The sequence below is a fragment of the Chlorogloeopsis sp. ULAP01 genome (assembly GCF_030381805.1).
In the GTDB taxonomy this organism is placed as follows: Bacteria; Cyanobacteriota; Cyanobacteriia; order Cyanobacteriales; family Nostocaceae; genus Chlorogloeopsis.
This window is the reverse complement of sequence record NZ_JAUDRH010000002.1, coordinates 516,577-597,695: the sequence shown is the minus strand read 5'-3', so window position 1 is coordinate 597,695 and position 81,119 is coordinate 516,577. Positions and strand designations below refer to the sequence as shown.

72 protein-coding genes, 1 rRNA gene and 3 pseudogenes (1 of these 76 running past the window's edge) are annotated in these 81,119 nt (G+C 40.6%); 41 read left to right on the top strand and 35 right to left on the bottom strand.

Features of this window, described 5'->3' with window-relative positions; all coding sequences use genetic code 11:
- Positions 1-83 (top strand): 5S ribosomal RNA (gene rrf, locus QUB80_RS35200); the annotation flags it as partial.
- A gap of 65 nt (positions 84-148) precedes the next feature.
- On the opposite strand, the gene QUB80_RS06300 is transcribed toward rrf, so the two are convergent.
- Entirely contained in the window at positions 149-2,146 is a 1,998-nt protein-coding gene (locus tag QUB80_RS06300) for an amylo-alpha-1,6-glucosidase (protein ID WP_289788623.1), read from the bottom strand.
- A gap of 224 nt (positions 2,147-2,370) precedes the next feature.
- On the opposite strand from QUB80_RS06300, the gene QUB80_RS06295 reads away from it, so the two are divergent.
- Positions 2,371-4,332 (top strand): heavy metal translocating P-type ATPase, encoded by a 1,962-nt coding sequence (locus QUB80_RS06295; protein WP_289788622.1) that lies wholly within the window; start codon positions 2,371-2,373, stop codon positions 4,330-4,332.
- A gap of 97 nt (positions 4,333-4,429) precedes the next feature.
- A complete protein-coding gene (locus QUB80_RS06290; protein WP_289788621.1) occupies positions 4,430-4,930 on the top strand; it encodes a GNAT family N-acetyltransferase in 501 nt (166 codons plus the stop codon).
- Positions 4,931-5,108: 178 nt separating this feature from the next.
- Here QUB80_RS06290 and QUB80_RS06285 read toward each other — a convergent pair whose 3' ends face one another.
- Both QUB80_RS06285 and QUB80_RS06280 read right to left on the bottom strand, forming a co-directional pair.
- The gene (locus tag QUB80_RS06285; RefSeq protein WP_289788620.1) at positions 5,109-8,999 is read right to left on the bottom strand and encodes a hybrid sensor histidine kinase/response regulator; all 3,891 of its coding nucleotides are present in this window, start codon (positions 8,997-8,999) and stop codon (positions 5,109-5,111) included.
- 287 nt (positions 9,000-9,286) lie between these two features.
- Positions 9,287-10,057 (bottom strand): hypothetical protein, encoded by a 771-nt coding sequence (locus QUB80_RS06280; RefSeq protein ID WP_289788619.1) that lies wholly within the window; start codon positions 10,055-10,057, stop codon positions 9,287-9,289.
- 756 nt (positions 10,058-10,813) lie between these two features.
- Between QUB80_RS06280 and QUB80_RS06275 the strand changes: the two genes are divergently transcribed.
- From QUB80_RS06275 to QUB80_RS06255, 5 genes are all read left to right on the top strand, one after another.
- Complete coding sequence (locus QUB80_RS06275; protein ID WP_289788618.1) at positions 10,814-11,068, top strand: hypothetical protein; 255 nt, start codon at positions 10,814-10,816, stop codon at positions 11,066-11,068.
- A 2-nt stretch (positions 11,069-11,070) separates the two neighbouring features.
- A complete protein-coding gene (mltA, locus tag QUB80_RS06270; RefSeq protein WP_289788617.1) occupies positions 11,071-12,321 on the top strand; it encodes a murein transglycosylase A in 1,251 nt (416 codons plus the stop codon).
- A 386-nt stretch (positions 12,322-12,707) separates the two neighbouring features.
- Positions 12,708-13,754: a UDP-3-O-(3-hydroxymyristoyl)glucosamine N-acyltransferase gene (gene lpxD, locus QUB80_RS06265; protein ID WP_289788616.1), complete on the top strand. Its 1,047-nt coding sequence runs from the start codon at positions 12,708-12,710 to the stop codon at positions 13,752-13,754.
- Positions 13,755-14,053: 299 nt separating this feature from the next.
- Entirely contained in the window at positions 14,054-14,533 is a 480-nt protein-coding gene (locus QUB80_RS06260) for an Hsp20/alpha crystallin family protein (protein WP_289788615.1), read from the top strand.
- Positions 14,534-14,800: 267 nt separating this feature from the next.
- Positions 14,801-17,191: a hypothetical protein gene (locus QUB80_RS06255; protein ID WP_289788614.1), complete on the top strand. Its 2,391-nt coding sequence runs from the start codon at positions 14,801-14,803 to the stop codon at positions 17,189-17,191.
- 67 nt (positions 17,192-17,258) lie between these two features.
- Here QUB80_RS06255 and QUB80_RS06250 read toward each other — a convergent pair whose 3' ends face one another.
- Positions 17,259-18,176 carry a CoB--CoM heterodisulfide reductase iron-sulfur subunit B family protein gene (locus QUB80_RS06250; RefSeq protein WP_289788613.1) on the bottom strand — a complete coding sequence of 306 codons (918 nt, stop codon included), beginning with the start codon at positions 18,174-18,176 and terminating at the stop codon, positions 17,259-17,261.
- Positions 18,177-18,519: 343 nt separating this feature from the next.
- Here QUB80_RS06250 and acpP point away from each other — a divergent pair, with 343 nt between their 5' ends.
- From acpP to QUB80_RS06225, 5 genes and pseudogenes are all read left to right on the top strand, one after another.
- On the top strand, positions 18,520-18,771 hold the full coding sequence (gene acpP, locus QUB80_RS06245) for an acyl carrier protein (protein ID WP_289788612.1): 252 nt from the start codon (positions 18,520-18,522) through the stop codon (positions 18,769-18,771).
- 156 nt (positions 18,772-18,927) lie between these two features.
- Positions 18,928-20,178 (top strand): beta-ketoacyl-ACP synthase II, encoded by a 1,251-nt coding sequence (fabF, locus tag QUB80_RS06240; RefSeq protein WP_289788611.1) that lies wholly within the window; start codon positions 18,928-18,930, stop codon positions 20,176-20,178.
- Positions 20,179-20,471: 293 nt separating this feature from the next.
- Positions 20,472-22,484 (top strand): transketolase, encoded by a 2,013-nt coding sequence (gene tkt, locus QUB80_RS06235; protein WP_289788610.1) that lies wholly within the window; start codon positions 20,472-20,474, stop codon positions 22,482-22,484.
- A 193-nt stretch (positions 22,485-22,677) separates the two neighbouring features.
- Positions 22,678-22,971, top strand: coding sequence for a hypothetical protein (locus QUB80_RS06230; protein WP_289788609.1), 294 nt, complete (start codon positions 22,678-22,680; stop codon positions 22,969-22,971).
- A 6-nt stretch (positions 22,972-22,977) separates the two neighbouring features.
- Positions 22,978-23,388, top strand: a pseudogene (locus QUB80_RS06225) (type II toxin-antitoxin system VapC family toxin).
- 123 nt (positions 23,389-23,511) lie between these two features.
- Here the strand turns inward: QUB80_RS06225 and QUB80_RS06220 are convergent.
- The gene (locus tag QUB80_RS06220; RefSeq protein ID WP_289788608.1) at positions 23,512-24,201 is read right to left on the bottom strand and encodes a DUF1345 domain-containing protein; all 690 of its coding nucleotides are present in this window, start codon (positions 24,199-24,201) and stop codon (positions 23,512-23,514) included.
- The gene (locus QUB80_RS06215; RefSeq protein ID WP_289788607.1) at positions 24,188-25,912 is read right to left on the bottom strand and encodes a SulP family inorganic anion transporter; all 1,725 of its coding nucleotides are present in this window, start codon (positions 25,910-25,912) and stop codon (positions 24,188-24,190) included. Before QUB80_RS06215 ends, QUB80_RS06220 begins: the two co-directional genes overlap by 14 nt.
- A 278-nt stretch (positions 25,913-26,190) precedes the next feature.
- On the opposite strand from QUB80_RS06215, the pseudogene QUB80_RS06210 reads away from it, so the two are divergent.
- Positions 26,191-26,475, top strand: a pseudogene (locus QUB80_RS06210) (hypothetical protein).
- Positions 26,476-26,489: 14 nt separating this feature from the next.
- A pseudogene (locus QUB80_RS06205) lies at positions 26,490-26,900 on the top strand (type II toxin-antitoxin system VapC family toxin).
- A 207-nt stretch (positions 26,901-27,107) separates the two neighbouring features.
- On the opposite strand, the gene QUB80_RS06200 reads toward QUB80_RS06205, so the two are convergent.
- A complete protein-coding gene (locus QUB80_RS06200) occupies positions 27,108-27,692 on the bottom strand; it encodes a hypothetical protein (RefSeq protein WP_289788606.1) in 585 nt (194 codons plus the stop codon).
- 21 nt (positions 27,693-27,713) lie between these two features.
- Entirely contained in the window at positions 27,714-28,994 is a 1,281-nt protein-coding gene (locus QUB80_RS06195) for an LbetaH domain-containing protein (RefSeq protein WP_289788605.1), read from the bottom strand.
- Here QUB80_RS06195 and QUB80_RS06190 point away from each other — a divergent pair.
- On the top strand, positions 28,987-29,160 hold the full coding sequence (locus tag QUB80_RS06190) for a hypothetical protein (RefSeq protein ID WP_289788604.1): 174 nt from the start codon (positions 28,987-28,989) through the stop codon (positions 29,158-29,160). The two genes, QUB80_RS06195 and QUB80_RS06190, sit on opposite strands and share 8 nt — an antisense overlap.
- A 4-nt stretch (positions 29,161-29,164) precedes the next feature.
- Here QUB80_RS06190 and QUB80_RS06185 read toward each other — a convergent pair whose 3' ends face one another.
- The 4 genes from QUB80_RS06185 to QUB80_RS06170 form a co-directional block, all read right to left on the bottom strand.
- The gene (locus QUB80_RS06185; protein WP_016878964.1) at positions 29,165-29,386 is read right to left on the bottom strand and encodes a hypothetical protein; all 222 of its coding nucleotides are present in this window, start codon (positions 29,384-29,386) and stop codon (positions 29,165-29,167) included.
- 422 nt (positions 29,387-29,808) lie between these two features.
- Positions 29,809-31,389 (bottom strand): DUF1565 domain-containing protein, encoded by a 1,581-nt coding sequence (locus QUB80_RS06180; RefSeq protein WP_289788603.1) that lies wholly within the window; start codon positions 31,387-31,389, stop codon positions 29,809-29,811.
- A gap of 195 nt (positions 31,390-31,584) precedes the next feature.
- Positions 31,585-32,259 (bottom strand): OmpA family protein, encoded by a 675-nt coding sequence (locus QUB80_RS06175; RefSeq protein ID WP_289788602.1) that lies wholly within the window; start codon positions 32,257-32,259, stop codon positions 31,585-31,587.
- An 84-nt stretch (positions 32,260-32,343) separates the two neighbouring features.
- Positions 32,344-33,117 carry an ion transporter gene (locus tag QUB80_RS06170; RefSeq protein WP_289788601.1) on the bottom strand — a complete coding sequence of 258 codons (774 nt, stop codon included), beginning with the start codon at positions 33,115-33,117 and terminating at the stop codon, positions 32,344-32,346.
- A gap of 93 nt (positions 33,118-33,210) precedes the next feature.
- Here QUB80_RS06170 and QUB80_RS06165 point away from each other — a divergent pair, with 93 nt between their 5' ends.
- Together QUB80_RS06165 and QUB80_RS06160 are read left to right on the top strand one after the other, a co-directional pair.
- Positions 33,211-33,636, top strand: a complete 426-nt coding sequence (locus QUB80_RS06165; RefSeq protein ID WP_289788600.1) for a nucleoside deaminase — start codon at positions 33,211-33,213, stop codon at positions 33,634-33,636.
- A gap of 22 nt (positions 33,637-33,658) precedes the next feature.
- Complete coding sequence (locus tag QUB80_RS06160; RefSeq protein ID WP_289788599.1) at positions 33,659-33,976, top strand: hypothetical protein; 318 nt, start codon at positions 33,659-33,661, stop codon at positions 33,974-33,976.
- Between the two features lie 13 nt (positions 33,977-33,989).
- On the opposite strand, the gene QUB80_RS06155 is transcribed toward QUB80_RS06160, so the two are convergent.
- Both QUB80_RS06155 and QUB80_RS06150 read right to left on the bottom strand, forming a co-directional pair.
- A complete protein-coding gene (locus tag QUB80_RS06155) occupies positions 33,990-34,649 on the bottom strand; it encodes a response regulator (protein WP_289788598.1) in 660 nt (219 codons plus the stop codon).
- Positions 34,624-35,853, bottom strand: coding sequence for a sensor histidine kinase (locus tag QUB80_RS06150; protein ID WP_289788597.1), 1,230 nt, complete (start codon positions 35,851-35,853; stop codon positions 34,624-34,626). Before QUB80_RS06150 ends, QUB80_RS06155 begins: the two co-directional genes overlap by 26 nt.
- 225 nt (positions 35,854-36,078) lie before the next feature.
- On the opposite strand from QUB80_RS06150, the gene QUB80_RS06145 reads away from it, so the two are divergent.
- From QUB80_RS06145 to QUB80_RS06135, 3 genes are all read left to right on the top strand, one after another.
- Positions 36,079-36,558, top strand: a complete 480-nt coding sequence (locus QUB80_RS06145) for a Spy/CpxP family protein refolding chaperone (RefSeq protein WP_289788596.1) — start codon at positions 36,079-36,081, stop codon at positions 36,556-36,558.
- Positions 36,559-37,077: 519 nt separating this feature from the next.
- Positions 37,078-37,530, top strand: coding sequence for a hypothetical protein (locus tag QUB80_RS06140; RefSeq protein WP_289788595.1), 453 nt, complete (start codon positions 37,078-37,080; stop codon positions 37,528-37,530).
- Positions 37,531-37,590: 60 nt separating this feature from the next.
- On the top strand, positions 37,591-37,965 hold the full coding sequence (locus tag QUB80_RS06135) for a Coq4 family protein (RefSeq protein ID WP_289788594.1): 375 nt from the start codon (positions 37,591-37,593) through the stop codon (positions 37,963-37,965).
- A 260-nt stretch (positions 37,966-38,225) separates the two neighbouring features.
- On the opposite strand, the gene QUB80_RS06130 is transcribed toward QUB80_RS06135, so the two are convergent.
- Positions 38,226-38,573, bottom strand: a complete 348-nt coding sequence (locus tag QUB80_RS06130; protein ID WP_289788593.1) for a translation initiation factor — start codon at positions 38,571-38,573, stop codon at positions 38,226-38,228.
- Positions 38,574-38,770: 197 nt separating this feature from the next.
- Here QUB80_RS06130 and QUB80_RS06125 point away from each other — a divergent pair, with 197 nt between their 5' ends.
- From QUB80_RS06125 to cobO, 5 genes are all read left to right on the top strand, one after another.
- Positions 38,771-39,454, top strand: a complete 684-nt coding sequence (locus QUB80_RS06125) for a HEAT repeat domain-containing protein (RefSeq protein WP_289788592.1) — start codon at positions 38,771-38,773, stop codon at positions 39,452-39,454.
- A gap of 118 nt (positions 39,455-39,572) precedes the next feature.
- On the top strand, positions 39,573-40,142 hold the full coding sequence (locus tag QUB80_RS06120; protein ID WP_289788591.1) for a phycobiliprotein lyase: 570 nt from the start codon (positions 39,573-39,575) through the stop codon (positions 40,140-40,142).
- Between the two features lie 86 nt (positions 40,143-40,228).
- On the top strand, positions 40,229-40,612 hold the full coding sequence (locus QUB80_RS06115) for a DUF1823 family protein (RefSeq protein WP_289788590.1): 384 nt from the start codon (positions 40,229-40,231) through the stop codon (positions 40,610-40,612).
- A 584-nt stretch (positions 40,613-41,196) separates the two neighbouring features.
- Positions 41,197-42,855, top strand: a complete 1,659-nt coding sequence (locus tag QUB80_RS06110) for an alpha-amylase family glycosyl hydrolase (RefSeq protein ID WP_289788589.1) — start codon at positions 41,197-41,199, stop codon at positions 42,853-42,855.
- A gap of 196 nt (positions 42,856-43,051) precedes the next feature.
- Complete coding sequence (gene cobO / locus QUB80_RS06105; protein WP_289788588.1) at positions 43,052-43,723, top strand: cob(I)yrinic acid a,c-diamide adenosyltransferase; 672 nt, start codon at positions 43,052-43,054, stop codon at positions 43,721-43,723.
- Positions 43,724-44,016: 293 nt separating this feature from the next.
- On the opposite strand, the gene QUB80_RS06100 is transcribed toward cobO, so the two are convergent.
- The 3 genes from QUB80_RS06100 to QUB80_RS06090 all read right to left on the bottom strand — a co-directional run bounded on the left by QUB80_RS06100 (position 44,017) and on the right by QUB80_RS06090 (position 47,033).
- Positions 44,017-44,850, bottom strand: a complete 834-nt coding sequence (locus QUB80_RS06100) for a hypothetical protein (RefSeq protein ID WP_289788587.1) — start codon at positions 44,848-44,850, stop codon at positions 44,017-44,019.
- Positions 44,851-45,309: 459 nt separating this feature from the next.
- Entirely contained in the window at positions 45,310-46,293 is a 984-nt protein-coding gene (locus QUB80_RS06095) for an RNA polymerase sigma factor, RpoD/SigA family (protein ID WP_016878995.1), read from the bottom strand.
- Between the two features lie 578 nt (positions 46,294-46,871).
- Positions 46,872-47,033 (bottom strand): hypothetical protein, encoded by a 162-nt coding sequence (locus tag QUB80_RS06090; RefSeq protein WP_289788586.1) that lies wholly within the window; start codon positions 47,031-47,033, stop codon positions 46,872-46,874.
- A 759-nt stretch (positions 47,034-47,792) separates the two neighbouring features.
- Between QUB80_RS06090 and QUB80_RS06085 the strand changes: the two genes are divergently transcribed.
- From QUB80_RS06085 to QUB80_RS06070, 4 genes are all read left to right on the top strand, one after another.
- Positions 47,793-48,893, top strand: a complete 1,101-nt coding sequence (locus QUB80_RS06085) for a hypothetical protein (RefSeq protein ID WP_289788585.1) — start codon at positions 47,793-47,795, stop codon at positions 48,891-48,893.
- 52 nt (positions 48,894-48,945) lie between these two features.
- Positions 48,946-50,109: a hypothetical protein gene (locus tag QUB80_RS06080; protein WP_289788584.1), complete on the top strand. Its 1,164-nt coding sequence runs from the start codon at positions 48,946-48,948 to the stop codon at positions 50,107-50,109.
- Between the two features lie 85 nt (positions 50,110-50,194).
- Entirely contained in the window at positions 50,195-50,521 is a 327-nt protein-coding gene (locus tag QUB80_RS06075) for a hypothetical protein (RefSeq protein ID WP_289788583.1), read from the top strand.
- Entirely contained in the window at positions 50,460-51,206 is a 747-nt protein-coding gene (locus QUB80_RS06070; protein ID WP_289788582.1) for an O-antigen ligase family protein, read from the top strand. The genes QUB80_RS06075 and QUB80_RS06070 overlap by 62 nt, the downstream gene beginning before the upstream one ends.
- Positions 51,207-51,299: 93 nt before the next feature.
- Here the strand turns inward: QUB80_RS06070 and QUB80_RS06065 are convergent, their stop codons facing one another.
- Positions 51,300-53,033 (bottom strand): helicase HerA domain-containing protein, encoded by a 1,734-nt coding sequence (locus tag QUB80_RS06065; protein WP_289788581.1) that lies wholly within the window; start codon positions 53,031-53,033, stop codon positions 51,300-51,302.
- A gap of 147 nt (positions 53,034-53,180) precedes the next feature.
- Positions 53,181-53,978: a glutathione S-transferase family protein gene (locus QUB80_RS06060; protein WP_289788580.1), complete on the bottom strand. Its 798-nt coding sequence runs from the start codon at positions 53,976-53,978 to the stop codon at positions 53,181-53,183.
- Between the two features lie 786 nt (positions 53,979-54,764).
- Here QUB80_RS06060 and QUB80_RS06055 point away from each other — a divergent pair.
- Positions 54,765-55,571, top strand: coding sequence for a fasciclin domain-containing protein (locus QUB80_RS06055; RefSeq protein WP_289788579.1), 807 nt, complete (start codon positions 54,765-54,767; stop codon positions 55,569-55,571).
- Between the two features lie 183 nt (positions 55,572-55,754).
- On the opposite strand, the gene QUB80_RS06050 is transcribed toward QUB80_RS06055, so the two are convergent.
- The 3 genes from QUB80_RS06050 to QUB80_RS06040 form a co-directional block, all read right to left on the bottom strand.
- Entirely contained in the window at positions 55,755-56,015 is a 261-nt protein-coding gene (locus QUB80_RS06050; RefSeq protein ID WP_289788578.1) for a hypothetical protein, read from the bottom strand.
- Between the two features lie 477 nt (positions 56,016-56,492).
- Positions 56,493-56,705 (bottom strand): hypothetical protein, encoded by a 213-nt coding sequence (locus tag QUB80_RS06045; protein ID WP_289788577.1) that lies wholly within the window; start codon positions 56,703-56,705, stop codon positions 56,493-56,495.
- Positions 56,706-57,005: 300 nt separating this feature from the next.
- On the bottom strand, positions 57,006-57,593 hold the full coding sequence (locus QUB80_RS06040) for a hypothetical protein (RefSeq protein WP_289788576.1): 588 nt from the start codon (positions 57,591-57,593) through the stop codon (positions 57,006-57,008).
- A gap of 269 nt (positions 57,594-57,862) precedes the next feature.
- Here QUB80_RS06040 and QUB80_RS06035 point away from each other — a divergent pair, with 269 nt between their 5' ends.
- The 3 genes from QUB80_RS06035 to QUB80_RS06025 all read left to right on the top strand — a co-directional run bounded on the left by QUB80_RS06035 (position 57,863) and on the right by QUB80_RS06025 (position 59,656).
- Positions 57,863-58,258, top strand: coding sequence for a serine hydrolase domain-containing protein (locus tag QUB80_RS06035; protein WP_289788575.1), 396 nt, complete (start codon positions 57,863-57,865; stop codon positions 58,256-58,258).
- Positions 58,259-58,335: 77 nt separating this feature from the next.
- Positions 58,336-58,914 (top strand): TetR/AcrR family transcriptional regulator, encoded by a 579-nt coding sequence (locus QUB80_RS06030; RefSeq protein ID WP_289788574.1) that lies wholly within the window; start codon positions 58,336-58,338, stop codon positions 58,912-58,914.
- A gap of 55 nt (positions 58,915-58,969) precedes the next feature.
- Positions 58,970-59,656: an NADPH-dependent F420 reductase gene (locus tag QUB80_RS06025; protein ID WP_289788573.1), complete on the top strand. Its 687-nt coding sequence runs from the start codon at positions 58,970-58,972 to the stop codon at positions 59,654-59,656.
- A gap of 110 nt (positions 59,657-59,766) precedes the next feature.
- Here QUB80_RS06025 and QUB80_RS06020 read toward each other — a convergent pair whose 3' ends face one another.
- Together QUB80_RS06020 and QUB80_RS06015 are read right to left on the bottom strand one after the other, a co-directional pair.
- Positions 59,767-60,126 carry a zinc ribbon domain-containing protein gene (locus QUB80_RS06020; RefSeq protein ID WP_289788572.1) on the bottom strand — a complete coding sequence of 120 codons (360 nt, stop codon included), beginning with the start codon at positions 60,124-60,126 and terminating at the stop codon, positions 59,767-59,769.
- Positions 60,044-61,078 carry an RNA-guided endonuclease InsQ/TnpB family protein gene (locus tag QUB80_RS06015; RefSeq protein ID WP_289788571.1) on the bottom strand — a complete coding sequence of 345 codons (1,035 nt, stop codon included), beginning with the start codon at positions 61,076-61,078 and terminating at the stop codon, positions 60,044-60,046. The genes QUB80_RS06020 and QUB80_RS06015 overlap by 83 nt, the downstream gene beginning before the upstream one ends.
- Before the next feature lie 15 nt (positions 61,079-61,093).
- Between QUB80_RS06015 and QUB80_RS06010 the strand changes: the two genes are divergently transcribed.
- Positions 61,094-61,243, top strand: a complete 150-nt coding sequence (locus tag QUB80_RS06010) for a CopG family transcriptional regulator (protein ID WP_289788570.1) — start codon at positions 61,094-61,096, stop codon at positions 61,241-61,243.
- Between the two features lie 112 nt (positions 61,244-61,355).
- Entirely contained in the window at positions 61,356-62,297 is a 942-nt protein-coding gene (locus QUB80_RS06005; protein ID WP_289788569.1) for an EamA family transporter, read from the top strand.
- 85 nt (positions 62,298-62,382) lie between these two features.
- Here the strand turns inward: QUB80_RS06005 and QUB80_RS06000 are convergent, their stop codons facing one another.
- Positions 62,383-64,992 carry a M1 family aminopeptidase gene (locus QUB80_RS06000; protein WP_289788568.1) on the bottom strand — a complete coding sequence of 870 codons (2,610 nt, stop codon included), beginning with the start codon at positions 64,990-64,992 and terminating at the stop codon, positions 62,383-62,385.
- 625 nt (positions 64,993-65,617) lie between these two features.
- On the opposite strand from QUB80_RS06000, the gene QUB80_RS05995 reads away from it, so the two are divergent.
- Positions 65,618-67,306, top strand: a complete 1,689-nt coding sequence (locus QUB80_RS05995) for a DUF3352 domain-containing protein (RefSeq protein ID WP_289788567.1) — start codon at positions 65,618-65,620, stop codon at positions 67,304-67,306.
- Positions 67,307-67,441: 135 nt separating this feature from the next.
- Here QUB80_RS05995 and QUB80_RS05990 read toward each other — a convergent pair whose 3' ends face one another.
- Together QUB80_RS05990 and QUB80_RS05985 are read right to left on the bottom strand one after the other, a co-directional pair.
- Positions 67,442-70,522: a DNA cytosine methyltransferase gene (locus QUB80_RS05990; protein ID WP_289788566.1), complete on the bottom strand. Its 3,081-nt coding sequence runs from the start codon at positions 70,520-70,522 to the stop codon at positions 67,442-67,444.
- A gap of 145 nt (positions 70,523-70,667) precedes the next feature.
- Entirely contained in the window at positions 70,668-71,807 is a 1,140-nt protein-coding gene (locus QUB80_RS05985; protein WP_289788565.1) for an FAD-dependent monooxygenase, read from the bottom strand.
- A gap of 186 nt (positions 71,808-71,993) precedes the next feature.
- Here QUB80_RS05985 and QUB80_RS05980 point away from each other — a divergent pair, with 186 nt between their 5' ends.
- Entirely contained in the window at positions 71,994-72,641 is a 648-nt protein-coding gene (locus QUB80_RS05980) for a TetR/AcrR family transcriptional regulator (RefSeq protein WP_289788564.1), read from the top strand.
- A 40-nt stretch (positions 72,642-72,681) separates the two neighbouring features.
- On the opposite strand, the gene QUB80_RS05975 is transcribed toward QUB80_RS05980, so the two are convergent.
- A complete protein-coding gene (locus tag QUB80_RS05975; protein WP_289788563.1) occupies positions 72,682-73,110 on the bottom strand; it encodes a VOC family protein in 429 nt (142 codons plus the stop codon).
- 132 nt (positions 73,111-73,242) lie between these two features.
- Here QUB80_RS05975 and mscL point away from each other — a divergent pair, with 132 nt between their 5' ends.
- From mscL to QUB80_RS05960, 3 genes are all read left to right on the top strand, one after another.
- Positions 73,243-73,698: a large conductance mechanosensitive channel protein MscL gene (gene mscL / locus QUB80_RS05970; RefSeq protein WP_289788562.1), complete on the top strand. Its 456-nt coding sequence runs from the start codon at positions 73,243-73,245 to the stop codon at positions 73,696-73,698.
- A gap of 258 nt (positions 73,699-73,956) precedes the next feature.
- Positions 73,957-74,877 carry a class I SAM-dependent methyltransferase gene (locus QUB80_RS05965; RefSeq protein ID WP_289788561.1) on the top strand — a complete coding sequence of 307 codons (921 nt, stop codon included), beginning with the start codon at positions 73,957-73,959 and terminating at the stop codon, positions 74,875-74,877.
- A gap of 124 nt (positions 74,878-75,001) precedes the next feature.
- Positions 75,002-75,973 (top strand): PrsW family intramembrane metalloprotease, encoded by a 972-nt coding sequence (locus QUB80_RS05960; RefSeq protein ID WP_289788560.1) that lies wholly within the window; start codon positions 75,002-75,004, stop codon positions 75,971-75,973.
- Here the strand turns inward: QUB80_RS05960 and QUB80_RS05955 are convergent.
- The 6 genes from QUB80_RS05955 to QUB80_RS05930 form a co-directional block, all read right to left on the bottom strand.
- Positions 75,966-76,955 (bottom strand): glycosyltransferase family 2 protein, encoded by a 990-nt coding sequence (locus QUB80_RS05955; RefSeq protein WP_289788559.1) that lies wholly within the window; start codon positions 76,953-76,955, stop codon positions 75,966-75,968. The two genes, QUB80_RS05960 and QUB80_RS05955, sit on opposite strands and share 8 nt — an antisense overlap.
- Before the next feature lie 788 nt (positions 76,956-77,743).
- A complete protein-coding gene (locus tag QUB80_RS05950; RefSeq protein WP_289788558.1) occupies positions 77,744-78,616 on the bottom strand; it encodes a 6-carboxytetrahydropterin synthase in 873 nt (290 codons plus the stop codon).
- Between the two features lie 61 nt (positions 78,617-78,677).
- Positions 78,678-79,151: an ester cyclase gene (locus QUB80_RS05945; RefSeq protein WP_289788557.1), complete on the bottom strand. Its 474-nt coding sequence runs from the start codon at positions 79,149-79,151 to the stop codon at positions 78,678-78,680.
- Positions 79,152-79,245: 94 nt separating this feature from the next.
- Entirely contained in the window at positions 79,246-79,947 is a 702-nt protein-coding gene (locus QUB80_RS05940) for a J domain-containing protein (protein WP_289788556.1), read from the bottom strand.
- 15 nt (positions 79,948-79,962) lie between these two features.
- Entirely contained in the window at positions 79,963-80,925 is a 963-nt protein-coding gene (gene cysK / locus QUB80_RS05935) for a cysteine synthase A (protein ID WP_289788555.1), read from the bottom strand.
- 64 nt (positions 80,926-80,989) lie between these two features.
- Positions 80,990-81,119, bottom strand: partial view of an RrF2 family transcriptional regulator gene (locus QUB80_RS05930; protein WP_289788554.1) — the 3' portion only. The gene runs 311 nt beyond the window's last position; only the last 130 of its 441 coding nucleotides appear in the window; its start codon lies off the right edge, out of view — the gene reads right to left on this strand; the stop codon is at positions 80,990-80,992.

Sequence of the window (81,119 nt, the reverse complement as noted above, 5' to 3'; positions counted from 1 at the left end):
CCTTCCCGAACTCAGTTGTGAAACGCTGCTGCGGCGACGATACTTTGGGGGTTGCCCCACGTGAAAATAGCTCGGTGCCAGGTTTTTTATTACTAATCTAATCAAAAATGCCTCCTTTACTCATCTACAGGAGGCTTTGGTTTTTTGATTACACGGGAGTAAGTAACTGCTCGGTTGCTAACCAGGCACGTAGCACTTCTGCCACAGTCCAAGCTTGGGCGATGCAACCTCGTGGCGTCATGGGAGCATTACCATCAAAGATTTCGCTGAGGCTGCCAACACCATGAGCATGAAGGTGATTAGCCATTGGTTCAAGAAATTGACGGGCTTGTACTGGATTTTTATAAACTCTTAGATACGCTAACACAAAGGGGCCAATTAGCCACCCCCACGTTGTCCCTTGATGATATGCGCCATCTCGTTGGTGTTGATCACCACCATACTGTTCTTGATACTGGGGATGATCAGGGGAAAGCGATCGCAAGCCGTGGGAAGTCAAGAGTATTCGCGCACAGACATCTACTACAGCTTTTTGCTGATGAGGGGTAAGAGGGCTTTCAGATAGAGATACAGCAAAAATTTGGTTGGGGCGTAGGGATGGATCGTTTCCATCGGGACCATCTAGCACATCATAGCAGTAACTTGTTTCATGATTCCAAAAGCGGGAGAAGCGAACTAAGGTACGTTCAGCCATAGCATCATACTCTTGGTGAGGTTTGCCAATACGACGGGTAACGTTTGCCATTATCCGCAGCGCATTGTACCAAAGGGCATTTACTTCTATCGGTTTGCCAATACGTGGTGTTACTACCCAATCACCGACTTTGGCATCCATCCAAGTCAGTTGTGTTTTCGCTTCTCCAGCATAAAGTAACCCGTCTGCTGCATCTAGGTGGATATTATAACGGGTGCCGCGACTGTGCCAATCAATAATATCTACTAAAATAGGGAAAAGTTCTTCTAGCAAGTCATCGTCTTCGGTAGCACGGTAGTAAGCATATAGGGCTTCAAAATACCAAAGAGTAGCATCAACGGTGTTATATTCTGGTATCTCACCTTCATCCGGAAAGCGATTTGGTAACATTCCCTTGTCTACGTACTTGGCATAAGTGCGAAGAATTGAGCGAGCGATTTCTGGACGTCCAGTACAAAGAGTTAATCCTGGTAGACTAATCATCGTATCTCTTCCCCAGTCGCTAAACCAGTGATACCCGGCAATAATGGTTTTGCCATGAGTGTCATCGTGTCTGGGACGATCTACAATAAATTGATCGGCTGCCAAAACCAAATGATTTACCCAGGTAGGAGTTTCTTTCGCGTGAGAAGAACGGCTGGTTTTCCACTGTGTAATTAACTTTTGCTCTTGCGTATGGCGAAGTCTAAGAGCTGCTTCACCATTTAAATTCGGTTCCTTTTCTGTACTGGCAACAAAAGTCAGAGATTCTCCAGGATTAAGAGTAAGTTGGAAGGTTGCAGCGTGCAAGTGGTCTTCACGATCGCTTAATCCCCGGTAACGTTCTGCTGCCAAGTCAAATCCGTAATACCAGTTGTGAACAGGAACAGCACTGGCGCGATCGCTTAACAGGTAAAGCGGTATGGCACTTTCGTAAGCTGTTACGCAAATTCCTCGCTCCACTAACTCAACACTCATCTTCCAGCCATTGCTTTGGGTGCCGCCATGATAATCGCGGTAGTTCACCATTGCTTTGAGAGTTAGCTGCAACGGTTGAGAGCCACGGCGCAGAAGATAGTGGACGTAGGTAGTGTTGGCTCCCTGCTGCATCCAAATTCGTTTTTCTAATAAGGCATCAGCACAGGCATAACGCCACACAGGAATAGTACCCTCCAAACAGAAACGTTCTATGTGCTGATAACCATCAGGACTGACGATTCCATCAGTCCATCGATTCGTATACAAATTGTAATTTTTATTACCATACAAAACATTTTCATCCACCTTTGCTAATAGCAATGTTCTGCCTAGAGGTGGTTTCAATGCTGCCATCAGCAAACCGTGATAGCGCCTAGTCAGCAATCCTGCTATGGTACCAGAAGCGTATCCACTTATACCATTAGTTACTAACCATTCACGTGTTTCTGCTGTATAGAGGATACCACAAATTTCCCTACCAAATTCAATGCACATATCAATATCACTGCCTACCTTTTGGAGAGCACTGTTTTAATTATCCGTCGTGACTTTTACATCCAGCTGAGAAGCTAATTAAGAGTTACTAAGAACAGGGGATAGGGAATAGGTTACAGTTTTTCCCTGTTCCCTGTAACCTGTCACCTATTTATTCACACAAGCTTGACATTAACACCTATGTCAAGGTTTAGCTTAAGAAAGTCAGTGCTAACTTGAATTTCATGCTTTACCCAGGACGCTTACATCAATTTACCAAAGAACATATGGATGCTGTGGCGGCAATTCTCTGTGGATTGCTGTTGTTTCTAGGATGGTTGGCTTTGCACTTTGGCTTTTTGGGATGGGCGCTGCTACTGCTACCTGCAGCGTATATTGTTGGTGGTTACGAAAGCGCCCTTGAGGGGTTCACTACTCTTATTAAAGAAAGGGAACTAGATGTAGATTTGTTGATGATTGTGGCAGCACTGGGTGCTGCTGGTTTGGGCTTGTGGCGAAAAGAATATTATCTAATTATTGATGGGGCAGTTTTGATTCTTATCTTTGCAGTTAGTGGTGCACTTGAAGGTTATGCCATGCAAAAAACGGAACGCAGTATCCGCAGTTTAATGAGCCTAACTCAAGATACAGCAAGGGTTATGCGTCAGGGACAAGAAGAGATCGTTCCTGTCAACCAGCTGCAACTAGGAGATGAAATTATTGTCAAGCCAGGGGAATTAATTCCCACAGATGGGATGATTTTGGAAGGTTACAGCGCTCTGAATCAGGCTGCAATTACAGGTGAATCCTTACCTGTAGAGAAGACAGTGGGTGAGGAAGTTTTTGCAGGCACGCTGAATGGATATGGAGCATTAAAGCTGAAGTTGCATCAACCACCGGAAAGTAGTTTAATTCAACGCGTAATTCGTTTGGTAAAGCAAGCACAAACAGAAGCACCGCCTTCTCAAGAATTTATTGAGCGATTTGAACGAAGGTACGCACAGGTAATTGTCGTAGTAGGAATCTTTCTGATTATTTTGCCACCGTTTGTTTGGAAGTGGGAATGGGAAACCACAATCTATCGTGCTTTAACTTTTTTAGTAGTGGCTTCTCCTTGTGCGTTAATGGCAGCAATTATGCCAACATTGCTGTCGGGTATTGCTAATGGTGCAAAACAAGGAATTTTGTTTAAAAATGGTGCCCAATTGGAAAGGGTAGGAAAAGTGCGGGCGATCGCTTTTGACAAAACAGGTACTCTTACCATAGGGCAGGTAGAAGTATGCCAAGTAATTACCAATAGTGAATATACGCAATTAGATGTATTAAAAACTGCTGCTGCTTTAGAATCCCGTTCTGAACATCCGATTGGTAAGGCGATTGTGCAAGCGCCTGGCGATTTAGAATACAAGAGCGCTGTGGAGGTACAAGCTATACCTGGACAGGGAATTGTTGGTTTGGTGAAACAGCAGCAATTCATTGTTGGTAAAGCTGAGTTTGTACAGCAATATGTAACTGATTTACCTCTACCATTGCAGGAAGTCGCTCATACTTTACAGCAAGAGGGCAAAACAGTTGTTTGGGTAGCACAAGAGGACGTGGGGACGCGGGGACACTCTGACGCGGAGATGGTTTCTGTTTCTACTTCATTCAGTATACTGGGTTTAATTGCCCTTGCTGATAAAATTAGACCAGAAGCTCCAATCGCGATCGCACATTTACGGAAGCTCGGAGTTGAACAAGTTGTGATGTTAACTGGGGATAACCAGCAAACTGCCAACAGTGTTGCTCAAGCAATTGGGATAGACCAAGTATATGCAGAGTTACTGCCAGAAGACAAGCTGCGTGTTATCCGCCATCTTCAAAAAGAATACGAAACAGTGGCAATGGTAGGTGATGGTATTAATGATGCACCAGCGCTAGCTCAGGCTTCTGTTGGTATTGCGATGGGAAAAGCAGGGAGCGATGTAGCTTTAGAAACCGCAGATATCGTATTAATGGCAGATAAATTAGAGAAAATTGCAGTGGCTATGCGCTTGGGTAAAAGAGCGCAGGTGATTGTGAAACAAAATATAGTTATTGCCCTTTTATTCATTTTGTTGCTTTTAGTTGGTAATTTTTTAGGAAATATTAATTTACCGCTTGGTGTGGTTGGGCATGAAGGTTCTACAGTGTTAGTTACGCTCAGTGGTTTGAGATTGCTAAAATAAGGCAATTTTGTAGTCATCTTAGATTTTGATCGTAGATGGTGAGTAAAGGTTTCGCTTAGACTAAAAACTCGTCAAGCAAGTTCAAATCTTAACTTGGATGATTGTCATTGAAACACCCCGCCTCATCCTGCAACATCTTACCCTAGACGATGTGGATGAATTAGCTCGCATTTACGCCGATCCAGTTGTGATGAAGTTCTATCCTAGTATATATACGTATGAACAAACACAACAGCAGGTAAAGAGAATCATCAGTACCTATAAACAAGGTGGTTGGAGCCTGTGTGCAACTATTCACAAAGGCGATCGCAAGCTGATCGGGCGTTGTGGAATAATATCTCAGTTGGTAGATGGGCAACAAGAAGTGGAAATAGGTTATTTACTCGCTAAAGAATATTGGGGGCAAGGTTTGGCAACAGAAGCAGCTATTGCTTGTCGTAATTATGGTTTTGAGCAACTTGGTTTTCACCGCCTGATCTCACTGATTGATCCCGCAAATATAGCATCTCAAAAGGTAGCGATGAAGAATGGTATGAAATACGAGAAAGATGCCCATATGTGGGGCAAAATAGTGCGTGTTTATACGGTACAAAAATAAGAATTGAGATAATATGTCCAAACCCTTTACTTTTTTACTTTTAGTGGAGTTTTCCGCTAAAGAATCACCAGAGCAACGGAAATTGCCCGTGAATAAATGCGATTGATTAACCATTAACCGCATTGAAGTTGAAAATACTTGTTTCGGCGGCATAGGTGAGTTCCTACACCCTGGTGATTTACTTGTTATTAGTATTGCGTTCTACCAAGCTGGCTACTACTGTAATTAACTCAGATGGATCAACTGGTTTAGGCATATGCAGTTGAAAACCTGCCTGTATTGCCTGACGACGATCTTCCGCCCTAGCGTATGCTGTTAAAGCTGCTGCTGGTATTTTTCCTCCTTTTTCTGGCGGTTGCGATCGCAGGTGACGGATTAAAGAGTAACCATCTTCCTCTGGCATTCCAATGTCACTTACTAATACATCTGGTTTACAACGCTCAATTGCTGCGAGTGCTTCCTGCACTGATGCCACCGCTTGAACTTCGGCTTGAGATTCCTGAAGTACTGTAGTGAGAAAATCGCGAGTATCAGCTTCGTCATCTACTACTAATACGCGCACACCACTGAGGCAGGGAGTAAGGGAAGGAGTGAGGGAAAAGGAAGGACTATTGATTATCGACTCTTGAGTATGGACTATTGATTGTTCTGTTTTGAGGAGTGGTAAACTAACTATAAATGTGGTGCCTTGTTCTTTGCCGGGACTTTCGACATGAATAGTACCGCCATGCATTTCTACCAAGTGACGCACGATCGCTAATCCCAATCCCAGTCCACCATAAGATCTGGTAATTGAACTATCTGCTTGACGAAAGCGATCAAATACGTAAGGAAGAAAGTCAGGGCTGATACCGATACCTGTGTCTTTAACGGTAATTTGAGCATTGGATATTGGAGACTGGGTACTGGTGATTGGGTACTGGGAAGAGTCTAGTTCACGTTGATTAGTATCTTCTCTAGTCTCTACTCCCCCATCGTTAGCCCCTGACAATCGTACCTCCACTCGTCCGCCTGGGGGTGTGAATTTGATTGCATTGGAAAGTAAATTCCAAACTACCTGCTGCAAGCGTTCTGCATCACCGAAGATTATTGCTGCTGTGGGATCGAGAATCGTTTGAATTTGAATATTTTTAGTTTGAGCGGCTAAATTTACAGTATCTAAAGCAGTTTCAATAATATTAATCAAATCGCAAGTGCGAACATTAAGGCGCAACTTACCTCTAATTATCCGCGAAATATCAAGTAAATCATCTATTAACTGTGTTTGCGCCCTTGCATTACGCTCAATAGTCTCTAGTGCTTTGTGAATCTGAGTTTCGTTGAGGTTGCGGGAACGCAAAAGTTGTGACCAACCAAGGATAGCATTGAGAGGCGATCGCAATTCATGAGACAATATTGCCAAGAATTCATCTTTCATGCGGTTTGCTTCTTGCAACTGCTCAGTTTGCTGCCGTAAAGAAGAAATCAAACTGGCACGTTCCATAGCGATCGCAATCTGATCGCAAACTGCTTGCATCATGCCCATTTCATTTTGGGTAAACTTCAAGCGAGTGCGGCTGATAAAGCACAAAGTACCCAATAAACGTCCTTGTGCTATCAATGGGTAACCATAATAAGCTGTAACACCAATAGCACGCAGGAATTCTGATTTTGAGTCAGTTGATTGCTGTACATTTTCTACGGCGATCGGAAAGCGCTGTTGGGCAACAGTGCCGCACATTCCCATACCAACCCTCAAGCATTCAATTTCTTTGGCACTTTCTTCATCAATGCCGCACCAAGAGGCTAGGTGCATGAGCTGAGAGTTTTCATCAACTAAATAGTTAAAGTAAACATCTAACCCGATCTGCTGCGAGAGCTTTCGGAATAAACTTTCAATCAGTTTGAGTGGTTCTTGACTCGATAGTAAATCACTAGCTGTACTAAATAATAAATGGAGCCGTTTATAGCCCAATGATAAGGCTTTTTCGACTCGCTTAAGATTGGTAATATCCTGAAATGTTAAGACACAAGTAGCCGAATGGCCGTGCATAGCTGGTAAAGTATCGGCATATATGAGCAAAGAGCGGATACCTACTGGTGAATGCCAGTCTAACTCTACACCATCTAGGCGTTCGCCACGCGCCACCCTTATTCCTGGTGCTTGATCGTCGGGTATTGGATTGCCTTCGGCGTCTGTTGAGTAGTAGAGAGTATGATAGTCTGTAGCTGAATCTGCCATCGGAAATTTGCCTCCAGCGACTTCGTTAGCCGCTTTGTTGGCAAAAGTTACCTGTGCCGTTCCAGGTTCGATCAAAAGTAGTGGTGTCGGCATTAGGTTAAGTACATCCTCAAGCCATTTTTGTTGATTTTTCTGAACTTCCTCTGCCTGTTTGCGGATTGTGATGTCCTCAGCAAAAGCCAAAATTTGATAAATCTTTCCCTCATCATCTAAAATCGGCACATACTTAATCAATGTGGTAAGTACACCGTGATTAACAGAAGTAATTCGGGCTTCTGTTGTTTGGATAGTTCGTGTTTCGACTGCCTGAATCAAAGTTGCAAGATAAGGTTGTGTTACCTCAGTAGGAAAAATTTCCTCATCCCTTCGTCCAATTATTTCTTCCTTTAGCTTTCCAAATAATTGCAAAGCCGCCGCATTGACAAACTGAAATCGCCGTTGGGCATCATAAATAGCAAAAACATCTGGCATGTGATCAACCGCCAACCGAAATCGCTCTTCGCTTTGGATTAGCGCTGCTTGTGCTTGCTTGTGTGCGCTTAAATCTAGGATAAACGCAACTGACTCTTCTCGTTTGTTCCCCACTAGTGTGTAGCCGACTAAAACCGGAATTCGGTTGCCATCGCGACGAATATACTCTTTCTCGTAGGGCGTACAAGCACCATTTATTTGAGCTTCGGCTATTTTTTGCTCATCCAAATCCAAATACTCTGGTGGCGTCATCTCTTTCCAGCTGATTTTGCCTGCTTTTAGCTCTTTGCGAGTATACCCAATCATTTGGAGAAATTTGTCGTTTGCCTGCTGGATACCACCGTAGATGTCACCGTACAAAATGCCAATAACGTTAGCTTCTACCAAACTTCTCAGTTTTTCAGAATTTGTCTTTAATACTTCCTTGACGCGATCGCGTTGGTTAGCTAAACGTTGAACAGAGGAAGCTGTTTCCCAAATCAAAATTGCGAAAATTACAATTGAAATAATTGCAAACAGTGCTAATGCAAACGCTGTATCGTAGTGTTTTGCCCGTTGTCCTTGTAGAATTAACCATCCTGTAGCCAAAGGTACTGCAAACGCAGCCAGCAGCAATCGACGTGCAAGCAAACCACTGTAGGTTTGACTAGTGACGATCTGCATTACTCCTTGCTGTGGTTGTAACCACAAAATTCCAACACAAAGCACTGTAAATGTAAATGCTGTGTGTAGTGCCATTGATGTTACATGGGGAAGTATGCCGTACAGAGCTTCTACTTGGTAAGCATAACCAATTAAAGCTAGCAAGGAAATCACGGCTGCAAATAAAGCCAAAATCTGCCCATACCAAATACTACGATGAGTTTTTGATTTCCCCAAAAGTTCTGAAGCTTTACTTATCAATATAAAGTTTACTGCTGTATTTAACCCCATCCGACCTGGTTTGAATGTCAATCTAGGATTTTCTTCCTCTAGAAATAACAGCTGATCGATACCGAAATACCAGCCAAATAAATACTGGGTTAATGTCAGCGTACCAATCGTGAAAACAGCAAATGCACATACTCTTGCCAGCAGAATACTATAAGAGTGTTTGTGTATTTGCTCTGAAATTACTCTTATGTTGCTCTGTTCCCTGCTTTTGATAGATAACCACAGCGATATGCCTAACAAAACAAAACATAATGCTGTATTTCCCTTCATGGTTACTTTACTGAGATGGAAGCAGTTCTTAAATACTTCTAAGTTGAACCACCAGCCAAACATGACAAGGCCGCCAACTATAATGGCGAATACACTGCCAGATTTTGCAATCAGTAAAGAATGTGAAGATATCTGATTCAAACCATGTTGGCGCAAGCGGTTGACGTGCATCATTGAAGGCTATGTAACCGCATCTGTCTGGCGCGGTGAATTTTAAAATTGATTTATAATCATGATTTAGTCACCAACTTATTTTATTTTACAAGATAGTAATTTTTAAATCTATCTTTATGCATATTTTTTGGTTAACAGAGAAATTATATTATTTGAAAGTTTAGATTTTGACTTAGAAATCGCTTTCTACACCTGGCTTGTATCAATACACTCTCGCTATCATTAATAGACAATAGTAGATGGTTACTATTACCAACTAACTACCAACTTTATATATGAATAAAAACCTAAACAAACAATTTAAATCTCATTAGCTGTGTTTCTATTGTTCGCGGCAAAATTTTATTTAGCTCTTTTGCGTCTTGAAATTGTAGAATTTGAGTTGGTGGCAAGTCAAAAGGAAATTGTCCTGGTAAATCAGGGCGTTGCATTTGTGCCAATAATATTTGCTCAGTTCGCTTACTTTGGATAGCATAGCCAATTTCAACACAGACATTTGGACTGGGAATTTGTTGAGAGGATTCTTTACCCTCAATACTAGCAATGGGTGTGGTATCGGCAATAAACAACAAACTCCTACGAATTTTTCGCATCATTGTGCTGCCGATTCTAGTTGGTGAATCTTTGGAGCGATAAGATTCTAATAATTTAAGCGGCAGACGCGATCGCACATTCAACTTTTCCAAACTACTCAGCATGGCTTCACGCAGAGCATTACTTGCTTGTGCATACTCTGTTTGAGTACACAAAAAAATTGTTGGCTCTAACTGCGCCAACACTGACTGTTTAGTGAAATAAATTTCATGACTAATTAAGTCAATATTAGCTACTGCGTAGCCTCCACTACCTTCTATATAAAATTCAATATTTTCCCCTTCTAGATAGCGCCCAAACCATATTGATTGCTTAATTTCCTCGCTGTCTTCCAAAAAGTCCGCTCTTAGTCCTGATTTCAGCAGACTTTTTTTACTCAGACGAATATCTGGTGGGCGTTTTTCCAGCTCTGGTATCGGCTCGTAATTCTCAAGATACCATGCTCTGAGAGCAATTATTGACATAAGGTGTTATTTTTACTGTCTCGTGCTATTCCACTTAGTATTAGCTTACACCTAAGCTTGCTGTAAATAAAACAACAACACCCAAGCTGCTAAAAGGTGAGTGATTTCCTCTTTATTGTTAATCTTAGCCAGGGATGTACTGGGCAAATCACCTTTATATTCAGTGATTTTATCAGTTACAGCGCCCCCTTCTTTCCACTATGAGGAAATATCAACTTGTGAGTTGGGTGTTGCTATTTTGTGACGAGACAGATGTGTTTTCAACAGCGTTTTACCTCTTTTTTATTTTTCACTAGCTGTTCGATCTGCCAGGGAAGCTTTTTAGCTTCAATTATTAAGTTAACACCTTTGCTCTGGAAATAAAATTCTTTGAAACTAAACTTTACTTTCCCTGATTAAGTAACTTGATTAAATAGCGATTATATTTTAGTTATAGCTTTAATTACAGCTAAAAATAGCTATGCAAGATCCAAAATTATCAATACAGTTTCACTTCACCAATTATTAAGTTTTGAAACTATTCACTTTGCTATTTAAAGTTAACAGTTCAAACTTTCTATTGCTCTTGCTTGAGGTAGGGAACTCTTGGTAGGAAAACAAACGTCATTGGCGAAAGTAATATACAGGAGTAAAAAAATAGCTATGGGTGATTAATTCAACACGTCATAAACACTCCCGACTGTTTTTATATCCTCTTTCCATTCAAACGGTTGTTAGTGCAAAATGGTTAGATGTGTTTTAAATAATGCAACTAATATGTCTAGAACTCCGAATGAATACGCAGTTTACCTGATGATGGAAAGTGGACACCGGGAAGAAGTACGTTTTCCAACATTTCAAGATTTTCAGAAGTGGTATAGCGGCGCACTGACACCTAAGTCTGATTCCAACGACTTTATTAACGTACCGATCAAAAATATTCAGGGTGAATATATGGTAGTGCGTCCATCTCGGATTGTGGCAATCCGAGTAGAACCGATATTTAGCTCTAGTGTGGAAAGATTTACATAAAAATGAGAAAAACGCTTGCTGTGCTTTCTTTGAGCCTGGGAATTTCCTTTGTCAATCCTGTTTACTCTGCTTTGGCTCAACCCCTTAGCCTACCATTACCCAAAAATCCTGAACAAGTTCCACTACAAGTACCAAGCATCCCAGAAGTAACGCCGCCACTCAAGCCGATCACTCTAGGAACAGATTGTGTACCCAGTCACTTGTGCTTGGGATGGGATGAACAAATTTGGCAGGGAATGGGCAGACAGGGTGATCGCAAAGCTCTATTAACAGCTATCGATCATAGCTTGCGTTTCCTAAACACAAAGGGGGCGATCACAGCGTACCAGAATTATCCCATTCCAGAAATTTCTCTAGCTCGTGTTCGTCGCAGTTTACAACGTTTTCGTCAGTTAGTAGTTAGCTCTAAATCACCAGCACAATTACAGGCGGCTGTGCGTCGAGAGTTTGTCTTTTACAAATCAGTCGGCAACGATGGCAACGGTACTGTGAAGTTTACTGCCTATTACGAACCTGTATATACTGCCAGTCGCACTCGTACCTCAGTATATAAGTATCCTCTTTATCGGCTCCCGGTAAACTTCGAGCAATGGGCTAAACCACACCCCAAACGATTAGATTTAGAAGGAAAGGATGGTTTGCTGGGCGAAAAAAGTCCGTTACGTGGTTTAGAGTTATTTTGGTTCCGTAATCGTTTGGATGCTTATCTAGTACATATTCAAGGTTCTGCTCAACTGAAATTAACTGACGGTACCAGAACCTCTGTTGGTTACGCAGGAGGCACTGATTACCCTTGGACTAGTATTGGCAGAGAATTGGCTAAAGATGGCAAAGTAGCTTTAGAAGGTTTGACATTACCCAAAGTAATTCAGTACTTCCGTCAATATCCGAAGGAGTTAAATAATTATTTACCCCGTTGGGAACGTTTTGTTTTTTTCAAAGAAACTAGTGGCAGTGCAGCTACTGGAAGTATTGGCGTACCCGTGACACCAGATCGTTCTATTGCTACAGATAAATCTCTCATGCCGCCAGGAGCACTAGCGATAATTAATGCTTCATTTCCCTATCCAGCCAGTCGTGGCAAGCTGGTTTTACGTCGAGTCAGTCGCTTCGTCTTAGATCAAGATACTGGCAGTGCTATCAAAGGGCCAGGACGGGTAGATTATTTTATGGGAACTGGTGAATTAGCAGGTGATCGCGCTGGGATAACAGGCGGTAGTGGAAGTTTATATTACTTGCTATTGAGGGAATAAAGTTAGATTAGATAACTATAGTAGGGGCTGTTTGGCAGTAATAACACAGAAGCTGCGAGTGCATCTACACCCCTACCAATGTTTGAGTTCTAACTTTTAACGATGAAATTTGACTAGAACTTGCACAATAATTTAGATTTTATCATCTTGCTGTTTGCTATTTGAGGCAAATCAAGCTTCAATTGCTTGTGACAAAACAATTACTACAGCAATTTTGCCCAACTTCTACCACAGCATTAGCCTATCCTTTATGTTTAGAAGGTATTAAGTAGCAATATTTTACAGAACATAGATTGATGTAGAAAAGATTTATACAATACCTCTGATAACATCAACCTCAGAAAGAGCGACATTATCGTAGCTAATATAAAGGACTGCTTAAGACAATGAAATTCAGTGAAATTTTAGAAAAACTTGGAGATGCTGCTGCCGTTAATAGCCTTAGTATCAAAAAAGAGTATAATCCGGAAATAACAGCACTAGCAGCAATTGATGAGGCGACAAGCGGTACCCTTAGCTACATTGAAGGGGCAAAATTTTCTGCTATGGTAGGCAACACAAGCGCGAGTGCTTTAATTTTGCCCGTAGATGAAACATTGCAGACACAAGCACAAGAACGTGATATTGCCTGGATCGCTACTCCTGAGCCAAGACTGTTGTTTGCTAAAGTACTGAAATTATTCTATCAACCTTGGCGTCCAGCTCCAGAAAATCATTCTACTGCGGTAATTCATTCTACAGCAAAGATTGGCAGCGAAGTTTACATCGGGCCTCATGTGGTGATTCATCAAGGAGTAGAAATTGGCAATGGAGCGTGCATTCACGCTAACGTTGTCATTTATCCTGATGTGAAGATTGGTGATCGCACTACTTTACACGCCAACTGTACTATCCACGAGCGCACTCTCATTGGTGCAGATTGCGAAATTCATAGCGGCGCAGTTATTGGTGCTGAAGGCTTTGGCTTTGTGCCTACTGCCACAGGTTGGCTAAAAATGGAACAATCAGGTTACACTGTCCTAGAAGATGGAGTAGTTATTGGCTGTAACAGCGCTGTTGATCGTCCTGCTGTCGGAGAAACACGGATAGGCCGCCATACAATTATTGATAATTTGGTACAAATCGGTCATGGTTGTCAAATTGGTGCTGGTTGTGCGTTAGCAGGGCAATCTGGAATGGCAGGAGGCGTCAAAGTTGGAAATCGCGTTATTTTAGCTGGGCAAGTAGGAATTGCCAATCAGGTAAAAATTGGCGATGGTGCGATCGCATCGGCTAAAGCCGGAATTCACAGTGATGTTCCACCTAGAGAAATTGTCTCTGGAACTCCTGCCCTACCTCACAAACAATATCTGAAGGTGTCTGCTGTTTTAAGTCGCCTACCAAATATTTATCAATCTTTGAAACAACTGCAAAGACAAATCGGACAAAAGTAAAAAATTAGTCATTAGTCATTAGTTCATATGAGGTAGCTCTAGATTTAAAAGCTGATGTTCCTTTGTAACTTATTGGCTAGTGACTTTTAATTTTGGAGATTTATCTGGAAAGTACGACTAAAATAGGTAGGGTTTTCCTCACTAATTACATTTCTGTTTTCAGCCAATATAAAGATAAAGGCAACTAAAGAAATGCCTCAAAAAACACAAAATTGAGAGTTAGTTAAAGTACCAGGAAACATTTTTTAATTGACCTTGAATTCAGTTGTAACACTGTTGTAAGGGAGGTTAAATCTGTTATGGCACTCATACGTTGGCAACCATTCCAAGAAATGGAAACTATTCGTCGTCAAATGGATCGGATGTTTGACGAATTGGCTGGAGTTAATCGTGAGTTTATGACAACTTGGACACCTGCAATTGAGTTAGAAGATACAGAGGATAATCTAATTTTGCGGGTTGAAATTCCAGGTGTAGAAGGTAAAGATTTGGACGTTCAAGTAGCAAGAGAATCTGTATATATTGCTGGTGAAACCCGGCACGAAAGCAAAATAGAAGAGCGTGGATATTTCCGCTCCGAGTTTCGCTACGGTAATTTCCAACGCACAATACCTCTACCCATACCGATCAAGAACGATCAAGTCCAAGCAGAGTTCAAGAATGGTATTTTGAACTTAACGCTACCAAAGGCAGAAGAAGCTAAAAAGAGGGTGGTGAAAATTAATTTAGAAAATGACAAAACGTCACTTCCCAGTTCAGAAACTGTTCAAGTGGTTTAAATCTCCACAATGCGATAGGTGATAAATTACACCATTGAATGATGTAATATGTAACAAATTAATCTATTACCATAAAAGATACTAAGTGAGTGGATAATATCCACTCTTTTTTGTCTATTTTTTACACTATTATTGATAACTATTTTGACTTATTTAATTAAAATATTTGGGTGATAATACTTAAAATTTTCGTTGAATAAAAAATGAATGTAAAATCGATATCAATTATCATAAAAAACTGTAGTCAATCAAGGAAAAACTAACTGCATGACTAGAGAAAAATTTATACCAGATAGCAATTTTATAGAAAAAATACAGATAGAAATGATTGGTAAGCTAGCAGTTGGCAATTACGTTATCCAGGTTGGCTCAAGTTACGGTGCGATCGCAAATGCAGCGACTATACAAAAGCAGCCTATTTTGCCACAAAATTCCACACCAGCGTTAATACGACATCCTCCATATAAGCAGCGATTAGAGTATCAAGACTTACTTCAAGAAGCGCTTGCGGCTTTACAATCTAGACAATCAGTAGAATTTTGCACTCCTATAGGTTTTGATCAGACAGAATTATTACTTTACTTAGCTCACAAATTACAAGCTAGCTCTAGTTTTGTTGACGGCGTTATATATTTATCTCCTATTCACCCCTACGTAGACGATTTCCTTCAATCTATTTGGGAAGTTTTTTATCAAAGTCATATTCCTTATAAACCTACTAATAAGCAAATTCGACAACAAATTCAAAATAAAAGCGCGTTAATTGTATTGAATGAGAATAATCTCACCACAGAGGAAGTAACAGAATTAAGAAATGCTTTAAGTAAATGTACATTTGTTTTCGCTTCCTCAAAAAAGCACCTTCACAAACAAGGACGTTCTATCGAGCTTTCTGGGCTTTCTATCCAGGATGCTCTGGTTTTAGTGGAAGAGGAACTCCAAAGCTCACTGACAATTGAGGAAAGACCTGCGGCAATATCATTGTGTAAAATTATGCAGGGACATCCTATATATCTGCGCTTGGCGATCGCTTATATGTTGGAAGATGGGCGATCGCTTGTCGATATTGTCAGCCAACTGCCAACTTCCGAGCCAGAAAAATACCTAATCCAACAAATCCTAGAGTCGCTCACAGGTAGGCAAAGAAGCATTTTGGATTTATTAGCTGTAATGGGTGATGCAGGGTTGTCAGCCGAACAGATTATAGCTATCACACAACAGCCTAAAACTCCTAATATGTTGGAGAACTTATGTCGCCTTCATCTTCTTCGCCATCAAGAAAATCGCTACACTCTAAATAAGATAATTGCAGAAGTTTTACCGCCAGCATGGAAGCTGAAAGCAGTTTTAGAAAGCGTCATTACCTATTTTACAAATTGGGCACAAAAGTATTATCGACAACCAAAAATATTAGGTACAGAAATTGATGCGATCACACAAGTAATAGAAGTAGCAGTTAAAGCCAGTCGTTGGCAGGATGTATTGCGTTTGGTAAAAGTAATAGAAAGCTCGCTTGCCTTAAACAAGCAATGGAGTTTATGGGAGCAAGTTTTGCAGCGAGGATTGCAAGCATCTCAAGCTAGAGGAGATCGAGCTTCAGAAGCTTGGATACTTCATCAGCTGGGGACTCGTACCCTGTGTTTAGAAGAAAATGCCGTCGCAGCAGACTATCTCACAAAAGCACTAGAAATAAGATTATCTTTAAGTGACAAGACAGCTGCAACAGCAACTCGCCACAATTTAAATTTTCTTTCCTCAAATGTATCTACTTTGCCACCTCAAAATTTTCAAAATAGTAGTGCAGATACTAATTCAAATCACAATCAACAGGTTAGAAAGGATACTAATTCCCAGTCATCCACTTTGCCACCAGCATTAACTCGAATGTCTATAGTAACGAAAAATACTTCACCTGTAGGCAAACCTCATAATGCAAATTTTTTACTCTCACCTAAAAGAATGATTGCCACTGGAATTTTAGCCTCAGGCGGATTATTGATTTTGTTTAACTGGCATCGTTTCACACCCTCACCTACTAAACCCTCCACTAGTGAGCCAAAGGCAACTATTAAGCCAGCACCCATAACTAAACCCACTTCCAGGGCAACTCAGACACCCTCAGTAATTACTCAACCTACTTCTGTGCCTACCGCAACGCTGTCACCCTTACCCGAAAACACACCGATTATAGATCCGGTAATATCTCCAGTATTCCCCGAACCAGTTACTGGTAGAAACCAAAACTCCAACACAGAGGGAAAGTCTGCACCACAGCCAACATCTTCACCGACACCGACTTCTACACCAACACCAGAAGCTACACCTCTTTCTATACCAACCCCAACACCAGAAACTACACCTACTCCAACACCAATATCTCCTCCTCTATTTGAGTCTCCAACCCCTGAAACCCTTCCCATACCAACTTTTACACCAACACCCGAACCGTCAACTTCACAAATTCCATCTTCGTCAATTATCACACCGCTACCAACAGCAACGGCGATACCAAAAGCAGAAATTACATCTCCTAATCTAGATGTAACAGTGCCAACACAAGAGCTATTTAATCAACCACCAACACCAAAAAGTGAAACCAAATTTTCGATTCCAGATGTGACAGTAACAACAATAGAAGAGCCTTTAAATCAACAGTGAAAGGTTAGTGGATAGTGTTTAATGACTAATGGTTAATGGTTAATTTTTGAGTAATAACTAGTATCTACTATCTACTAACCAAAATCCCCAATTTCTCCAACACAGGCTTAGTAGAAACAATATGCCTTTCTAATCCCAATTCTTTTGGACTAATTCCGACTGCTAGAGCAATTAATTGGGGTAAATGCAACACTGGTAAACCGAGTTTCTGCTCAATCACTTTTTCTACCTCTGGTTGGCGAGAATCTAGGTTCAGGTGACACAGAGGGCAAGGAGTGACTATACAATCAGCACCAGCTGCCAAAGCTTCTCTAATATGCATCCCTGCCATTTTAAAAGATTGAGTGGTAGCGTAGCTAGAAATAGGCCAACCACAACATTGTGTACGACCTCTGTAATAAATTGGTGTTGCTCCCAATGCCCGAAATACATTTTCCATCCCCTCTGGCTGAAAAGGATCGTCATAGGGCATAGATTTTTGAGCACGGAGCAGATAACAGCCATAGAAGGCAGCACACTTTAATCCGGTTAATTTATGGGTAACTCTTCGTTCAATTTCTTCTAAACCATAATCTTTTATTAAGGCATAAAGGATATGTTTTACTTCAACTGTTCCTCGATAAGGCGAACAGCCTTCTTTTTTCAGCAAGCTATTAACCTGTTCTACATAAGCAGGGTTTGTTTTCTGGCATTCTTTTAATTGTTCATCGACATGACCAATTACACCTTGACAAGTGCTGCAATGAGTTAGTAAAGGTAAATTTAATTGTTCTGCCAAAGCAATATTTCGAGCATTAACAGTATCTTCTAATAATTGAGAATCTTCTTTAAACGTGCCGGAACCACAGCAAGCTGCTTTTTTGAGTTCAATTAGTTCAATACCCAATGCTTTAGTAAGGGCAACAGTTGACTGATGAAGTTCCCGGCAAGCTCCTTGAGCAACACAGCCAGGGTAGTAAGCGTACTTTAACGTATGGGATAGCATAGAAATTGATAATTATGAGGTCATAGACTTATACGATAACTTTTTTATCATCGCTTGTTAGTAACGATCGCAAGACAGTGGATTGTAGAGTGTATATTCTTAAAAAAATTTAGTAAGAATTGCAAAACAGAACTGTTTAAACCGTAGATACGACACTTAGCGTGTCCTACTGCCCCAGCGCTTGAGCAGTAGCTTTGTTTCTAACAGAAACACGAGAAAGATTTTCTCAAAGAAAATCCCTTAGTAGTATACGGGCGATCGCGCTTTCCGATAAGATAAATATGCTCAAAATCATGTCCCCCATAACAGAGCGGATTTAGCAACTGGTTGAGGAATTTACTCTATGAGCCAAGCGGAAATTTTTGAAAAGGTTAAGAAAATCGTCTCCGAACAGCTAAGTGTTGAGGCCGACAAAGTCACCCCACAAGCTAGCTTTGCCAACGACTTGGGAGCCGATTCTTTGGATACTGTAGAACTGGTAATGGCTTTAGAAGAAGAATTTGATATCGAAATTCCCGATGAAGCCGCAGAAAAAATTACTACAGTTCAAGAGGCTGTTGATTACATCAACGACAAAGTTGCTGCATCCGCCTAGCATTGGGTATTGGGTACTGGGTACTAGGTATTGGGTATTGGGTACTGGGTATTGAGAAAATACTTTCCTAGTCCCTAGCCCCTAGTCTCTAGTACCTAATCCCTAGTCCCTGTTTTATCCTGCCTGCATCAAGGAAGAGCCACCTGTAACTGAGAAATGACTGATTTTATACGTAAACGCGTTGTTGTCACTGGTGTTGGCGCGATTACACCAATTGGTAATACACCAGCCGAGTATTGGGAAGGATTGGTAAGCGGGCGTAATGGTATTGGCGAAATTACCCTATTTGATGCGTCTCGCCATGATTGCCGCATTGCTGGTGAGGTAAAAAACTACGATCCGCATGATTACTTGGAACGTAAAGAAGCCAAGCGCATGGATCGATTTACGCAGTTTGCTGTTTCAGCTGCAAAACAAGCTTTAGCAGATGCACGATTAGTTATCAACGATTTGAACGCAGAACAAGTGGGTGTCATGATCGGTTCTGGCGTTGGTGGCATTAAGGTAATGGAAGACCAGCAAACTATTTACCTAAATCGAGGCCCGGATCGCTGTAGCCCTTTTATGATTCCCATGATGATTGCCAATATGGCAGCAGGGTTAACAGCAATTCACACTGGCGCAAAAGGCCCTAACTCTTGTGCTGTGACAGCCTGCGCTGCTGGTTCTAATGCTATTGGAGATGCTTTCCGCTTGATTCAAAGTGGATATGCTCAAGCAATGATCTGCGGAGGCACCGAGGCGGCAATTACACCGTTGTCTGTAGCTGGATTTGCTGCGTGTAAAGCCCTTTCTTTTCGTAATGATGACCCCACCCATGCTTGCCGTCCATTTGATCAAGCTCGTGATGGATTTGTGATGGGTGAAGGCGCGGGCATTTTAATCCTCGAAGAACTGGAACACGCGAAAAGTCGTGGCGCGAGGATTTATGCAGAAATTGTCGGCTACGCAATGACCTGTGACGCTTACCACATTACCTCCCCTGTACCTGGTGGAGAAGGAGCAACCAGAGCTATACGGTTGGCACTTAAGGATGCAGGCATAACCCCTGAGCAGATAAGCTATATAAATGCTCACGGCACAAGCACTCCGGCTAATGATACCACAGAAACTGCTGCCATGAAAAAAGCCTTGGGCGAGCATGCTTATAAAGTGGCGATCAGTTCCACAAAATCTATGACTGGTCACTTGTTGGGCGGCTCTGGCGGTATTGAAGCAGTGGCAACAGTAATGGCGATCGCCAATGATCGCATTCCACCAACAATCAACTTAGAAAACCCCGATCCTGAGTGCGATTTAGATTATGTTCCTCATGTGAGTCGGGCTGCACGTCTAGATGTGGCATTATCCAATTCTTTTGGTTTTGGCGGTCACAATGTCACGCTAGTCTTTAAGAAGTACGTCTAGGGTTGGAAATTGGTGATTTTGGATTTGATGCTAAAACTCTGGAGATCGTAAATAACGTAAAAAGTAGCTTGAAGGACAGCTTAATTGCATAAGTAAGTCCCTTTAGCAACTGATATTTAGGACGATCTTTCATAAGATAATCTAAAATCCCAAATCAAAAATCCTCGATACTACAGCTTGTTTGTCAACAAGCACCAATGGGATGATGAAGATACTGTCTTGGGGAAATAAAATATCCCCAACAGTGGAGAGCTACAAAAGAGTGCTAACCCGTCGTTAACAACAATCTTATTATGGCTGTTGCAACCCAAACCCTTGAAGAACTTTGTATTAACTCGATTCGCTTCTTGGCAATTGATGCCGTAGAAAAGGCAAAGTCTGGTCACCCAGGACTGCCGATGGGCGGAGCACCAATGGCATTTGTACTCTGGGATCGCTTTTTACGGTTTAACCCCAAGAATCCTAAATGGTTTAACCGCGATCGCTTTGTCCTGTCTGCCGGGCATGGCTCAATGTTGCAGTATGCCCTGCTCTACCTGTTTGGTTACGACAGTGTGACCATTGAGGACATTAAGCAATTTCGTCAGTGGGAATCCAAAACCCCCGGACACCCAGAAAACTTCATGACTGCTGGTGTAGAAGTTACTACAGGCCCCTTAGGGCAAGGAATTGCTAACGGAGTCGGTTTAGCAATAGCTGAAGCGCATCTAGCCGCAAAGTTCAACAAACCCGATGCCAAAATTGTTGACCACTACACCTACGTAATTCTGGGTGATGGTTGCAACATGGAAGGTGTATCTGGTGAAGCTTGTTCCCTGGCAGGACACTTGGGGTTGGGTAAGCTCATTGCCCTGTACGACGACAATCACATTTCCATCGACGGTTCTACAGATATTGCCTTCACCGAAGATGTTTCCAAACGGTTTGAAGCATACGGTTGGCATGTGTTGCACGTAAAAGATGGCAATACCGATTTAGCAGGAATAGCTAAAGCAATTGAAGCAGCAAAAGCTGTCACTGACAAGCCTTCACTGATCAAGGTAACAACTACCATCGGTTACGGTTCTCCCAACAAAGCCAATACAGCCGGTGTTCACGGTGCGGCTTTGGGAACAGATGAAGTGACTGCTACCCGCAACAACCTAGAGTGGACATATGAACCTTTTGTCGTCCCAGAAAATGCTCTCAACCACACGCGTAAAGCAGTTGAGCGCGGTGCAGGCTACGAAGCTGAATGGAAGCAAGACTTGGAAACCTACAAAGCCAAGTATCCCCAAGAAGCAGCCGAATTTGAACGTTACATCAGTGGCAAACTTCCCGATGGTTGGGATAAGGTACTACCCACCTACACTCCCGAAGACAAAGGAGTAGCCACCCGCAAACACTCGGAAACCTGCCTCAATAAATTGGCAACAGTTTTACCTGAGTTAATTGGTGGTTCGGCTGACTTAACCCACTCAAACCTCACTGAACTCAAGGGTAAGGGCGACTTTCAACAAGGGCAATACCAAAACCCAAACATCCACTTTGGTGTGCGGGAACATGGTATGGGCGCAATCTGCAACGGTATAGCGCTGCATGGTTCGGGATTAATTCCCTACGGCGCAACCTTCCTGATTTTCACAGACTATATGCGTGCTTCCATCCGCTTATCTGCTCTGTCTAACGCTGGCGTGATTTGGGTCATGACTCACGACTCGATTGGACAAGGTGAAGACGGGCCAACGCACCAACCGATTGAAACTCTGGCTTCCTTGCGAGCTATTCCGAAGCTAACAGTAATTCGCCCCGCCGACGGCAACGAAACCTCTGGCGCTTACAAAGTGGCAATTGAAAGGGCAAAGCAAGACTTTCCTACTCTATTGGCGTTCACCCGCCAAAATGTTCCCAACCTGGCAGGTACATCGATTGAGGGCGTAACAAAGGGTGGATACATTGTAGTGGATTCTCAAGGTACGCCAGATTTGATCTTGATTGGTACTGGTTCAGAATTAAGCCTGTGTATAACCGCAGCCGAGAAACTCACTACCGAAGGCAAGAAAGTCCGTGTTGTCTCGCTACCCTCTTGGGATTTGTTTGAAGCTCAAGATGCAGCTTATAGAGAGTCTGTGCTACCAAAAGCTGTCATCAAGCGTTTGGCTGTAGAAGCTGGCACTAGCTTTGGCTGGCACAAGTATGTTGGCACCGAAGGCGATACTGTTAGTATTGATCGCTTCGGTGCTTCGGCTCCTGGTGGTGTCTGTATGGAGAAATTTGGCTTTAGCGTTGATAATGTGTTAGCTCAGGCTAAGAAATTGTTGGGTTAATAGCAACAGAATAATTATTTTGAGGGTGGGTGATATGCCCACCTTTTTTTATGGAATTAACTGCCAAGACGCGTTAGACAGAGCAGCAGCTTCCCGTAAGGATAGGACGCAAAGAAAGAGGAGGAACTGTTAAAGTTAATAAATAAGATAAGTGGTTAGGCAAAATTAAACTTATGTGTGGAGGCAAGGGAATATGCAAGAAGTTTCTAGCGGAAGAGATGCGGCAGTGGTACGCATCTCAGAAATTATCGATAATTTAATTAAAGGTAATAGCCTCTATCAGGAGAGATTAAACAAAGAGGAAATGATTCAACTTTTAGTTAGGTTATTGGATAAATTTTCCCCAGACTATATCAAAGCTATTCCTGACAATGACTTAAAACATAGAATTGACAGTATTTTGGTCATAGAGGCAGTTTCTGGGACATTAAACGATTTAACCCCAGAGCAAATGGAGATGTTTAATGCAGCAGTAGAAGAAAGATAAATATAAATGGGGTATCTCCTTGATACGAATATATTAACGGCTATATTAAAGAGGAATCAAAAGATAAATAACAAGCTAGAAGAGGTGCGTTTTCTAGGATAAGATGTATTTATAAGCTGTATAGCCTACTATGAATCAAAAAGAGGACTTCTTTATGCAAAGGCTACCAAGCAACTGTCTGACTTCAATGAACTATGTCGAATATACAGAATTTTATTTTTGGATGATTTAGAAATTATAGAAAAAGCCTGCGAAATTCATGCAGATTTAAAGCGAAAAGGTACACTAATACAAGAGGCAGATATATTAATAGCAGCTACAGCGATCGCACAGGGCTTAATTCTAGTTTCAGACGATTCTGATTTGTTGAGAGTTCAAGGAGTCAATTTAGAAAACTGGCTGCAAACTAATTCTTAAAATTCTTTTATTATGGATGACCTCTCACCCAAGGAAAATTTATTATTTCACATTACATTCTTTATGGTATTGATAAAAGCATAAAGTCTTATTTGCTTTGGTAAGCGATCGCTAAACCTCAACTCAAGAAGTGACAATAGCGTTAAGAACGCTTCCTAGAATAATTGAGTAGAAGAAGAAAGATACTAAACTGTGGACAAGAACTATTCGCCGTAAGTATTCAGATTCAATATCGACATCGCTAACTGCATAAGTTAAGGCAATTGTAAAGGATACGTAAAGAAAATCTAGATAGGCTGGCTGTTCTGTTCCTGGAAAAGCTAAACCCCTACGCAGTTTGCCGGAAGATGCCTGCTCACTATCATCTACTACGTCATAGTAGATCCGCGCGTATTGCTGTCCAAAAGAAGTGTGCAACAAACACCAAGACAAAAGTACAGCGATCGCGCTAAGTACAATCAGAATTTGGGTGTGACCTTGAGTACGATTGCCTACAGATGTGAGAATAATGCCCACAAAAATGTTACTTATAAAGGTAGTTACAATTAGTAGAATCAGTAACAAAAGCGTATTTGGGTTATCTTTGGAAACCCGTTGTTGAGTTTTTGGCCCGTCAGCACTGACAATAACAATGCCAAGTAGCAATAGATAACTGCCTACGCAGCATATCCAACCGAGAATACTGGCTATTTCCCAGCCTAAGCGTCGAACTAAAATGGCAGTCAAAACACCGAGGCTGCCACACAAGACAGCCCTCTTGCCATCATGTATATTCCACACGAAACGGTAGAGTTTGCTTCTAAGCTTTTTCACTTGACTTTTCAGTTATTGTTTGTTGCTTGAGAAAGGCGTTTACTCCTTCAGTAATTGACTCAAAAAAGTTTTCTCGGCTGATCGCTTTTTCCACTCCTGTCGAGCGCATCATTTCCCATACAGGATCTTTCACGCCAGCTAAAGACAGAGAGATATTCTGTGCTTTTAATTGATCGTGTAATTTGACTAACATCTGCGCTGCTGTTATGTCGACTGAGTTAATCGTCTGTGCGTCTACCAGTACTTCCTGTACTGGCTGTTTGGAGTTCTTGATTCGGCGTTTCAGATCTTGGGCGAAAAAGCTGGCGTTGGCAAAGAATAATATTGCATCAAAACGATAGATCAACAGCCCTGGTACAGTTACTGCCTCCCGGTGCAAGACAATATCTCGATAAGTTCCCGATTGATTGGGAAGCTTGCCGAGAACTGCTGTCTGTGGATGGCTGGTGCGATAAATTAGCACGATGAGTGATAAGAGTACTCCCAAACCGATACCTGGTAGGATTCCGAAAGCAAGTTCGCCCAAGCAAGCGGCTAATGCCAAACAAAATTCTGTGCGATCAATGCTCCATAGTTGCCTGAAGTAAATCGGATTAAGCATGGTAAGCATAGCCTTAACCACGATCGCACCCAGTACAGCCAAAGGAAGGTTACTAAATAAGGGCATCAAAAACAGTAAAGTCAGCAGCACCAAAGCGGCTTGAAAAATTGATGCTATCTGAGTCTTGCCACCAGCCACCATACTTACTGCTGATTGAGAAAGGCTGCCAGCTACCACAAAGCCAGAACTCACACTTGCTCCTAAATTAGCCATCCCTAGAGCGATCGCTTCTTGGTTATGATCGATATGCCCACCCGTTTTTTGAGCAGCCGTTTCAGCAGCCGCCAGAGACTCCGTATAATCTAGGAGTACGATCGCTAAGGCTCCTTGCAACAACAAGCTGAGGTGTTGCGAATTTATCTTCGGCAGTCCGATGGGAGGCAATCCTGCTTTAATATTGCCAACAAGGACAATACCACTATGTTGTAAGCCGAATAAGGAAACTACTAAAACAGCTATTAAAATAGTCAAGAAAGCTGCTGGCAATCGAGGAAACCATTGGCTGAGAGCAAACAAAAGCAACAGGCTAACTAGTCCCATCACCAAGGTTGTGAGATGGGTGTGAGGCAATTCTGAAAAAAGCGCGTCCAATCTCTCAAAAAAGTTGCCACTAACCTCTTTAACTCCGAACAGCTTGGGCAGTTGCGTCATTAATGTTACAAGTGCTAGCCCTTGAACAAAGCCCTGCATGACTGGCTGGGAAATGAAATTAGCTACCCATCCCATACGTAGCAGTCCGAATCCAATCAAAAGTAGACTTACCAAAAAGGCAAGTAAAGACGTCAGGGCAAGGTACTCTGACGAGTCTGGAGTAGCAAACATTACTATAGTATGAGCTGACAGCAAGGCGGTTGCTGAATCCGGGCCGACAACTAAGGCGCGAGAGGTACCAAAAAAAGCATAAGCTAGGAGACTTAGTGGCACAGTGTACAATCCTACAGCAGGGGGAACGCCAGCAATTCCTGTATAGGCAAGCGCAGTAGGAACCATTACCGCCCAGACAGTCAACCCAGCCATAAAATCTTGACGCAGCCAAGACAGTCGATAGTGAGATAACCATTGCAGAATGGGAATGTAGCGCCCAATCACGTGAATACTTTTCTGCAACATGGCTTAAAGATGAGATGAAATTCACCTCATTTTAGTAAAATTAACTGAAGCTTAAGATTAAAATTACCTATTTTTAACAGAATTAACTAAATCTTAATCTAATAGGGAGCAAACAATAAGCCTCGCTCAAGTCAATAAAAATTGCGCTCTGATCTACAGAAGCTTATAAAGCTAACGCGAAAATAATTTTGTCAACGCAGACGAGTGTTGAGATTAACCTAAAAGGTTTAGGAGATTATTTATAATTGGTGCAATATATTAAAAGCTGGGGGAAAGTTATGCAAGAAGTTACTAGTTACAATCAAGAACTTATTAACTGCATATCGCCAATTGTAGAAAATTTGTTTCAAACTAATAGTCTGTACTAGGTGAAATTAGACAAGCAGGAAATGATAGAAATGTTGGTAAACCTGTTTGGTAAGTTTTCTCCTGAAGAAATGGGGGCGATTCCTGAGAATCAATTAACACGCAGAATTGATAAGATTCTTGTATTAGAGGCTGTTTCGGGAACGTTAAATGATTTATCGCCCGAACAGTTAGCAATCTTTGATGCTGCTGTATAAGGGAAATAGAGAGTGTGACTTATCTTCTAGATACTAATATCGTTAGTTATATTTTGAAGCGAAATCTCACAGTAGATAACAAATTACGGGAGGCTAATATTCGGGGTGAAGAAGTATTTATCAGTTGCATCACATATTATGAAGTTAAACGAGGACTATTAGCTGTAAATGCAACGAGGCAACTAGCTGAATTTAACCAGTTTATCCGAAAATATGGAGTTTTATTTTTAGATGATATATAAATTATAGAGAAAGCGTGTGAAATTCAAGTTTCTTTAAAAAAGAGAGGTATATCTTTAGAAGATGCGGATATTTTGATAGCAGCGACAGCAATTATATGCGGCTTGATTCTTGTTTCCAATGATTTTGATATGCAGAGAGTTGATGGTATTAGCATAGAGAATTGGTTGCAAGCTGAATCTTAAAATTCTTTGATTATGGATAAGCTTTCGCCAGGCGATCGCTCTTCAAACGCTCTCCAAACCCCACATTTATAGCGGCTGGTGTGCCGCCTTTAAGTTTCTTCTAAAAGCTCTTTGACAATCACTGCCAAAGAGCCTCAACTTGTGACAAAAGAAACAGAACTGTCTTGTTTTTAATTTCCTAAGCCCTACATTCTAAAGTCAGTAATATCAGGGATTTGCACTTATCTTAATACCATTCGATTCAGAGACAGTAGTTGCACCGACTGCCATTACTTGAGACCATTCACTGACGCGGTTGTTATCTAAGACAGCTCGCACTCGATAACCAAGCTGAATCTTATGCATCAACAAGATTAGTTCACGGTTGAGTAATCCTTGTGATTTTTGGTTTTCATTAGATGCAGCTTGTATACGAAAGCAGCGATCGCTTTGACGTTGCAACTTAGGAGACTTACCTTGCATAAGCACTGCTTGCAGTTCGTATTCTTTAGCTTCGGGATATGGTTGCCAGCAAAGTTGCCAGTAGGTTGACCAGCGAATTAACTGTGCTGGTAATTCCTCGACCTCATCCGACAATGTAGAAACAAGTCCGATGACTGGAGGTTGTACTACCTGAGGTTGATTGGAGGTGATGTCAGTATTGACGGGGTCTATAAATCCTGGTTGACCAACCTTCTGTGCGGCTATAGATGAACCGCCATCAACACTTAGTATCAGTACGAATATCAAAGTGAACAGCAGAACCAATCGTAGGCATTGTAATTGCACTAGCGACAAGATTTTCAGATTCATAATTATGCAAAAGTTAATTGCTTACCACTCCACAGGTAAAATGATGTTGCCGTTGTCGGCATAGATTGTTCGAGAACCGATCGCCGTTCTGGGAGCCAGTGTGGAATTGAAGACTGCGCTTTTTCGCCCAACTGCCGATCTGGTGCCAAGGACTGAGCGGAAGATGACAGAGTTCGGCCCTAGCCCTACGGAATCATCTATTCTGGTTTCAGGGCCATTAGCAACACCATTGACAACTTGTCTACCACCATGAATTAGAACACGAGGCCCATAGCCAATATTATTACCAAGAGTCAAGCTAGTTGTTGCTAAAGCGTGAAAGACAACATCGTTTGCCATACCAGCAATTGTCCCGACATTAAAAGGTTGACCCTCATCAGCACGTAGCGAAATTCTATTACCTATTTTGTTGGAGAGCGTTGCTAAAGAATCTTGCAGAATGATATTGCCGATGATGCGGTTACGAAAGTTTGGATCGCGAGTGACATTCCCACCTATCTGCGGCAAACCTCCGGAGTTAAAAGATGTGACTGGAGCGTAATTTATCCCTTGTACGTTTGACAAGTCTGCTCTGGCCAATTCTGTGTAACCTTTGGCAAATGCCTGATTGACTTCAATGACGCCTTCCATCAATGCAACGTCGGCTTGTGTCAGGTTTGCCACCTTTCCCAAAGTGCCGCTAGTAGCTTCTAAGTTAGTTGTGACGTTTTTACCTGGCAGGACAACTTTACCAGCAGGTAAGGTAACGCCAGGGCCAACCCGCGAGAGAAAGTTGACTACCGTGTTTCTTTCTATAGTTGCACCGTCTACTTCACAGTTGAAGGCAAGAAAAGTCTCTGGAATATCGTTGTTGAACTGAGTATTGGTAATCGGGTCGGTAAAAGGCCCGGTTGAGCCTTGAGTACCGATTTTGGCTGCACCTTTGATGGTAGCCATGTGTGCCATAATCACTCGCGGGCCAATCTCCACTCCCGTTCCCGAAGCTGTAATTTTGACTTGCTCTTGGACGTTAGAATCTGCTGCGATGCTAATGGGGGCATTACTAGCATTTAACTCGGCAAATGGTGCAACATAGACTTTTTCGCCCAAGCTAATATTTGTTGGATTGGTGATTGTTGCAGTTGGATCGATGAAACTAGCTGTCTCTGACGGTGCTGTACTTGGACATATAGGAAGGTTAGCCACAGTTGGATTACACACCCCTCCAGAAGCAACGGCGGGTTGTTTATATATCTGTGTACCTATGACAAGCGCTAGGATAATTGCAGCTAAGGCGCTAAAAATTGCGCGAGGTTTGAACATAGAAAGAAAACTCCTCACGGGTTATGGAATATTTGGCTATGGGATAATCTGCGCCATTGAAGTTAGAGATATAGTCAAGCGATCGCGATCGCAGGCGCAGGAATTATCAAAAAATCAAATTGCAGAAGTCCTATTTAGACTCTTTCTCTGTTTGAGTATGAGATAGAGGGTTAACCGCCCCAAAAACCTGCCAAGTTAAGGAATGTTAGCAGGTTAAATACTATGTTTAAAATCGAAGCTGTAATTGTCGTTGTTGCCCCAGCAACCGCCTCGTTATAGACATTCTCCCAAGCTTCTGGCCCGCTAGTGGATTGTCCGTAGACTTGTGTACTAACGGCCAATGTTAAGCCAAGCACAGTTAGACCAGCTAGTATTGTGCGACGTTTAAACATTATTCTTTGATACCTAATAGTTCGCCAAGTTTCTTTGACAAGGTAAACCGAAAAGTTAAAGGAAAAGCTTAAACTTTTTAATCTACCTCACTTAAAAACCGTAAATCTAAATAAATGCAGTAATAATTACTACAAGCATCAACTAACATTTCATTATATGATTATTTGCTGCTTTATACTAGAGCTTTTGATATTTATAAAAATTATGTTGGTGATAAAACTGTTAGTTAATTTAGGATTTAAAACTTCGTAGTTAACTTAAGGATTTGCCACAAAAAATTATCTATCTTAGGAGGGATGCTTCTTTTTGCTTTATTTCAAATAGCAGTTTGTAGAAGATAATCAACACAGATAGCTGATGTTATTCTGCTTTGCGATCGCATATAGGGCAGGCAAGCTGCCCACCCAACAAATATTAAAAATTAAGCAGCCACAATATAAGGTAAATCTATCGCTGCTACACGATTAGCAGCAACTAATGCTTGATACACCATCGCTGCCACCTCTGCGCGTGTAGCTTCGCGGGTGGGGTTGAGTAGGTTAAGTTTTGGATAGTTGACAATTATCTGTTTTTGAGTGGCAGTAGCTACTTCATCCTTGGCATAGTTAGGAATTTTCGCCTGATCGTCGTAGAGTTTTATGACTTTATTAGCACTAGTAGTTAGCCCCAATCCATTTACTAGAGAAACAATGACTTGCACGCGTTGAATGTTTTCGTTGGGGTGAAAAGTGTTATCAGGATAACCAGAAAGGAATTGTCCTTGATATGCTTGCTCAATTACCTTATATGCCCAGAAATTCTCCGCTACATCCTTGAATTTGATTACTTGCCTTTTGGCTGCTGGATTGAAAGCTTTTACCAGTAATGCCGCATATTGCGCCCGTGTCATTGTTGCATCGGGTTTAAATGTGCGATCAGGAAAACCTTTAATAATATCTAATTTGACTAATTCCTGAATAAAAGCAGCAGCCCAATGACCTTTAATATCAGTTAATTCACTAACGCTGGGTATTGGTATGGGTGTAGGTTCAGGTATTGGTTCTGGTTCTGGTGTCGGAACTGGTGAAGGAGTGGGGTTGGGTAACGGCGTGGGTGTAGGATTTGGTGAAGGAGTTGGGATGGGAGTAGGAACTTGATTATCAGCAAACTCAATACTACCTTTGACTTTTGCAGGATCTATTTGATTTCCAACAGAAACCAACTTATTTGATGTAGCATTTTGAATATCAAATTGACCATTATTACGGAAGATATTACCCCCTGGGTTATTAGTACTACCAATATCTGGTAATGCATTCACAATTACTGTCAAACCATCTTGAATATTTTTTTCGCATATATTATTTCGCAACACCGGGCGGGCATCACCAGAAATGACAATCCCAGAACGATTTTCGTAAATTTTGTTGTCTGTAAGTTTCGGGGAAGCACTATCACTAATAGCAATACCAAAACCCGTGTTGAAGCAAGTATTACCTCTAATTTCGCCTTGGGCATTCTTGGCGATCGCCATACCATTGGCAACGTTTTCCGTAAATTGATTATCGCGGATAACTGGATTAGCTTCACCAGTGACAAAAACCCCTTCTCGTTTGCACTGCCTAAAAGTACAATTTGCAACAGTAGGGCTAGTTGATTCTATCCAGACGCCACTACCACGGATAGCTGAATTTGTTACCGTCACTCCCTGGAGTTGGGAACCGTTGGCAAACACAAATGTGACATTTTGACGGGCGAAAGTACGGCTGAGGTATTCGCCACTGCCTTCAATAAATATACCGCTACCCTTATTTGCTTCATTACCTATGATGGAGACTCCACCGGGAACTGATAAGGGAAATACTTCACCACTGACAGCATTATAAGTACCATCTGCTAATTGAATTTGCGTACCGGAGGTAGCTTTTTTAAGAGCTTGCGTAATAGTTTTTAAAGGTGCTTGTTGGCTACCAACAGCAGTATCATTACCAATCCCTGGATTTACGTAAATAGTTTCAGACATATTTATACTGTAAAAAAGACATAGACATCCTACCGCTAACACTCCGATTTGGTAGCGAAGGATTCCTTAAATTACTGAAAAATTTCTGTAATCTAGCCTTTCTCTGTCGTTTTAGTACTCAGACGTCGGTGTAATTCATCCGATAACGAATTTACGCAAATCTCTTTTCCCTGCTTCCTAGTCTGTTTGTACCAGTTAAACTTGATTTGCTTGCTTTTGAACCACAATTTCTATGCGACGGTTTTTTTGCCGTCCTTTTGGGTTATCAGAACCATCAGATTTAGTATTAGGTGCAATAGGCTGAGTTTCGCCGTAACCTTCCTTTGTCATTAAGGAAATTTTGACACCACCTTTTTGACTTAACCACTGTTGTAATGCCGTGACACGCTGTTCTGATAACTTGAGATTCTCGATTCTACTGCCTATAGAGTCAGTATGTCCTAAAATTTGCAACCACGTATCTGGATAGCGATTATTTATTGCCTGACTAACTTGACGCAGTGTTTTCTCTGCTTGTGGACGAATTTTATTTTCATCAGAGTTAAATACAAGATCAGCTGGCAGGGTGATGATTGTTAAATACTCATTTTCCTGAACTTGAATTTTCTCACATCCAATTTCTGAAAGTTTAACTTTGAGGAATATGTTCTTAGGAAATTGAACACTAGGAGTAGGCACTTGTGAAATCTTAAATTCCCGAATCTTAGTGGCAGATAGTTGAACATTTTTTAAGTCATCTTCTGACTTTGCCGTTGCACGAAGTATAAAATTATAACCAACACTTATGAAAGTAACAGCCAGTAAGTAGAGGAGAAAACGGAATGAGTGCATTTTACGGGTAGATGAATTCTGGCTTTTCTTGTCCAACATACACTCAATTAGCAAACAGCATCTCTCACTAAAGTCATAAAAAATTATTACCAAGAAATGGTATTTTTGTCACTTAGCCCATTACTAATTCAACTTTGTACCACAAATCTTGCAAAATTTGGCATCTGCATCGTGGAAAGCCAAACCACATCCAAGACAGACAGTTTCTACCTGATTGGCAGTTTTGACTAATCGTTTAATCAAATCACCTACTTGCCAAGGAATTAACGCAATACCTGTCAGAATCATTAAAACTGTTAGTAAGCGTCCTAATTCTGAAACAGGAGTAACATCGCCAAACCCTACTGTCGTCATTGTTACAATTGAAAAATAAAAAGCATCCAAAAAAGTAACGAAAACTTTTGGATTGACTGGATGTTCAACTTGATAAATCAAGCCAGAATATACAAATATAATTGCGAATAAAGTAAATAATATCCTGGCAAAAATAACTCCATCATCACTGCTGATTCCAAACAAAAATTTTCTATCGATAAACCTTAGCAAACGCAAGATTCTAAACCACCGTAATAAACGAATGAAACTAATATCGATCACTCCAAAAAAATATGGCGCAATTGCCATTAAGTCTATCAAACCATAAAAACTAAATATATATTTTATTTTATTATCTGAACTCCATAATCTGAGGAAATATTCTAGTGCAAAAATAATCAAAATTATAGTATCTATTGTATTTAAGTTAAATCTGACAGTATCAGGAATTTGATATGTTTCTGCTACAAAAATTATTGATGACAGTAAAACCAGCCCCGCAATCGTTAAATTAATCGTTTTACCTACTGGTGTTTCTAAATCTTTTAAGTAAAATGCCGTTTTTTCCCTGAGAAGTAGCATATTTAATACCTGTTCTTTTTCAATGCATTCGCAGAGATTAGATTTAAAATACAATAATCTTAATACTTATACACTTTCAATCTTTATTATCTTATGACTCCAGAAGATTTTATGCACCTGGCTTTAGAAGAAGCTAAAAAAGGAGATGCTCCTTATGGTGCGGTAATTAGCAAAGATGATATAGTAGTTGCTGTAGCATATAATACTGTCAAAAGAGACAGCGACCCATCAGCTCATGCAGAAATAAACGCGATTAGAAGTTTGACAGGTAAACTGAAAACTCCTAATTTAGAGGGTTACACAATATATACAACAGGTGAACCATGCCCGATGTGTGCAACTGCTTGTATTTGGGCAGGTATATCAAAAATAGTTTATGGTGCTTCCATTGAGGATTTAATTTCAGTTAATCAATCTCAAATTACTATATCTTGCGAGGAAGTAATTGCTAAATCCTTTAAAGAAATTAAAGTTGTCAAAGGAGTTTTGAGAGAAGATTGCTTGAAGTTATTTACTTAGGTGTAAAAAAAGTGAGAGGTAAATGACGAAAATAATTGGCTTAGAAGGAATGAGCGTAGAAGAAGTTTATCAGGAGCTCTCTAAAGGTGCTAAATTTGTTGTTTTCCTTTACTGCTTTTCTATAGTAATTTTAACTTTTAAACGGAGTTCCAATATTTACTTTATTAAATATGGTGAAGTAGCTTTGATAAAAAGCATTAAATATACGTTAATTTCAGTATTTTTAGGTTGGTGGGGAATACCGTGGGGTATCATCTACACAATCCAGTCTATTTTTACTAATTTCAGAGGTGGTAAGGATGTAACTCTACAAGTTATGTCAACTTTGAGACAAAAATAGCCAATAGCGAAGTTTAATTAGAGTTTTCTAAATAGGATAAAAACGAATTAGCAAAAATTGCTGCTTGGGTGCGATCGCGTAAATTTAAACGATTCAAAATATTCGTCACGTGATTTTTGACAGTTCCTTCAGAAATATAAAGTCGTTGAGCTATTTCTTTATTCGTAGCGCCAATAGCAATTAACCGTAAAACCTCTTTTTCTCTGGGAGTGAGTTCAGCCAAACTAGGTGGGGGCGGTGAGTCAATTACTCCATTTGATGAAAAGTGAGTTAAAAGCTTTTTTACTATTCCTGGCCCTAGTTGAGTATATCCTTTAAAAACTGCACGGATTGCAAAAGCTAATTCTTCTGAAGGAGTATCTTTAAGCAAATAGCCCATTGCTCCATTTTGTAGGGCTGCTGTGACATATTCGTCATCATCAAAAGTAGTTAACACCAAAACTTTGATACCAGAAAAAAGCCTCTGAATTTCTCGCGTTGTTGCTACCCCATCCATAACAGGCATTCTAATATCCATCAGTACTACATCTGGATGTACTTCTGCAATTAACTTCAGAGCGCTTTCTCCATTTTCTGCTTCCCCAACGATTTCTAAATCTGCTTCGAGTTCTAGTAAAGTTTTTAATCCCTGACGAATTAAATGTTGATCATCTACTAGCAGCACTTTTATCATTTTTTCCACTCATTAAGGGAATATCAACTATAATTTGGCAACCATTTTCAGGAGTACTATTGATATTAAATTTTCCTCCTAATGCTAATGTGCGATCGCGCATACTTTTCAGTCCAAAACCAGTTGTATTTTGTCCTAAATCAAAACCTTTGCCATTATTTTTAATTATCAAGTGTAAATTTGTATTTGTCGTTGTTAGTTCCAGTGTAACTTCTGTAGCTTGAGAATGTTTGCAAATATTTGTGAAAGACTCTTGAATAATTCGGTAAATAGGAGTAGTAATCTCAGAGGAGATGGGGAAAACCAAGTCAATTTTACAATTTGGAGAAACTCCAATTGCACGCTGCATATTTTCTGCAAGTCCTGCTATTGCCTGCTCTAGAGATTGTTCTTGCAAAGGATGAGAACGTATTGCAGAAACAGACTGCCGCACATCTTGTAGTGATTTGGAAGCGAGTTCTTTTGCTCTTGTTAGAAAAGTTTGAGCTTTTTCTGGTTGGGATTGCCAAAGTTTTAAGGCTGTTTCTAATTGCAGATTTAAAGCTGTGAGAGAATGTCCCAATGAGTCATGGATTTCACGAGCAATGCGATTACGTTCTTCTAAAGTAGCTTGGCTTTCAATTCGTAAAGCATACTGACGAAGTTTGTCATTAGCAATTGCTAGTTCTTCTCGGCTTTTTCGTTCAGATAAGACAGTATTCATTAATAGCAATACAAATATTAAAGATAATCCGAACATGACCGCGAAATTAAAACTGAAAAATAAAAATCGTTCTTGTTCGGTTGGTGATGAGGGAATGCGGTCAAATCTTCGTCTTAATGCCAGCAAGAAAAAAATAAAAGATAAAGCAGTAATTACCAAACGACCTTGTATTTGGAAAATTAAGCAACTTCGAGTTACTAAAATTAAGTATAAAAATGGAAAAATTCTAGATGTAATTCCACCAAAAAAACTAGTAATAACTATTAAAAATATTTCTATTGCTGTGTAAATAACTTTAACAAATTGATTTCTTTGGGGCAATCTTAAGCCCATTAAACCAAAAATAATTAGAGAACAAATTGTGAGTTCGGTGAATCTGGTAGGTAAACGCCGAAAAGGAGGCGGTATTACAGCGCTCAAAGCAGCAAAACTCAGTAGTATCCATTCTAAATAAAGTAAAAAACGAAAGGGATGATTAAAAATTGAAATAGGACGACTCACAGAAATATACCTGCCTATTAAATTATTTGTGCTTGTAAACTAAACTTATTTTAAAATTTTTCACTACTTAAATTTTAAATTTAAACTAAGTTTAAAACTGTTTACAAGTCTCATATTAAAAACATGACTTCAGTCATGGATGCATACATGACTTTATACTCATGTGCATAGTATGCATCTATCTCTAGGATGGAGAGAAGAAATTAAAAACACAGGGGAACCTAAATGCAACTTAAAAGATTATCACTAATTGCTAGTGCTTTTGCCTTGAGTTTAACTGCCATACCTTTTGCAGTCAAAGCAGAAACAATTTCTTCCTCATCCATGCAAATAGCACAAACCCCAACACAAGTTCCACGCAAAGGTGAGGGCAAATTTAATCGCTTAGGATTAACAGATGCACAAAAAGCTCAAATGGCAGAAATTCGCCGCGAGACTCAAGCTCAAATGGAGGGAATTCTTACCCCACAACAGCGAGAACAACTGCAAACTGCCAGACAAAACCGTCAAGGAAAGCGTCAAGTATGGCGGAATCTAAATCTTACTGATGCACAGAAAAACCAAATGCGGCAAATCATGCAAACACAGAAATCTAAGATGGAAGCTCTCTTAACTTCTGAGCAAAGACAGAGATTAGAGGAGTTCCGGCAAAATAGGCAAAATATGCGATCGCGCCGTCAACAAAATAACAATTCCAATCCCTAATCGCTTCACGCCAAGGGTTCTTCAAATTATTGAAACAATGTAACTGGAATAGATATGTGTATTTAATAATATCTGTTCCAAATTTTAAAGCTTCTTGCAGAAAATAGGTAAAGGATAAAGGGTAAGAGAGTACATTTTGGCTAAATTCCTTCCCCTTTAACCTTTAACCTTTTCCTGGCTGAATTTCATGGATAATTTTTTAGACTACATTCTAGGTAAAAATGATCTGACTGGGTAGTATGTGTAGCATGAGAAATATTAAAATTATTATTCATAGTTATTTGTAATTCTGAACATACAAAAATCTAGAGAATTATATTACGGTTATCTGGATAGTATCCAAGCAAACCGCAATTAAAATCGCAAACAAAGCAATAAATCCGATCAATCAACCAGTATAGGCAACAAAAACCTCACCACAGGACTACAGAAACACATTTGTAAATTTCCCGGTCGTGGTATTGGGTAATCAGTTTCTATAATGGTGAAATTAAACGGGAGAAATCCGCGAGGCAATAAATGAAGCTCAAAAATTTGACACTGATAGCTGGAGCTATCGCCCTAAGTCTAACAGCAGTTCCCCTACGCCCAACTCAAGCACAAACAAACCAACCACCACAGCAACAGATACAACAACAGCAACAGCAACCATTGCGGTTACAACTATCGGCTCAACAACAAGATCAAATTAAAAAAATTCGTGCCGATGTCCGCAAACAGATTGAGAATGTTCTGACAAAAGAGCAACGCAGTCAAATTCAAACTGCGATGAATCAAGGTACACCTCCCCAACAGGCTTTTGCTGCTCTACAATTTACTCCACAGCAGCAAACTGAATTGCGGAAAATCATGATGTCGTCGCAACAACGGATGGAAGCTGTTTTAACTGCTGATCAAAAGAAAAAAATACAAGAATACCAGAATAATTTACAGCGTCAGCAACCACAACAACCACAGCCAAAACCGCGCTAATCTACTTTAGCTAGCACTATGGTGGGCTGTTTGCCCACCTTATTCCTCCGTGCATAAACTATGATTCAACCACTGAGCGCTTCTTTTGATTCTGCTTCTCGTATTCAAAAATTTTTAGATTTAGTTGATCGCATCACCGAAAAAAAAGGTTTAAATGTTCCCCAAGTGGTGTATGTAGAAAAATTGCGCTCCTTACCTGTTGGTAGTTTTGGCAGAACTTGGGCAGACTTTCTAGATAAAAATAATATAGTACCCTTCACTACAGGCCCTCGCCGCAAGCAACTCCACGATGGGATTCATATCCTCACAGGTTATGGTACAGATCCCATTGCTGAAGCAGAAGTACAAGCGTTTTTACTAGGAGCAAAATTTAGATTAGCGAACTTGCTAATTGGATTAGGGTTGTTGCGAATGATTCACAAGACAAGTAGATGAGCAACAAAAGCTTAATTGGGAAAGACTGTGGCAAGCGTATCAACGCGGTTTTAACTCCCACTTCGATCCAGACAGTTGGCAACCAGAGTTACTTTGGCACTTACCCTTACAAGATGTGCAAGCTATGTTTGCGATTAATAGGGATTAGGGGCTAGGAAGAGGACAAGGAGAGGGGGAGAGGGGGAGAGGGGAGACAAGGGGCAACGAACATGCTGATCGATTCTCCGTGTCCCTGTGTCTGGTGTGTCCCCGCGTCCTCTTTAACCACCACTGATTTTAGATTTATACCCAAGTTTGGTCAAAATTTCCAATATTTTCTGCTTGTGATCGCCCTGAATTTCAATTTCATTATCTTTAACAGTGCCACCGGTTCCACACTGTGTTTTTAACTGCTTTAATAAAGCTTGTAAGGTTTCTAGTTTGGTTTGAAAACCGCTAATCACAGTTACAGTTTTACCTTTACGTCCAGCACGGGTAGCTTGTACGCGTAAATTTTGTTGCTGGGGGGGTAGTTCTTGAATTGCTCTTTCCAAGGCTGCTGGGTTTTCTTGCCCAAATTCTCGATAGACAAAGCGATCGCTTGAAGATTTACCCTTTTCGGAAGCCATAAACTTAATTAATAAAAATCAGGATTAGTAATAACCGTAAATATATCGCTTTTTACAAGGTTACAGCGACTAGGGACTAGGGACTAGGAAGAGAAGTGGGAGGGTGGGAGGTTTGAGCGGTTATCCTCCTAGTAATCTATAGCTGGATCGGTAATGATACTTGTATGGATGTAAGTAGCAAAAGTGCATTAAATCAGATGCCAACTCCAAGCATAGAGGAAATTTCCACTCAATTAGAAAGTCCGAATTTGCGCGATCGCATGGTTGCCCTTGCTTCTTTGCGGGATGTACCAGCAGAAGACGCCGTACCTTTGATTAAAAAGGTTTTGGATGATGATTCTCTCCAATTACGGTCAATGGCAATCTTTGCCTTGGGAGTGAAACCAACTCCAGAGTGCTATGCCATTCTAGTCAAAATTCTGGAAACTGATCCAGATTATGGCATTCGCGCTGATGCGGCTGGTGCTTTAGGTTACTTGGGTGATATCAGAGCTTTTGAACCACTATCACGGGCTTTTTACGAAGATACAGATTGGCTGGTACGTTTTAGTGCTGCTGTATCTTTGGGTAATATTAAAGACACTCGCGCACGTAAAATTCTCTACAAAGCATTAGAAAGTGAGGAAGTCGTCATCCAACAAGCAGCGATCGCTGCATTGGGAGAAATTAAAGATATCGATGCAGTAGATCGGATACTGCGTTTTGCCCAAGCAGAAGATTGGCTAGTGCGGCAACGTCTAGCAGAAGCTTTGGGACATCTTCCTACACCCAAAAGTTTGTCAGCTTTAAAATATCTCGAAAAAGACGGACACCCACACGTTGCTGAGGCAGCAAGGGTTTCTCTCAAAAGGCTTGAAGAAGAAGGAATGACTGATGTTTAATAGCTAAAGAATTAGCCATTAGCCATTAGTTTTGAATCACCCATCTATAAAGCAACTCCTCCTGCTACCTTGTAATTAAGTGGGATCGTAAGGATTTTGACGCAAGGTAATTTGATTCATGAATAATATTGAAGAATTTTTTCAGTTAAGTGCTGGTAAATGGTTTTCCCATCGTACTAGTCACCACTTGGCTTTTAAACAATCCGAATCTGGCAAGTCAGACATCACAATTGAAATGCTGGCGGCAGATCATCCAGAAGTTGTTAAACTCTGCGAACAGTACGCAATCGATCCTAATCGGGCTTCTTGTGGTGCGAGGGTCAGCTGGAACGGCACAATGGAATGGGATGAACAAAAGCACGTTGGTTCCACAGTGTTAGTAACAGTGCCTGATACAGAGAACTCTCATGAAGGTAAGTTGCTGCGAGAAATGGGTTACGCAGAAAAAATGCCAGTTGCTGGCAGCTATAAAATGGGCAGCGACGGCGCTTTGACACTCACTACAGAATATGAAACTATGTGGTCTGAAGAGCGCTTGTGGTTTGCTAGCCCGAATCTACGGATGCGGGTTAGTGTTCTGAAGCGCTTTGGCGGTTTTAGCATGGCTTCTTTTACTTCTGAGATTCGCATGGGTGGTGCTGCACCAGCAGCAAAGGCATCAGAGGCGGCTAATTCTGTATCCAATTAGTTTAACTGCTAACAGTTATCAGTTTCTCTTCTCTTTACGCTGATAACTGTTCCCTGTCCCCTGTTTCCTGTTGCCTATTCTTTATTATGTCTAATTTGCCACAACTTAACACAGAAATCATTTGGGCAATTCTCAAAGAAGAAATTGATGATGCCACAGTGAACCAATTGGTGTGGCAGTGCCTGGGCTATCGCTACGATTCTACAACCCAAAAGTGGGACAACCAACAGGTGTCTGCTGAGTGGCGAGATGAATATCCACAACCACCAGATTTTATTGAAAGTCGCCCTGCTACAGTTAAGCTGACTCGTTCTATTCCCCCAGAGAACAAACAACTATTAAAAGAAAAACTGGGTTTTAAAGGCTATAAAATAGGAGAATTTGGCCCTCGGCAAACTCGTAGGGCAACGGCAGCCAATTGGCTATTAAGCTATATGCAACAAAATACTGACGATATTGATTCAATGTAGCGATCGCTTCAAACATTCGCCTATTTAATACAAAATCTCCCCTTGAGCGGTTAAGGGGAGTGTCAGTGTTTTTACAGAATTAATGGTGTTGCCAAGAATCCTAGCAGTAATAATTTGATATTGCAATCAGTGTTAAACTGAGTGATTTTGTATTCTACAATCTGTTGAAAACCTTTTGTTTAACTTAATTTAACCTCTCACACTATAAATTAAGTACTCAGACAATTAATTACACACGTTGTTTTCCTATTTACCATTGCCTGTTTAAGATTTCTCCTACCCAATTACCCAACGTGCGATCGCTGTTAATTTTTTCATCAAAACCCCCGCATATATAGGTAAAATCAGGAAAAGCAGGTGGTTAGTGATTAATTCTTACCAAAGATGATAATTTTTATACTTCATAACTGTATTCAGTGGATGGCGATCACTCTAACTTAAGATATTTAATTTTTATTTTTTTATTAACAAAATATATCACTAGATAGACGAAATTATTAAATATTTATTTCCACAGAATGATTGGCTATTTTTTTGAAAATTAAGAAAATACTTATGCCACTATTTACTGCCAAAATATTGCTATGCCAAACCCAATAGAATTTAAATTATTTGCCCCCTATAACGAAGGAGCGGCTTTAATTGGTTCTTTTTCCGATTGGGAAGAAATACCAATGGACAAAGGTGAAGATGGTTATTTCCGTACAACAGTTGAATTAGAAGATGGAGAATACAAATATAAATTTCGTGTGCAGTCAAAATCGTGGTTTTTTGAACCAGATCAATGGGTTGAAGTCACAGATCCCTATGCTACTGATATAGATGAATATGGGGGAAAGGATAACGGTATAGTAAGAATCAAAGATGGGCAAAGAATAGTCGATACTTATGTTTGGAAACATGACGACAAACCCTTACCTGCTGACCATGAATTAGTAATTTATGAACTACACGTCGGGGATTTTTCTGGTGGTGAAGATGATCCTTATGCGCGAGGACAATACAAGCACGTTATTGAAAAATTAGACTATTTGTGTGAATTAGGAATTAATGCTATTGAATTGATGCCAGTTAAAGAATATCCTGGCGATTACAGTTGGGGTTACAATCCCCGCTATTTTTTTGCAACTGAATCAAGTTATGGCTCTACAGCTGAATTAAAAAATCTCATTGATGAGTGCCATGCTAGAGGAATTCGCATCATTCTTGATGGTATTTACAATCACTCAGAAGCATCTAGCCCCCTAACACAAATCGATCACGATTATTGGTATCACCACTCTCCCCGCGATCCAGATAACAACTGGGGGCCAGAATTTAATTATGAACACTATGACGAGAATCTAGAGACTTATCCTGCTCGTAGATTTATCGGTGATACAGTTCGTTTTTGGATTCAAGAATATCATCTTGATGGCATTCGCTACGATGCAGCGCGGCAAATCGCTAATTATGACTTCATGCACTGGATTGTGCAAGAGGCAAAAAACACTGCCGGGGCTAAACCTTTTTATAACATTGCCGAACATATTCCTGAAACTCCCAGCATCACCAATGTAGATGGGCCAATGGACGGTTGCTGGCATGACAGTTTCTATCACTGCATAATAGAACATATTTGTGGTGACACATTCGATATAGAACGCCTGAAAGATGTCATCGACTGCAAACGTCAAGGCTTTTTAGGTGCAACAAATGTCGTGAATTATTTAACAAATCACGACCACGATCGCTTAATGGTGGAATTGGGAAATCGTAGTATCCTTGATGAGGAAGCATTTAAGCGAGCAAAGCTAGGCGTAGCTCTTTTGATGACAGCTGTTGGCGTACCTTTAGTTTGGATGGGTGAAGAGTTTGGTGAGTACAAACCAAAAACTCCAGAATCAGCTAAAATTGACTGGCAACTCTTAGGTAATGATTTGAACCGCAGTTTATTTGAATCCTACAAAGGTTTAATTAACCTGCGTAAAAATAATCATGCTCTCTACACAGAAAATATCGACTTCATCCACGAAAATCCAGAAGCTAAAGTACTAGCTTACAGTCGCTGGAATGATGAAGGTTCCCGTGTAGTAGTTGTAGTTAATTTCTCTGAAAACTTCTTGGCTGGCTATCATGTTCCTAATTTCCCTGCTGCTGGTACATGGCACGAATGGACAGGAGATTATGATGTGGAAGCTGGCGATGATGGCATCATAATTGATATTGGGCCATACGAAGCTAAAGTGCTAGTTTGGCAGTGATTAGCTAGGGGCTAAGGATTAGGGGCTAGGAAAGAAGCACCAGGAGCACTAGGGGCAAGAACGTCAAGCACGATTCACCGCGTCACCGCATCCCCTTGTCCTCTTCTTCCCGATCCCCGATACCCGCTCCCCAATTCCTGTTTTAGTTCATCACCCGAAGTTATAAGATTCTTTTATAACTGTTCCAGAAAAGTTGATGAATACTAACAAACCAACTCAACTAGACTCAGAAGCGCAAAGTTTGATGGAGGAAGCATCATCTCCATCCCTTACTGAAGAGCAATATCGCAAAAAGATGCAGCGACGCAAGCAAGTACAAGACCAAAGAATTGCTCAAGCTGCACAGGAAAAAGGGTTAATTATTGTTCATACTGGTAATGGCAAGGGAAAAACCACTGCGGCATTAGGGATGGTATTGCGATCGCTTGGTCATGGTTATAAAGTAGCGATTATCCAATTTATCAAAGGAGCTTGGGAACCCTCGGAAAAAAGGGTTTTCAGTCTTTGGCAAGACCAGTTAGAATTTCATGCTATGGGCGAAGGTTTTACCTGGGAAACCCAAGATCGCGATCGCGACATTGAAAAAGCACTAGCCGCTTGGCAAAAAGGATTAGAATACATTCAAAATCCCGATTTCAAGCTAGTGCTATTAGATGAAATCAATATTGCTATTAAACTTGGGTATTTGCGTGTTGAAGAAATTTTAGCGGGGTTGGATCAAAAGCCAGGGCAAAGCCACGTTATTCTCACAGGTAGAGGCGCTCCCACCGCCTTGATTGAGCGCGCAGACTTAGTTACAGAAATGACTCTAGTTAAACATCCTTTACGCGATCAAAGTGTGAAAGCACAACCAGGTATTGAATTTTAAAAGTTAGAAGTCAACAGCGATGACTTTAATTTCTGATTTTGACCAATAAAAACCAGAATTTAAATAAAACTAGTCAATAATTAAAATCTGTAAAGTTTTAATCAAAGAGCAACTTCTCGTCTAATAACTTTGTTCTTTTTTTGTAATATCAAGTCCGGTTCCTCAAACTGAATAAAAATTTTTGCTCGTAGTGAGGACTAAAGTCCTCAAGCCAGGACTGAAGTCCTTACTACAAACTGTTTATTATAGGTGATTTGGCGGACATCATATAAGTTCTGTGTCTTTGTTGATCCTTAGCTTTGCAAGTTGGCTTTACACATTTGCAAGATCCGGCGATCATTGGCACTAACAGAGTTTAATCGATAATAATCTTCCAGTGCTACCGAATGTCCATAGATGACTGGCTCATCGTTACTTGTTCGAGGTAGTCTCTCTTTGGTTGCCACCTGGATTGGACTGATCTCACCAGGATAGCCTTTAACAGTCATCGCCAAATCTCCTGATGATGCTAGCCTACCTTCAAAACAACTAAACTCAGAACTGGGCATATACAATGCACCCATGATTTTACTTTGGCGCTTCTCAAAAACGATATACCCATGCCCAAATTGTCCAGCCTTGGGGGACTGTCCATAAAGATAAACGCCATCTCGGTTCGGCAACTTTGCTTTTTGTGCCGTTCCTGCTTTTGGCGTAGATACTTTTGATGCACTCTTTTGAGTTGTGATTGTAGGAGCTAATCCTAATTCGGGCGCTTGTGTATATTTTTCTGGAGATGATTCCAATTCAGGATTAGAATTACGCTGTAACCAAGTGTAAGTATTTGCTTGATTCTCAGAATCTATGGTGATTTTACTAGTAACGGAACCCGACTTGGCTAGCGCTCTGCGTAAACGAGCTTCCTTTTCACTGGCTTGAGATTCTGGCGTAGAATTGCGCTGTAACCCCGTATAGCTGTTAGTTACTTCATTTTCAAATTCTTGAGGAGCAGGGATATAAAATCTTGCAATCTGGTTACTTAATACAGGTTTAGCTCTCTCGCCCATCACACCAAGGACAAGAAGTAAGCCTATTAAGGGTATTCTTAAATGACGGGGGGGAAGCAACTTGTTAATATGATTAAGCACCCTATTTCTCCTTTTAAAAAATTAACTATCCTGCGCCTCTGACTTCAATCGGAATCGATGTATTGATAAATAAAGCTTCTATCAAAAGGTTGATATTGTTTAAAAAAACTCTCTAAAAAAATCAAAGTCTCGATTGATTACGGACAATAATCTTAGACTACCATTGGTTGAGCAATAACGCTTTAACCTATGTGATTAATCCAATAGGGTGATTCTCAGAAAAATTAAAACTTCAGTAGTTTAGCTTGATTTTTAGCATTTTTTTGAAGAATTGTTGCTGTTTGACAGAAAAACTCCTAACTTTTTGCACATCTATCTGAAACTACACAATAAAATCTTTCAATTCCGGATTTTATCTAGAAATTTTGACAAATTGCTGTTTGAAATAGTTGGTAGGCTGAATAAAAAAATCGCCCCCTGCTTTCAGGAGGCGCGTCGCCAACGGCGAGAAGCATTTAGCTAGCTAGCAACGTACTCTTTAACGTTGGCACGACGGCGACGTAGATGCGCCAGGGCTTGATGCTCTAACTGGCGGACGCGCTCACGGCTCAGATTTAGACGCTCACCTACTTTAGCTAGAGACATTTCATTGCCATCTACTAACCCAAAGCGTAGAGCTAATACTTCTCGCTGTTGGGGGGTTAGTTCTGCAAGCATATTGTTGAGGTCTTGACGCAAGAACTCTTGAGTCATGTAAGATTCTGGCGATGGGCCTTCATCTTCTAGCATTTCTTGCAACTCAGTATCTTGGTTATCGCCAACCTTAACATCCAAAGAAACTGGCTGACGCGCCATATTCAGATACTCACGGATCTGAGCTGGCTCTAGTTCAAGTTCTTTGGCAATTTCCGCAGGAGATGGCGATCGCCCTAAGGTTTGAGCAAGTTCTCGCTGCACTTTTTTGATTTTGTTCAGCTTCTCGGTAATGTGGATGGGTAAGCGAATGGTACGACCTTGTTGTGCGATCGCACGAGTAATTGCTTGGCGAATCCACCAGTAAGCGTAAGTCGAAAACTTATAACCCCGTGTTGGGTCAAATTTCTCGACCCCACGCTCTAATCCTAGTGTTCCTTCTTGAATCAGATCCAGAAACTCCATGTTCCGCTTCTGGTACTTTTTCGCAATGGCAACTACTAAGCGCAAATTCGCTTCAATCATCTTCTGCTTTGCCCGCTTACCCTGCAACACAGTCTGATTCACTTCTGTCTCAGACTTTTTCACGTGAGCAGCCCACTCTTCCAAGTTCGGTTCGCGGCGTAGTTTCTTCGCTAAAGCCTCTTTTGCCTCTAGCAGTGTCATCATTTGTTGTACTTGCTTGCCGTAGACAATTTCTTGCTCACGAGTCAGCAGGGGTACACGACCAATCTCGCGCAGATAGGTTCGCACCATATCAGCCGTGAATTTGGCGTTGGTATTTTCAAGTTCAGTGTTAACAGTGGGCATTGGTGCGTTTTCCTCTTCTCCAAACACAAAGAATACTTAAGTTATGGCGGATTAGGAAAGGTAGTGCATATATCATCAGTCATTTCGGAACTACCACCAAAGGTCGAGTTTCTCGATTTTAGAACCTGTTACGACGGTTAGCTCCTTAGATAGGTTCCCCTACCCTCCCTAGATTTTGGAATCTCTATAGGCAGGCATTCGTTGTCTTAAAGAATTCTTTTTTCCTTAGTCGCTGGCTACGACGCTGACAATACGAAGTCAGTATGAGTTCTACTTATTTAATATTACGATAAATTTAACCAAGAGTAAAGTAGTTTAGACAAAAACTTCCATTATAGTTCAAAATAAGTAACTGGCCAAAAAAAATAGTTAAAATTCCTCTCAATATTCACTATATATATAGTGACGCTAAAAACCCCTCTTGAGGTTTCCTCAGGTAGCCGGATAACCGAACTATCTGGGTCTGTTCAGGGAGGGATGTCACGCTATGTAAATTTTTGCCTTACCTAGCAGGGGTTACGCTATAAAACCAAAGACTCTACAGCTAATAACTTTTCTCGGCAAAGATTCAATAGCAATCAAGAATGCTCCTGAAGGAAGCGCTTGCTCAAAAGCCCTGCAATTTTGGTTAAGTGCAACCTCGTTTCAGCCAGCGATCGCTCTACAGCCACACCTAACAAAGAGCGCATTACTTGCTGAAGCGGCTTTTGCCTGTAATCTTCTCCTGCTCGCCATTTCATCCCCTCGTGAGCTATCGGCGAGAAAACATATATATAAATAATATCATTTTCTCGATTTAAAAAAGCGATCGCCTGTCATTTTTGCCTGTTGGCTAGATTCAAGTAGCAAAAACGACTGTGCAAGTGCTTAACTGACTAAAACAAATTATGTGTGAGAGCGATCGCTCTTTGAATACGGTAATAACTACATTACCTAAATAAATACATCCCTTCAGCTTAATATATTCTTAATGTTTGGGTATCTCTTTTCTTGATTTTATCTTTGTAATATTTTAACAATTAACCTTTAATTTTTGAATAATGTTTACTTTAAATTTAGTTCATAAATTTTCATTTATTAATACAGTAGATACTAGTTTTAACAATTCAGTAAAACTTGATTATCACCTATTCAAAGACAGCATATATTTATCCTAATATAAGAGGAATTATAAACTACAACATTGAGATATAGCACCAAAAAGTTTTGCATGAGATCAATGTCGGATTTATGCATCTACTAACCATAGAGTTAAAGTATTTCTGAATCATCAACAGAAATAACACTTGCGTAAAGCTCTTAGAAAGAGTGACTGCCCTGCATTTGAAAGAATAGTGATGTTATTGTCTTGGTTTTGAACAAAGAGTTAGAAAAACTTTTTGAAGAATCTACACCTAAGTTTGCAACAAATTATCACTTTTATTCATGACAATGGTATTAAACCATGTGTTCATACGTTTAAGGATGCATGAAAACCTGTAAATAAAGAGGGTAGTCAAATGACATCTTTTGAATCCAATAGCAGCAAAAATTGTGAAGCCGATGGTATCCAGATGGAAATTTCGGAGCCAAATCTTGTAGCTTTGCCCATTCCCGATCAAAGAGATACTAATACCTGTTTACAAATTGACATTGGCATTACTAACAAAACACCAACAACTTTTCCTTTCGTCTATGAACTCCTGACTCCAGAATTCTTATCCCCCGATGGGCAAGTACTACATCCACAAAAACTGATCAATACGCAGCCTCCAAGTCGATATAACGGCATGGGAATTCCATATCAAAAGACTTTAGGTTGTTATTTGATTGCAAAGTTCTGTTGGCAAAACAACTTGCTTCAACTCCAAGCAACTATCCTTCACTCTTCCAAACCCCCTATTAACCCTAACTACTTTTGGTTTTTTGAAGCTTTACAACTGGGAGCATATAAGCTGAAACTCACCTACTTAAGTCCTCAAGAGGAGTTCTTATTCTTTGATGCACACACAGGGGAAATTACCTCAATACAAGCCTCTGTGACAAGTCTATTAGCAACTCCTTGGGTGAATTTCCAACTAGTTGAACCGATGGGATCTAATCATAATCAAGTGCAAGTCAATAATGTTTGCTTTGAAACTGTGGTGCCAGAGCAAATATGGACTATTTCGCACTCTCAGCTATCGGATGCCGGTTCCTCTGTACAGATTGGACTTCGCATCACAAACAACACATCAATCTCTCAATGCTTCTGCTCATTTACCACCTTGATTCCAGCACTGATGGGAGCAGATGGTTGTATTTTAGGGCAGAATCTAGGCGCTGGCAGCACTGGGTGGGTTGGCCCTGGAGAATCTGATTATCATTTGGTTGAGCCTGGAAAAAGTGTGATGTTCTTTGTTAGCGCACACATTGAGAGACAAACTGATGGGCTATTGAGCTTGATAGTTCGTGGTACAGGTAGAGGTTATTGGTCGTTTAATAGTTTGGAGTTGGGTATTTATCAGGTTCGGTTGGCATACAGATCGCTAACGAATCCATTAGATATAGGGTCGTTGGAAGATTTTTGGAGAGGTATGGTGCATACGCCCTTCGTGGAATTTTGCCTAGTTCAGGCTTGAAGTCAAAAAGTTTGACGCGCATGAAAACCTGAAAATTGAGAGGACAGCCAACATGACATCTTTTGAATCTAATGGTATATGCATAGAGGTTGTTAATCCTAATACACTACTCTTTCCTACCAGGATTTATCCCATTCCAAAAAATCAAATTGGAGTTGATGTTCCAATCAAATTATGTGTGAGTATCAACCACAATAATTCAAATTATTTTTATCTTAAACCCTTACAAGCTTTTATCCCAGAGCTTTTGACATCAGATGGACAAATAATACAAGGAGATTTAGTGATTGAAGAAGACATTACTAATAATCAGTTAAACAGACTGATGGAGAGTAACCATACCAGACAATTCGAGTGGTATACAATTAGGCCTAAATGCCGCACAACTTTTTCTCTAACTGCAAGACTCTTTTGGCAAGATAACTCTCTACAACTAAAAATTCCTACCATTCCTGATTACGTGATTGGTTCTATTACGCCTAATTACTTCTGGTCTTTTAAAGTACTTCAGCCAGAAACTTATCAGCTTCGATTTATTTTGAAGACTGACAACAAAACTACATATGTCTCAAAATTTAACAATAGCCAAGAAAGAACTGTACGAGAAACTAATTCACAAATTTTGGTTACACCTTGGTTAAATATTCGTCTAGTTCAACCCTTATCAACTGATATTTATGCAATAGAAATTGATGGAGTCCTGTTCAAAACAGATATGCCGGAGTCTGTTTTGGCTATCCCTCCTATGCAAAGTGGAGCCAAAACAGATATAAATTTAGGGATTCGTGTTACTAACAACACATCAACTGCTTTTCGCTTTTACCAAGCACATTCTATCAACGTAACTCTAATTGATATCGATGGGAAAGAAATCAATTGGTTTAGCGAAATGGTTAGACCTGGACTAGGTAAAAGAAGACAATATTATTTAGTTCAACCAAGAGAAAGTACATTTTTTGATTTAGATGCAATGATTTTTTGGCGTAATGGTCAGCTTGAACTTGCTATTACTAATCAAGCTCGCGGCTTAAGAGATTGCGGTTTTTATTATTTTCCTGATCTTAAATGTGACACATTATATCGACTACAACTCATTTATCATATTTCTGAACGGTTAGCTAAGTGTCTGCAAGAAAAAGTATCAGAAACAGTTTGGAATGGTTGGTTGGCTATGCCATTTGTAGAGTTTCGTCTTGTCAAACTATCGAGTAAATAGAAATCATTATCACGATAATTTATATCTGATTTCACAACCAAAATGACATCTCTTTGAACTTCAATACACAGAGGAGTTACAAAAAATGCGATTCATGCAACATTCTATAGCTTGGTTTGCATCGGTCTTAATATTTGGGGTGACGGGTCAAGCAAGTTTTGCATTTACTATTATCCCCTCTAGCCCTGGTGCAACTGACAATTGGAAACCAACTACAAGCTATAATGCTGACGGTGTTTTTGGTATAACAGAAGTAGATAGGAGATTATGGACAGAACCTCTCCGTCTTGGTGGTTCACGGCTTGTATTCTCATCGCGGTCATGCTTCATTTGTGCTAGCAGCAGTGGCAGTGATAACGCTTATTGGTTGGCAATGGCGGTGGCTGAGTACTCGTTATGCTGCTATGGCTAGTATCCTAATTATCCCTGCATTGCTGCTGACTCAAACTAGGGCGGGAATACTAGCTTTTGTTGTCGCAGGAGTTTATTGGCTCTACCAGTTCCCTCTGGGCAAACAAGTACGCTCCTTTATGCTCTGCACTGTGTTAGTGGCTTTGTTGTTTGTCGGTGCAGTTTCCTTGACTCGCAACATTGAAACACTGAATCGATTCAACTTTGATAGCAATACCAAGATTCTCAAACAACTAACATCAGACAGAGTGTATTTGTGGGAGATATCACAACGCGGTATCAGTAAACGCCCTTTACTCGGTTGGGGTATGAATGGTTTTGGTAGTGCTTATCCCCACGTCAAAAATTCTAAATCGGTTAAATGGGTGAAGATTACTCGCTTAGGCAATTTTACTTTTGACTACCAGGGCTTTGATGGACAGCGTGGCAGGCAAACGCTACCTACGGTGAAAGCACACAATTTGATTTTAGATACAATTTTATCAGTGGGTGTACTAGGATTAGTGTCTTACTTGTCGCTGTTAGGATTGGGTCTGTGGCTGGTTATTAAGTCGCCTTGCCGGGGGATTGAGGCGGTGGTAGTTGCCTACATTGTGTTTACATTTACATGGTTTGAGTGCGCTCAGTATACACATCTGGCTTGGTGGTCACTAAGTTTGTTTGGAGCGTCATGCGTTCGTAAATAATTATACTTTAAGATTACGGTATTTTTTATGTAGTTACAGACATAGAAGCACTATCTCTTAATCAGATTTCAGTCATATAGATATAGAAATAGTTTAAAACCCAAGATCCGCCTTAGCTAAATCAGCAGCAGCGAATACTTCTTCATCTGATTTTTCTTCCCAAGCAGCATCACCAATTTCGGTGTAGAATTGGGCGTCATAGGGACGAGTACGCACCACTACTGGCATGGGAACGGCATGACCTAAAACTAAGGCTTGTTGCTTAGAGTCTAATTTTGCTAGTACTGATTTGAGACTGCCAGCACCAGACACGCCTGTAAAAATTGCGTCAATATCTTTTTCATCATTCAGCAAGGCAGTGACGCGAGTACCAATCTGGGACATGACTTCATTATCTATCCCTGATGGGCGTTGATCGACTACCAACAGTGTGACGAAATACTTGCGCATTTCGCGGGCGATCGTACCAAAAATAGTACTTTGCACTATGGCAGGATCAAGGAAACGGTGTGCTTCCTCAATGGTAATCATTAATTGTGTCGGTTTATCGTTAGGATTTTTGGTCTGCAAAAACTTTTCTGCTTTACTAACATAATGTTGGTGAATGCGGCGGGTAATCATATTCGTTACCAACATATAGGAAAGCATATCTGACTGGGAACCAAACTCGATCACAACGTTCTTACCCGCTTCTATTGAACGCATAACTTGATTTATATAGTTGTGCGGACAAGCAGCCCGCATATATTTTAAATTTTCCAGCCGATAGAGTTTGCGTTGCAATGCAGTAATTGAACCTTGGTGTCCCCGCTTCTCTTCACAGAAAAGCTTGATTTCCTCGTTGGTCATGTTCAATAATTGCAGAATCCAAGATTTGCCAAACTCGGCACAGAGAATGTTGGCATTATCAATACTCGCTTCCGAAAGTCCTAAATCGCGAGAGCATAATTTAACGTCTTCAACTTCAATTTGGTCGTAACTGAGGTAAAGTTCTTGAGCATGAGGAACGCCGCGACGCTTGGTCGATTCTGGGTCGAGCGTGTATACTTCTACTTTGCTGGGAAATAACTGCTTTAAACCTTTAACTGTACTGAATTGTTTTCCTTCTGATACAGCTTCCCAGCCATACTCGGAGTGCATATCAAAAATTAAATTTACTGCCGCGTTTTTACGAATTGTTCCTGCTAAAAGTAAGCGTGTCAAAAAAGATTTACCCGTTCCAGATTTACCAAAGACGCCATTGCTACGTTCAACAAAGCGATTTAAATCGATGCACACCGGCACATCCATATCTAATGGTTTACCGATGGAAAAGTTTTTTCTGTGGGGATCGTCTTCCCAGCCAAATACGCGGCGAAAATCTTCTTCTGAGGCTTCGTAAACCTGGCTAAAATGAGTGGGAATAGTTTTGACTGGCATCAATTCCATAGTTGTGCTTGTTTGGGGCTGAAATGATGCCAATCCTGTCACCGATGACGGTACAAAAGGATTTGCAGATTTACCATTTGTAGCCGAAAAAGATTCATTAGATTCAGGGGTAAACATGAGCATGGGTGCGAGATTGATAGTGCCATAAGTACCACTACCGGCTAAAACATCTCGCAAAAAAGTATCTTCCCAACTAGGAGGATTAGCGATAATTCGTTGATTAGCAGTTCCCAGTGCCACATCTGTTAGCATGCAGAAAAAACGCGATCGTATACCTTGCACAACTAGAAATTTACCCACCCGCATATCTTCAACAGAAATATCAGGGTGCAATCGCACTTCTAATCCGCCGATGAGAGAACCTTGTATGACTGAACCTAATGGCTGTCCTAAATTCATTTCATTAACTACATACTTACGTGCCTTATTTTATGTTGAATTTTAATGAGCGAGAAAATTTTTGATGACACATAACTTGAAAAAGCAAGGGAAGTCACATTCAAAAATTTCTATTCTTTGACTTGTTGGCTATTGACTAATGACTAATTACTCAATTTGAATCGAAGTAGGCGCAGTTGTACCAGTAGAGAACCCAGAACCTAAAATTGGTTTGCGGAATTGGGCGTAAAGGCGATCGCGCCAGATAAAGAATGGTTCATAGGCAGGATTGTCTGCTAAACCAGGTACTCCTTTGCCTCTGATACCTACTGGCAAATCCAGGTAAGGGCCATCAGGAAATTTTAATAATATAGATAAACCTGCTACTGCAAAATCTGCCAGAGTAGGCTCATCTCCCAATAAGTAAGGACTATCTGCCAACAGTAGGCATAAAGCTTCCAAATCTTGTCTCAAATCGGCGATCGCTTTTTGTACTGCTTCTGGACTATAACCGACTCCAAAGCCCAAAAGTTTGAGTACATCGTTTGGCACTCCTTCTACAACAGTTTTGAAGACATCTGGAACAGAATTAGGTAACAATGCTTTGCGGAAGTTTTGGTCTTGACTAATGGCAGAAAATAGTGCCTTTCTTCCTTTAATGCCGATTGACTCATCCGCCCACTCTTCCATCATTAAGCACAAACCTCGCTTTTTGGAATCTTGTGGGATCAGTGGGCGATCGGGATAATGTAAGTCTAAGTACTTGGCTATCTCAGTAGAGTCAACAATGTATTGATACCCATCTTTAAGCACGGGAACTTGCCGCTGACCGGTCAAACGAAAGAGTTCTACCTGTCCTATCCCAGGTGTAACCTCGATTTTGCGGTATTCCAAACCTTTATAGTCGAGAATTAAGCGCACTTTTTCTGAGTATTGAGATAGTTCAAATTGATACAATTCTAACATTGTAAAAACCCTGTTTATAGTTGATGTTTTAATTTTACAGTTTTACCTTCATAAAAATTAATCTTATTTTAAAATAATTTAATTGTATAATACCCAAACTTTTAAGCATCAATTAGACATAGATTTATATTCGTGTAGAGTTAAGCAAAAATGCTTACATATTAATAATTTTGTTTGAAAATTTTCTATGTGCCGATTGGCACTAAATTATTTGATTACACAAGTAATCATAGTAAAAATTCCACTAGTATAATTGAAAACACTTTTATAATTATCCTACATCCTTAATTTATGTAATTAATGATGAAATATTTCTGAGCGCACTCAGAAAAAACTTTAATATTTAATCATTACTGCTATAGAATGTGATATTCATACAACAGAACATAAATTTGGAAGATTTTTTGGTTAGCAATCAGAATTACTGAAATTAATTGTATTAATTTTCGCCCATCGGCAAAGATTTTCAGTAAAAAATTTTAGATGGGACACGTTAAACTTTTCCCATATATTAAAGACTTTGTCTGCAATTCCCAAAAAATAGTTGTGCTTTAAGGAAACATATAAGTGTTCCTAAGAGTCTATTTACTCAATATATATTTTATTGATATTTTGTTTACGCTAATGCTCCTGATTGCTTTCAGTATGAGTATCTTAAAGACATTAGATATTGCCATCATAACTGCTTTATTTGGTCAAAAATTACTTATACAATTAGATTTTTTGTGTAACAAGATGTTATAAATCTTTATGGTAATGTGTGGAAATTTAAGCCAAACAAAATTTATGAAGGTAAATTATAGCAATTTGCTGGCAAAGTTTGCTGGTATGGCAGGAGTGACGAGCGCAAGTCTCCTGATTGGGTTGCCTGTAGGAGCAAACGAGGCACTCAATTCTCAACACAGTGTCTCCCAAGGAACACCGTATAGCAGCACACTGAGTGCGCCTGCGTCAGCGCCAAAGGGCAAAATACTAGGTCAAAACAATCTAGTACAAAACACGGGGCAAGGGCCACTAAATCCTAGACCGAGTATCTTAGATGAGTGTCCTTATAATCGCGCGGCTTGTCCTGGAAGTACTCCGGCAGTTCCACCTACAACTCCTGAAACTACACCTGCCCCTGCTCCCGCACCAGGAGTAGAAACAACTCCAACTCAACCATCAACAGGTACAGAAGGTAAAAATTTAGTAGCTCTGGCAGAATCCAATAAAGAATTTACGATGTTAACTAAAGCTTTGAAAGCAGCTGGGTTAACAGAAACTTTACAGGGCAAAGGGCCTTTCACTGTATTTGCACCCACAGATGCAGCTTTTGCTAAGTTGCCACCAGATGCTGTACAAGATTTGTTGAAGCCAGAAAATAAAGAAGTATTAGTCAAAATTTTGACTTATCATGTGGTATCTGGTCAGGTATTATCAACTGACTTAAAATCTGGCGAAGTAAATAGCGTTGAAGGTAGTCCAATCACTGTCAAAGCCGATGGTGGCAAGAGTGTAATGGTAAATGATGCTAATGTTGTGAAACCAGATATTAAAGGTAGTAACGGCGTCATCCATGCAATTGATCAAGTAATATTGCCTCCTAATTTGTAATTTTGGAAGCTCCTTATGTCTTTGTAGACATATAATTTTTAGCCATCAACCCTGTTCAAATCTATTTTGAATAGGGCTTTTTCTATTCATAACTCAGTTAAGCGATCGCATTGAGGAGTGTTTCTCAATTCAGGATGTTGGTGTGAGGAGTGCGATTATAGAAGCAAACGTTTACTATCTCCACTAAGTTATGGATCTAGCTATATTCTGTCTTGCCCAGTGGCGATCGCCAAATTGAGAATGTGCTAAATCTGCCATTCTGGAAGTATCGGCAAAGTAACCTGATAACTTCTCATACAAGGCATGATTTATCGTTGGAGAGTGACTTTCCAAAGGATAGGAAATTTGCTCCTTTGGTATTCCACCTACGCATTTTGCTTGCTCTGGGAGCAAGACACTCTGTTGCCTTTTTGCCTTCTGGAGTGTTGCCCATCTTCTTGCCATAAACCACGCTCCAACATCATATTTTGACTCTTTCAAGAGGTGAGATGGAGAGATAGAAGTAAATCATAATTCCTAAAATTCTCCGCTTGTGAGTTATAGATCAAAAATTTGAGGAACTTGTGATGAATTTAGGAATAATAGTCACAAAAGCATGACTTGAGCTATCTCACTGTTTATTTTTTAAAGAATTATCATACCACTGTTTGCGTAGCCATAGCAGTTCTAATCGTTAGAACGTAAACTAATAAGTAATAATAATAATTTTATTTCCGGGTACAAATGTTATTTATATTTTCAGACTCACTAGCAGTTTCAATAGATAAACAATAAAGCAGATTTCAAGGAGTGTGAGGTACAAAAAGTTAGTCTCAAAGTCATATATAATGTCTATTTTACTTCTGGCTCTTGACTGCTGTTGTCACTGCAAGAATCTAGTTTTTAAGAATAAATTATTACTTTTTATTTTATATTAAAGCTTTATTTTTTCCTTGAAAAGTCAAAAAATAAGGAGAAGTGTAAATTCACTTCCCCCCTGTCTTGATATTTACTTTTTTCTTCTTTAGCTTCGGTCTTTAACTTTTTTCTAAGCATCTGCTGTTGTTTCTTGATTTGCCTTTGTCGTGCGGAGCCTCCTTTACCCTTGTCATTCCTGCCTTGTCGGCGGGGGGATTCCCATCTTTTCAACTGCATAAAGCTTTTCCCTAAATTGATATTACGATTTCAATAAGCTCTTTATCTGCAAGTATTATTCTTAACTTCTGCTTTTAACAACTTATTGTACTACACCTATAGTAGTTCATTTGTATATTCATCGTCAACTTAGATTGTGTAATTAGGCAACTATATCATCCGCCCATAACTACATTTATCAAGATTGACGAAAGAAAAATTTTTAGTTCAATTTGCAATTCAGCTAATTGTTGATTTCAAGCATTGGGAATTCCAGAAATAACAACATTATCCTTCGGTGTTCTAACCTTGACAAATGGTTTACAGCGATATTTGCAAAAAATTCCAAATGGGTCGATCATCCCATATTTGTACTTCAATAAAGCGGTCATAGCGCCAGTAATCTTCATATTTCCACTTGTCCCCTGGCAACCCATATGTCTGCACAATGTCATTAATTTCTTCTAATGTAAAAACCTTGCCGTGAAAAGGTTTCCGATAAGCTTTGCCTCGCTCAAGTGTCGCAATTGCCAAGCTTGGCATACTATCAGGATATGTGAAGGAAATCATATCACTCGTAAAGAGCGACAAAGGCAGTCTTAATTTGTCAGGATTGGCATTGCTAAAAAACCCATGTTTTTGAAAAAAGTCATCATTTTCGCCTAAGACAAAATAAAGCGGGTGCTTGAGATATGGCTTTTTACCCTTGTTTTCAAACTCGTCGTACAACCATGCTTCAACTGTGCGCCGTTCCTCAAGATACCCAGGATGTAGCCACGCCCGCTTACCAGTCTCTTTGAGATCCGCTAGTATCACCTCGGCTACTTCATCGGCATGACTGCAAATATTTTTGAGAATGTCGCTGCCTTGTTCGTAGTAATGTGTAATATAGTCAGGAAATTCGTGCATTAATTTTATTTTTTAACCTGATTGTAGGTTAGTTTAGTACTTCTCCTGTTATGACCCGAATGGCACGCTTGTTAAGCGAAAGGGTTGGCTATTCAAGCGTAGGCTCTGGTTACACAGTTCTTGGAAAGCTAGCCCCAAGCTGTGCGTAATTATCTGCTTGAGAATTTGGAAGCGCAGTGGCAAGGTATAACTAGACATTCTTAGCCTCTGAGTATCTAATCCAGTTTGACTGGATTTTGGAGGTTTTTTACAACAGCAGAAAAACTTCAATGCCCTGTATTCCCCCAGTTGATAAAAATATCACGCAAAGAATTCAGCGTGTGGAGAGCGGTTTGTTAGTAACACCTGAATTTCAGAGTCAAGATTATCTCCACGCTAAACTGATTGACCGTATGAATTTATACAACATTCCCGGAGTAAGCATTGCAGTTATTAATAACTATACAGTCGAATGGGAGCGTTCTTACGGTGAAAAAGAAGCGGGTAAAAAAGACTCAGTTACAGAGGATACGTTATTTCAAGCTTGCTCTCTCAGTAAGCCTGTAGCAGCAGTTGCTGCTTTGAGGCTGGTTGAAGAAGGCTTTCTTGACTTAGGACGGCTCACTGCCCTCCGGGCGTCTACTAGGCATTTTAGGGGCGAGGTGCTTAGTCCCATTCCGCTATGACCCTGTCACTAACAGAAAATCCTTTATTTTTATTCTTTGTTCTTGACACTTTCCCTACCTACTAGTAGAATGGGAGGATGAATTTGAAAGATACTCGAACTCAAATTCTCGATGCAGCCCAAGAACTCATCCAGCGCTTGGGTGTAAACGCCATCAGCTACCAGGATATTAGCGTCGCAGTCGGGATTCGTAAAGCCAGCATCCACCATCACTTTCCAACGAAGGATGACTTGATTGCAACTTTGCTTGACCGATATAACGCTTACTTTCTGCGGTTGGTGGACAATATTATTGCTATGCCCATTCCAGCAGATGAGAAACTCCGTCGCTATTGTGGGTTGTTTGAAGCAACGCTCAGTAGTGGCAACCATGACAAAGCTTGTCTGTGCGGTATGCTTGGCGCTGAATTGGCAACTCTGAAAAATCCACTTGTAGAACGTGTTGCAGTATTCTACCGTGACAATGAAGAAAGATTAGCCACAATCTTAAATGAAGGTCGCGACACAGGCGTGTTTGGGTTTCCTGGTGATGTGAAAGCAATGGCAACGCTGATTTTCTCTCTTTTAGAGGGTGGAATCTTGATTGTCCGTGCCAGTGGTGGTGTTGAGCAATATCGAGCAGTGATTGAGCAACTGATGGAACTGGTGAAGGGATAAATATTTTTTTATTCTTTTACCTACCAACTAGTAGATAGATAATTAGGAGAAAATTATGAATAGCACCATTGGCATTCTTGGCACAGGTAGAATGGGAATTCGCCTTGCGCTGATGTTTGCGGATGGAGGGCAGAGTGTAATTCTCGGTTCGCGTTTTCGTGAGCGTTCAGCCAGAATTGTACAAAAGTTGGGGCGCGAGCAAATTACCTCAGGTAGTTATGTGGATGCCGCAACAGCCGAATTTGTCTTGCCAGCTCTATTTTTACGCGACGGTTTGCTAGATACCCTTGAGCCATTGCGGAATCAGCTAGATGGCAAGGTTTATATTGATATTTCCAATCCATTTAACAGTGATTACTCGGATTTCATTCTGCCGTGGGATACCAGTGGAGCAGAGCAAATTCAGCAACGGTTTCCTAAGACACGAGTTGTAGGAGCGTTCAAAAATGTTTGGTGGGAGGTATTTGACGCTCCGCAATTTGGAGAGACACTCAGCGATGTATTTGTTGTCAGCGATGATATGCAAGCGAAAGCAAAATTTTTAACTTTAGTGGAAAAAACACCCTTTCGCTATATTGATGCCGGGAAACTTAGCAATGCCCGAACGATAGAACGAATGACTCTATTAAGTGGTGAATTAGGTCAAAGATATGGCTTTTTCCCACGGTTGAACTACAAGTTACTAGGAGAACCTTGGACACCGGGACAGTGCGATCGCCTAGCAGATTTTCTCTCCCTATAGTGATTAAAGAGGGATAAACTACGGGATGTTGGCAATTGGGTAATCAATCAGGAATTACCAATAGTAACCTAATATTCTTGATTGATTAATTTTTTAACTTTCAGCGTGTGTCAACAACACGTACTCAAGGTGACAACTCTCCCGCTAATTGCAAGCAATGTAGCGGAGCATCTCAAATTCACAAATGAGACTTGCTGCTTCACGGGCTGGGCATCCCCTAAGCCTCCACAGCCAGGAATCGGTAGTCCAACCGACCCATGCTTTAAAAGATTAATCGCACTGTTCCAGTCACGGTCAATAACCAGTCCACAAGAACAACTGTGAACACGAACTGTCAAAGTTTTCTCAACCCTAGCACCACAACCAGAACAATTGATACTTGTCCCTCTAGGGTCTACACCTCTGGTATGCTTGCCGCGTCTTACCGAAGAAAGCTTGCATGATTTGGATGAATGCACCCCAGGCAACATCTTGTATTGACTTAGCTAGTCGTGTTCTAGCCAGTCCCTTAATGTTCAGGTTTTCAAAAACAATTAAGTCATAGGATTTAACCAACCAATGAGCAACTTGATAATGAAACTCTTTTCTTTGCCTTGCAACGTGCAAATGAAGTCTTGCCACCTTGTTGGCTGACGAGTGGTAGTTCTTAGACCCCTTGGTTTTACGTGCAAGCTTGCGTTGCTGACGAGCTAAAACTGATTGTGCTTTGCGGTAATACTGCGGTACTTCAATACTTTGCCCATCAGCAGTTGTTAAAAACTTTTCAAGACCAACGTCTATGCCAGTAGCAGCTTTAATTTCATCAACAGGTAATGCTTCAGGTATAGTTTTATCTTCAAGAGAAAAACTCACATACCAACCATCAGCTTTTTTAAGAATAGTTGCTTGTTTAATTTCAAATCCATCTGGAATTGGGCGATGCAAGATAACTTTAATTTCACCAATCTTGGAAAGCTTGAGAATATTACCTGTTAGATGTGCGCCTGCTTTGGCACAGTTAACACGAGGGAACGTGAAGGAGCAGATATCACCACGCTTTTTAAACCTTGGCCGCCCTCCCCGCTTGCCGTTCTGATCTGGCACTAGCCACCGCTTCCATGCCAAGTCTTGCCTCATAAGGTTTTGTTGCTGGCAGTCGGCGTATATGTCCTTGTATTCGGGAAACAGTTCTTTAGTTTGTTTAAGGTCAGATGCTTGTGTGTAGTAGTCAACTTTATGTGGTATCTCACCAATTGGTTCACAAATCAAACTACAACGGTCAATCTGTGACCTTGTGCGGTTTAGCCAATCAAGTCTTTGCCCTAGCGCATAGTTGTAATGGCGGCGTAGCAACTCACCCCAGATTTCCATCGTGACAACCTGCTGTGACGTGGGGTTGAGTTTGTACTGGTAAGTGAGTAGCATATAAATATTGTACAGCATTTATCCGTACTTTGTATGACTACACGCATAGATATTAGGTTGCCAGAGCAAGAGCTAGAAATCCTCAAAACCTATTGTGAACAAGAAAGCAGAACTCAAACAGAGGTAATCCGTGGTTTTATCCGTAGTCTTAAAAAGAAAATTAAATCAAGTTCTGGCAATTGAAGGGGCATCGTTCCCCGAAGGGGTTCTCGAAGAGTACACCTCCAATTGCCCCGTAATTCCCCATCGCCGCCAAGTCCGCGACTGTGGCGGGAGTACCCTTGCGGAGGTCTAGATGGCAGTTTCTTCCAAAAAAGAGTTTCGTTCTTCTACATTGCTGGGTTTGGGCGCGATCGCCCTTGCCGCAATCTTCTGGGCAGTAGGGGCAAATGTAGCTCAAGGGCTTTTCCAGTCTGGGATTACTCCCTTTGAGTTGGTAGAGGCTCGCGCCACAATTTCAGCAGTGGGACTCGGTGTGTTAAGTGGACTGCAAACTCGAAAGCTATCCATTTGGAAAAACTTCCAAATCAACGGTTGGATTTTGATGCTGGGCTTGGCTCTAGCGTTAGTGAACTTTACGTACTACTTTGCGATCGCTCGGCTTGAGGTTGCGGTTGCGATTGTGATTCAATATACTGCTCCAGCCTTGATTGTCCTCTGGATTGCACTTACCACAAAGCGTTTACCGTCATTCTCTGTGGGTACGGCAGCAACAGCCGCGGTCGCGGGAGTGGTGTTAGTAGCTCAGGTATCAGGGGGCGATGTGAGTCAGCTTGACACAATCGGGCTTGGCAGTGCATTTCTCAGCGCAATTCTATTTGCAACCTATACTTTGTTAGCAGAACGGGTGGGGATGGCTAATGATGCCGTGACGGTGATGTTGAAAGGCTTCATTGTGGCAAGTTTATTTTGGATTGCGGTTCAACTTCCGCAAGGATTTCCCACTAGCTTGATTCAAGCAAATAATTTACTAGGAGTGTTGTTTGTAGGGGTTGGCGGTACACTGCTTCCCTTTTTGTTCTATTGCTGGGGCATTCAGCGAGTACAAGCAGATCGAGCAGCGATCGCAGCTACCTTAGAACCAGCGATCGCTGCTGTTATTGCCTGGATTTGGTTTGGGCAAACTCTGACACCACTACAAATACTGGGCAGTATTCTGGTTCTGGGAGCAGTGCTGATTTTGCAACTAAATCAAAAAGAGGCAGAAGGCAACAGGCAGAGGGCAGTAGGGAATTAGAACAAGGAGCAAGAACGTGAATCACGATTCTCGTTGTTCTCTGTCCCCTATCCCCTGTCCCCTGTCACCTATCCCCTGTTCCCTCCTACTTCGACTTAGCTTCCAAGTTTTCCAGACGGCTTCTGAGTTCTTGGTTTTGTTGTTTGAGTTGATCTAGTTCCTCACGCAATTGTTTAACTGCGCTTTCTGTGCCAATATTCTTTTGCACTCTGGCAATTTCTTCTTCAGCATAGCGACGCACGCGTCCATCGGCTGTTTGATCGCTCAGGGATTGTAAAATAGCGATCGCTTTGGGAGTTTCCATTTGCCCCAGTGCTGTAACTACTGCTATTTGCGTTAAAAAGAACGTTTCTTTCGCAAGTTCAGCTAAATGCTCTAGAATTCGCTCTAGGTTAACAGGAGTTTGTCCAACAGAAATTTTACCTAAAGCGCGAATTGCTCCTAAACGCAGAGGTTGCGGTATACCCAGTCTGGTGTATTCCATAACCAGATTTAAAGCTGCTTCCGAAGTTTTGAGTTCCGCTAAACCAGCGATCGCACCACTTCTGACTACTTCATTCCAACCCGCTTTTTCTTCTAAAACGGTTTTCAGGAGTTTAACAACCTTTTCTTCCTTGGGTTTTTCTTCCAGACTGGCAGCAGCAATTGCCCCAATGGCACGAGCAGCTTCTGCTTCTACGTAGTAACTGGCATCTCCTTCCTGTATAACTTCTTTGACAACCTTATAGCTGGTGTGGGTTTTAGTTTTCGCCAGTGCCATCACTATAGCCCGACGCACATAGGAACTTTTGTCTTTTAATCCCACCACCAAAGCATCAAAAGCTTGATCCAACTTGATTTCTGCCAGTTGTTTAGCTACTTCCACACGCACACCCCAAAAAGGCTCGTTTTGCAGTGCTGTTGCTAATGCCTTGAGAGCTTCTAACCCTCCTTTTTTCGCTAAAGCTTCGGCTGCATAAATGCGAGAGGTGGGGTGAGGATCGAATTCCAACTGCGCTTTTAACTCTGGTATTGGATATTCCAACGAGACGGTTTTTAAGAAATGATTACCGACATCGAAGCTGATAAACTGCGGTTTTTCTTCAAGGGGGAAATAGAAGCTTTGTTCGCGTTCATGAACGCGCACGTTGAAAATTTTTAAATCAGAAGACGCACCATAACCCGCCTCTGCATTGTTGGTATAACCAAAACCAATCGGGATGCGCAAGTCAAATAAATCACTGCTACTGCCATTGCGATCAGATTTCGCTTGGGTTTGTGTCACCGTCACTTTTGCTAATTTGGCATCCCCATCCCAAGAGTAAGCTACTTTAAAATCAGGATGACCGCCACGATAGACATACTGATCGAAAAGAAACAATAGATTGCGTCCGCTTGCTTTTTCAATCGCTCGCAGTAAGTCTACGGTTTCCACAGTTTTGTGGGCATTATCCCGTACAAATGTCTGCATTGCTTTCCAAAATAGTTCTTCGCCGAGTTCGGCACGGATCATGTGATAAACACAAGATCCTTTCTCATAGATATGGCGATCGTAAAGCTCTATTGCCTCTCGGTAAACGTGCGTTACCATTGGGCGACGGTAGCGACTGCTATCTTCTGCTAAATAACTGCGAGCTTCTAGTAAGCGGTAGTAGGCAGCTTCATCTGCACTATATTCATGCTCTGTCCACATTACCTCAGAATAGGAAGCCATTCCTTCCTTAATCCAAGCATGAGACCAATGTTTAATCACCACCAAATCGCCAAACCACTGGTGTGCTAGTTCGTGGACGACTAAACTTTCTGTGTTGCGGTTGTCTAATGCTGCCCTCTCATCTAACAAACATCTATCAGTGAGCAGCGTTGTGGAGGTGTTCTCCATGCCACCAAAAATAAAGTCATCCACACAGACTTGGGCATATTTGGGATACGTATAGGGATAGCCATATTTTTCGCTTAAAAACTCCATCATACGCGGGGTTTTGCCCATGCTGCGCTTCGCATCTGCTTCCCGTCCTTTTTCTACGTAATAGGTGACAGGTTTGCCATTCCACTCATCCCTAATTTCCGCAAAATCACTTACCGCTAATGTCATTAGGTAGGTAGGATGAACTTGCTGTTGCAACCAGTGATATATTTTGGAATTGCCGTCTTCTTCAGTAGCAATTAATTCGCCGTTGGAAATAGCAATCAAAGGTTTGGGAATGCGGACGCGAATTTCTGAAGTAGACAGCTGCCCTGGATAGTCAAAGCAGGGAAACCAGAAGCGCGAGTCTTCATCTTCTCCCTGTGTCCAAACTTGGGTAGGTTTATTGGGATAGTATTTGTCTGGCTGAATAAAGTAAATACCGCGTTGAGGTTTTTCAACCCAGTAGGCGATCGCTATTTTGATTTGCTTGTCAATTTGCGTGGGTGAGTTGAGTTTAATAGATAGCTTTTCCCCGTCGTAATCAAATTTTTGCAGTTCCTCATCTAGCTGCACAGATTCGATATTCAAGTTGACAGCATCCAAAATTAAACGATCAACGCCATTACGGATGGGCAGCAGAGTAATATTGCACTTGCCGCTAAGACTCTGAGTAGGAATATCTAAATTGAGATCGAGAAAAATATGCTCAACCTGTCCGGGGCGATCAGGGTTATAGTGTGGTTTTGACCCTGGTAATTCAAAAGATTTGTAGCGACTATTTTCTGTATCTAAAGAAAAATGAGACATTCTAACCTTCTAATTCCTGATAACTTTAAAATGGTTTTAGTAACAAAAAAACCTTATAGCTACATTGCATTCACTTCCCAAATTAACCCTTAATATTTTCTACTCTGATACAGCGCACTCTGTATCATTGAACACTGTTTTATTTGATTTTTAGTGTTTTACACCGTTATAGGTTTTGATTGAGTAGAAGTAGAATATATACCTTAGGATAGCTTGCAATATTGCTCATATTAAATATTTCTTAAGGCAGAACATAGGTGAAAAAAGGCAGAGGGCGGTAGGCAGTAGGCAGAGGAAGGGCAAGGAGAACAATTTTCGCCCGCTCTCCCCTCTTCTGTACGCACCTCAGCAAGGGCTATGTATGGGTTCTATTTTTATAAAGTTTGTAGTCTGTCTTCATTTGACTAAATATTAAGTTTCAAATATTACTAATGTTTAAGTAATTCCAGTGAGAATGAGAGACTAGCGTTTCGTCAGGCTAAAAATAATGGGCATAGACAATTCTTACGTTTCTATGTGAGTGAGTCGGTATTAGTCTCAATCGCGAGGTTGCATATTCCGAAAACTTTACAGTAACGCTTGGAGTTGCTTCTAAAGACAATGTGAGCAATCGAGAAAAAGAAATATGCCCGAAAATAAATCAAAGTTTTTAATTCCTGCCGTTGGGACTGTTCTAATTGTGGCAGGAGGTATAGCTGCTTATATGTATTTCAAGGGTGGAACTGCTGGAGATATCTCAGGTGCGGTTCCTAGTGCCAAAGTAGTACCAAATGAAGCATTAATGGCAACTTATATTTCCACAGATCCGAAAGTTTGGGCAAAGCTAGAGCAATTTGGCACTCCGGAAGCACAAAAGTTAGTGGCAAAAGGGTTGGAGAATTTTAATCAGGATGTGTTGAATGACAGCAATTTTTCTTACGAAAAAGACTTAAAACCTTGGATAGGTGGTGTGATGATTGCAGTATTGCCAACAACTCCAACTAAGCCTGCTCAGTTCAATGGAACTTCGCCAACACCAAATGGACTTATCACCAAAAAGTTGCCAGAAACTAATACTTTGATGGTGGTGGGAATCAAAGATAAACTTGCAGCTTTAAATTTTGCTAACAAACTCAAAGGGCAAAAAGGCGTCACGACAAAGGAAATAGACTACAAAGGTCAAAAAATTACAGAAACTATAAGCAAGGGTAAACCCACATACAGTGCAGTGTTAAACAATCATGTGGTATTTGCTCCCGAAAAACAAGCTGTAGAACAAGCTATTGACACTTTTAAAGGAGAGCCTTCCTTTATTACTAAAGAAGGTGCAAATACTATTCTTAGCAAAGGTGTGAATTTAGAAAACACCGTAGCACAAGTTTATATACCCGATTACGCGAGTACAGTACAGCAAGCGATCGCCACAAGTCCACAAGCAGCACCACTACCGCCCCAAACTTTAACACAGTTGAAGTCGGTTAAATCTATGGTGTTTGGTGTGGGTATAGATGATGCGGGAGTGCGAATGAAAGCGATCGCCAATTTAGATCCAGCACTCGTTAAGTTCCAATATCAAAATACTCCCAGTCAGGTGGTATCGCAATTACCTGCTGATACAATTGCCTTAATTAGCGGCCAGGGTATTAATAAATGGTGGTCAGCATTAGTAGAACAGTCAAAAGATTATCCTGAATTCAAACAAGCGCTAGAGCAAGCACGGGCGCAACTTAGACTAGTGAATATAGATTTGGATAAAGAAATATTCGGTTGGATGGATGGAGAATTTGGTTTTGCTGCGATTCCAGCAAATCAAGGTTTGGTGGCGCAAGTCGGGTTTGGGGGAGCTTTTTTATTTCACACCAGCGATCGCAAAACAGCTGAAGCCATCTTCACCAAATTGGATACCCTTGCCAAAACTCAACAAATTAATATTGCTTCAAGAAATATCGGCGGTAAAGATGTCATAGAATGGCAAGTTCCCCGTCAAGGAGCTTTGTTAGCTCATGGTTGGCTAAATCAAAATACACTGGCTGTGACTGTGGGTGATTCTGTGGTGGATGCGATCGCTGCTTCTAAGGGGCAGTCTCTCGACAGCAGCGAAAACTTCAAAGCCGTGACTGGCTCTTTACAAAAGCCAAATGGTGGTTACTTCTACCTAGATATGAACAAAATCCTGTCTTTAATTAATCGCTTCACCCAGCAAAGCCAGCCCTTGCCACCGGAAGCCAATGCTGTTCTCAGTTCTATTCATGGTGTGGGCATTACTGCTAATAGCCCCGACAATTCTATCGCTCAAATGGAGATTTTGTTAGCTCTGAAGCAGAAAACTAAATAGAGTAGTGAGTGCCGGGTACTGAGTAAAAAATGCTTTTTCGGCTCAGTACCTTTTGAATGAGCCTTGATGCTCTGTCAGCATGAAGGGACTTATAACTCTCAACTAATTCAGATATTTTCTTCTATGAAGAATAGCTCAATTCTGAAGATTAGCTAGGATCTCAGACCAAAGTTTCTTATGCTCAGATTTGACATCCAAATCCGTCTCTATTAATTCAGTATAATTTTTTAAGAACTGATCTGGATCTGAAATTAACCGTAAATAGTAACGAAGGCTGTGATTTAAACCGTTAACAATTACCTGACATCCTGTTTGCTGACGAACTTGATTTACGATTTGGATTACCTCATCTATTTCATTACTAGCAATATACGGTTCAGCAGTAGAAAGTATATGGTAGCGGTCTACAAATTGCCCAGCAAATTTTTCAGGCAGGCAGCGAACCATATCACTTTTTATACGAATTCCTGACTTCACTTCAATTCCTTCAAAAGGAGTACCGTCTAATCTGTCTACTTGCACATCACCGATCCAACCATCTTTGTCATTAGCATTATGTCTATTCGGTGGATTTCTTATAGTCGTATCGGCATAACGTAAAAGTTCAACTACCAAACACTGGTAAACCGCTTGAATTGCAATTACAGGGAGACGAGCACGACCATTTCCCGATGCTTGTTCATGATGCTTAATAACAGCATTAAAAATATCTTGAACAGTTAATCCTTTTGGCTGAGGATAATTATAAACTGCCTTTTGTTTGTTTTTTAAATCTAATGCCATAAGAAGAACTATACAGGGAAATGGGTCTATTCCTTTTACCTGAACAGCGTGTAATATTCCCAAAAATGCTTCTAAATTACCTTCACCCTTAGGTTTAGCCTTATAGTCTAAAGTATATGGAAAAGGCCTCTCAAAATTTCTACCGCTTTCAGCACCACTCACAGCACAAGAGGTAAGATTATGGCGTTTCAAAAAAGGAGTAACATTTTTTGCATCTGTTGAACGATTAGAATAACCACCATTTAAGCTTTCTTGAGCAGAACGAATATCTTGATTTGGATGAACTAGTTTTTCAACAAGACTTGTAATTAAAATACTATATAGGTATTTATTAGATTTCAAATTATTTATAATAGTTTCTATGCCTTCTGCAACATTTTTGTTTAGGGGAGTTTCTTGACCATCTTGTTGCATTTCTAAAGGATAGAGCAGAGATTTTTGTGTTTGTTTATATTTTTTAATTGCTTCATCTACATCTTCGTATTTGATTAATTTTTCAGCTTCAATAAATGCTTCAGATAAATAATGGTTATACTCCGTTTTCATTGGTATATATTTTTTAGGATGGTTTTTCCAAGCAACAGCAACTTGTTTTTCAATATTTAATGTAAAAGGGTAACAGCAACGAAAATAACCAGGAGGAATAGTTTCATTTGTTTCATTAACTCGTACATCAAAACGCAAACTTCTAAGTTTTTTAACAATTTCTGTTAAATCAAAATTACATTCTTCTTCATACAAATCTTGTAGAAATTTCCCTGGATAGAGTTTTTTAGTAGAATCAAAATCACTAAATTTTTTAGCGAATTTTAGCAAAAAATAAGGTTTGTCGGTGAAAATATTCATTTTGAGATTAAAAATTGGATGTGGTTCTGTAAAATGACCATATACATCCATCATTGTTTGATATCCAGAGCATTGCCGTAAACAATCTTCAATAGCATCCCAAGCAATAGGTATATCTTCTTCTTGCTTTGATAGAAGAATACATTCTATGAATTCTAATCCATCACCAATAGGATGCTTAAACTGAAGTTGATATGATAAAAGAGGTGTTTCTATAAATTTTTTATCATAACGTGATACAGAAATTGAACATTTTTTTTCAATACGTTTTGTAATAAAACGGTATACAACACCAATTGTAGGAAACAATAAGTTTTTGAATGCAGTTCTTTTTTTTATTGAAGAATAATGGAAAAATTTTTCAGTTATGGTGTTATCCGGAGTTAAACCATGAGAATCTTTTATTGAGACTACGTTTTCGTTAGAATTAAATAAGTTGAGTTGAACAGCCTCTGATGTCCTATTAAGACGGCGAAAACGTGTTGATTTTGCTTTTCTAGACTTTCGTAAGTCAAAAGATAGTTTTTCATCTTCTTCAATAAGTTCTATTCCTAAATCAATACCAAATATTTGCTGTAACACAGCTTCTGCAAGCCTGTTAGCAAAAATGGGAGGTACAGAATTACCTATTTGTTTTAGTACTGTATTAAAACTTCCAATTAACTCATAATCATCTGGAAATGTTTGTAATCTTTTGAATTCTTGTAAAGTAAACTTCCGATTATTCCAATGAAAAGGGCCTGAGTAAGCACCAAGTTGTGCCACAATTGTTCGGACTGGTTTTTCTGGATCTGCTTTATACAAAAAGTCAGAGAAACGAGAACGCCAAGCAAAAATAGGATTAGGATATCCCATTTCTCGTGTGAAATAATGATAGTTCATTCCTGGAGGTACTTCTGCAAGCAGATGACCATATTTTCCAGGATAAATATGTGTTGTCTCTGAAGGATCTTGAATATCAGCTATAGCTTCAAAAGCACTGATATGAGGTCGTTTATCAGGTGAGTCTATACCGTGTGTTGGTAAAGGAAATTTGAAGTTATGCGTTTTTGTTCCAACTAAAATTAAGCGTTCTCTATGCTGTGGTACTCCATAATCTGCACAATCAAGAATCCGATAATAAATTTGATAGCCTAACTCTGAAAACTTTTCATTTATAATTTTCCAATCTCGCCCTTTGCTAGCTCCTAAAATACCGCGTACATTCTCAAAAAGAAATCCTTGTGGCTGGTAGTGTTTTACTAAACGGCAGTAATGTTCAAATAAACTACCTCTTTCATCCAATATTCCATATACACCTCCTGCCCGCCTACCAATAGCAGAAAAGCTTTGGCAAGGTGGGCCACCTATAATAAAGTCAATCTGTCCATTAAAAATCTGTTCGGGTTCAAGAATGCGAATATCTTCATTGATAATTCGGCAATCAGATTCTAAATATCTACCTAAGTTTTTGTGTAGCGTTTGACAAAAACTCGTTTCTTTTTCTACACAAGCAACAATATTAAAACCTGCTTTATTAAATCCAATATCTAATCCACCAGCTCCGGAAAAAAGGGACAGAGCAATTGGTCTATATCGCTTTTGCACTTGAATGACACCGATTTAATTCTCAATATTTAAGATAGAAAGGTCGTAGTTCATAGATTTTAGCAGCAGCAGAAGAAGATTCGCCAAACAAGATCTAACTTCCTAGATATTTAATTTTCGGTATTGGGCGTTGATACAAAATCAATTAGGCTCTGTAAGCATGAAGGGACTTGAAACTGTTGCTAATAGCCGCTCCCATTACCTTGATGAATGTATTTCGCGCTGCTACTGCAAAAGGATTTTTGAATTCGCCCATTTTACCCGATCGCAAAGACTGCTCAACAATCGCCTTTGTACGGGAGAATCGCAGAGATTCATACTGTTGAAAAGCGGCAGTGGGATCTGAGTGTTCTTGCAAGCATTTAGTGACTACATAAGCATCCTCCAAAGCGGTACACGCTCCCTGCCCCATTGTTGGCAGCATTGGATGAGCGGCATCACCTAGTAGCGTAATATTCTGCTTGCTCCAAGGTTGAGTTGGCGGGCGATCGTAGAGATCCGTCGTCAGAATGTTGGCTTCATCTGTGGCAGCGATCAATTCAGGAATCGATGGAAACCAATCTTGGAACATGATTTCCAGCTCTTGTTTGTGACCAATATTAGCATCCGGTTGTGCTTCTTTTGCGATCGCTGCTGCATACCAATACATTTGCCCTTTACCGAGCATCATAAAGCCAAAACCTTTGCCACGCCCTAAAAACTCCTGAATATAGCCAGGACGATATTTACTTGGAATATAATCTGTCAAACCACGCCAGGTTTTAAAATTTCGATAGGTAGGTGGACGATCGCCCAACAAGTTTGCTCGTACTCGCGATCGCAAACCATCAGCCCCAATCAAAGCATCTCCCTCATCCGTTAAACCGGAAGCAAAATAGGCACGCACCTGACTTCTATCCTGCTCAAATCGCTCAAAGGTTTGTCCCAAGACAAATTTCTCATCTGGCACGTTGCGCCACAATAGCTGATGTAATTCTGCCCTATGAATCGCCACAACAGGCAACTCAAAGCGATCAACAAGCACGTTCACCAACTCCTTCCCGCTTTGCGAATTAAATTGATAATTCGTAGTCAGATAGCCGACGCGGATTGCATCTTCCAGTAAACCTAAATTTTTCAAAATGTGTGTAGCGTTTGCCCACAGTGCAATGCCAGCACCAACCTCTCGCAGTTCCTTCGTTCGCTCATAGACAACAGCTTCAAAACCAGCATGGTAAAGAGCGAGTGCAGTTGCAGCACCACCAATGCCACCACCAACAATAATAATTTTCTTTTTTGTTCGCATCTTTAAATATATCAATACTATAAATGACAGACTTGTCAGTTGATTAATTACTATCAAATATAACTTCTTGCTTGTCAACTGACTATTCGGTCGATATTATTAATATCTCTATTTAACTTGTTCATTAATTGCTCAAGTCAGACAAGCTATACTGACGAAGCAGTCAGTTGATGAGTTAAAAATGTTGTGGCGCGTCAAATAAAAGCTGAAAAGAGAGTGAAGACTAGGCAAATTCGAGATGCAGAGGCAACCCAAGCTGTGATTTTAGCAGCAGCAGAAGAAGAATTCGCCAAACATGGTCTGACTTCTGCCAGAACAGAGGCGATCGCGAATAAAACGGGTGTAGCAAAGTCAATGATTTACTACTACTTCAAGGATAAAGAAGGCTTGTATCAAGCAGTCTTGGAGCGATCGCACTCAGATCTTTTGCAAACAACTCAAAAGTTAGATTTAGATCATCTATCTCCGGAAGCGGCATTAGAAAAGTTTCTCACTGCACTGCTTGATTGCGTGTCGTGTAATCCAAAGTTACCGTTGATTATGTTTCACGAGGCAGTTCAAAATCAGGGGAAATATTACAAGCGCAGTAGTTCTTTAAGCATCGATACAACCTTAGTAAAAATTTTAGAACGAGGAGTTGCTACAGAAGTATTTCGCAAACTCGATCCATTTCAATCAGCAATTAACATTATGGGTACTTGCTTATTCTATTTTGTGGGTGCGGGTAACATTCAGCAGTATCCTCAAGGTAAGCGGCTCCTGAGCAAAGCAATGTTAGAACAACACGCTCAAGAAGCGATCGCGTTGATTTTAGCTGGTGTGCGAAACCCTTAAAAAAGTAGAGGGCATTAGACGTGGGTTGATGCTGTTTCTCCTATTTTTCGGTGTCCCACTGAACGAGTTGAATCACGACACCGTTGGGATCTGTGACTTGAAAGAACCTTTCACCCCAAGATTCAGTCTTGATCGCGGTTGTAATCTCCACACCTTCTGATTGAATTCGCGCGTATTCCCGATCAATATCATCCACTACAAAGACAATGAGTAGACCATCGGCTCGATGTCCCCGCATATGGATGGGTTTGAAACTTTCCAGATTGGTTTGGAGAAAAATTAGGTTAAAGCCAGCATCTGATCTAGAGAGAGAAACAAAGCCCTCGGCTGCCATTTCCTCACTGAAGCCAAAATGTTGCTTTACGAACGTTGCTGATGCTATGACATCATCTACGTTGAGTGAAATCGCTGAAGCGGTAATCTGCATAGATACTTCTAACGAACTGCGAGAGGGGCGATCAAGGAACATAAGTCTTGTAAATCATACCTGGTATTACTGATTTACGCACAATTACTAAATTATTTTTTCAACTGTCTCCAGCTTGAAAAGATAGTAATAAGATTATCTCTATATCTTCATTAAGAGAAAATTTTAAGAATTATGGCTGTAGGACGTAACAGCAGAAACATCAACGGATTTATTCGTGATTTTCGGGAATTTGCTCTCAAGGGCAGCGTCATGGATTTAGCGATTGGAGTAGTTATTGGCGCAGCCTTCAGTAAAATCGTCACCTCTTTCACTGAAGACATTATCATGCCACTGTTGAACCCTTTATTGGCTTTCACAGGTAATGATTGGCGAACATTTGGCATTCCTGTAGGAAGAGGTAAAATTGCCCTCGGCTCATTTTTAGGCAACGTAGTCGATTTTCTAATTATTGCTTTTGCTTTGTACTTAGCTATTCGGGCGATCGCTAGATTCAAACGCAAAGAAGAAATGGCTCCTCCGGCACCCACAGAAAAAGAATGTCCCTATTGTTTGGAAAAAATTCCTCTTGCTGCTACTCGTTGTCGTGCTTGCACTTCTGAGTTAGCACCCACTGTTGAAAGAATGTAGAAAGTGACATTTATCACATCTAACTTTGATGGTAATTTAAAATATCCATTCCAAGCTGTTTTTAAATATGTAATTTTGTATTTACAACTGTAGGAACTAAAATAGCTTGAATTATCCCAAGACACGGCATAGTCGTTTCCTTTGTTAATTAGAAAAATTTTTGATTGCGAGAATGGCTCTGTTTAAGGATTATGATGCAAATAAACAGGCTTTGTCCTGGTTACACAAAGCAGGCTAATTATTTGAGCAACTTTACTGATGAACACGGCTGTAAATAATACTCCCGGATTGGCTTCACGCTTGGTAAATGGGGTACTGGCAATTAAACCGCTATATAGCCTCGCCAAGCATCAAGCTCGTCAAATGATGATTAAACGTGCTGAGAAAATAGGGGTGCCTTGGAGAAAGAATGTTTCTCGTCTGCGATCGCACGATTGGGAAAGCGAACTAGCAAAAGTACAAAATCCCCAGACTAATTACCCAGAGTATTACCTCACCTCATTCCACGCCTACGAAAAAGGCGATTTATGTTGGGAAGCTGCCTTAGAAGCAGAAGTTGCTGCTTACGCCGTTCATTCTGGGATTTGGAAGGATGCTGGAGCACAAGGAGATCCAAAACTGCGTCAAAGTTATCACGAAATCCTCAAGCAGCAAATCTCCCAACAGCCTCAAGATATCCTAGATTTGGGTTGCAGTGTGGGTATGAGTACCTTTGCCCTGCAAGAACTTTATCCCCATGCCAAAATTACGGGTTTAGACTTATCTCCCTACTTCTTAGCTGTTGCCCACTATCGCTCCCGAGAGCGTCAAGCTAATATTAATTGGGTTCATGCTGCTGCTGAATCAACTGGATTACCAGATGCCTCGTTTGATTTAGTTTCTATTTTCTTGATGTGTCATGAATTGCCCCAGTCTGCAACTAGGTGCATTTTTGCGGAAGCGCGGCGTTTGCTGCGTTCAGGTGGGCATTTGGCAATTATGGATATGAATCCGAAATCGGAAGTTTACAAGAAAATGCCTCCTTACATTTTGACTTTGCTCAAAAGCACAGAGCCGTACCTAGATGAATATTTTGGCTTGGATATTGAGCAAGCGCTGGTAGATGCGGGTTTCCAAACTCCCACCATCACTCGCAACAGCCCTCGTCACCGCACTGTCATTGCTCAAGTTGGGGGGTAGGGGTACAGGGGTGCAGGGGTGTGAGAGAACCCAGCGTTGAGAGTTCTCTTGATTGAATTACAAAGATGTACCTCCCTCTCCCCTTACACCCTTACTCCCTTATTCCCTTACACCCATTTTGTGAGTGGCTAATTTCTTTTTAGTGCTGTGGGCGGTAACACCTCCCCTGCTACTGCTGATTTACTATTATCGGCGTGTTTCCACCGCCCCTTCCTTGCTGCGATTGCTGTTATTCTTCGTTTTCGGAGCAATATCGGGTTTTGTTGCCCTCGGTTTGGGATGGGTTGTGGAAACACAAATTAACTCTTTTGCAGCTTGGCGGGAAATGAGGCACACTCTTTTAGGTGTTGCTTTACGGCAATTGTTGGCAGTTGGCCCCATCGAAGAAAGCTGTAAGATGTTAGCAGTTCTGATTCCCAGCTGGTATTTTCAACGCAGGTATCGATTACGCCCTAGTAGTATTTTTCTCTTCACTATCGCCGTTGCCCTGGGATTCACTGCCGAAGAAAACTGGATTTACCTTTTCCACGAAACGGCATCTGTATTTGATCGGGCGATCGGTACACCTGTGCATACTATGTTCTCGGCACCCTGGGGATATGCTTTGGCATTATTTTTCAGATCAAGAATCCGGTTACGGCGCTATACCCCAAATATTTCTCGCTCATGGCTCAATTCTGTCATCTGTCACGCCCTGGTGAATTTTCTATCTAGCAGTTGGCGTTATCCAGCACCCCTATTTTTCCTCAGCTACGGTTTGTTTCCATTTTTCGTATGGATGTTTTGGCGACTAGAACAATTATTGCGAAAAGTACAAGGAAAAATGCCTATCATCCTCATCAGTGGTTATACACTTCGACATCGATTATGGGAGCAAGGTTTGGTAGTGTTTGCCCTGATGTTGGGTGGTAATGCTATTTTTGGGCTATTTCTGTTAATGAGAAATTTGAGTTCTTTAAGTCCATTGCAGATTTTTTACCCTGATACTTTGTGGTTTATACTTAGCCGCTTCCTGCTCAATTTAATTTTTGGACTAGTAGCATGGACAATTTATTGCTATTTGCGGTATTCAGCACGTCGGCGCTATTTTAAATAGCTAGAAATAATCTGCGTACTAATGGTTTGGGAGTGAAACTTAATGCTAGTGCTACGAGAGTTCTGAGGTTAAATTTTTGTTGGCTGAGAGCGTTTAAAAGTAATGAGCGAGCTTCCAATGCTCGTTCAGCTCGTAATAATCCAATTCCTAGAGTTGTATGTGCGTGTAACCATTTTGATCTGAAGTAGCTATGAAATTGCTGTAACTGCTCGTCTTCCATAAACTGACGAAAACAAAATATGCTTGCCTTTGCTCCCCTGATCTTAGCTTGAGGATTTTGGCTGCCGATCGCCATTGTTTCAGCTAGTGGATGCATTCGATATTGACTCAGTCTTTCTGGACAATAATATGCTCCACCACCAGTTCGACAAGCAAGATAAGTTAAATATAAATCCCAAAAAGGCCCTACTTGAGATGGAAAATTTTTCCAGTCAATTGCATCCTTGCGAATAACGGCAGCAACTGCACTTGGTACAGCTTGATGAACTAGCCCAATTTCACAAAATGGTTGGTAAACTCCTTCTTCTAGCTGATGTCGCTTCCAAAGTTTACTACACTCTTCAGTCGCAACCTCATCAATATTGCTATCCGCATCTATAATGTAGTGGTCGCTAAAAGCCAAGATTAGGTTTGGATTGGCATCGAGGGGGGGAACAAGCTTTGCTAAAAAGTCCTCGTTCCAGATATCATCATCGTTTAGACTAGCAATATATTTTCCGCGTGCTTCAGTAACAGCACTGGCAATATTCCGAGCTACTCCTAAATTTGTCGCATTTCGTCGGAATCTAATTCGTGGATCGTGAAAAGATTCAACTATTGCTTGAGGATTTTCGGGGCTACAATCATCAGTCACAATAATCTCAATATTTTTATACGTTTGACTGAGCGCACTTTCAATCGCTTGCTTGAGATATTTAGAGCGATTGTAAATCGGAACTATTACACTAACTAGAGAATTTTGGGAATTCATGGCTTGTGACATAATCTAAGCTTTTTACAGTTTGTGAAATTTTCAAGGAATGCAATAAACCAATTGGCAATAGCAGAAAATTTGACACACTAACAATAGGCAAGCCAAATCAGACACTTGCATATGATGCTAGTTCAATTTTCTAGATATTCAATGCATTTAGGTGCCTTGACTAAAAATAAGTATTCCTATTGTCAGAAATTCGATTTTTTGAACTAATTTGTAATTTACGTTACGTTTTATTTTTGGTCATTAGTATTTATAGATGATAACCAAAAATCAAAAATAAGCAATCAAGCCATCAAAATATATTAACTAGGATACCTATAAAAATTAAAGTTTTCTCTCTCTTTAGGAACAAACTAAATATAATAATTTTAAATTGTATGAATATTTTAAATAATTTTTATTGTCGTTATCATTGTTTGTATTTTCTCTGGGATGGTAAATTAACTCAGTAACACACCAATAAATGCGGTGGGTTACGCGCTGCTTTAACACACCCTACAATTTAAGGCTTACTTTATAAATAATCTCTAAAAGATTGTTTATCTAACTCACATAATTGACAAAATAAAAGGGGAACCTATTAAGAATTTTGTTCGTCTTTACAGGGTTTTCTATACAAAACTCTAGTGAAAATTCCTTCTACACTAGTTAATTTAGGCTGATGTCACATTTAATTACTTACCTTCAAGTAAAAGAAGATAGATAATAATTCGGCAGACAAAAATTTGAACAAAGGAATTTTTAAACTAGGATTTGTATAAGAAGGTTCCCCAAAAATTACGTATTTACGGCTATAAGCCGATTAAAACTGGCTGATTCTGTGCAGCACTAACTATATTTGACTCTGGCTCAGTGCAGTAAATTTCGCAAGAGTTATTTGGACTTTCGATTAATTTGACTTTGAAAAGTTTAGCTCCCAAATCTTGAACTGGCGATCGCAATAAATTACTAATGTGCAGTGCGATATTCTCAGCAGTGGGAACAACCTCTGCAAAGTAAGGGATATCTTTGTTCAAGAAGGTGTGATCGAATGGCTCAACTACATAATCTTCTATCACCTGATTCAAAGCGCCTAAATCCACAATCATGCCGATGCGTGGATCTATTTCCCCTTTGACTGTCACTTCTAGATGATAATTGTGTCCATGACCGTTAGGACGAGCGCACTTACCATAAACCTCAAAGTTCTCTTCATTACTAAGATTGGGATGCGCTAACCGATGGGCAGCGCTAAAGTGAGTGCTAACAGTAAGATAAGCTTCCATTCCATTCCCCATATAATCTGCCCAAAGCTCAGAATTTTCAAATAGCTGTATGCGGACTAAAGGCAAGTGAGGTGCTAGCCGCTGCCAGATCACCCGTGCAATATTCTCTGTTGTGGGCAGAGTTTGTTGAAATTCTGCCCACACATCGTTGAGATAGCAAAAGTCTAGTTGGCTGGTTATTTCTTGCTTGATTATGTGCTTTACATCGGACAAGTTCAGCACCATGCCATATTTATCTAATTTCCCGACGAGGGAAACAAATAAGACATAGTTATGCCCATGTCCAGGAAAACGGGAGCAAGCACCAAATTTCTCAACATTTTCAGCTTCACTCAGTTCTGGCAACCAATAGCGATGACTTGCCGAAAACCGAGCGCGGCGATTCACAATGCATTGCATGAGTACACTGGTAGCTTAGTTTAATATTTCTTAATATTCTAACCTTTCCAGCACCAACTTATTACATCCCACCTACTTGTTGCACTAACTGCAAGCCATCTGTTTGATCCCACAAATAGACGATTTTGCCGTTTTTGATAGTGACGAACTCAGAATATGGCACAGAAAAACTTTTGCCTGTTGTCGGCATTCCCATAAAGTCACCAATGAAGGTTCCGGAAAATATGCCGTGGTATGCGACGCGATCGCCCCTAACTAACAAATCTTCTACCCGGTAGTTGATATCACTCACAACAGATAATAAATCCTGGGCAAAATTACGGATTCCCTCATGACCTTTCACTGGTTCGGGAAAAACTAAGTCATTAATAACACCATCTGGTGCCATAACTGAAATAATCTTTTCTATATCTTGACTGATCCAGCCCTGTAAAAATTCCGTTACCAACTGTACATTCTCACGTTCCAAGTCTGTCAAATCTCCAAGAGAATTCAGATTTGGAAGTAATAAATTTTCAGCTTGTATATTCGTCATGCACCGTGTCTCCGTACATTACTGTTTCAGAAGGTGGGCAATGTTCGTGTCAGTTTTATTCTATATAAACCGTGTTTATTAAAAAAGCGGATTTTTAAGCGTATACGCCCAAGGAATCCTGAGCTTCCCAGTATAATCCTTTGGCAATACGGAACATTTCTTGCCCTGCGTGTAAATAACTTTCATCGTAGTTGAGGGGAAAATATTCTAATTCATCTAGTCCATCGCCAATTTGATTCAGGCAATAGTAAAGATGAGCAGCTGCTCTTGCTAGGCTAGGGGGATTCGGCAGGGAACGAAAAGTTGTTTGTGCTTGCTTAAAGCCATCTCGGCAAGTGTTCAAGTATTCTTGAAATTGCTCTAACAGTTCATCATCAAATGGATCAGCCGCTAATTTCTCGATTTGTATTGCCAAAGAATTGAGAATTTCACGCAACAAACGATTAACTGGTTGATACACCAGATGCAGCCATTCTTCAATTTGTTCGTCAAGATCCCGTCCTGTATGTCGCGTTGCTTGATATTGTTGCCCAGCCGTTGCGCTACGCTGTTGCCTGTTGCCATTGGTTGTTTGCAGGCGCTGATTGTGTAATTGGTGATCATAAATTTGGCGACTTTTAGTATCACCTAAGACTTCATACGCCGCGTTGATACGGATAATATACTCGTGATTTGCTGTTTCTTGATTGATATCAGGATGATATTGCTTTACCAAGCGGCGATAAGCTTGTTTAATTTCCGCTTGGCTGGCATTAGGACTGACTTTAAGGGTTTGGTAATGATTAGTATCTAACATTATTCCAATGTATCGTTAGCTGATGTTAGCTGCTACCCTTGGTTCTAGGTCTTGGAATAACGGCGTACTTAGATACCTCTCTCCAAAACTGGGCTGAATCATCACAATTAAGCGCCCTTCATTTTCTTGGCGTTGAGCAACACGAATTGCTGCACACAATGCTGCACCACTGGAAATGCCAGATAGCAATCCTTCTTCTCTTGCCAAACGTCTACTGTAGGCGATCGCTTCCTCATCACTGACGGCAATCACTTCATCAATTAATCCTACCTTCAGTACTTGGGGGATAAATCCGGCACCAATACCCTGGATTTTGTGAGGTCCCGGTTTTCCCCCTGATAAAACTGAGCTGTTAGTTGGTTCAACTGCGATCGCCTTAAAACCGGGTTTGCGTACTTTAATTACCTCTGCCACACCGGTAATAGTGCCACCTGTACCTACACCCGCTACAATCATATCTACCTTGCCATCAGTATCTTCCCAAATTTCTTCTGCTGTTGTTTCTCTGTGAATTTGCGGATTAGCAGGGTTACGAAATTGTTGCAACATATAAGCGTGTGGCGTTGTCTCAACTATCTCTTGAGCACGCCGAATGGCACCACTCATACCTTCAATTCCCGGTGTGAGTTCTAATTCTGCACCATAAGCTCGTAACATTGCTCGCCGCTCGGCACTCATTGTTTCTGGCATCGTCAAGATCAGATGATAACCCTTCGCCGCTGCCACCATTGCCAAGGCAATACCAGTATTTCCAGAAGTAGGTTCTACTAATACAGTTTTACCAGGAGTAATTAACCCTTCCTCCTCAGCAGCATTAATCATGCTAGCACCGATGCGGTCTTTGACCGATGATGCAGGATTCATGCTTTCTAGTTTTACCACTATTTGGGCTAGACAACCTTCCGCTTGCGGGATACGGTTCAATTGTACTAAAGGTGTATGACCAACAAGTTCTGTAATGTTACGAGCTATTCGCATTCTTTTATCCTTAATAAATGGTTATTAGTCAAAAAACCCTAAAATATGGGCTTTTGACTATTGATTAAATGTAATACATGATATCCAACTGCCGTCGTGAATCTCTTTTTTCACACAAATCGGCAAGTGTATATTTTTGTAAAATGGAGTTGGCTGCTTGACGTGCTTCTTGCCAAATTTCTTCTACAACATCA

What these genes read in the sequence shown, in the direction of transcription:
- QUB80_RS06095 (WP_016878995.1), bottom strand. Translation starts at nt 46,293, where the DNA reads ATGCCCACTGTTAACACTGAACTTGAAAATACCAACGCCAAATTCACG.
- QUB80_RS06020 (WP_289788572.1), bottom strand. Translation starts at nt 60,126, where the DNA reads ATGTTGCCTGGGGTGCATTCATCCAAATCATGCAAGCTTTCTTCGGTA.
- QUB80_RS06280 (WP_289788619.1), bottom strand. Translation starts at nt 10,057, where the DNA reads ATGTCAATAATTGCTCTCAGAGCATGGTATCTTGAGAATTACGAGCCG.
- QUB80_RS06170 (WP_289788601.1), bottom strand. Translation starts at nt 33,117, where the DNA reads ATGCTACTTCTCAGGGAAAAAACGGCATTTTACTTAAAAGATTTAGAA.
- QUB80_RS05995 (WP_289788567.1), top strand. Translation starts at nt 65,618, where the DNA reads ATGCCCGAAAATAAATCAAAGTTTTTAATTCCTGCCGTTGGGACTGTT.
- QUB80_RS05945 (WP_289788557.1), bottom strand. Translation starts at nt 79,151, where the DNA reads ATGACGAATATACAAGCTGAAAATTTATTACTTCCAAATCTGAATTCT.
- QUB80_RS06300 (WP_289788623.1), bottom strand. Translation starts at nt 2,146, where the DNA reads ATGTGCATTGAATTTGGTAGGGAAATTTGTGGTATCCTCTATACAGCA.
- QUB80_RS06060 (WP_289788580.1), bottom strand. Translation starts at nt 53,978, where the DNA reads ATGTTAGAATTGTATCAATTTGAACTATCTCAATACTCAGAAAAAGTG.
- QUB80_RS06200 (WP_289788606.1), bottom strand. Translation starts at nt 27,692, where the DNA reads ATGAATCTGAAAATCTTGTCGCTAGTGCAATTACAATGCCTACGATTG.
- QUB80_RS06175 (WP_289788602.1), bottom strand. Translation starts at nt 32,259, where the DNA reads ATGTTGGACAAGAAAAGCCAGAATTCATCTACCCGTAAAATGCACTCA.
- QUB80_RS05950 (WP_289788558.1), bottom strand. Translation starts at nt 78,616, where the DNA reads ATGCAATGCATTGTGAATCGCCGCGCTCGGTTTTCGGCAAGTCATCGC.
- QUB80_RS06250 (WP_289788613.1), bottom strand. Translation starts at nt 18,176, where the DNA reads ATGCTATCCCATACGTTAAAGTACGCTTACTACCCTGGCTGTGTTGCT.
- QUB80_RS06215 (WP_289788607.1), bottom strand. Translation starts at nt 25,912, where the DNA reads ATGTTGCAGAAAAGTATTCACGTGATTGGGCGCTACATTCCCATTCTG.
- QUB80_RS06030 (WP_289788574.1), top strand. Translation starts at nt 58,336, where the DNA reads ATGAATTTGAAAGATACTCGAACTCAAATTCTCGATGCAGCCCAAGAA.
- QUB80_RS06255 (WP_289788614.1), top strand. Translation starts at nt 14,801, where the DNA reads ATGACTAGAGAAAAATTTATACCAGATAGCAATTTTATAGAAAAAATA.
- QUB80_RS06090 (WP_289788586.1), bottom strand. Translation starts at nt 47,033, where the DNA reads ATGAAATGGCGAGCAGGAGAAGATTACAGGCAAAAGCCGCTTCAGCAA.
- QUB80_RS06155 (WP_289788598.1), bottom strand. Translation starts at nt 34,649, where the DNA reads ATGATAAAAGTGCTGCTAGTAGATGATCAACATTTAATTCGTCAGGGA.
- QUB80_RS06005 (WP_289788569.1), top strand. Translation starts at nt 61,356, where the DNA reads ATGGCAGTTTCTTCCAAAAAAGAGTTTCGTTCTTCTACATTGCTGGGT.
- mltA (WP_289788617.1), top strand. Translation starts at nt 11,071, where the DNA reads ATGAGAAAAACGCTTGCTGTGCTTTCTTTGAGCCTGGGAATTTCCTTT.
- QUB80_RS06085 (WP_289788585.1), top strand. Translation starts at nt 47,793, where the DNA reads ATGACATCTTTTGAATCCAATAGCAGCAAAAATTGTGAAGCCGATGGT.
- QUB80_RS06055 (WP_289788579.1), top strand. Translation starts at nt 54,765, where the DNA reads ATGAAGGTAAATTATAGCAATTTGCTGGCAAAGTTTGCTGGTATGGCA.
- QUB80_RS06075 (WP_289788583.1), top strand. Translation starts at nt 50,195, where the DNA reads ATGCGATTCATGCAACATTCTATAGCTTGGTTTGCATCGGTCTTAATA.
- QUB80_RS06130 (WP_289788593.1), bottom strand. Translation starts at nt 38,573, where the DNA reads ATGGCTTCCGAAAAGGGTAAATCTTCAAGCGATCGCTTTGTCTATCGA.
- QUB80_RS06050 (WP_289788578.1), bottom strand. Translation starts at nt 56,015, where the DNA reads ATGGCAAGAAGATGGGCAACACTCCAGAAGGCAAAAAGGCAACAGAGT.
- cysK (WP_289788555.1), bottom strand. Translation starts at nt 80,925, where the DNA reads ATGCGAATAGCTCGTAACATTACAGAACTTGTTGGTCATACACCTTTA.
- QUB80_RS06135 (WP_289788594.1), top strand. Translation starts at nt 37,591, where the DNA reads ATGATTCAACCACTGAGCGCTTCTTTTGATTCTGCTTCTCGTATTCAA.
- QUB80_RS06260 (WP_289788615.1), top strand. Translation starts at nt 14,054, where the DNA reads ATGGCACTCATACGTTGGCAACCATTCCAAGAAATGGAAACTATTCGT.
- QUB80_RS06035 (WP_289788575.1), top strand. Translation starts at nt 57,863, where the DNA reads ATGCCCTGTATTCCCCCAGTTGATAAAAATATCACGCAAAGAATTCAG.
- QUB80_RS05975 (WP_289788563.1), bottom strand. Translation starts at nt 73,110, where the DNA reads ATGTTCCTTGATCGCCCCTCTCGCAGTTCGTTAGAAGTATCTATGCAG.
- fabF (WP_289788611.1), top strand. Translation starts at nt 18,928, where the DNA reads ATGACTGATTTTATACGTAAACGCGTTGTTGTCACTGGTGTTGGCGCG.
- QUB80_RS06185 (WP_016878964.1), bottom strand. Translation starts at nt 29,386, where the DNA reads ATGTTTAAACGTCGCACAATACTAGCTGGTCTAACTGTGCTTGGCTTA.
- QUB80_RS06230 (WP_289788609.1), top strand. Translation starts at nt 22,678, where the DNA reads ATGCAAGAAGTTTCTAGCGGAAGAGATGCGGCAGTGGTACGCATCTCA.
- QUB80_RS05965 (WP_289788561.1), top strand. Translation starts at nt 73,957, where the DNA reads ATGAACACGGCTGTAAATAATACTCCCGGATTGGCTTCACGCTTGGTA.
- QUB80_RS06120 (WP_289788591.1), top strand. Translation starts at nt 39,573, where the DNA reads ATGAATAATATTGAAGAATTTTTTCAGTTAAGTGCTGGTAAATGGTTT.
- QUB80_RS06275 (WP_289788618.1), top strand. Translation starts at nt 10,814, where the DNA reads ATGTCTAGAACTCCGAATGAATACGCAGTTTACCTGATGATGGAAAGT.
- QUB80_RS06000 (WP_289788568.1), bottom strand. Translation starts at nt 64,992, where the DNA reads ATGTCTCATTTTTCTTTAGATACAGAAAATAGTCGCTACAAATCTTTT.
- QUB80_RS06290 (WP_289788621.1), top strand. Translation starts at nt 4,430, where the DNA reads ATGATTGTCATTGAAACACCCCGCCTCATCCTGCAACATCTTACCCTA.
- QUB80_RS06045 (WP_289788577.1), bottom strand. Translation starts at nt 56,705, where the DNA reads ATGCAGTTGAAAAGATGGGAATCCCCCCGCCGACAAGGCAGGAATGAC.
- QUB80_RS06115 (WP_289788590.1), top strand. Translation starts at nt 40,229, where the DNA reads ATGTCTAATTTGCCACAACTTAACACAGAAATCATTTGGGCAATTCTC.
- QUB80_RS06285 (WP_289788620.1), bottom strand. Translation starts at nt 8,999, where the DNA reads ATGATGCACGTCAACCGCTTGCGCCAACATGGTTTGAATCAGATATCT.
- acpP (WP_289788612.1), top strand. Translation starts at nt 18,520, where the DNA reads ATGAGCCAAGCGGAAATTTTTGAAAAGGTTAAGAAAATCGTCTCCGAA.
- QUB80_RS06195 (WP_289788605.1), bottom strand. Translation starts at nt 28,994, where the DNA reads ATGTTCAAACCTCGCGCAATTTTTAGCGCCTTAGCTGCAATTATCCTA.
- QUB80_RS06140 (WP_289788595.1), top strand. Translation starts at nt 37,078, where the DNA reads ATGAAGCTCAAAAATTTGACACTGATAGCTGGAGCTATCGCCCTAAGT.
- QUB80_RS06015 (WP_289788571.1), bottom strand. Translation starts at nt 61,078, where the DNA reads ATGCTGTACAATATTTATATGCTACTCACTTACCAGTACAAACTCAAC.
- QUB80_RS06110 (WP_289788589.1), top strand. Translation starts at nt 41,197, where the DNA reads ATGCCAAACCCAATAGAATTTAAATTATTTGCCCCCTATAACGAAGGA.
- QUB80_RS06180 (WP_289788603.1), bottom strand. Translation starts at nt 31,389, where the DNA reads ATGTCTGAAACTATTTACGTAAATCCAGGGATTGGTAATGATACTGCT.
- QUB80_RS06295 (WP_289788622.1), top strand. Translation starts at nt 2,371, where the DNA reads ATGCTTTACCCAGGACGCTTACATCAATTTACCAAAGAACATATGGAT.
- lpxD (WP_289788616.1), top strand. Translation starts at nt 12,708, where the DNA reads ATGAAATTCAGTGAAATTTTAGAAAAACTTGGAGATGCTGCTGCCGTT.
- QUB80_RS05955 (WP_289788559.1), bottom strand. Translation starts at nt 76,955, where the DNA reads ATGTCACAAGCCATGAATTCCCAAAATTCTCTAGTTAGTGTAATAGTT.
- QUB80_RS06065 (WP_289788581.1), bottom strand. Translation starts at nt 53,033, where the DNA reads ATGAATTTAGGACAGCCATTAGGTTCAGTCATACAAGGTTCTCTCATC.
- QUB80_RS05940 (WP_289788556.1), bottom strand. Translation starts at nt 79,947, where the DNA reads ATGTTAGATACTAATCATTACCAAACCCTTAAAGTCAGTCCTAATGCC.
- cobO (WP_289788588.1), top strand. Translation starts at nt 43,052, where the DNA reads ATGAATACTAACAAACCAACTCAACTAGACTCAGAAGCGCAAAGTTTG.
- QUB80_RS06125 (WP_289788592.1), top strand. Translation starts at nt 38,771, where the DNA reads ATGCCAACTCCAAGCATAGAGGAAATTTCCACTCAATTAGAAAGTCCG.
- QUB80_RS06165 (WP_289788600.1), top strand. Translation starts at nt 33,211, where the DNA reads ATGACTCCAGAAGATTTTATGCACCTGGCTTTAGAAGAAGCTAAAAAA.
- QUB80_RS06160 (WP_289788599.1), top strand. Translation starts at nt 33,659, where the DNA reads ATGACGAAAATAATTGGCTTAGAAGGAATGAGCGTAGAAGAAGTTTAT.
- mscL (WP_289788562.1), top strand. Translation starts at nt 73,243, where the DNA reads ATGGCTGTAGGACGTAACAGCAGAAACATCAACGGATTTATTCGTGAT.
- QUB80_RS06010 (WP_289788570.1), top strand. Translation starts at nt 61,094, where the DNA reads ATGACTACACGCATAGATATTAGGTTGCCAGAGCAAGAGCTAGAAATC.
- QUB80_RS06040 (WP_289788576.1), bottom strand. Translation starts at nt 57,593, where the DNA reads ATGCACGAATTTCCTGACTATATTACACATTACTACGAACAAGGCAGC.
- tkt (WP_289788610.1), top strand. Translation starts at nt 20,472, where the DNA reads ATGGCTGTTGCAACCCAAACCCTTGAAGAACTTTGTATTAACTCGATT.
- QUB80_RS06025 (WP_289788573.1), top strand. Translation starts at nt 58,970, where the DNA reads ATGAATAGCACCATTGGCATTCTTGGCACAGGTAGAATGGGAATTCGC.
- QUB80_RS05985 (WP_289788565.1), bottom strand. Translation starts at nt 71,807, where the DNA reads ATGCGAACAAAAAAGAAAATTATTATTGTTGGTGGTGGCATTGGTGGT.
- QUB80_RS06080 (WP_289788584.1), top strand. Translation starts at nt 48,946, where the DNA reads ATGACATCTTTTGAATCTAATGGTATATGCATAGAGGTTGTTAATCCT.
- QUB80_RS06145 (WP_289788596.1), top strand. Translation starts at nt 36,079, where the DNA reads ATGCAACTTAAAAGATTATCACTAATTGCTAGTGCTTTTGCCTTGAGT.